Genomic DNA, 115,343 nt, shown 5'->3' with positions numbered 1-115,343 from the left:
GTTCAGCCAGGCGCTGTCGCCCGAGACGCTGCGCCAGTTCCAGAACGCGGCGCGCATCAAGGAGGCGTTCTTCAGCGGACGCGGCACCTCGCCCAATGTGAAATTCGCACTGGTGACCCAGTCGATGAGCCAGAAGACGGCCTCGGTGAGCTTCGAGGTCAACGGCACCAAGCTCGACAGCCCGTTCGGCGTGAGCTCGCGCGGGGATTTCGAATGGCCGGGCCGCTCTCCCGACGGCACCGCCTCGATCACCATGCCCGAAAGCGACGGCACATCACCCAGCTTGCGCTTCACCGGCGGCTGGGCGCTCTATCGCCTGCTGCAGAAGGGCGACATGCGCCAATCCGGCAACAAGGCGACGGCCCGTTTCGTCGTCGGCGGCCGGGAAGTCACTTATCAATTGACCTTCGATACACTCGACAATCCCTTCACCATCCTGTCGCAACTCAAATTCGCCTGTCCGTCGGATCTCTAGAGCGGCCCTCATGATGACAATGTGCGGCATGTTCGGAAAGCTGCCCTCCAAGCGGGACTTCGTGGCCTACAACATGCCGCGGCCCTTCCTCGACCAATGGGAGGAGTGGCTCCAGAGTGCCGTCGCCGCCAGCCGGCACGCGCTCGCCGAGCGCTGGCAAGAGATCTATCTGAGCTTTCCGATCTGGCGCTTCTGGTGCGGCAGGCGGGTCTTCGGCACGCCGGTGACCGGTGCGCTGATGGCCTCGGTCGACGGGGTCGGGCGTTATTTCCCGCTGACGATATGCGCCTGCGAGCCGCCCGATGCCTATCTGGAGCCGCCGCCTTCGCGGGGGCTCGACCAGTGGCACGAAGGCTGCGAGCAGTTCCTGCTCCATATGCTCGATGACCAGTTCGAGCGCGAGCCGTCTCATCTGCTGGCGCAGATCCCGTTCCCGCCCCTGGCATCGCGCCTGCCGCCGCCGCAGCGCGATGGTGGTCTGCTGCTCTGGCCTGGCGAAGACCTGCCGATTGCCGATGCTTTCCGCTCGCTCGACATGGCGGATGGGGATGCGCGCAACGGCGCCCGCAGCTATTGGTGGACGCATGGCGGCCAAGGGGCGCATCCTGGCGGGCACACCGCCAGGCTCGTGGTGACTGAGGGCAAGCCCGGCGCCCAGTTCTTTTCGTTCCTGATGACAGGGGAGGCTGTTTGATGGACCCTTGGGCATCCAGCGAGCATCTGAAATTCGAAACCGCGGCGCTGACCCATCCGGGCCATGTGCGTCGCTTCAACGAGGATTGCATCTTTACCGATGGCGCGCGTGGCATCTGGATGGTGGCAGACGGGATGGGCGGCCACCGCGACGGCAATCTCGCCAGCGCGATGATCGGCGATGCCGCGCGAGGCCTCGGCAAGACCGCATCCTTGATGGAATTCGCGGAGGCGTTCCGGCGCGAGATCGCCACCGTCAACGCCGAACTGCTGGCCCGCTCCCAGGGCCGGCCCGAGCTTATCGTCGGCTCGACGGTCGTGGCGCTGCTGACCGTTGATGGCAATTATTGCTGCTTGTGGGCCGGCGATTCCCGCTGTTACCTGATGCGTGGGGAGCGTATCGAGCAGCTCTCGCATGACCATACCGAAGTGCAGGAATTGGTGGATCGCGGCATCATCAGCCAGGAAGAGGCGGTAAGCTGGCCACGCCGCAACGTGGTGACCCGCGCCGTCGGCGCCATCGATGATTTCGAGCTCGAACAGGCCACCGGTGTGATAAAGTCGGGGGATCGTTTCGTCCTGTGCAGCGATGGCCTGACCGGGCATGTCAAGGATGAGGAAATCCTCGCCGTGAGCACCGGGCTGAGCGCCAACCAGGCGAGCCACGAACTTCTCGAACTTGCCTTGGCGCGCGGTGGCAAGGACAATATCTCCGTTGTCGTCGTCAATGTCGTCGACAGGGGCGCGACAACGCTTGTGATGCGATAATGGCGCCGATGGAACCGTCCTCGAACGATGAGCGAACCCGGATCGCGATCCGCGGTTCGGCCGTGAGCATCGGCGCCGAACTCAATCAGACCTATCGCATCGACGCACTTCTCGGCGTCGGCGGCATGGGAGAAGTCTATAAGGGCCACAACATCCAGACCGGCGACCCGGTGGCGATCAAGATCGTTCTGCCGGAATTTGCCGAGGACGAGACCATTCTCGGCCTGTTCCGCAAGGAAGCGCGGATCCTCAACCATCTCTATCACGAGGCAATCGTCCGCTACTACGTGTTTTCGATCGATCCGGCGCTGTCGCGACCCTATCTGGCGATGGAGTATGTGGACGGCCCGTCGCTCGCGGCCCATGTGAAGAATGCACCGCTCACTGCCGCCGAATTCATGCCCTTGCTGCGCCGGCTGGCCGACGGCCTGCATCGGGCGCATCTTGCCGGCGTCATTCACCGCGACATGTCGCCCGACAATGTCATCCTGCCGGGCGGCCTGGTCCAGAATGCCAAGATCATCGATTTCGGCATTGCGCGTTCAGCCAATGTCGGTGGCGAAACCTTGCTGGGCGGCAGTTTTGCCGGAAAATATAATTTCGTCTCGCCCGAGCAGCTCGGCCTCTTCGGCGGCGAAGTCACGCCCAAATCAGACATTTACAGCCTCGCTTTGGTGATGGCGGCCGCGATGCGCGGCCGCGCGCTGGACATGACCGGCTCGCAACTCGACATCATCGAAAAACGCCGCAACGTGCCCGATCTCGATGGCGTTCCCAGGCAGTTCCATGCCGTGCTGGCGGCGATGCTGGCGCCCGATCCGGCGGGGCGGCCGGAGGACATGGCCGCCATCCGCGACTGGCCGGACGGGCCGGCGACACCCAAGGCGAAGGCCGAGAAGCCGAAAGCCGAAAAGCCCAAGACTGTTGCGGCCAGATCGTCGGAAGCTTCCTCGACAAGGCCTTCGCACGTCCTGCGCAACACGGCTTTTGCCGTCACTGCCGTCGCGGTCATCGGCCTTGGTGTGGCGGGAGGCTGGATCTACACGGAGGGGGGGCTGTTCTCTGGCAACACCCCGCCCATTGGCGGTCAACCCGACAACAAGCAGCCGGATGGCAACAGCCAGGAAACCCTGGCCAGACAGGAGTCTGAGCGCCGTGAGCGCTTGGGCAAGCAACTTGCGAGCGCCGGCCAGGACGTGGCGGCGCTGAAGAGCTTCCTCGATCAGTGCGGCGCGGACTGCCCCGACGATCTCGCCCGCCAGGCGAGAGACAGCATCAGCACCCAGGAGGCGCAGGCCAAGCGCCGTGCGGACCTGGCAAACCGGCTTGCGAGCGCTGGCCAGGACGTGGCGGCGCTGAAGAGTTTCCTCGACCAGTGCGGCGCGGACTGCCCCGATGATCTCGCCCGCCAGGCGAGGGGCAGCATCAGCACCCAGGAGGCGCAGGCCAAGCGCCGTGCGGACCTGGCAAACCAGCTTGCGAGCGCTGGTCAGGACGTGGCGGCGCTGAAGAGCTTCCTCGAGCAGTGCGGCGCGGACTGCCCCGGCGATCTCGCCCAGCAAGCCCGGACCCGTATCGATGCCGCAAAAGAACTGACCGTGCAGCATGATCGCCTCGCGGCCCAGCTCACGGCTGCCGGCAAGAATGCCACAGCACTCAGGCGGTTCCTTGATCAATGCGGTGCCGATTGTCCCGATGATCTGGCTGCAAAGGCTAAAGCCGCGCTGGAAGGCACCAAATTGGCGGCGGTTACATCACCGACGCCGGCCGCGCTCAGGGATTTCGTCGCCGGTTTTGGAGCGGATAGCTGCTTTTCTGCGACGGCGGACGATGTAACGGCGAGTTCCGCAAGCGTCACCGCGCTCGGCACGGCGGCGACGGACCAGAGCTTCGCCGATGCCTTCAAGCTGAAGGCGGGTTTTGCGCCGACGGTGAAACTCGATGCGGTCTCCGACCAGCAGTGCGGCTTCGTCGGGGCGTTGCGCCGGATGTCGGTTGTTGGCGCGCCGCCGTTGAAGATGGTGTTGAGCAAAGCGGAAATTCGAGGCGGCGACGCGGACAAGGGGACGCCGGGCGACCCGCTTACTGTTTCCGTGACCGGGGCGGGCGAACGTAACATCTATCTGTTCGTGATGGACCATAAGGGCGGAATCCAGAACATCAATCGGCTCTGTGCCTCCTGCATCACCATGAAGACGGGAGAAATCGAGGCCGGACTCAGCCTGTCGGCGCCGGCCAAGATCGAGGGCGAAGCTCGGCCAGCCTTTTTCCCCATGCTGGTGTTCGCGGTGGCCTCGTCGCGGCCGCTGATCAGCATCAATGCGCAGGATGCCTTCGAGGCGGATGATTTCATCGCGCCTTTCCTCAAGGAGATCGCCAATGCCCGCGACGTTACCACGGCGGTGGGCTATCTCAAGCTGCGCGACCAGTGACGGCGCACAGAAAGACAGACTGAGGGGCAGGTCCTGGGGGAGGGACGCAACCCTTCTTCCTCCAAGAGGTTACAGGCGCTGAGAATCTCTACAGCATCTCCTGAGAATGCCGTGCTGTTTCTTCATGTAAAAGACCGGCATGATTTGCTTTGCTAAAGAGAATACTGATCTTTTTTCAGCATCGTGTTTGCTCACTGTATCGAGCGTGACATTGTAAAATATTGTTGCTGCGTCGCTTTTTCAGAAATCCGACGTCCGATTTTCAGCACTGTTTTCTAGAGTGTGCTTTTGAGCACTTACCAATTCTCCTTGAATCGATAAAGATCGACAAGAGAATTACCGATAGCATTTGTTCATAATGTTTTTCTCAGTAAATATTTAAGCCAATTACGTTATGGTACTGAAGTATTAATAATATATAAAAGCGCGAAAACTTCCGGTTAAAATCAATTGGAGTCCCTATGGCTGACCCCATCATGCTGGATAAGAACGTAATTACATCGATCGCGAGAAATAATCAGCCGGCTGCTGAGAGTTTGAAGAAATACTTAAACGCCGGTACGCCAGTTTATATTTCACGCGCTGCTTACGACGAGTTGGTGACGCGGGCGCAAACGCAAAAACAAGGCGGCGAGTATGATTGGCTGCTCAAGGATGCGCGGATCACGATCGCCCCGGCAGGCAGCATCAAGGACCGGGGCGACGTCTATGCCGACAACATCCAATATGCTCCTGCTCCCAATCGGCCGCAGTTGAAGGATTTCTCGCGCAAGGACGATACCACGAAGCCCGGCGACGTGTTTGTCGTGGCACAGGCCAAGGCCATCAACGCGCGTTTGTGGACCTTCGACAGGAAGGTGCAGAATGCGGCACCCGCGCTCGGTGTCAGACTGGCGCCGGAATGCAGCATTGGCGACCGCAGCGGCGTCGAGGACGTGGCGGTAGGCCGGAAATTACTCGGACTGAATCCACGCACCATCGGCGCCGACGGCAAGCCGGTGCCGCCATCGGGAGGATCGGGGGGCGGCTCCGGCGGCAGCTATTCGATCGGGATAGCGGACAACAGCGTGCCGGAATTCGTGGGACCGTCCCCCAAGGGCATGGCGACGATAGCCGGGATCCAGCTGGCCTTCGAAGGGGTCAATTTCGTCCTCAACCTGGTCAACGACTACATCCAGAAGGAAAAGGTCACGCAGGCACTGGACCAGATCAGGCAAACCATAGCCGGCGAACGCGCCTCCAATCCGCGAATGGGTATCCTGCTGTTGTTTTACTATAGCCAGTATCAGGCTGCCGATGAGAGCCTCATCAAGCCGGGCGCTGTGTTCGATCACCTGGCCTGGGGAAAAGGAACCACCCGAGACGAGGCGCTGCGCGATGCCTTGAGCGTGCCGACGCTATCGCAGGGCGTCGGGCCAAATGAACGGGCCTTTTCGCAGGAAGTCTGGATCGCGCCGCTTCAGAAATCCGCCATCACGACCGCCAAATGTCCCTTTAAACCTGTTGCGGTAGGGCGATTCTTCCTTGGCGACTCCAACAAGGCGAAATTTCAACAGGTGGATTTCAGTATTCTTGGTGGCTTTGACGATGTGGTCGAGACGAGCGTCGAATTACCGGCCAATACCAATGTCGATTTTGTCGTCCTTGATCCACCAAGCCAGGTCTACTGGTACAATATGAATGGCCGGCAAGCCGTCCACGTGCCGCTTCTGGAGGATAAAACGGCGAACGAGAACATCATCAAGGTGGTAGATCTCGATCCATGGAGTCCCTTCCATGCGAAAGCGGCCATGGTTTTTCCCGTGGACGAATGGACGGAAAAAATATTTGGACAAGTTTCACCCACGGGCAATTATTTCAGTCTCGGGACCTATGTGAATTTCAGCATGATCCGTTGGGTGCGCACCAAAAATATTCATCTGCTGCGCTTCTTGTAGCTGTCCATGATGGATGATCGGGGCCAGGGCGTTGCAATCATTGCGCGAATCCGGCCCGCAATCCTTCCAGGCAATCTAATTTGGACCCTTGGCGGCGCTGCGCGGTTTGAGCGGCTCCCAGACATAGTCCCAATTAGCGATTTTGCCGGTCAGCCCCGGCGTATATCGGCATTTCGGGCGATTGCCGGGCAGACCGGGTGTCGCCGTCGGGCCGACCTCGAGTGTGGCCTTAATTGCCTTGGCAAGCAGCCGGGAGGTGGATGCGGGGAACGGCCGGCGTCGAGATGACTACCCGCCAATGAGTACGGTCGGCCACATGCCCACGATCGTGCCGCCATGGGCGGTGAGATCGCCGATGCGCGCCGCCAACTGGCCATTGACCAGGACGGTGGTCGAGCCCAGCGCGATCACGTCGGGCGGCCCGACGCAGATGCAGAGATCCCCGACCCGCGCTTGCGGCTGGCCGCCGGTGAAGACATTCACCGACGCCATCACGATCGGGCCACCGACATGGGGCACCAGCACATTCACCAGCGGGCAGACATGCATGTCGCCTAGACGTGAAGCCGGTTGTCCCATCAGCCACTTCCTGTTCCGCGTCAGTGAGGAGCGAACGCACGAGCTGGTCGCCTAATCTGTCCGATTGCAGTGGTTTTGTCACGCCGCGGCAATGGTGCACGCCGATCATAGGCCGAGGCGACCCATGGCACATCCTTCAAACAAGGGAGTCGGGGCGGGGAACTGTGGCGAGAGGGCTTGGTCCCGCTTCGGCCGGCGCGGCCGGTCTATCCAAGGCGCGCCGGATCGAGCGGCTTGTGACAGCGCGATTGACGCCAAAGGCGGGGATTGGCAAGCTCGCGGGGAGCAGGCAAATAAACGGTTCCGGCAGCACCGGGCGGATGGGTTGCGAGCGCGCCTTGCAGCGTTGATCGCCGTTCCGTCGCGAAGACAACGCCGGACTGGAGGATATCACACCATGACGGATGCACCCTCCGCGCAAGCACCCCAACCCATCGTCCGGGTTGCCGTGGTCGAAGACGACCCGGCGGCCCTCGAACGCATCACCGCGGCGCTGGAAGCGGCGCCGGATATCTCGGTCACGGCCAGCGCGCCGAATACCGCCACCGGCAAAACCCTGATCGACAAGGGCGGGTTCGACGTGTTGCTGTGCGATCTCGGGCTGCCGGATGGTTCCGGCATCGGCCTCATCCGCTATGCGGCCCAGAAATATGCCGACGTCGATATCATGGTCATCACGATTTTCGCCGACCAGGACAAGGTATTGGAGAGCATCAAGGCCGGCGCGCGCGGCTATCTTTTGAAGGATGAGCGTTTCGACAGCTTTGCGGAGAGTATCCGCGAGGTACGGCGCGGTGGTTCGCCGATCAGTCCGGTCATTGCCCGCCAATTGCTCAAGGAGTTCCAGCCGCGCGAGCAGGAAGCGGACAAGAAGGGCCTCGAATTGCTATCGAAGCGCGAGCTCGAAGTGCTCAAGCTCTTGGCGCGCGGTTTCACCTTCGTGGAGATCGGCGACATACTCAAGATCGGCCGCAGCACCGTGGCGACCTATGTCAAGAACATCTACCAGAAGCTCGAAGTGAATTCGCGTGCCGAGGCCGTCTTTGAAGCCTCAAGCATGGGCGTCATCAACATGCCGCGCTAAGAGGCTGTCATAGCCTGCGACAGCCTCCAAGGCGCACCGGAAATCCGACGGAACGGACCGAAGCTCGAAAATATCCGAGCCCTCCTCGCACGGCGGGGTGAACGCCTGGCGCAGTTCGAGCCTTTGCCTGGGTCGACCCGCTTTTGTCGGACTTTCTCTCCATATGTCGGCTCGATTGCCTACTCCTTTTTAGGCCTCATCTTGGGCTTGGAATCAATCTTGCGTTCTATACTGAGTTAAGAGAAGATACGCCCCCAACAGGCTCAGTCATCGCCGCACGCTTCTCTGATCGTCGTAACATTCACAAGGAGGCGAGCAGGGGGAAGTCTTCGTCACAAGATTACCGGCTCGTGATTGCATCGGGCCGGTGCCGGGTGGATCAAGGCCTCTTGCAGGTGCGCTCCCTGCATGGTGTCACGCCGGAATCACTTGGCCTGTCTAGACTGACATCGGGCCAGTCTCGTTTCCCGAAATTCCCGCAGCACGGCCGGTTTTGCCTTGAGAGAGTCGGTATGTGCCATCGATCACAGTATTCGACGGAGGGGGCTCGGTGCCGGCCCCCCAAATAGGGGATTACGGGGGAGGGGGTTTGGCGCAAGATTGGTTTCGCAAGGGGGATGACACCGCCCGCTGGGCCGGCGCTCACCAACCTCAATGAATTCAGGTGCGATGGTTGGACCTCTTCTGCCGGTCTCCTTCGGCGGGCGGGAACTCCCAGCGCAGTGTCGAGGAAAGAGGCAAAGTCATGGCTGACAGCGGACAGAAGTTCATCAAGCGCAACCGCCCGCCGCGCGTCCAGATCCAGTATGAAGATCCCTACAATGCGGAAAAACTCGTCGAGATTCCCTTTGTCATGGCGGTGATGTCGGACCTGTCCGGCAATGCATCCGAGGTCGAGAAGGCGCCGATCGCCGAGCGCAAATATCTCGACATCGACATGGACAATTTCGACGACCGCATGAAGGCCATCAAGCCCGGTACCAGCTTCAAGGTGACCAACCGGCTCGGCGACGCCAAGGGCGACGAGAAGATGTCGGTCAAGCTCAGCTTCGAGAAAATGAGCGACTTCAACCCGGCCCAGGTCGTCCGCAACATACCGGCGTTGGCCAAGCTGCTGAAGGCGCGCGAGCAGCTCGCCAACCTGCAGCGCTACATGGACGGCAAGGTCGCGGCCGAGGATCAGATCAAGGCTCTGCTGAAGGACCCCGAGCTCATGCGGCTGCTCAAGGACAATAGCGAGCAGGCCAAGCCTGAAGAGAACTGACGGCGACTCCCGCCAGTAGATCAAGCCAGAAGATCAAGTCAGGAGTTCAGCCACATGGCCGAAACAGCCGCTACCCCCCAGACCGTTCCCGCGACCGAAACCCGTGACCTGGAGAGCTTTTCCAGCCTGTTGCGCAAGAGTTTCAAGCCGCGCAACGACAGTGCTGCCACCGAGGTCGAGAATGCCGTCAACACCCTGGTCCGCCAGGCGCTCGAAGATACCTCGCTGGTCAAGGAAGACGTCCTCGACACCATCGACTCGATGATCGCCAAGCTCGACGAGCAGCTGTCGATCCAGCTCAACGAAGTCATCCATGCGCCCGAATTCCAGAAATTGGAGAGTGCCTGGCGCGGCCTCAACTATCTCGTCTTCAATTCCGAAACCGACACCACGCTGAAGATCCGCTTCATGAACGTGTCGAAGGAGGAGCTCTTCCGTGAGTTCAAGGTCTATCCCGGCGCTCGCTGGGACCAGAGTCCGATCTTCAAGAAGCTCTATGAAGCCGAGTATGGGCAGCTGGGCGGTGACCCCTATGGCGCCCTGGTTGGCGACTATTACTTCGACCACTCGCCGCCCGACGTGCAGTTGCTGCGCGATATCAGCAAGGTCGCGGCATCGGCGCATGCGCCCTTCTTCGCGGCAGCCAATCCGGCCCTGTTCGGCATGGACAGCTGGAACGAGCTCACCAATCCGCGCGACATCGGCAAGATCTTCGACACGCCCGATTACGCCGCTTTCCGCTCGCTGCGTGATCAGCCCGATTCACGCTATGTCGGCCTGTGCATGCCGCGCGTCCTGTCGCGCCAGCCCTATGGCGCCAAGTCGGAACCGGTGGAGGAATTCGCCTTCGAGGAGGATACGGACGGCCATCAGGGCAGGAAATATGCCTGGATGAACGCGGCCTACGCCATGGCGGTCAATGTCAACCGCGCCTTCAAGGAATATGGCTGGACGGTGCGTATCCGTGGTGTTCAGTCGGGCGGTGAAGTCGTCAACCTGCCCACCCATACCTTCCCCACCGACGACGGCGGCATCGACCTCAAATGCCCCACCGAAATCGCCATCAGCGATCGGCGCGAGGCGGAACTGTCGAAGTCGGGCGTGCTGCCGCTGATCCATCGCAAGAACACCGACAAGGCGGCCTTCATCGGTGCCCAGTCGCTGTACAAGCCCCGGAAAATGGATACGGACGACGCGACCGCTTCCGAAAACCTCTCGGCCCGGCTGCCTTACATGTTCGCAGTGTCGCGCTTCGCGCATTATCTCAAATGCATGGTGCGGGACAAGATCGGCGCCACGATGGAGCAGGACCAACTGCAGAAATGGCTGCAGACCTGGATCAATCGTTATGTCGACGGCGATCCCAAGAACTCGACCGAGGCAATCAAGGCCAAGAAACCGCTGGCCGCGGCCAAGGTCGAAGTGTTCCCCGACGAGGAAAACCCCGGCTACTACGCCGCCAGGTTCTATCTGAGGCCACACTACCAGCTGGAAGGAATGGATATCGGTATCAGTCTCGTCTCGAGACTGCCCAATAGCCAGAAGTAACACGACAATCCAAGCGGGTCCGCCTGAACGCTCCGGCGAGCGAACGATCCCGCTTGGCCAATTCAATCCGACGGACGCCTTCGGAAAAAGGCACATCCGCTCACATCACAGGAGAGTAAAATGGCCCAATCAGACGCACTACTTCAGATCAATGGTATCGAGGGTGAAACCCAGCAGGACAGCCTCGACGGTTACATGGAGCTGTTGAGCTGGAGCATCGGCGGCTCGAACTCCTCGACCTTCGGCAGCGGCACCGGCGGCGGCAAGGGCAAGTCGGTCCTGCAGGACCTGCATTGCACCAAGGCGGCGGACAAGGCTTCCGCCAACATCTTCAAATATTGCGCCTTCGGCAATCACATCGACGAGGTCAAGCTCGTCGTGCGCAAGGCGGCGGGCGAAGACAAGCTCACCTATATCACCATCACCCTGACCAACTGCTTCATCACCAGTTATCAGACGAGCGGTGGGTCCGACGGTGGCGCGATGGAGAGCTTCTCGGTCACCTATGAGAAGATCAACCACGAGTACCAGCCACAGGACAAGTCCGGCGCTGCCGATGGCGGGTCGATCGAATTCACCTACAATGTCGCCACAGGCAAGGATCAGTAAATCCTCGCCTTTCGGATCCGGGCGGCCGCCCGAGCGTGGCGGCCGCCCGGCCTCGGCAGGGGCTGATCCGTCGGCCCGCGGGACTTGGAACTACAGCGCAAGCAGGACCTCATGCCGGTTTTCAGTGACGGCTGGGCGATCACCGACGCCGAAAACACGACTGAGGGACCAATTCCTTGTTTCGACGCGTCTTCGAGGTTCGGCTCGAGACGCTCCAGCATGTGGAAGATCCATTGAGCCGTTTCCGTGCCGTCAAGAGCGATCGTTTCGTACCTCCCATCATGCATGCCTTTCGGGAGGCTTTCCGCCTGCGCGATGCCGCCAAGCCTATCGACAATCGCAACGATGCCGGCGAGCGGGTCATTGCCGGGCGGCGCACCTCACCGCGTTCGGCCGTCGGCGAGACCGTGCTGCGTTCGGAATTGGGCGAGGACCTTGCCTCCTTGCTCAACACCGTCGAGCTGGCGGCGATCGAGGATCTCAACGGCTTCGACGCCGTGGCGGCCTCGATCCTCAATTTCGGCGTACCGGATCTGACCGCGATCGTCGCCAGTCCCGAGGCGGCGCGACGGGTCGCCCATCTGCTCAAGCAGAGGCTGGAGCTTTATGACTGCCGGCTGGTACCCGGCACGGTCACCATATCCGGCGAGCCGCTCGACGATAGCGCTTCCGGCCAACTGAGGTTCCACATCAGCGCCGAAATGGTGTCGACGCCCACCGATATCCCGATAGAGTTCGTGGCGGACGTCGAGGTGGAGAGCGGCAAGATCAGAGTCTTCAAATTGTGATGCCATGAACCGTGAATTTCTCGAGCTCTACAATCGTGAACTTGGCATTCTCAAGGAGGAAGCCAGGCAGTTCGCGGCTGAATTTCCCGGTGTTGCCGAGCGCCTGGGTGGGCTTTTGGAGAACAACACCGACCCGATGATTGCGGGGTTGCTCGAAGGCACCGCCTATCTGGCCTCCCGCGTGCAGCTCAAGCTCAAGCATGAATATGCCGAGTTCACCGACAATCTGCTCGACCAGCTCGTGCCCGATTATCTGGCGCCGGTGCCATCGGCAGCGCTGCTGCGGGTGGAGCCGCCCTATGGCGACCCCAATCTCAAGGATGGCATGAAGATCGCCGCCGGCTCCTATGCCGATGCGCGCTTCGTCGAGCGTGAACGCCGGATTGCCTGCAAATATCGCCTCGCCAGCGAGATCACCTTGTGGCCGTTCGAACTCGGCCAGGCCGAATTCCTGAGCGGGCCGGCGACGCTGCAGGCTCTCGGCATCGAGGCCGGCCCCACCAGCCAGGCGGGCCTCAGGCTGTCCCTGTTGCGGCGGTCCGCCGCCGACCGCCTCACCGAGCCGGCCGACAAGCAGGTGGCACAGCGGCCCGATTGCTGGTTTGCCAACTGCCGGACCGATGAGCTTACGTTCCATATCATCGGCCAGGAGGGCGATGCCGTCAGGCTCTACGAGCAGCTCTTCGGCGCCACCACCGGCATCTATGTTCGCTATCTCGACGAGGCCGGCGATCCCGTCATCCTGCCGCTGCCCAGGAGCTGCCTGGCCCAGATCGGCTTTGCGCCCGACGAACCGTTGTTTCCGTCCGACCGGCGGGTGTTCAGGGGCTTCGATCTCCTGCGCGAATATTTCGTACTGCCGGCGAAATTCCTCGGCTTCAAGCTCACCAATCTCAAGCCTGTCCTCTCGGCGATCCGCACCAATCGCTGCGATATCGTCATCGCCTTCAGCCAGGGTGACAGCCGGCTGCAATCCGTGGTGAGGGCCGACAGCTTCGCCCTTTACGCCGCCGCTGCCTCCAACCTCTTCGAGATGCAGCTGGCGCGCGTGCCCGTGAAGGACAACGAGCATGAGTACCATGTTGTCACCGATCGCTCGCGTCATCTCGATTTCGAGGCCCACCGCCTGATCCGGATGCATGCCCACGTCACCGGCAGCGGTGACAAGATGGAGGTCTATCCGCTCTACGCCGCTCCGCCGCTCGGGGTCTCCGCCACCCAGACGATGTTCTATACCGTGCGGCGCTTGCCCCGCCGCCGCTCGCAGGAGGAACGGCGCAATGCTCAGCCGACGCAATATGTCGGCAGCGACATGTTCGTTACGCTCACCAATCACCGCGACAGGCCTGATGGCCTCCACGTCGCCGAACTCAGCCTGCGGGCGCTGTGCTCCAACCGCCACCTCACCGAACATCTGCCGGTCGGGCAGGGAGGGGCCGATTTCATTCTCGAAGACAAGACCACGCTGAGGGTGGACTGCGTGGTCGGACCGACCCTGCCGCGCGATTCCATCGCCACCGATCCCGAGGCACGCGGCCAGCATGGCGCGGGCGGCACCTCGGCCTGGCGGCTGATCAGCATGCTCAGCCTCAATCATCTCGGGCTCTCGGGCTATGGCACGCGGGATTCGGCCGCGTCGTTGCGCGAGATCCTCTCGCTCTTCGCTACGCGCGGCAGCGCGGCCATCGAACGACGCATCCAGGGCGTCATTGCCGTCGACAGCAGGCCGATCACCCGGCGCATCCGTCAACGCACAGGCGCGGGCGTGGTGCGCGGGCTGGAAGTCACGGTGACACTCGACGAAAAGCATTTCGAAGGCAGCGGCATTTTTCTGCTTGGCGCCATCCTCGATCGCTTCCTCACTGAATTTGTCGGTCTCAACAATGTGGTCGAGACCGTGATCCGCTCGACCGAACGCGGCGAGATCATGCGCTGGCCGGCGCAGCTCGGGCGGCGGCAGCAGCTATGAGCACGCCTCCCGACCTTCCGCAGGAGCGTCCTCCCGAAAAGTCGATAGACTTTTCGGTCAAGAAAACGCTTCAAGGCAACGAGTTGGATAAAAAGGGCGGTTCCGATAAATCGCCCTTTGCCCAGGAGCAGGGAAGTCGTGATTTCCTTGATCTTCTGCGCCGCCTCGAACATCTGGCAGGCACCAAGCCGCGCATCGGCGAGAGTGCGTCCTCGGCCGAAGCCGTAGCGAAGCTAGGCCAGCAGCCCCACATCGATTTTTCCGACGACAACGTCAGCCACGTTGCCCCACCCGAGGGAGGTCCTGCCACGGTCGAGAGTCGCTTCCTCGGCATGCTGGGGCCGCAGGGCGCCCTGCCGCTGCACACCAGCTATGAAGCGACCCATTGGGCCAATATGCGCGACGTGGCTTTCGCGCGTTTCCTCGACATCTTCAACAACCGCTTCCAGCAATTGTTCTTCCGGGCCTGGGCCAATGCCCGGCCGGCCGTACAGGCGGACCGGCCGGAGGAAAACCAGTTCCTCACCTATCTCGGCGCCATGATCGGCATCGGCACGCCGGCCATGCGCGGGCGCGGCCAACTGCATGATTTCTCAAAGCTGGCACTGGCCGGCCTGATGGCGCCGGCGATCAAGAGCGCCTCGCGCATCGAGGGCATGCTCGGCTGGCTGTTCGATGCCAAGGTCGAGGTGCAGGAATTCGTTGGGGTGTGGTTGCCGCTCGAGGCGCGCGAGCAGGCCGTGCTGGCAGCAGGCAGCTGTGCGCTCGGCGTCGACAGTATCATCGGCCGCTCGGCCTACAGCCTCAAGGACAAGTTCCGCATCAGGCTGGAAGTCGCCAATCTCGACGAGTTGGAGACCTTCCTGCCCGATGGCCTTCATTTCGAGCCCCTCGCCGACATCATCCGCTTCTATCTCGGTGAAACCTTCATCTACGACGTCGAATTCGGCCTGGCGGAAAGCAAGACCAAACCCGCCCAGCTTGGCGGCTTCGGCCGCCTGGGATGGACCTGCTGGATGGGCAGGAAGGGGGCTGCCGATCCAGCATCCGATCGCATGCGCTGGGACTGCCATTTCCATCCCGCCGAGATCCGCGCTGAGCGGCGTCGCAAACCGAAAAAAGGGTCGTAGCCATGGCCGATGTCAGCCTCGAAGTCCTCACCGGCAAGCTCAATCCGCTCGGCTATGACAGCTTCATGCAGGCCTTCCGCCTGGCCCAGGGAGCGGGCAACCGCAATCTGGAACTGGCGCATTGGCTGCAGGCGGTGCTGCAGGCCGACCGCAGCGACCTTGCCCTGACGATCACTCATTTCAAGCTCGATGCCGGCCGGCTCTCGGCCGACCTCAATGCCGTCACCGCCGGCTTTGCCATGAACAAGACCGAGCTGCCCGGCTTTTCCGACGACATTTTCGACGCGCTCAGCCAGGGCTGGAACTATGCCACCCTGATGTTCGGCGAAACCCAGGTGCGCACCGGGCATGTGCTCACCGCCATCCTGAAGGAGCCGCGCCTGGCGCGCACGCTCAACGGCCTGTCCAAGCAGTTCCGTCTGATCGATGTCGAGCAGCTCACCAACGAACATCGCAAGATCTGGCAGCAATCTGCCGAAGAAAACATGCGTCCGATGGACGGCTCGGGACCGGTCGCCAAGGGAGCGGGCGGGGAGGCAGGGCCTGCCGCCAAGGGTACCAGCGCTCTCGACCGCTACGCCGTCGACCTGACCGAGCGCGCCGCCAGCGGCACGATGGATCCCATCGTCGGCCGCGACGAGGAGATCCGCCAGGTCATCGACGTCCTGATGCGCCGGCGGCAGAACAATCCCATCCTCACCGGCGAAGCCGGCGTCGGCAAGACCGCGGTGGTCGAAGGCTTTGCCCAGCGCATCGCGGCCGGCGACGTGCCGCCGCCGCTCAAGGGCAACAAGCTCTACGCGCTCGACATCGGCCTGATGCAGGCCGGCGCCTCGATGAAGGGCGAGTTCGAGCAGCGCCTGCGCTCGGTGATCGACCAGGTCCAGGCTTCGGCGATACCGATCATCCTGTTCATCGATGAGGCCCATACCTTGATCGGCGCTGGCGGTGCGGCTGGCACGGGGGACGCCGCCAACCTGCTCAAGCCCGCTTTGGCCCGGGGCACGCTGAGGACGATCGCCGCGACGACCTGGTCGGAATACCGCCAGCACATCGAGAAGGAACCGGCGCTGACCCGCCGCTTCCAGCCGATCAATGTCGGCGAGCCCGGCATCGAGCAGTGCTGCAACATGATGCGCGGCCTGCTGGCGCCGATGGAAAAGCACCACAACGTCCATATCTCGGAAGCCGCGGTGGTCGCCGCCGTCAAGCTGTCGAGCCGTTACATCCCTTCGCGCCAGCTGCCGGACAAGGCTGTCAGCCTGCTCGACACGGCGGCCGCGCGCGTGGCGGTCTCGCAGAATGCGACGCCGGCGGCGGTCGAGGATGTGCGCGTCGCCATCGAGGCAGGCGAGCGCGAGTTGAAGGCCCTGGAGCGTGAACGCGATGTCGGCAATGCCGACGAAAAGCGCATCGGCGAGGTGACGGAGACCATCACTGCCGCCAGGGAGAAGCTGGCGGCGCTGGAGAAGGCCTGGGGCGAGGAGAAGGCTGTTGTCGCTGAGCTGATGGCGGCCCGCCGTGCTATCGCCGAAGGCGGGGAGGGCGCCGATGCGGCTCGCGGCAAGCTCACCGGCATCATGGCCGACCTTGCCGCCATCGATCCCGAAAAACGTATGGTCTATCCCTATGTCGACGAGCAGCCCGTGGCCTCGGTGGTCTCGGACTGGACCGGCATTCCCGTCGGCCGCATGGTCAAGGACGAGGTCGAGACCATCCTCAATCTCGGCGACATTCTGGCCAGGCGCGTGGTCGGCCAGGATCATGGCCTGAAGATGATCGCCCGGCGCATCCAGACCAACCGCGCCAAGCTCGACAATCCCGACAAGCCCATCGGCGTCTTCATGCTTGCCGGCCCGTCCGGAGTCGGCAAGACCGAGACGGCGCTGGCGCTGGCCGAGGCGCTCTATGGCGGTGAGCAGAACATGATCACCATCAACATGTCGGAGTTCCAGGAGGCGCATACGGTCTCGACCCTGAAGGGGGCACCGCCCGGCTATGTCGGCTATGGCGAAGGCGGCCGGCTCACCGAGGCCGTGCGCCGCCGGCCCTACAGCGTGGTGCTGCTCGACGAGGTGGAGAAGGCCCACCCCGACGTGCACGAAATCTTCTTCCAGGTCTTCGACAAGGGGGTGATGGAGGACGGCTCGGGCCGGCGCATCGATTTCAGGAACACGCTGATCATCCTCACCACCAATGCCGGCACCGACATGATCATGGATGCCGCGGCGAACGGCGCGCAAAAACCCGATCCGGAGGCGCTGGCGGTCGAGCTCAAGCCGCATCTCCTGCAGGTCTTCCCGCCGGCGCTGTTGGGGCGCATCGTCACCATTCCCTATTACCCGCTGTCCGGTGACATGCTGGGCGCCATCGTGCGCCTGCAGCTCGATCGCATCGGCAAGCGCATCCGCGACAATCACGGCGCCAGGTTCAGCTATGACGATGCCGTGGTCGAGAAGATCGTTTCCCAGTGCAACGATCCGGATTCGGGGGGGCGCATGGTCGACAACATCGTCACCAACACGCTGCTGCCGGCGCTGTCCCAGCAGATTCTCGGTAAGGCCATCGCGGGGCAGCAGATCGAGGAAGCCAGGGTGGGGGTGGAGAACGGGGAGTTCTCTTATGCAGTGTGTTAAGCGGCGGATCTCTGCCGCCTAGGAATCCTCAGCCAAGCCAGCGATGCATCAGGCCGGTCGGGTACAGGCACCTCTCGAAAAGTCCAGGAGAAGGCGATGGCATTACAGTCGAAGAGCTTCGGTGGCGACAGCAGGCTCGAGGCCGCGGCGGTTTCCGATCCGGCCCACATCCTGCGCGGAGCGTCCGGTGAACACGTGTCCAAGGTCCAGCGTGCGCTCATGCAGTTGTTCGATGAGGCAAATATCGAACGTGCCGAACTGAGCGATGCCAAATATGGCGAGACCACCGAGAAGACGGTGAAGGCCTACAAATCGCGCAAGGGCAAGGAAGTCATCAACCACACCTATCAACAAAGCCCGGATGCCATCGTTGGCAAGATGACGATGGCCAAGCTCGACGGCGAACTCGTTGAAAAGGAAAAGGACGATCCAGACTATTTCTTCTTCAAGGACGACCAGAAGGCGTTGGTCAAGGATGATATTGCCCGAGCCAAGGTCATGGTCGCCAACGTGGTCGCGAGGCTTCGTCTGGTTGGCGGGATAGGCAAGGACGGTGGTTTGGTTATCATGCCGCGCAACTACCTTTACTACGAGACGAAGTTAAAGATACTCAACGTCTTCCACATAAACTCTTTCCGGGAAGACGATTTGCCCGCGCCAGCGGATGTCGTGCAACGACTGACCCGGGAATTCTCGGGCTTCAAGGGGCTGCCGGAGCAGGCCGGCGATATCTCCGATCAGCTCGGTTTCTCTATCCTGTTGGAGAATTACGCCAACCTGCAGGCAAGCCTGGACCGCCCGTTCAGATGCGAATTCTACACGATGGGAACCTTTCGTGGTTCGCCCCTGAGCTTCTTTGCCGCCTTTGTCGACGCGCGCAATCCAAAGGACGAGACCGTCCGCTTCACCCGCCACTATTTCGATGAGCAGATCATGCCAACGCAGGATGATAGGGCCGTGACCGTGGCTCACGAGCGTTGCCATACGATCTTTCGCGCAAACGGGCACCCCGGCACGGGGGACAATCCCTTCTGCGTGACGCCCCATCTGGGCGATCCAAACGTGACCTCTTCGGAGGAAGCCTTGATGAACCCCTATTGCTACGAATGGTTCATCGTCGCGATGCAACCGGCTTATCTGCCCAGGCAGAATCGAAACAACGGCTGCGGCACCTGATGGCCGCCTGGTACCGCCACGGTTCGACATGATGGCGATACGTTCTGGAATTTGTAAGGCGTCCCGGGTGACGCCGACCACGCCGCCGCCATCCCTTATTCGCAGGATATGCTGTCGGTGCCGTGGAGAGTAAGACCAGACATCGATCAATTTATTCAAGCGTGCATAGTTGAACTGAAAGTATTTTTCAGTCCATCGAAGGCAGAGGGGGCGATGTGACACCAAAAGAATATCTCGATCGATACACCTATCTGAAGTTCTACAGCCCGCTCAACAATGAGCTGATCTCGGCTGGCATCACCATGTATGGCTCGGGCTGGGACTTCCGAAACGGCAAGGCCGGCACCGGCCAGGTGATGCAGCGCGAGCATGCCGCCTTCACGGCGGCGCTCCGCATGGCGCATCATGGCAACGTCAACAAGCCATGCGGGACAAAGTTCTTCTTCGACCAACAGCCGCTCGGCCTGATCCAGCCGACCGAGGATTTCTACGCCACCACCTTCATCCAGGCCTTTGTCGGCAAGGGCAGCCCCGACGAGATCACCGACACGCTCCGCCTCGCTTATGCGATCGGCCGTATCGGCACTGGCAAGGATGTTGCGGGACAGCCTTGCGCCCGGGCGACGGCCCAGGCCTATGCGACGGATTTCATCACGCTCGACTGCAACGGGCTGGTCGGCAACTACTATGGCGGCAGCCCCTCGGCCTCCATCGATGCCTATGCCTCGACCGCCCGGCGCCGGACCAGGATCGAGGATATCCAGCAGGGCGATGTGGTCGTCACCCATTGTGCGGCCTCACCCTATGAGCATATCGCCCTGATCGACTCCTGCACCGTCAGCGGTTCGACTGCGAGCATCCAGTTGGTCGAATGGGGCTGGTATGGCGGCGAGGAAGTCCACTATTCGAAGGAGGCGAAGGCCTATTCCATCGTTCAGGGACCGGAAAAGGCCTATGGCATCGGTTGGGCAGCCAGAAGCAACGTCAAGCCGGTTGATTCCTTCAGATATATCTTCAGGCGCCCGAGCGAGGAAGAGCCGCACGGATGGTCATGATCTTCCATGTCGAAGACCTGGATAATGCTTGGAATGTTTCGACGACATCGTCACGCAGACCGCGAGAAGGAAGGCCATCATGGCTTTGACATCCGTTCGTTTCAAGAATGAACACTCTTTGCAGCGCATCGAGGCCGGCAACGACGTTCTGCTGCGCGGCATGTCCGGCCGTCATGTCCATCTCCTGCAGATGGCCTTGATCGATCTCGGCTTCGCCATGCCGGTCTCGACCCAGAGCCAGGATTACAGCCCCGACGGCGTCTACGGCATCGAAACGGAATCGGTGGTGAAGGCGTTCCAGCGGCGCAACCCGCCCCTTGCCGACGATGGCAAGCTCGGGCAGGCGACGATACGCGAGATCGACAAGCAGATCGGAGGATTCAAGCATCGCGTGCGGGTGCATTTCCGGTCGCTGGCCCTGAGCGACGTGCCGTTCGAGCGCATCCTGTCGAGCGCCCAGGCCGTCTATGCCCAATATGGCATCGAGATCTTCTTCGCTTCCGGCGAGTCGCTCGGCCTGACGCAGGACGAAGAGAACCGCTTCAACGTGGTGGGCCAGAACTGCACCTGGCAGATGGATTCGGGCGAGTTCGCAGCGCTCCACGCGCTCGGAACGCCCGTCCCCAACAATGATGTGAAGCTGTTCTTCGTCAACAGGTTCCAGGAGAACAACGTACTGGGCTGCGGCGGCCATGCTACGGGCAAGCCGGCCTGCGCCGTCACGCATGATTGCTCGCGCTGGGATCCGGCGCATGAGATCGGGCACGTGATGCTGACGAGTTCCTTCGCACCGGTGCATTCGGGCAGTACGCGCAACCTGATGTTCGCAACTTCGAGCAACGGGCCGACGCCGTTGGCGCTGACGGAAAAACAGCTGAAGCAAATCCGCAGCTCGCCGGTCTGCCGCGCGGTTTGATGGATCTGGAGCGGGTTTACGACGAGGCTATGCAGGATCGAACCCGCCATCATCGTCAGGGGCGATGGTTTCCGGAGCTTGCCGGATTTCGGGAAGACGTCGACGGGTGTTGCAGCAGGCGGGTCAGGCGTTCCTCCGCAATCACCAGCCGTCTTACCTGGTCGCGCATCACCACGAGCGCGACCGAGGGCAACTCGGCGAGGAGATTGAGAAAGATGTCCTTTGCAATCTTCAAGGCCGCGACCTCGGTGGTTGCCACCACGGTAGCCGAGCGGGGCGCGCCGCTGATCAGGCCCATTTCGCCGACGATGGAATGTCGTCCCGTGGTCGAAAGAAGGAGTCTCTCGCCCGCAAGTTCGATGAAGGCGTCGACGGTGCCGGAGAGAATGATATAGGCTGCATCGGCGAGGTCTCCCTGGCGGAACAGGATCTGGTCCTGTTCGAAGGAGATGCGCTCGCAGGTAAAGGCGATCAATTTCAGCCGCGGCGTGTCGAGAGCTGCGAACATCGGTACGTCGCGCAGGGCCTGGATCTCGGCGAGCTCCTCGATCGGCGCTTCCGGCGCTGTCTCCTGGACGGCCAAGGGCGCAGAAGGTTTCGACACGGATTCAATGCGGTTGCCGCGGGTCGTGACCACGACATCGAACGGGTCGCGCGGGGGGGCATCGCGCATGGCGACGATAAGCGTGCGGCCCTCCATGCGCCGACGCACCATCTCCAGGATGGTGGCGCGCTGACCCTCCGGGAACATCAGGTCGAGCTGATCGAGGATGAGAATTCTGGGACGCTTGACGAGGCAGCGAGCCAGGGCAAGGGCACATCGATGGGCCGCAAGCAGCAGGCGCCCGCCGGGGCCGGCCTCCTGGTTGAGACCGAGCTGGTAGATGATCCGATCAAGGCCGCAATCGTGCACGACCTTGTGCAATGTCACCATGACCCGTTCCTCGGCATGCGCCATGGCATGATCGATACGCCCGAACAGGAGATTGTCGCGCAGCGGCGCGGCGGGGCAGAGCCGATCGGGAGCATGGAATTCGAGCATCCCGGCGAACCGGGCCGGATCGAGGGCCATGATCCGTCCGCGGGTTCGCACGATCTCTTCGGCGAGGGGGGCAGTGAGCAGCCCAAGCCGATGGCGGGTCTCGATATAGTGGAGCGCCAGAAGGAGCAGGGAGCGGCGTTCCGGATAAGCGAGTGCGCCCGCGCCGCGTGTGCCGGCGCGAGAAGCAATCTCGGCAAAGCGCGGCAGCTCACTCGACGAGATGAAGGAGAAGCGCTCGAACACGGCGTGATCGCTGGAGATCTGCGAGAAGATTTCCACCATGGTCGCGGCGACTTTCAGCCCCAGGGCAACGAGGCTGTCGTCGAGCCCTCCTTCTGCGAGCAGCGCGGCAATTTCCGGGTCCTCGATCAGTATCTCGATGGCACCTTCGGCAACCGGAACGCCGAAGAACAGATTCTCGCCGATGGTGGCATAGCGATTGAAGCGGGTCGGATCGAAAGGCTCGATCAGGTCTGCCAGATGGGTTTCCTCGAGTTCCCGGACGAGGCGTCGGCGGCAGTCGATGAGGCGTTGGGCGAGATCGCGATCGGGTTCGGCGTCGAATTTCCGCGAGAGCCCGAAGCCATAGATGGCATCCGCCAGGCCGATTTCGCGCAGCAGGGCGATGATCATGTCGTCGAGCTCGCCGGCATCGGCTGCGCCAGCTCTGCGCAGATCGATGGAAGGGGCTGCAGCTTCCCCCTCTCCGTGGGGGCCAGGCCCATGGCCGGGTTGACGGTCGCCTTGATCGGCTGGAAGCGGCAGGTCTTGCCCGATGGGCGCCCCGCGCAGGCCGTAGACGATGTTCTCGCGGATGGAGCGCCCGAAAATCACGAAATCAGGGCCGAGATAGCCGAGATTTTGCCCGATCCAGCCCGGGGAGAAGGCAGCGAGATCCTGTCCGGCAAGGCGCACATTGCCGTCGAATTCCGTCAGGCGGCGTGCGAGAAGCTGGGCCAGGGTGACGAAGCCTTCGCCTCGGGATCCGGTCAGCAGGACATGCGCACCCAGCGGCAGGACCAGGTTGGCATTGTCGAGCAGGACGTCGCCGCTCGGCGCCCGCACTCTCAGCGCCTCGATCGCGATGGTGCCGCCGGCGGCCAGGTCCGGTGTCTCACCAGCGAGTTCGGGCAGCTCGGCCAGGGAGAACTGTTCCAGGATCTGCTCATATTTGACCTCGACATCCTGGCGCTGCTGGTCCCAGTCGATCAGCTCCTTGATGGGCGGCGGCAGGTCGCGATAGGCGGCGATCACCGCCACGAGCTGGCCGATGTCGAGCGAACCGCGCAGGGCGAAATACCCTCCCAGCGCGTAGAACAGGAAAGGCGTTACCTGCGCCAGCACGGAGTTGATGAATTTCACCATGAACTTCCGGCCGTAGAGCCGATAGCGGATCCAGAACAGTTCATCGAGCAGGCCGGTAACCTTCTGCCGTTCATAGGCGGCCGTGCCGTGATTGCTGACCTCGCCTATGCCGTCGACGATCTCGCCGATATGGCCGGCAAGCGAGCGCGAGCGCGCCTGGCGCTGGCGCCCGAGCCTGAGCTGCTCGCGCCGCAGACGCGGGATGACCGCACCCTGCACCAGTACCATCGCCGCGGCCAGCAGGCCGAGAAGAGGGCTTTGCAGCAGGATGAAGCCAAGCGCGGTAAGCGCCTGGCTGCCGAGGAAGGCGGGCTGGATATAGGCATCGCCGACGAAGCCGCCGATGGGCTCGACCTCGTCGCGGATGATGGTGGCGACTTCGGCCGAGCGGACATTGCGGACCGCCTCCGGCCGGAAACGCAGCAGCAGGTTGAAGAGATCCAGGCGCAGGCGGCGCAGCAGGTCCTCGCCGAGCTTGCCCTTCTGCATATTGATGACATAGCGAAAGGCGCCGTTGATCAGCACCAGCAGCATGAACACCGAGCTCAGCACCATCAGATAGGCGATGCGGGAGAACGTCATGCCGGGATAGTGCAGGCTGCCGCCTCCCAGGAAGGCCGGCAAGGCCAGGTTGAAGGCGAAAAGCGGAGCCTCGGTGATGCCATGCTGGAAAGCGCGTCCCTGGATGGCGTCGTTGACGATGCTGCGTGGCAGGTCGAGCGATAGAAAATAGAAAGGCAGGGACGCGAGTACGACAAGGAGAATGACGACCTGTTGCCGGCGGCTGTTCTGCCAGATGTAGGAAAACAGGGGTGGCAACCCTTTGCCGGCCGCTGCCGGCTCGGCAGGTTTCCGGGCCGGCCCGCCGGGCGATGTGGTCGCCATGAATGCTCGCTTCACCGGGAACCTCGTACCGACAGTCCACGCAACTCGATCGACGCCTTTTCAACCGTCGTCCGAAGTCGAAAGTCCAAGTAAACGAATGATTATATTGAATTTATCTTATGGATTGAGGCATTTCAAATTTATAGCGAGCCCGTCGACAATTGTATCTACCTCTTCCGAACAAAGGAGGATCCCATGCCCTGAACTTGCCGCGCAGTCCCGTCCGCTCCCCAGTTCGAACTCCCCATGGCATGTCCGGATATCCGCCGGACGGGCTGGCGCCCGGCGACCGCAGGCCCTGACAAAGACGAAGCCTGCTGTGCAGGTATGGGCTGCCCAAGATCGGGAAAAGTGAGTAAAATCCTGCCTTTGGAGCAGGAAGATAGGTTGTCTTCCGCTGACGACGTCCGATCCATCGGATCCGAGGCCGGGCTTATGGCCGAAGGCAGGGTAGGACGCTCGTTTCACCCGCGGCGGATCGTTCCATGGCGTGTAGGGGTTGCGGTCTGGAACTGGCATCGGATTTCGCGTTCTGTCCGCATTGCGGGCGATCGCAGTCAACACCCTGTGCGAATTGCGGTTTTGTCTGCGAGCCGGGTTTCGCCTTCTGCCCGCGCTGCGGAACGGCACGTACCCCAGGCATGCCTGCCGCCGACATTGCGCCCGTGCCCCCTGTCGATGCGGTCGCCTCAACCGGAACACTCGATCGTCCCGAGGCCAATCGGCGGCAGGTGACGGTGCTTTTCGCCGATGTCTCCAGTTTTACCGCCCTTGCGGAGCGGCTCGACCCGGAGGACGTCCGGGCCTTCCAGAACGCCCTGTTCGAAACGCTGGCGAATGTGGTGGCGCATTATCAGGGTTTCGTGGAGAAGTTCGTCGGCGACGCCGTGCTGGCAGTGTTCGGAGCGCCCCTGGCCCATGAGGACGACCCGGAGCGGGCTCTCGACGCAGCACTGGACATGACCGTCGAGGCAGCCCGCCTCGATGCGTGCTGGGCGGGGCGCCTCGGCCAGCCGGTGAGCCTCCATATCGGCGTCCACACCGGTCTGGTCGTGGCCGGGCATCTCGGCCAGGCCGCCGGCGCGACCTATGCGGTGACCGGCGACACCGTCAATACGACGGCCCGCCTGCTGGCGGCGGCCTCGGGGGCCATCCTGGTCTCCGAAGCGACCCAAGCGCTGACCCGGCATCGTTTCGGCTTCGAGCCCGTGCCCGACCTGACCTTGCGCGGCAAGGCGGCCCCCGTGGCAGCCTATCGATTGACAGGGCGCCTGGCCATGCCGGCGTCCGGACGAGGGCTGGCCGTGCACGGGCTGGAAAGCCGGATGGTCGGCCGCGAGGCGGAACTGGCACGGCTCGTCGCGCTCTTCGAGCGGGTGCAGGCCGGATCGGCCCAGGTCGTCACTCTGGTTGGGGAAGCCGGCTCGGGCAAATCGCGGCTGATCGCCGAATTCCTTGCCACGCTCGAAGCGCAGGGAAAGCTTGCCGGCGGCGCTGTCCGCCGTGCCGCCTGCTCGTCCCTGGGCGAGCCCGCCTATGGCGTCTTCGCTGCCCTGTTCCGCGAAGCCTATCAAGTGCATCGTGACGACACGCTCGAAGTGGCGAGCCGGAAACTGGCCGCGGGCCTCGTCGCGCTCGGTGCCCAGGCCGACATGACGGAGGCCTTCGCACCGGTCCTGAACTACATGCTGGGCGTGGAGGGCGAGCCGCCGGGCGACCTTGCGCCGGAACAGCTGAAACGCCAGATTGCGCTTGCCGCACGGATGCTGATCGACCGGCGCCTCGATCAGGGGCATTTGCTCATCGCCGTCGAAGACCTCCATTGGGCCGATACGGCCTCGGTGGATCTCTTGTGCGACGTGGCCGACCATCTTGCCGATCGGCGCCTGATGATCGTGCTGTCGCATCGCCCCGGCAGGCCGCTCTTGCACCTCGCCCGGGCCCTGCAGGCGAGCCTTCACCTCGACCCGCTCTCGGCGGACGAGACGCGGGCCTTCGTCGGCTCGCTTTTCGGTGAGGCCGATGGCGGCGCGCTCGAGGATATTCGGACCTTCGTCGCCCGGCGGGCGGGTGGCAACCCTCTCTTCGTGGAGGAGATCGTTCGAAGCCTCGTGGCCAGGGGGGTCCTCAAAAGGGAAGGCGATCGCTGGATCCGCGCGGCTCCGTTCGACGCCGAGGAGGTACCGCCAACCCTGCAGGGGCTGCTGCTCTCGCGTGTCGACGGCCTGGCCCCCGAGGAGCGGCGCGTGCTGTACGCCGCCGCCGTGCTCGGCATGGTGTTCGAGCAGGCCCTTCTCGGCGATGTCGCTGCGGAACCGGCTGCCGTCGGCGCCGTGCTCCGGCGCCTCGCCGAAGCTGGTCTTGTCTGCCGGGTCGAGGGCGATGGCGGGAGCCATCGCTTTACCCATGCGCTTATCCACGAAGCCGCCTATCACAATCTGCTCCTCTCCCGCCGGACGGAACTGCATGAACGGGCGGGCCTCGCGCTCGAACGTGCCGTGGGCAGCCAGCCCGAGCGATTGGGCGATCTCGAAGCGCTGGGGCATCACTGGAGCCTGAGTTTCGACAGGGCCAAGGGCGCGCGCTATCTCATGGCGGCCGGCGATCGGGCCCGTGCGGTCTACGCCAATGAAGACGCCATCCGGCACTATGAGCGGGCCCTGCGTACGCTGGCCGATTGCCGGGAGTGCGAGAATGACATCCTGGCCACGCGGGAACGGCTGGCGGATCTCCTGGCATTGGCGGAGCGGCGAACCGAGGCGGCGGATCACTACGAGACAGTGCGCCAGGCGCTCGAGGCCGCAGGCGATCGGGTGGGAGCAGCCCGGCTCCAGCGCAAGATCGGCGGCCTGCATTGGGAGGCGGGTGACCGAGAAGGTGCCAGGGCCTGTTTCATGCAGGGCCTCGCTTTGCTCGGCGACGAAGGCTATTTGCCAGAGCGCGCGCAACTGTTCCAGGAGGTCGGCCGGCTCGCCTTCCGTGCGGGCGACAATGAGGGAGCGATTGGCTGGGCGGAAAGGGCGCTGGCCGAGGCGGATCGGAATGCCGGCGTCGATCCCGAACCGGACCGCATGCGTGAACTGGCGGCGATACGCGTCCAGGCCTACAATACAATGGGCGTGGCACTGGCACGGACCGGCCGGCCGGCGGTCGCCGTGGAGCAGATCGAGCGCAGCGTCCGGCTGGCCGAGGATCACCATCTGCTGCAGTCGGCTTGCCGCGGCTACACCAATCTCGGCGTGCTCTACAGCACCTTCGATCCCGAGCGCAGCATCGCGACCTGCCTGCGCGGATTGGAAACCGCCAAGAAGGTGGGAGACCTCGGTTTCCAATCCCGCATCTATGCCAATCTCGCTGTCGCCTATTGTGCCCTGACGGATCGGTGCGAGGCTGAAGGCGTCAAGGCGGCGCAAATGGCGGTCGATCTCGACCGTCGGCTGGGTCTGCTCGACCATCTGGCGGCGCCGCTGATCATTCTCGGCCAGATCTATCAGTGCCGGGGCGAGCACGCGCTTGCCTTCGCATCCTATGAGGAGGCCTTGCGCCTGGCCGAGCAGATGGGTGAGCCGCAATTCCTGTTTCCCTGCTATGACGGTCTGGGCACGCTCCATCTGGATGCTGGGAACCAGGACCAAGCCGCGCTATACTTGGCCAAGTCGGAAGAGGTCTGTCAGCGTGCCGGCCTCGAACCGGATGCCCTGATGGTTCTGCCGTTTCTGTGCTAGCTCGATTGCGTGTCGTCGCCGCGTTTCTGCCGAAAGCCGGCATCTCATTTTTCAACGCGATATTTTGGCTTGAGCGTTCAGTGACTTGATCGAGACGCCCTGAATCCGAAGTGCCTCGAAGCGAAGGGCAAAAAGCCAAAAACCGTTTCAAGACAACGCGTTCCGCCTTGAGATGAAAGGGGTTTTGCATGAACATGCAGCCGATACAGGTGCCGGTTGCCCCGGGCGAACCTGCGCCGGATTTCTCGCTGCCCGCCCTCGACGGATCGGGCACCGTGTCGCTGGCCGACTATCGCGGCAAGAGCTCGCTGTTCCTTGCCTTGTTCGTCGGACTCTGGTGTCCATTCTGCCGCAGATCGATCGCGCAGATGGCGGCTGCGGGCCCTCAATTGCAGGCATTGGGGGTCGAGACGCTTGGCATCGTTGCAACCGAGCTTGAAAATGCACGTCTCTATTTCAAGTTTCGCCCGAGCCGTCTGCGCATCGCCACCGATCCGGGGCTCTCGACGCATCGGGCCTATGGCGTCCCCAAGCCGGTGCCGACACCCGACCTGATGGCGGCCCTGGCGGAGCTCCGAGTCAATCCCACCGGCGATCTGCCCGAACCTTTGCCTGTGCGGCAGGCTGCCGATGCACTGGCCAAGCTCGACGGCTATGTCGAGAACCCGACCGACCATGCCGACATGGAGCGGCAATGGCCTCAACTGAAGGCCCAGTTTCTCATCGACAGCGACGGGCTGGTGCGCTGGACCCATATCGAATGCAGCGAGGGACTGGCGGGGCTGGGGAAATTCCCGTCCACCCAGGAGATCGTCGCGGCGGCCGAGACCTTGCTCGGGCAGGGGGCCGGCCGGCTGCACTGACGGGCCGGGGAGAAGCCTCGCTTTGGCGCGCCTCCGGCGCCGGCATTCATTCCCGGCCCGCCAGGTGGGGGCCGGTGTTGGCGTCCACCACCGCCGGCTTCGAGCTGTCAATCGCTCCGTCCCAGCCGCCGCCCAGCGCCTTGGCCAGGGCGACATAATATTTGGTGATCGCCACCTGGCTCTGGATTTGCGAATCCTGCGCCGAGTAGAGCGAGCGGTCGGCCGTGAGCACGTCGAGGAAGCTCTGCGAGCCGACCTGGTAGAGCGTGTGGGAGAGCTTTGCCGCCTGCTGGTAGCCTTTCACCGCCTGGCCGAGTTGCCGGGCGTTTCGGCGCTGGGTCGCGAGGTTGACGAGCGCATCCTCGACGTCCTGCAGAGCGGTGAGCACGGTGGAACGCAGGGCGATGAAATACTGGTCGCGCTGGGCCTGCGCGACCTCGACCGCCGCGCGCAACTGGCCGCCCTGGAAGATCGGCACGGTCAGGGTGGGGCCGAACGACCAGCTGATCGAGGAATTCTTGGTAAGGTCGCCGATCTTGGTGCCGGAGGTCGAGAGCGAGCCCGTCAAACTGACACTGGGATAGAGAGCGGCCTCGGCCTGGCCGACCTTGGCCGTATATTGGGCGAGCTGGCGCTCGGCGGCGCGGATGTCGGGCCGAGCCGAGAGGATGTCGGCCGGTATGCCGGTTGGCAGGGGGCGTCCCGGCATGGGGATGGGCCTGGCCCGCTTGAGGCGTTCCGCCAGCGCCGACGGCTCACGGCCGAGCAGGATGCTGAGCTGATGCACATCCTGCGCGAAGGATTGTTCGTAGAGGGGGATGTCGGCGGCGGTCGAAGCCGCCTCCGCCTCGGCATTGGCCGCATCGACTGCCGAGGCGGAGCCGGCCTGGAGCTTGGTGCGGGTCAGCGCGACGGTCTCGCGCCGGGAGGCGACGGTGCGCCGCGCCAGCGCGATACGGGCCTGGTAGCCGCGCGCATCGACATAGGCGGTCGCGACATCGCCGACGAGTGTGACCAGCGTGGCCCGCAGATCGGCTTCCGCCGCGTCGACGCCGTAGCTCGCTGCCTCGACATTGCGATGGTTGGCACCGAACAAATCGAGTTCCCAGCTGGCGTCGAGACCCGCACTGAAGGCGTTGGAGGTACTCGTCCTGCCCGCGCCGCTTGTGGAAGTCCCGCCAACCCGGCTGCGTGACGCATCGCCCGAGCCGCTGAGCGAGGGATAGAGACCGCCGATCGCTTCGCGCCGGCTGGCCCGAGCTTCGCGGATCTTGGCCTTGGCGGTAGCCACGTCGAGATTGTCGGCGATCGCCTCCTGGATCAGTCCGTCGAGGACAGGGTCATTGAGGCGTCGCCACCATTGCGAGAGCTCGGGTTTGTGCCGCTGTTGGCTCGCGTCGGCGCCGCTCCAGCGTGACGGCGTGGCCAGGCTGGGGGTCTTGTAGTCGGGGCCGACCACAGCACAGCCGGGGAGCATGACAGTGGCAGTAAGAAGTGCCGCGACCTGCAGGAGCGACCGGAGAGGCCGTTTGGGCTCGCTCCGCGATGCCATGGAGGACTGACCCGCAGGCGACATATCCGACGCCGATCGACTAAGGGACTGCATTCACATCGCTCCTGCGGCTGAATTGGAGTCGAGACTTTCCTGTGTCTGCGAGGGGCGGCGCGAGAAGAGGCGCCGAACCACGACGAACAGGAGCGGTATGAAGAAGATGCCGAGCACGGTGGCGGCAAGCATGCCGCCCATCACGCCGATGCCGATCGAATTCTGGCTGCCGGAGCCGGCACCCGAGGCCACCGCCAGAGGCGTCACGCCCAGGATGAAGGCGAGGGACGTCATCAGGATGGGGCGCAGTCGCTGGCGAGATGCGTCGAGCGTCGCTTCGATCAGGCTCTTGCCGGCCTGTTGCTGCTCCATCGCGAATTCGACGATCAGGATGGCGTTCTTGGCCGCGAGTCCGATCGTGGTCAGCAGGCCGACCTTGAAATAGACGTCGTTGGACTGGCCGAACCAAGTGGCCGCCAGGACGGCGCCGAAGATGCCGAGCGGCACGGAGAGCAGCACGGCAAAGGGGATCGACCAGCTCTCATAGAGAGCGGCGAGCGCGAGGAACACCACCAGCGCGGAGATGAGATAGAGCTGCGTCGCCTGGCTGCCCGACAGGCGCTCCTGTGCGGAGAGACCGGTCCATTGGTGACGATAGCCCGGCGGCAATTGCGCCACCATGGCATCGATCGCGTTCATGGCGTCGCCTGAACTGACCCCCGCGGCGGCAGCCCCCTGGATCTCGACGGCGGAGGCGCCGTTGTAGCGTTCGAGGCGCGGCGAGCCGTAGCTCCACTTGCCGGTGGCGAAGGCCGAGAAGGGCACCATCGCGCTGTCGGTGTTGCGGACGAACCAGCGGCTGAGATCCTCCGGCTGCATGCGAAAATCCGCGGCCGACTGCAGATAGACCTTCTTGACCCGGCCGCGATCGATGAAGTCGTTGACATAGGTGCCGCCCCAGGCGGTGGACAGGGTGGCGGTGATGTCGGACAGGCCGAGGTCGAGGGCGCTGGCCTTCTCCTGGTCGATGGCGACCGAATATTGCGGCGTATCCTCCTGGCCATTGGGGCGTGTGCCGACCATGAGGGGGCTTTTGGCCGCCATGCCGAGCAATTGGTTGCGCGTCTGCATGAGCTTGTCGTGCCCGGCGCCGTTGAGGTCCTGGAGGAAGAAGTCGAAGCCGCCGGTGTTGCCGAAGCCGGTGACGGCCGGCGGCGTGAGGGCGAAGACATTGCCGTCGCGGATCTGCGCGAAGGCCTTCATGGCGCGGCCGACGATCGCCTGCGCCTTGCCGTCGGGAGCCGTCCGTTCGCTGAAATCCTTCAGCGGGATGAAGGCGAGGCCGACATTCTGGCCCGCACCGCCGAAGCCGAACCCGACCACGGAAAAGACGCCCTCGACATAGGCCTTCTCGTCCTTGAGATAGTGGTTGGTAACCTGTGCCAGCACCTTTTCCGTGCGGTCCTGCGTCGCGCCGGGCGGCAGGGTCACGCTGGTGATCACCACGCCGGTATCCTCCTCCGGCAGGAAGGAACTGGGCAGGCGATCGAGCAGGAAGAACATGCCGCCGGCGATGGCGACAAAGACCACGAGGAAGCGCCAGGGCCGGGCGAGAACGCCGCCAACGCCTTTGCGATAGGCCTGCGCGCTGCGGTCGAAGCCTCGGTTGAAAAGACCGAAGAAGCCCTTCTGGGTAGCGTGGTTCTTGGGAGGCCTGAGGATGGTGGCGCAGAGCGCCGGGGTGAAAACGAGAGCCACCAGTACCGAGAGCACCATGGCCGAGACGATGGTCACCGAGAACTGGCGATAGATCACACCCACCGAACCCGAATAGAAGGCCATCGGCACGAAGACGGCCGAGAGCACCGTGGCGACGCCGATCAGGGCGCCCGTGATCTCGTCCATCGAGCGCAACGTCGCCTCGCGTGGCCCCAGGCCTTCCTCCTGCATGACGCGCTCGACATTCTCGACCACGACGATGGCGTCGTCGACGAGAAGGCCGATGGCGAGCACCATGGCGAACATCGTCAGCGTGTTGATGGAATAGCCGAACAAGGCGAGGATGCCGAAGGTACCGAGCAGCACGATCGGGACCGCAAGCGTCGGGATGAGGGTGGCCCGGATGTTCTGCAGGAACAGCAGCATCACCAGAAAGACCAGGACGATAGCCTCGGCCAGCGTCTTGACCACGTCCTCGATCGACAGCAGCACGAAGGGCGTCGTGTCGTAGGGATAGTAGACCTTGAGGCCCTCCGGGAAGGTCTGGGCCAGGCTGTTGATCGTCGTCTTGACCGCATTCGAGGTGCTGATGGCATTCGCGCCCGTCGCCAGGCTGATTGCCAGGCCGGCCGAGGGCTTGCCGTTATATTTGGAGTTGCTGGTATAGCTCTCGGCCCCCAGCTCTACCGTCGCAACGTCGTTCAGGCGGACGATCGAGCCCGAACTTGCGCTCTTGAGGATGATGTTCTCGAACTGCCTGGGGGTCTGCAGCCGGCTCAGGGCCGTTACGGTGACGTTGAGCTGCTGCCCCTTGCGCTGGGGATTGTCGCCGAGCTGGCCGGCGGCGACCTGGGTGTTCTGCGCTTCGATTGCCGAGGAGACGTCGCTCGGCATCAGCGCATATTTGGCGAGCTTGTCCGGATCGAGCCAGATCCGCATGGCATAGCCGGCTCCGAACAGCGTGGTGGTGCCGACCCCCTCCACGCGCGACAGCGTGTCGTTGAGGTTGCTCTTGACGTAATCGGCGACGTCCGTGGCCGTCATCTTGCCGTCGGTGGAGACGAAGGCGACGACCATCAGGAAGCCGGTGGAGGCCTTGGCGACGGTGATGCCGGTGTTCTGCACGGTCTGCGGCAGCTGGGCCTCTACCAGTTGCAGCTTGTTCTGCACCTGCATCTGCGCCACATCGGGATCGGCCGCGCTGGTAAAGGTCACGGTGATCGAGGCGCTGCCCGAGGAGGTCGAGGTCGAGGTGATGTAATCGAGATTGTCGATACCCGTGAGACCCTGCTCGATGACCTTGGTCACCGAGTTCTCGACGGTCTGGGCATCGGCGCCCGAATAGGTGGCGCTGATGGAGACCGAGGGGGGCGCGATCTGCGGATATTGCTCGATCGGCAGGGTGGGAATGGCCAGGATGCCCGCGAGCATCACCGAAATGACGATGACCCAGGCAAAGATCGGACGGTTGATGAAAAAGCGCGACATGTCGATGCAGCCCTATTCGGCCCGGACCGGTGCCGAAGCGACCGGTGGCTTGTCGAGGGCCGAGCTCTGGGAGAGCGGGCGGATATCGCCGGTGGCATCGTCCACGCTCACCTCGGTGGCCGTCACGTCCTGGCCGGCCCGTACCAGCTGGGTGCCTTCGACGATCACCCTGTCGCCGTCCGATACGCCGGCATCGACAAGCCAGTTGTTGCTGACACTGCGCTGAATCGAGAGTACGCGCTGGACGACCTTGCCGTCGCTGCCGACGAAGCTTGCTGTCGCCTCGCCCCTGGTGTTGTGGCTGACGGCCCGCTGCGGCACCAGGAAACTGTCCTGGGCCAGACCGACCTCGAGGATGGCGCGGGCATACATGCCCGGCAGGAGCAGGCGATCGGGATTGGGGAATTCGGCCCTGACAGTGAAGGTGCCGGTGGTGGTACTGACATTGGCCTCCACGAAACGAAGCGTGCCGGAATGCGCGTAGGTCGTGCCGTTTTCCAGCTTGAGCTTGACGGAGATGTCCGGGCCTGCGGTCTTGATCCGGCCCGACTTCACTGCCTCCAGGAAGTTCAGCAGGTTTGCGCTCGATTCCGTCACGTCGACATTGATCGGATCGAGTTGGCGGATCGTCGTCAGCGCAGTCGACTGGCCCGAACTGACCAGGGCGCCCTCGGTGATGGTGGAGGCATCGACCCGGCCGCCGATCGGTGCCTTCATCGTGGTGTAGTCGAGGTTGATGCGGGCCGTCTCCAAGGCGGCCTTGGCGGCAGCGACATCGGCCTTGGCCTGGGCCAGCGTGGCGCGGGCATCGTCGAGGTCCTGGCTGCTGACGGCGTTCTGCTTGATGAGGTTCTGATAGCGGTCGACCTTGGCCTGGGCGCTGGGAATGGCGGCCTGGTCCTTCTGCAAGGTTGCCTCGGCGCTGTCATAGCTTGCCTGGTAGCTGGCAGGGTCGATTTGATAGAGCGGATCGCCGGCCTTGACCTCGGTACCCTCCTTGAACAGGCGCGTCTTGATGATGCCGGTCACCTGCGGGACGACGTCTGCCGTCAACGACGCGCCGACGCGCCCCGGCAGTTCCGCCGTGATGGCGACGGCGCGCGGATGGAGCATGACCACGCTGACCTGCGGCCGGACGGCGCCGGCGGGCGGCTGGTTCCCCTGCTGCTCCTGGTTGCAGCCAGCGGCCAGGATGCAAATGGACAGGAGGCTGGCTCGACGGAGCATGCGCATGCTGCGGAAGGCGCCCGAGGCATGGCGAGGGTATCGGATAAAGGATGAAGTTGCCGACATCAGGATCGGACCCAATCTGTTGTGCTACAAGGCATTGCAGTTAAGTGCTTGCCCGATCGACAGTCTTGCCAATGGGCTCGAAACGGGTAGGTGCAATTTTAGTAAATGTGTTTGAGTATAAATTAAAGTATATATGAAATTTACTCCATGTATTGGTGTAAATTGTTGAATAGATATGCGATAATTTTCTAAAACTATATAGATTGATACGTGAAGAGAGGGTTTTAAGCGCCAAGGCGGTGTACTTTTGAAGGTTCGGCACCAGACTATTCCCGGGCCAGGGCTGTTGCGGGATCGAGGCGGGAGGCGTTGCGTGCCGGCATGTAGCCGAAGACGATGCCGATCAGCATCGAGGACAGGAAGGCAATGATGATCGAGGTGGTGGAGTAGCGCAGGCTGAAGGCCGTGCTGACGATATTGAAGATGGCGCCGAGGCCGAGTGCCAGGCCGATGCCGATCATGCCGCCGATCAGGCAAACCAGCACCGCCTCGATCAGGAACTGTTGCAGGATATCGCTACGGCGGGCTCCGACGGCCATGCGCACGCCGATTTCAGCGATGCGCTCGGACACCGATACCAGCATGATGTTGGTGACGCCGACGCCGCCGACCACCAGCGAGATGCCGGCAATGGCTGCCACCAGCAGCGTCAGGACCTCTGTGGTGCTGGTGATGGTGCGGCGGATGTCGTCCGTGTTGAGAATGAAGAAATCCTTCGCATTGTGCCTGGCGGCGAGGAGGGCGGTGACCGCCTGCTCGGCGCGATCGGTCGGCGCGTCGTCGACGACGCGCACGGTGATGCTGCGCAGGGACGTCGTGCCCAGGAAGCGGGCCTGAACCGTGGTGTAGGGCAGGTAGACCGATGGGTTGGCGCTCGAGCCGAACCCGCCTTGCTGCGGGCGGGTCAGGCCGACGATGCGGCAGGGCACCTGTCCGACCAGGATGATGCGCCCGATCGGGCTGGCCGAGGCTCCGGCGAACAGTGCCTTGCGGGTGTTGTCGTCGATCACCACGTCCTGGGCGATCCGGCGGACGCTATCGGCATCGAAAAAGGCGCCGGCGGCGAGCTGGGTCCCCTTCACGGCGAAATAGTCCTCGCCGACGCCGTTGACCTGCGCGGTGGCCTCGATCGATCCCAGGCGCAGGGTCTTGCTGGTCGAGACCGTGGGGGAGGCGGCGGCAATATAGGGTTGGCCGGCGAGCGCCTGGGCATCGGCGAGCACGAGGGTGGTGATCTTGCCTGAGCGGACGTCGCCGAAGTCCTTGCCGGGAAACACTTCCAATGTGTTGGTGCCGAGGCTGTTGATGTCGGCCAGGACCTTTTGTTGCGTGCCCGCCCCGAGCGCGACGACGCCGATGACGGAAGCCACACCGATGACGATGCCGAGCATGGTCAGGATCGTCCGCAGGCGATGGGCATTCATCGACCGCAAGGCCATCCGGAAGGCCTCCCGAAACTGGTCGATCCGTACCCGCCACGGCGATGCGGGCGCCTGCGCCCTTTCGCCGAAGCCGATATCGGCCCCCGTCGGTTCGGCTTGCTGCGCCTGCCGATTGGGCCTGTCGGAGATCACGGCGCCGTCGCGAAGTTCGATGATGCGTTCCGCGCGCCGGGCGACTGCCATGTCATGCGTGACGATAACGATGGTCTGGCCGCTGGCGTGGAGCTCGTCCAGGATGCGCAGCACTTCCGTGCCGCTGGCGCTATCGAGGGCACCGGTCGGCTCGTCGGCGAAGATTACACCGGCACCGTTCATCAGGGCCCGAGCGATCGAGACACGCTGTTGCTGACCGCCGGAGAGCTGGGTGGGGCGGTGGTCGAGGCGATCGGCCATGCCGAGGCGGTCCAGCAGCGCTTGCGCGCGGATTTGTCGTCTCGACGGCGGCAGGCCGGTATAGATCGCCGGCATCTCGACATTGCCGATGGCCGTCATTTCGGCCAGCAGGTGGTAGCGCTGGAAGATAAAGCCGAAATGTTCGCGCCTGAGCGCTGCAAGCTCGTCCGCCGAGAGCGAGCCCGTATCGCGCCCGGCGACGCAGTAGCTGCCACCGGTCGGCCGGTCGAGGCAGCCGAGTATGTTGAGGAGCGTCGACTTGCCGGAGCCGGAAGTACCGACAATGGCAACCATCTCGCCGGCCTCGATCGACAGGTCGATATCGTCCAGTGCGACGACCGATCCCTCACCGGAGGGATAGTCGCGGCGCACGCCTTCAAGGAGGATCAGGGGCAAGGCCATGGTCACATGCCTCCCGGCGGAGGCCCCGCCATCGTCTTGGTCGGCGCGGCTTCCGTCTCGCCGATCACCACGCGCTCGCCGGGCTGCAGACCGTCCCGGATCTCGGCATTGATCTTGTTGTCGAGCCCGACCTTCACTGGCCGGCTTGCAACGGCGCCATCCGACCGGATGACCCGTACCTTGAAGGCACCGTCCGCCTCGGGCCCGCTGAGGGCCGCTGCCGGGACGGTAAGGACGTTTCGGGCCTCTCGAAGGAGGATGTGCACTTCGGCCGTCATATAGGTTCGAAGATGTCCGTCGGCATTGGGTACGTCGAAGACGCCATTGTAGTAGATCGCCTCCGATGAGGTGGAAGAGGAGGAGGACGAACTGCTCGTCGAAGCGCTGTCGGTCGAAAAGCTGCTGTCGGTCTTGACCGATTCCGGCGCGGGCTCGATGGAGCGCAGGCTGGCATGCAGGCGCCGTTCCGGCTCACCCAGAATGGTGAAATAGACCTGCTGGCCCGGCCTGACCTTGACGACATCGGCCTCGGAGATTTGCGCCCGGATCGTCATGGTGTCGAGATCGCCGAGCACCACGAGCGTCGGTGCCGACTGGGTGGCATTGACCGTCTGGCCTTCCTGCACGCTGACCGCGAGCACGGTGGCATCGATGGGTGCCGTGATCCTCGTATAGCCGAGATTGACCTTGGCGGTGGACACCGAGACCTCGGCTTCGACGATCTGGGCGTCGAGCTGGGCAATCTGGGCCTGTGTCGCCTTCACGTCCGCCTCGGCGGAGTCATAGTCGGCGCGCGAAGAGGCATTCTGGGCGAAGGTCAGCTTCTGCCTGGCAAGCGTGGCTTGGTTCCTGGCCAGGTTCGCCACCTTCTCGTCGCGCTGAGCGCGGACATTGTCGAGCGTGGCCTGGGCGGAACGCAGGTCGTTCTCCTTGGTCAAGGCGTCGATCTCGGCAATGAGATCGCCGGCCCGGACCTTCTGGCCGACGGCGACCTTGAGGGCGGTGATCCGGCCGGAGACCTGGGCACCGACGGCGATGAGCTTGACCGGTTTGAGCGTGCCGGTTGCCACGACGCTTTCTTCGATGTTGCCGAGCATGGCGGGTGCGGTGATCAGGTTGGCGGCAGGGACGGGCGACAATTGCGTCTTGGCGAGCCAGCCGAGCAGAACGGCTGCGGCTGATATCAGCACCAACCGCAAGATCCGGCGCCGCCAGTGCCCGTGGCGCGGCGCAGAAGGACTTGGCGATCGGGCGTGTGGCGTCGCGGTGCCAGGCCGGGTGGCGTCGGAACCATGCTCATGCTCGCCCGGAAGGGCCTCGCGCAGGGCTGCGGTGCTCTTAGTCCTGGGCATGACCATGGCTTTCACGTGAAGACATGGCCCTGGCCGCCAGACGCTTCGCGTGACAATTGCCATACGGTCTGGGACGCTGGGCTGCTCGTGCAGATGAAGTCATCTGGAAAAAAGTGGCTCCTGCCGAGGCGACGCCGACGTCATGCCGCCTTCTGATCGAATGACAGGATAGTCCCTGCCTCGCCGGGCTGGGATTAAGTCATGTTACGAATTGTTGCCTCGTCCGGAAGCGGAGCGTGATTTGTGCAACAAAAAATTATAATCAGGACGCTGCCTCTTGGGCATCGCGCCGCTAAGATGTTGCCATGGCAGCCGAACAGACCCTCTTTCCTTCCGCTTCTCACACCACGCCGATGGCGAGGCCACATATTCTCTGCGTCGAGGACGACGTCGAGATTGCGCGCCTGCTCGCAGACGTGCTGGAGGAGAACGGTTTTGCCGCCTCCTGCGTCGGTTCCGCGGCGGAGATGGACAAGGTGCTCGAACGCGGCGGTGTCGAGCTCGTGGTGCTCGACCTGATGCTGCCGGGCGAGGATGGCCTCAGCGTCTGCCGGCGGCTGCGGGCCTTATCCGCCATCCCGATCATCATGGTCACGGCGCGCAGCGACCAGATCGACCGTATCGTCGGCCTGGAGATCGGCGCAGACGACTATGTCTCCAAGCCCTTCAATTCGCGCGAGCTGGTCGCCCGCATCCGGGCCCTCCTGCGCCGTGCGGCGGCCTCGACGCAAGCAGGACCTTCGCGCGAGCGCGGCCTGGGCTTTGCGGGCTGGCGCATTGATCCGGCCGCCCGGGAACTCCATGATCCGGCAGGCGTACGGATCTCCTTGACCAGTGTCGAGTTCGACCTGCTTCTCGCTTTCTGCCGCAATCCCGGCCAGGTCCTGTCGCGCGAGCATCTTCTCGAGCTCGTCCATGGCGGGTCGGTCGGGCCGATCGAACGCAGCATCGACGTGCATATCAGTCGCATCCGGCAAAAGATCGAGGCGGATCCACGTGACCCCCTGATGATCAAGACCGTCCGGCTGGGCGGCTACGTCTTCACGCCGGCCGTCGAGCTGGATTGATGCAAGCGTGGAAACGTCTGGTGCCGCGCAGTATCACGACGCAGGTCACCGGTCTCGTCGTGGTCTCGGTATTGCTGGGCACGATCATCAATATCGTCCTCGCAGTCCTGCTGTTCGGAGCGCCCCCGCCGGATGATTCTCCGCCGGCCGTGGCCTCGCGCATCGTGCGCGTCACCCAGTTCATCAAGGCAGCAAGGACGCCTGCGGAAGCGGACATCGTCCTCACGGCCATCCGCAACGCCGGCGTGCAGGTGGAGCGGGTCGCCGTCTCGGATCTGACATCCGCACCGGATGACACCCACTGGTCCCTCTGGCGCAGCCGCGAGTTGCGGCATGTCTGGTCGGGGAGCGGCATCGAGGTTCTCGAAGGACGGCGCTATGGGCCCGGGCCGCAGGAGCAGATGGTCGTGCGGCTCGACGCTGCCCATGCCCTGGTCTTCGATGCCGCGATCGGTGCCGCACCTTGGCCCCTCTTCATCACGCCGACGGCCCTGGTTCTTTCGATCGTGCTGATCTTCGTGATGCTGCTGTCCGTCTATGCGGTCCGCTCGATCACCGCCCCCCTGGCGGCCGTTGCCGCGGCTGCCCAGTCCTTCGGACGCTCTCCGCAGGAGGTTCAGCCCATTCCCGGCAGCGGGCCGCGCGAGATCGTGCAGGTCACCGAAGCCCTCAACGAGATGCGGACCCGTATCAAGACCCTGCTGGACGATCGCACACGCATGCTGGCCGCCATCAGCCACGATTTGAGAACGCCGCTCACCCGGCTGCGGCTGCGCGCCGAGCGCGTGCCCGAGGACAGGCTGCGCGAGGGGATGCTGACCGATCTTGCCAATGTAGAGCACATGCTCAACGAGACGCTGGATTATCTGCGAGCGGACGGCCGGTTCGAGCCGATGTCGCGGATCGACCTGCCGAGCCTGCTGCAGACGATCTGTTCCCAGTTCGTCGACGTCGGCCATGCCGTGATCTATCGGGGACCCGCGAAGCTCACCTGGAGCGCGCGGCCGAGGGAACTGACCCGCGCTATCACCAATATCGTCGAGAATGGGGTGAAGCATGGCGGCGCGGTGACGATCTCGCTCATCGATCGTCTGCCGCACGCCCAGATCGAGATCGACGACGATGGGCCGGGCATTCCCGCGGATCTGCGCGAGCGGGTGTTCGAGCCTTTCTTCAAGGCCGATGCTGCCCGTACCCAGGATGGCGGGGGCTTCGGGCTGGGATTGTCGATCGCCAGGGATATCGTGCGGCGGCACGGCGGCAACATCGTCCTCTCAGACCGTGTTCCGCATGGGCTCAAAGTCAAGATCTCGCTGTCCGCCGGTGAACTCGACCATCCGCGCTGAACTGTCATGCGCTCGCGCAAGGGGCTCCGGGAGCTTCGCATCTCACAATGAGGACTTCGTGCCCCGCATTACCGTCCTGTATCTTTGGCGACGTGTGAACGATCTTCGTTACGCCCACGCCTTCTTTCGCAGCATCAGGCGCTTTCCGGCCGGCGCCGAGTATGATTTCGTCTTTGCCGTCAAGGGGTATGCCATCGGCGATCGGCTTCCGCACCAGCTCGACCTCGCGGCTTTGCCATGCATGTCCGCCAAGGTGATGCACTTTGCCGACGATCATACGCCAATCTCGATCTATCGGGCGGTTTCTCGAGCCTGCGACACCGAGTTCATCCTGGTGTTCAATTCGTGGAGCCGGGTTCTCGCCGCCAATTGGCTCGCGCATTATGTCGGCGTGTTCGATCGCAATGCCGATTGCGGCCTGGTCGGTGCCACCGGTTCCCATGAAGCGGCCTGGGACCAGCCCTTCCCCAATCCGGCGATCCGCAGCAATGCCTTCCTGGTGCGGACCTCGCTGTTCAGCGCATTCGAACTCGGCGATCCGAAGACGGTCCTCGACGATCACCTCTTCGAGGCGGGTCCGAACGGGATGACCAGGCAGGTCATGGCGCGGGGCCTCGTGCCTTTCGTCGTCGATCGCTTCGGCACGGCTTGGCCGCCGGGGGGCTGGATGCAGAGCCGGACATTTCGCGTCGGGGAGCAGGGAGGGCTCCTCGTCGCAGACAATCGAACGAGCCAGTATGCCTGCGGCAGCCCGCGCAAGAGGGCTCGCCTGATCATGCGGGCCTGGGGGAACGATGGGGTGACCAGCAAAAGCTCGTTCCCCAGGCGGGCCGCAGCCTGGCTGTGGTGGCATTATCCAAGAGGACCTCTCGACATGATCGGAGACGGCCTTGCCGCTCTCGACCAACTGCTGCGCAGAATGACCGGGCGGCCGGCCAATCCTGGGCGCAAGGTGTTCCCCAACTGAAGGCCTGCCGGAAAATCGAGCATCGATTGCCGGGCAGTAATGGCCGTCTTCCCCAAACGTGGAAGGCCGATCGACATAGGAGTCGGATCGTCCTCGCCATTTCGTAATATTTCTTAATATCTTGAATTATAAGTCAAAAATTTCGAATATTTATTATCACAAATATATATCAATATATGCAATTGTATTTCTGCATTACTATTCGATTTTTATTAGTAAATATCTGAACCTAAAAGTAATTAATTACTTAGAGGTGATTTTCGAAAGATAATCCGTGCATTCTGCGAAGGCGGCTCCGCCTTGTGCGCGTATTCGTATGCCTGGGCCGGCGTGGATTTCGAGAGGACGTGATATGGCGGAGAGCCTCTATTGGCTGTCGGATGAAGCATGGGGCGCTCTTGAGCCGCATCTTCCGCGCGGGGAAGCCGGAAAACCCCGTGTCGATGACCGTAGGGTGATTTCGGGCATACTCCATGTCCTGAGGACGGGCTGTCGATGGTGCGACGTACCGTCTGTCTATGGCCGGCCCAGCACGATCTACAACCGTTTCCATCGTTGGTCGCAACGGCATGTCTGGCACCGGATTTTTGCCGGGCTGACCGCGGCGGGGTCCGTGCCGGATGACCTTTGCGTCGATGGCGAGCATATCAGGGCACGGCTGTTTGCGCCGGTCTCCAGATGGCGCCGGCAATCGACATCCCCCTTTGCCGGCGAGTGCTGGGAATTTTCGGTCGGGTCAAAGGTGGTCGTGAACAAGCCGGATGCCGGCTGAGTCCGGCCGGGTGCCAGCATTCGCACCTCATTCCCCTTCAAACGACCGCGTATGCCACCTGCGAGAGACGATGACCGAAAACGGAAAACGGCGCACACACATCCTTCTGGCCTGCATGCCGAAGTCCGGATCGACCTTCCTTTCGGATATCATCAGCGAAATCGGAGACTTCCAGCGAGCCGTTCCGCTCCCTGCCGCCGGACGCAGGGAGCAGGAGCTCGACGAATTCTATCTCCAACAGATCGATGATCAGGACTATGTCGCCCAATTGCACATCCGAAACCATCGCTGGACCGAGGAAATGTGCCAGGATTATGGCATCACCCCGATCGTCCTGGTGCGGAGCCTCTTCGATTGCGTCGTCAGCCTGCGCGATCACATCCGGCGCGAGGGAAACCTGTGGCCGATGATCTGGCTGAGGCCGGAACATGCGCATCTGGACGACGCGACCCTGGATCGCATGATCGCTCGCCTCGCCATTCCCTGGTACCTGAATTTCTATGTCAGCTGGCGCAATGCCTCGAACAGATTGCTGATTACCTATGAAGAACTGATCGAGGGCCCTGTTGAGATCACCAAGGAGGTGCTGAATTTCGCGCAGGCCGCCGTCTCCGATGACCAGATCTGGCAGGCGGTCCAAGCCGTACAGGGCAAGGCGGCCAGCCGTCTCAATGTGGGGGTTCGCGGCCGCGGCAATTGTCTCGACCACGAGACGGTGAGAGGTATTCTCGAACTGCTGGATTTCTACCCCGAGTCCGCCGACGATCCCTATTTCCAGATGCTCAGGGAGCAGGGGCGCAGCATCCTGTCCGGCGATGCGCCGGCACGGCCGAAGAATCCGGCTGGGAGCCGGTCATCCCGGATGCGGATCGCCAGGAAGCGCAGGCGATGGTGGAAGAACTACCATCTCGTCCGCTTTGCGGCACCGGTGCTGCTCGGTATCGCAGCCGCTTCCTACAGCCTGATGCCCAACGACCTGATCCCCGATTCCGCCATCTACGGATATGTCGACGATGCGGTCATCATCGCACTGTTCGCATTCCTGGCAGGCCGGCTGACCAAATATAAACGGGGCAGCAGCCCGGGCGCACGCCGAAGGCCCGATAGCGCCTCCGTACAGCGAATGCTGCGACGGATCGAATATCAGTAGATCAGCAGTAAAAACTTCGCGTCGACGAGAGATATTCCTGCGGCATAACAACTCGTAACAAATCTTAATCGAAGCGCCAAGTTTCAGTCACCGTCCATGTCCTTAGTGCTGATGTTCCGGTCACCCAAGGCCAGGAATACGGAGCATGGAAAGTCCGCAAGACTTTCGGGGTCCGGCCGGTGCCTTCCGTTGAATCCCGCAACGTTCACATGGGGCGCTGCGCGGCGCCCGGGTTGCTGGGTCGCCTTTCTGTCCATCGGGTGCAGGTAGATAAATGCAATGACTGCGAAAGTAATAGTGGGTGTTCCAGTCTATAATGGCGCGGAGCAGCTGCGAGACTGTCTTGAGTGCCTGATATCTCAGACATTTCGAGATATCGAGATACGCATATACGATAACGCCTCTCAGGACTCCACGCCTGAGATTGCGCGGGAGTTCGCAGCCAGGGATAGCCGCGTCAAATATATCAGGCATCCGACAAATATTCGGGCGATGCCCAATTTCCTCAGTGTCCTGAGAGATTGTGAAGCCGAGTTCGTCATGTGGCGTGCCCATGATGATCTGTGTGCGCCGGACTATATCGAAAGGCTCTACGTTTCTCTTGTGGCTGAGCCGAGCGCAAACGTGGCCGTACCGACCACCCGCACGCAAACCCTCAGCAAGACGGTGCGCATCAGCCGCCCAAAGCCCTTCGTCGGTCAATCAAACCTGATCTCGATCATCCAGCTGATGTTCAATTCGCATGCCGGATGGTTCTACGGCCTGTGGCGCCGGGACCGGTTGCTCGCGGACTTCGAGGAATGCTGGCGCGCATTCGCCCATCCCTGGGCCCTCGATCATTTGATCCTGTTCCCGTCGCTGCTCGAAAAGGCGGTCGTCGTCGTGCCCGAGGCGCTCTTCGTTCAGCGCTTGGTCGTCAAGGGTTATTCGCCCCAAAAGGGGACCTCTCCCCCGCTTGCATTGATGACCGGGCTTCGCAAGAAATTTTCCGCGCAGTGCCGCCTCTATATCGAAAGATCTCAGTATTCCGAGGTTGAGAAGCTGATCTTGCGATCAATATTGCCAATCTATGTTGACCGTCGGGTCTACAAGATTCGCAAGGTTATCAAGAGAAAGCTGCTCATGGATCTTGGCGGCGCCAGCTACAATACAGATTTCTGAGAAATGTCATGGGCAGGCAATAATGCGTGTACTCGTTACAGGCGGGACGGGGTTTATTGGCAGATGGGCTGCCGCGTCGCTCGCGGCGGCGGGGCACGAAGTCTTCGTCGTCTCGCGTAAACTCGCGACCATGCCGGGATGCAAGATCATCGTCGCCGACCTGCTTGATCCTTCGATGGCGGAGGTCGCCCTTGCCGTATCCAAGCCGGAAGTCGTGCTTCACCTGGCCTGGGATGTGGAGCATGGAAAGTTCTGGGATGCGGAGGCAAATCTGCGATGGACGGTGGCGACGATCCAACTCGTTTCGGCCGCCCACCAGGCGGGGGTGCGGCGCATCGTGTGTGCTGGCACCTGCATGGAATATGACCTGTCGTCAGGCCATGCCTGCAGCGAAGTGGAAACCAATATTCGACCAAGCACGCTCTATGCCGTTTCCAAGGACGCCGCGCGCCGGATCATCGAGGAATTGGCTGCAACGCGCGGTATCGAGTTCGCCTGGGGCAGGTTGTTCTTTCTGTTCGGGCCGAATGAACATCCTAACAGGCTGGTCTCCTCGATCGTCATGAATCTCCTGGCTCGGCGTCCCGTGCTGATGTCGTCGGGCGTGCAGGTCAGGGATTTCACCAATGTGCGCGATGCCGGCGAAGCCCTGGCGCGGCTTGCCGTGTCGAAGGTCAATGGCGCGGTCAACATCGCTTCGGGAGAAGCCTTGCGGATCAAGGAATTGGCCGAAGAGATCCGCGCGGTTGCCGGCGGTGTCGGAGAGCTTTGCTTCGGCGCCCTGCCGGATCGCCCCAACGAACCGCCGGTCATCGTTGCCGATGTGACGAGGCTGCGCAACGAGGTCGGATATCGACCGCTGAGGACCATGCGCGACCGGCTGTCCGAGACGATACAATGGTGGCAGGCGCGCCTGGAGGCGTAGCCCGACGCCGTGGTCGATGATGGTGCTCGCGCCAGGGATGTAAGTCACCTTCCGCGGGTGGCGATCCGCCTAGCACGGCAATTGCGTTTGTCTAAAGGGAACGGAATACGCGGAGTGTCAGCCGGGAGGCCGACACTCCAAATCTCTTTCGCGTGGAGATGGCAACTGTAATGCTGGGGCGCGTTACCGTTTGGACCAGGTATAAGCGTTGCCTGCATGCCTTTATGCAATAGTTTCAAGAATACACATAAAATATTGATATATATTTACAATAAGGCTAAATCCTGCGCGCGTTCTCCCGCGCGGGAGGTGGCCGTTCGCCGGTATGGCGGCATCGGTACCATTGAGCGGAGAAAAGGTCGAAGGCACATCATTATCATAAGTGATGATTGACTCATCATACCAGTAGATCTATAAGCCTCTCGAATTCGAGAGGAGATCTGCATGACGACGATCGCGCTCTTTGGCGCCGGCGGAAAGATGGGCTACCGGCTGGCCAGCAACCTCAAGGCGTCGAGCTTCGAGGTGCGGCATGTCGAGGTGAGCGCAGCTGGTCAGGAACGTCTCAAGACCGGCCTTGGCCTCGACAGCGTCGCGCCGGATGCCGCTCTGGAAGGGGTCGACGTGGTCATCCTCGCCGTGCCGGATACGCTGATCGGCAAGGTTGCCGCCGGCATCACCGACAAGCTTGAGCCCGGCACCATGGTGGTCGTGCTCGACGCCGCCGCGCCTTTCGCCGGCCATCTGCCCGATCGCCCGGACCTGACCTATTTCGTAACCCATCCCTGCCACCCGCCGATCTTCAACGACGAGACGGAGATGGCCGCCAAGCAGGACCATTTCGGCGGCATCGCTGCCAAGCAGCACATCGTCAGCGCGCTGATGCAGGGCCCCGAGAGTGCCTATGCGCTTGGCGAGGAGATCGCCAAGGTGATCTGGGCTCCGGTGATGCGCTCCCATCGCGTCACCGTCGAGCAGATGGCGCTGCTGGAGCCGGGTCTGTCAGAGACCGTCTGCGCGACCCTTCTGGTGGTGATGCGCGAGGCCATGGACGAGGTCGTGGCCCGGGGCGTTCCCCACGAGGCGGCTCGCGACTTCCTGCTCGGCCACATGAACGTGCTCGGCGCCGTGATCTTCGACGAGGTCAAGGGCGTGTTCTCCGACGCCTGCAACAAGGCCATTGCCTTCGGCAAGCCGGCCCTCATGCGGGACGATTGGAAGCGGGTCTTCGAGCCGAACGAGATCGCCGACAGCATCCGCCGCATCACCTGAACCGGATCCTGCAGCAGCCGTCGCCCCTGGGTGGCGGCTGCCTGCTTTCGACCAGGCTTGTCGACGATCCGTCGAGCAGCCAGCCGCCGGCGCCCTCCATAGAAGAACATAGGGGAGGAAGCGCTTTGCTCATTGGGAGGAAAAATGAGCTCGAATACCCTCGCGATCGCCCCCGTCGAACGGTCGGCCATTCGTAAGGCGACCTGGCGCCTCGCGCCGTTCCTGGGCCTGATGTTCTTCATCAACTTCCTGGACCGGACCGCAATTTCCTTCGCCGGCCCGCACGGCCTGACCAAGGATCTCGGGCTTACCGCCACGCAATTCGGGTTTGCCGCCGGCATCTTCTTCATCGGCTACATCCTGCTGGAAATTCCCAGCAATCTGGCCCTGCATAAATTCGGCGGCCGCCGCTGGCTTGCCCGCATCATGGTGACCTGGGGCATCGTTTCGCTGCTGTTCACCTGGGTCAGCGGCGTTACCGAGCTCTATGTCCTGCGTTTCCTGTTGGGCATCGCCGAGGCGGGCTTCTTCCCCGGCGCGATTCTCTATCTCAGCACCTGGGTGCCGGCCCGCCACCGGGCCAACATTCTCGCCCTCTTCTACATCGCCCAGCCGATGACGACGGTGATCGGCGCGCCGCTGGCTTCTTCCCTGATCCAGGCCCATGGCTTTTTCGGCCTCGAAGGCTGGCGGATCATGTTCTCCGGCGTCTCGATCCCGGCCGTCCTGGTCGGCATCGTCACCTGGTTCTACCTGCCGGATTCACCCAAGGACGCGAAATGGCTGAGCGCCGAGGAGAAGGCCTGGCTCATCGGCGAACTTGCCCGCGAGGACAGCACCAAGCGCGAGCCGCACAATGGTTCGATCGGCGCGGCCCTGTCGAGCGGCCGGGTCTGGATGCTGGCGCTGATCTATTTCGGCATGATCTATGGCCTCTACGCACTGGCCTTCTTCCTGCCCACCATCGTTTCCGGCTTCGAGGCGAAGTTCGCCACCAAGTTCACCGTGTTCCAGGCCGGGCTGGTCATCGCCATTCCCTATCTTCCCGCGGCAATCGCGCTCTATCTGTGGAGCCGGGACGCGACGAAGCGCGGGGTCCGGGCTTGGCATATCGGTATTCCGGCCCTGGTCGGCGCGGTCAGCATCCCGTTGGCTCTCTATATGCCGTCGCCCGAGACCACGGTCGCCTGCATCACCGTCACGGCCTGCGCCATCTTCGCGGCCCTGCCGAATTTCTGGTCCCTGCCAGGGCGTTTCCTGTCGGGTGCAGCGGCCGCTGCCGGCATCGCCCTCATCAACACGATCGGCAATGTCGCCGGCTTCGCCGCACCCTACGTCACCGGCGCCGTCAAGGACTACACCGGCCTCTACCAGGCCCCGATGATCATCGTGGGAGCCTTCATGCTGCTCTCGGCCGTCCTCGCCTTCCTGGTCGGACGGGAGATCAGGAAAAGCGGGGAGGCCTCGCAGGCCTACGCAGCCCTCAAGCCATGAGGGCGTATTCGCGCCAATAGCCAAGAAAGACCCGCCGGATGCAACCGGCGGCCATCACAGACTGAACCGCCAACAGACAAATGGGAGGACGACATGAGCTTGAAACGACTTTTGCTGGGCGCTGCGCTTGCCGGCGTGATGGCATCAGCGGCAATGGGCACGGCCCTGGCCGCCGATCTCATCGCCATCATCACGCCGTCGCACGACAACCCCTTCTTCAAGGCGGAAGCGCAGGGGGCCGAGGTCAAGGCCAAGGCGCTTGGCTATGACACGCTGGTGCTGGTGCATGACGATGATGCCAACAAGCAGTCGCAGCTGATCGACACCGCCATTGCCCGCGGCGCCAAGGCCATCATCCTCGACAATGCCGGTGCCGCCGCCACGGTGGCCGCCGTGCAGAAAGCCAAGGATGCCGGCGTGCCGTCTTTCCTGATCGATCGCGAGATCAACGTCGCCGGCATTGCCGTCGCCCAGATCGTCTCCAACAACTACCAGGGTGCCCAGGCCGGCGCGCAGGAGTTCGTCAAGCTGATGGGTGAGAAGGGCAATTATGTCGAACTGGTCGGCCGGGAGGCCGACACCAATGCCGGCATCCGCTCCAAGGGCTATCACGACGTCATCGACGACTATCCCGACCTCAAGATGGTTGCGCGCCAGTCGGCCAATTGGAGCCAGACCGAGGCCTACAGCAAGATGGAGACCATCCTGCAGGCCAATCCCGACATCAAGGGCGTGATCTCCGGCAACGACACCATGGCGATGGGGGCGATCGCCGCGCTGCAGGCCGCCGGTCGCAAGGACGTGATCGTGGTCGGCTTCGACGGTTCCAACGATGTGCGCGATTCCATCAAGCAGGGCGGCATCAAGGCAACGGTCCTGCAGCCCGCCTATCTCCAGGCCCAGACCGCCGTCGAGCAGGCCGACACCTACATCAAGACCAAGAAGGGCCCCGCGCAGGAAAAGCAGCTGATGGATTGCGTGCTCATCACGCCCGACAATGCCGGCAAGCTCGAAACCTTCGCGCTGGCGAATTGACGCTGCGATGAAGATTGCCCGGGATCTGCCTCCCACGGGGCGTCCCGGGCCTGTTCCTGATCCCGACAATCGAGGCCGGAGCCAATCCATGCCCAGGCTTGCCAACAGGCTGATGATCGCCGCCATGGCGCTCACCCTTGCAGCGTGCAAGATCGCGCCGACTGCCGAAGTACAGGCTGCCCGACAGGTCGGCGCTTCGGGCGCGGGCCCCGTCTTCGACCCGGACAAAGCCGTCGACGCGATCTGGGCAGCCAAGGTCCTGCCCTATCTCAAGGCGAAGGCGGGCGATTTCGTCGTCGTCCGCGACCTCGCCGCGAAGAATGCAGACGAGGCCGGGCAGAAATATGGGTATCGCGCCAAGGAAGGCACCGTGCCCTGGACCTATGTGGTCAAGGCCGAGGGCCGCGTCGTGGCGGCGAATACCGGCTCGCGCGCCGCCACCATCGACGTCGATGTCGACGGGGATGGCAAGGCCGACATGGTGGTGCAGATCGGTCCGGCCCTGCGCGGCACTGCGCTGCGCGACAGCCTGGATTTCGTGTCCTTCAACGCCTTCACCAACCAGATCGAATACGCCCAGTTCGGCAAGGCCTTCAACGCCCGGGTCAATGCCGATGTGCTGCAGGCTTTGCCGCGTGAAAAGCTGGTCGGCCGCTCCGTGACGGTGCTCGGCGCCTATGTGTTGGAGCCGGGCGGCAAGCCGCCGCTGGTGACGCCGGCCGAACTGAGCCTCGGGGCAGGGTCATGACCCAGGAAGGCCGCCCTGCCATGTCCGATGACGACGTCGTCCTGCGCCTGGAAGGCGTGTCGAAGGTCTATTCCGGCACGGTCGCCGTCAGGCATGCCGATTTCGACGTGCGGCGCGGTGCCGTGAACGTTCTGGTCGGGGAGAACGGCGCCGGCAAGTCCACGCTGATGAAGATCATTGCCGGGGTCGTGCAGCCCACGGACGGACGCATCCTGCTCGACGGCAAGCCTGTCACCTTCCGCGATGCCGGGGAGGCGGTGGCGCATGGCATCGGCATGGTGTTCCAGGAGCTCAACCTATTCGGCAATCTCTCGGTTGCCGAGAACATCTTCGCGGCCCGCGAAATCGTGCGGCTGCCCCTTGGCATCGACCATCGCGAGCAGGAGCGCCGTGCCGCCGAATTCCTGGAACGGCTGGAGGCCGGCATCGATGCCCGCACGCCGGTGGAGGATCTGCGCATCGGCCAGCAGCAACTGGTCGAGATCGCCAAGGCGGTGGCGCAGGATGCCCGCATCCTGATCATGGACGAGCCGACCTCCGCCCTCAGTGCCGCCGAGGTCGAGATCCTCTTCCGCGTCATCGCCGATCTCAAGGCGCGGGGCGTCGCCATCGTCTATATCTCCCATCGGCTCGAAGAGCTCATCCGCATCGGTGACTACATCACCGTGCTGCGCGATGGCCGTGTCACCGGGCAGGAGCGCATCGCCAATGTCGACGTGCCCTGGATCGTGCACCAGATGATCGGCTCCGACGCCAAGGACTTCGCCAAGACGCAGGATCATCCGCTCGGTCCGGAAGTCTTCCGCGCTGAGGACGTCTGCCTGCCGCGGGTGAGCGGAGGGCTCGCCGTCGACCATGTCTCCCTGTCGGTCAGGCAGGGCGAAATCGTCGGCATCTACGGATTGATGGGAGCCGGACGCAGCGAATTCTTCGAATGCGTGATGGGACGCCACCGCCACGCCACCGGCCGCCTTTTCGTCGACGGCAAGCCGGTGGCGGAAAAGGATGTGACGGGGCGCATCCGCCGGGGCCTGGCCCTGATTCCGGAAGACCGGCAGAGGGAAGGGCTGGTCAGCATCCTCTCGATCGCCGCCAATCTGTCGATGGCCTCCCTCGGTCGTTTCCTCGCCGGCTTCCATATCCGGCGGGCCCGCGAGCAGGCCGCCATTCGCGCCGCCGTCAAGGATTTGTCGATCAAGGTGGCCGATCCCGAGCTGGAGGTGAGTTCCCTGTCCGGCGGCAACCAGCAGAAGGTGGTGATCGGCAAGGCGCTGATGACCGGCCCGAAAGTGCTGCTGATGGACGAGCCCAGCCGCGGCATCGATGTCGGCGCCAAGGCCGATGTCTTCCGCACCATGCGGCGGCTCGCCGCCGACGGCCTCGGCATCCTGTTCGTCACCTCCGATCTCGACGAGGTGATGGCACTGTCGGATCGCATCGCCGTGATGAGCAACGGCAAGCTCACCGCCCTGTTCGAGCGGGCCGAGGCGACGGCCGCCAAGGTGGTGGCTGCCTCCGCGCTCGGCCATGGCCCCGTTCCTTCCCCATCTTCTGCAAATCACGGAGCGCCGGCATGACAGTCGCGCAGGACACCTTGAACCATCCGTCCGCCGGAAGCGGCTCGCTTGCGCTGAACCTGATGAAGCTGCGCACCTTCATCGCCCTGTTCGCCGTGCTGATCTTCTTCTCGCTGGCGGCGCCGAACTTCCTCAGCACGGCCAATCTCATCCTGATGTCGAAGCACGTGGCGCTGAATGCGTTCCTGGCGATGGGCATGACCTTCGTCATCGTCACCGGCGGCATCGACCTGTCGGTCGGATCGATCGTGGGCCTGTGCGGCATGGTCGCCGGCGGACTGATCCTCAACGGCCTGGACCTGCGCATCGGCTACACCATCTTCTTCAACATCTACGAGGTGATGGCGATCACCCTGCTGGTGGGCATCCTGATCGGCGCCGTCAACGGATTGCTGATCACCAAGCTCAATGTCGCGCCCTTCATCGCGACGCTTGGCACGCTTTATATCGCCCGCGGCCTGGCGCTTCTCTCATCCGATGGCGCGACCTTCCCCAATCTGGTCGGCCGCGCCGATTTCGGCACGCAGGGCTATGCCGTCCTGGGAGCCGGACGCCTCCTCGGCCTGCCGGCCTCGGTCTGGATCCTTGCCGTGCTGGCGCTGGCTGCCGCCTATATGGCGCGCTGCACGCCACTCGGCCGCCACATCTTCGCCGTGGGCGGCAATGAGCGCGCCGCGGGGCTATCGGGTATCCGGGTCAACCGGGTGAAGCTCTTCGTCTACATGTTCTCGGGTTTTTGCGCCGCCGTCGTCGGCCTGGTGGTTTCCTCCGAATTGATGGCGTCGCATCCGGCCACCGGCGAGAGCTTCGAACTCAACGCCATCGCCGCGGCCGTGCTCGGCGGCACCTCGATGTCGGGCGGGCGCGGCACCATCGGCGGCACCATCATTGGTGCCTTCGTCATCGGCATTCTCTCCGACGGGCTGGTGATGATGGGGGTCAGCGAGTTCTGGCAGATGGTGATCAAGGGCCTGGTGATCGTCATTGCCGTGGTGGTGGACCAGGCCCAGCGCCGGCTGCAGCAGCGTGTTGCCTTGCGCCAGATGGCGAGGCTGGCCTGATGGCGTCCTATCGCGGTGCCTTGATCGGTTGCGGCTTCTTCGCCATCAACCAGCTCCATGCTTGGCGAGACGCCGAGGGCGTCGACATCGTCGCCCTCTGTGACCGCGACCCGGAACGTCTCTCCCATGCCGGTGAGCTTTTCGGCATCGACAGGCGCTATGGCGATGCCGAGCAGATGCTCCGGGCGGAGAAGCCGAACTTCGTCGATATCGCCACCACCGTGGCGAGCCACCGACCGCTCGTCGAGCTCGCGGCGAAGATGGGAATTCCCGTCATCTGCCAGAAGCCCTTCGCGCTTTCGATGGCGGATGCGCGCGCGATGGTCGAGGCCTGCCGCCTCGCCGGCGTGCCGCTGATGGTGCACGAGAATTTCCGCTGGCAGAGTGCGATCCAGGCTGTGAAGACGCGTCTCGACGCCAATGCCATCGGCCGGCCTTTCTGGGCGCGCGTGTCCTTCCGTTCCGGCTTCGACGTCTTCAGCGGCCAGCCCTATCTCGCCGAAGGCAAGCGTTTCATCATCGAGGACCTAGGCATCCATATCCTCGACATCGCCCGCTTCCTGTTTGGCGAGGTGACTCAGCTGAGCGCGCGCACCCAGCGGGTCAACCCTGCCATCAAGGGTGAGGACGTCGCCACGATGCTGCTCGATCACGAGGGCGGCCTGTCCTCGGTGGTCGACTGCAGCTATGCCACAAGGCTGCCGGTCGATCCTTTCCCCGAGACGCTCGTAGAGATCGACGGTTCGGCGGGCACGCTGCGGCTCGGCACGGGCTATCGGCTCGTCGTGAACGGGCCCGGCGGGCGCGAGGAGGTCGACCTGTCGCCGCCTCTGCTGCCCTGGGCCTCGCGTCCCTGGCACAATATCCAGGAGAGCGTGCTCGCCATCCAGCGCCATTGGTTGCATTGCCTGCGCAACGGCAAGGAACCCTCTACCAGCGGGCGGGACAACATCGCCACGATGGCCCTGGTCGAGGCGGCCTATGCCAGCGCCGCCAGTGGCCAGACGATCGAGATGGCCTCGATCTGATGCCGCCCGCCCCATGAGCCACGAGGCGTCGGCATCCCTGGCGCTTCGTTCCTCCCGCTGGGGCGTTTAGGAATTGTCTGGAAATAACTGAAACGCCGCCTTTGTCATGCCCGGGCCTGACCCGGGCATCCAGCGGCCCCGTCTTCAAAAGACTGGATGGGGAGCTGGATTGCGGGGTCAAGCCCGGCAATGACAAAGGTCAAACCAATTCAATTCGTTTATTCTTCGACGCTTTCTCAGGCCGACGCTACGGTCTGGTGAACGTAGAGCGAGGCGGAACGATCGAGGTGTCGGACCATCGCCTGTTCGGCCCCGTCCGGATCATGCGCGATGATGCGGTTGAGGATGTCCTCATGCTCGGACAGGGTATAGTTCTCCTTGCCGGTCCAGATCAGCAAGTCGGTGTGGTACTGCTTCAGCCAGCCGAGCATGGCTTCGCTCATCGCCTCGAACAGCGGGTTGCCGGAGATGGCGGCGATGCGCGTGTGGAACAGCATGTCCGCATTGATGAAGGCATCGGCGTCGCCAAGGCTTGCGCGCTGGCGCGCCAGGGCTTCCTGCAACCCGGTGACCGCCTGTGCGTCGGCCTTCTGCGCCGCCTGGCGCACCATGCCCAGCTCGAAGAAACGGCGCGCCTCCTTCAGATGCTCCAGCGAGGCCGGGGAGCTCGACAGGAGCACGCTGGCGGCATCGTCGACCTGCTGGAAGATCGATTTGGCGGTCGGCTGGCGAACGCGCGCGCGCTCGCCATGGGAAATGGTGAGCAGGCCGAAAATGCTCAGCTGCTGCATGGCTTCGCGGATGGCGGGACGGCCGACACCAAGGCGGTCCATCAATTCGCGTTCGGAAGGGAAGGGGTCTCCCGGCTGCAGTTCCCCGCCGGTGATCAGCGCCTTGAGGCGGTCGAAAACCTCGTCGGAGAGCTTGCGACGGACAATGCGTTGATCGGTGAGGGGCATGGGGCATTCCGATTGAGGCCGTGGGTTCGGCGGTCTTTGCCGCCTGTTTTGCTGCGAGGCAAGTCCGCTCCTGCAACAGTGCCACCGCTGTCTGGAAACAGACAAGGCGAATTTCCGTTGCTTCAACTTAAGTCATGATATACTCATCATACCTGTTAAGCAATTCCAGACCGGGCGCTGCGAGTGCCCAGACTGAATGGGTACCATGTCCGTCATCCGCATGACCTATCGCATCGAGACGGCCGGCGATGTCGAGAAGCTGGCCGCCAAGATTGCCAGTGATCAGTCGACCGGTACCTTCGTCAGCTTGCCGGGCGAGACGCCCGAGCTCAAGGCGCGCGTGGCCGCACGCGTCGTGGCGATCCGCCCCCTGGAGGCCTTGGATGTTCCCTCGATTCCCGACCCGTCGGCACCGGTCGGCGCGATCTATCGGCGTGCCGATGTCGACATCGATTTTCCGATCGAGGCGATCGGCACCGACCTGGCGGCGCTGATGACGATCACTATAGGCGGCGTCTATTCGATCAAGGGGTTCAGCGGTATTCGCGTCACCGGCATGCAATTGCCGGGGGCCTTCACGGCTGCCTATCCCGGCCCGCAATTTGGCATGGCGGGCACCCGGCGGCTGACCGGCGTGGAGGACAGGCCGGTGATCGGCTCCATCGTCAAGCCTGCTTTGGGGCTGCGCCCGCCCGAATCGGCCGAGCAGGTGCGCGAACTCGTCGAAGCCGAGGTCGACTTCATCAAGGACGACGAGAAGCTGGCGAGCCCGGCCTATTCCAGCCTCGAGGATCGCGTGAAGGCGATCATGCCCGTCATCCTCGATCATGAGCAGAAGACCGGCAAGAAGGTGATGTATGCCTTCGGCATCTCCCACAGCGATCCCGACGAGATGATGCGCAACCACGACATCGTCGTGCGGGCCGGCGGCAATGCCGCGGTGATCAACATCAATTCGATAGGCCTTGGCGGCCTGTCCTTCCTGCGCAAGCGCTCGCACCTTGCCTTGCACGCCCATCGCAATGGCTGGGATATCCTCACGCGGCATCCCGGGCTCGGCATGGATTTCGAGGTCTATCAGCAGTTCTGGCGGCTGCTCGGCATCGATCAGTTCCAGATCAACGGTATCCGCGCCAAATACTGGGAGTCGGACGAATCTTTCGTGCGCTCCTTCCGAGCGGTGACGACGCCCCTGTTCGAGGGCGATGTCTGCCCCGTGCCGGTCGTCTGTTCGGGCCAATGGGGCGGCCAGGCGCCGGATACCTATGCCCGCACCGGCAAGACCGTGGACCTGCTCTATCTGTGCGGTGGCGGGGTGGTCAGTCATCCCGGCGGCCCGGCGGCGGGCGTGCGCGCTGTCAGGCAAGCCTGGGAGGCCGCGGTCGAGGGCGTGCCGCTCGAAGCCTATGCGCGCGAGCATCGCGAACTCGCTCAATCCCTGCAGAAATTCGGCGCCGACGCCGCTGCATCCTGAGCCCTACAAGGAAAGAACGATGTCGGGCTTGCTGCTCTCCTATTATGGCGACGACTTCACCGGCTCCACCGATGTGATGGAAGCACTGGCCTCCCATGGCGTGCGTACCGCCCTGTTCCTGCAGCCGCCCACCGTGGCGCAGCGCGAGCGCCTGGGTGAGTGCGACGCCATCGGCCTCGCCGGCACCAGTCGCAGCCAAAGCCCGGCCTGGATGGATGCCGAGCTTACCCCGGCCTTCGAATGGCTGAAGCAGCTCGGAGCAGGCGTCTGCCACTACAAGGTCTGCTCCACCTTCGACTCCAGCCCGGCGATCGGCAATATCGGCCGCGCCATCGAGATCGGCAGCAAGGTCTTCGGACAGCGGCAGGTTCCACTGGTGGTTGGGGCCCCGCAGCTCCGGCGCTACACCAGCTTCGGTACCCTGTTCGCCGGCTATCAGGGCCAGGTCTATCGCATCGACCGCCATCCGGTGATGAGCCGCCATCCGGTGACGCCGATGGACGAGGCGGACCTTCGCCTGCACCTTGCCCGGCAGACGCGGGGCAGTATCGGCCTCGTCGACATCGCGGCGCTGGCAGCGGCCGATGCCGACGACATCGTCGATGCCGTGCTGGCGAGAGGCGAGGACATCGTCCTCCTCGATGTCAACGACGATGCCACGCAACTGCAGGCGGGGCGCCAGCTTCTGCGCCTGCAATCAAGGCTTGGGCCCTTCATGGCCGGGTCTTCGGGTGTCGAATATGCGCTGCTGCGCGCCTGGCAGGAAAGCGGGGTAGTCGGCGGGAAAACCTCCTTTGCTGCGCCCGGCATTGCCGATCGCATCGCCGTGGTGTCGGGGAGCTGCTCCCCCACCACGGAGCGGCAGATCCGCCATGCCACCGCCAACGGGTTCGACGGCGTTGCGCTGGACCCGCGTGCGCTCATCAGCCATGGCGAGGCGGCCATTGCCGAAGCCGTCACCACCGGCCTTGAAAGGCTGGAGCAGGGACGCAGCGTCGTCCTCTACACCGCGCTCGGACCAGGCACCGACATCGGTGACGGGTTCGAGGGCGACGGGGACCGCAACCGCATCGGCGTGGCGCTGGGCCGGATCCAGAAGGCCCTCGTCGAACGGGCGGGCCTGCGCCGGGCGGTCATCGCCGGCGGCGATACGTCGAGCCACGCCTTGCGCGAGCTTGGAATCTTCGCGCTGACGACGAGGCTGCCCTTGCCGTCATGCCCCGGCTCCCCCCTGTGCACGGCCTATGCGGCCGCGCCGGCCTTCGATGGCCTGGAGATCGCGCTCAAAGGCGGGCAGGTCGGCGGCGACGACTATTTTTCGATGATACGCGACGGCCGCAGCTCGGTTTGATCACAACGGCCGATCGCATTTCTCTCAGCTGCTGCAAAGGGAAGAGGGATCAGTCCGTCTTGTCCCGGGTTTCGGGGGAAGACAGGACAATACCGGTCATCGGTTCGACCCAGCTGATATTGTCGCGTACCGATTGCACGCCGGGCGTGTTCTCGGCGATGATCCGGATGGCGCTGCGCTGGTTTTCATCGGTGATCACACCGCTCAGTTCCACCCGGCCGTTCTGGACCTCGACCCGGATGGCGCCGGCCGGCGCCCATGGCTGGGCTTGGAATTCGGCCTCGATGGCAGCCTTGATGCCTTGGTCGCTCACCGGTTGCTCTTCATAGGGCTGGCGCAGGAACTCGGCCAGGGTCCGCACCAGATCCGCGCGGGACAGCAGGCCGACGACGCGCTCGTTTTCGACGACGGGCAGGCGCTTGATGCCGTGCTGTTCCATGAGGAGCACGGCTTCCTCGAGCCGCTGGTTCGGAGCGACGACGACGACGTCCCTGGTCATCACTTCATCGACCCGCCGCCCATGGGTCTGTGCATAGGCCTGTGCCAGATGCCCTGCCTTGAACAGGGAACTGAACCAGCTTGCCCCGATCTTTTCCGTGCCGAGCTCGGGGCGGCGCAGCAGGTCTCCTTCGCTGAGAATGCCGGCCAGCCGGCCGTCTTCACCGATGACCGGCAGGCCGCTTATGTGCGAGCGGACCATGACGTCGATCGCCTGGGACAAAGTGGTTTGGGGTGTCACGCTGACGATGTTGCGTGTCATCACGTCTGCGACCCGCATGGTGGCCTCCTTACTGATGGGTGGGCGGCCGGGATATGGCGCGACCCCTGGTTGCTGTCGGATAGCGGCTGAAGCGCAGGCTGCATTGATCTCATGCAAGGCCGCGCGGTTGGCGCCGGACTGGGCGAGCCTCAATTCGTGCCATGCGGCCAGACCCAGTTCTTGATCTCCGGCATGTCGTCGCCATGGCGGCGCACATAGTCCTCGTGCTCGATCAGCTTGTTGCGCAGCGCCTGCTTCACATGGGCAGCGGCCGGCAGCAGGCCGGGAATGCGATCGATGGCGGCAATGGCGAGATGGAAGCGATCGAGACCGTTCATCACCGTCATGTCGAAAGGCGTGGTGGTGGTGCCCTCTTCCTTGAAGCCATGCACATGGAAATTGTCGTGATTGGCCCGCCTGTAGGTCAGGCGGTGAATGAGGTAGGGATAGCCGTGATAGGCGAAGATCACGGGCTTGTCGGTGGTGAACAGCCCGTCGAATTCGCGCTGCTCGAGCCCATGCGGATGCTGGCTGGGATCCTGCAGGGCCATGAGGTCGACCACATTGACGACACGGATCTTCAGCGAAGGGCAATGCTGGCGCAGCAGGTCGACGGCAGCCAGCGTTTCCAGTGTCGGCACGTCGCCGGCGCAGGCCATCACCACGTCGGGTTCGCTGCCCTGATCGTTGCATGCAAAATCCCACAGGCCGATGCCGGCACGGCAATGGCGCACAGCCGCTTCCATGTCCAGCCATTGGGGAGAAGGTTGCTTGCCCGCGACGATGACGTTGATGCGGTCGTAGGTGTGCAGGCAGTGGTCGGCGACATAGAGCAGCGTGTTGGCGTCCGGCGGCAGGTAGACCCGGACGATGTCCGCCTTCTTGTTGGCGACAAGATCGATGAAGCCCGGATCCTGGTGGCTGAAGCCATTATGGTCCTGGCGCCAGACATGGGAGCTGAGCAGATAGTTGAACGAGGCGATCGGCTGGCGCCAGGCGAGTTCGCGCGACACCTTCAACCATTTGGCATGCTGGTTGAACATGGAATCGACGATGTGGATGAAGGCTTCGTAGCAATTGAACAGCCCGTGGCGGCCGGTCAGCAGATAGCCTTCCAGCCATCCCTGGCATAGATGCTCGCTCAAGACCTCCATCACGCGCCCGTCCGGCGACAGATGGACGTCTTCCGGCAGGCGAGGCTCCATCCAGGTGCGATCCGTTACCTCCAGCACGGCATCGAGCCGGTTGGACGTGGTCTCGTCCGGTCCCATGATGCGGAAATTGCGGGCCTCGGCGTTGAGGCGCATCACCTCGCCCAGATAGCGCCCGAGGACCCGGGTCGCCTCCGCACTGGTCCTGCCGGGGGATGTCACCGCAACCGCAAAGGCGCGCGGGTCGGGGCAGTGCAGGTGATATTTCCGGCCGCCATTGGTGTGGGGGTTGGCGCCCATGCGCCGGTCTCCCTTCGGAGCGAGCGCCTTCAGGTCCGGCAGGAGGTGGCCTTCGGCATCGAAGAGCTGGTCGGGCTGGTAGCTTCGCATCCAGGATTCAAGCAAAGCCAGATGACCGGGCTTTTCCGCAAGGCCGCTGAGCGGCACCTGATGGGAGCGCCAGAAGCCCTCGGTCTTGAGGCCGTCGACCTCCTTGGGGCCCGTCCAGCCTTTGGGGCTGCGCAGCACGATCATCGGCCAACGCGGACGCCCCGTCTCGCCTTTGGTACGGGCCGCATTCTGGATGGCGCGGATGCGGCCGAAGGCCTGATCGAAGGCCGCAGCCATGGCCTGGTGCATCAAGGCGGGCTCCGACCCCTCGACGAAGAGGACTTCGTGACCGAGGCCCTCGAAGAGCTTGCGGATTTCCTCGTCCCCGAGCCGGCCCAAAATGGTGGGGCCGGCGATCTTGTAGCCGTTGAGATGCAGGATCGGCAGCACCGCGCCGTCATGGACGGGATTGACGAACTTGTTGGAATGCCAGGATGCGGCGAGGGGGCCGGTCTCGGCCTCGCCGTCGCCGACGACGCAGGCGACGATCAGGTCCGGATTGTCGAAAGCCGCGCCATAGGCGTGAACCAGGGCATAGCCCAGCTCACCGCCTTCGTGGATCGAGCCGGGCGTGTCCGCGGAAGCGTGGCTGGGGATGCCGCCCGGAAAGGAGAATTGCCGGAACAGGCGGCGCAGCCCATCCTCGTCCTCGGCGATCTCCGGATAGATCTCGCTATAGCTGCCTTCCAGATAGGTGTTGGCCACCATGGCCGGTCCGCCATGGCCCGGCCCGCAGATGAAGACGACATCGAGGTCGTCGCGCTTGATGACGCGATTGAGATGCGCATAGAGGAAGTTCAGGCCCGGCGTGGTGCCCCAATGGCCGAGCAGCCGCGGCTTGACATGGTCGAGCGTGAGGGGATCGCGCAGGAGCGGGTTGTCGAGGAGGTAGATCTGCCCGACCGACAGATAGTTGGCAGCACGCCAATAGCGGTCGATGAGGGCGAGTTCTGCGGGCTTCAAGGCTGTGGTCATGGCAAGGTCTTCGAGATTTCCAGGAGGGCGGGATGGGGTGCTGGTCGAAGGTGCTTCCAGTTAAACGGCCATGGCGCCGAGAAGTTGCCGATTGCGCAAAACGATCCGGCGGGCATTGGACAGGCCGAGCACGCCCTTGCCGTGAAGCTGGGAGATCACGCGCGAGACGGTTTCGAGCGTCAGGCCGAGATAGTCGCCGATGTCGCGGCGACACATCGGCAGCTCGAACATGCCGGCCACGGCAAGCCGCCGATCCATTTCGAGCAGGAAGGTGACGACACGCTCGAGGGCCGTCTTGCGGCCGAGCAGGATCATATGGTCTTCGGCATGCCTGAGGTCCCGCAAGGCCAGCGCGCGCAAGGCGTTGGCGACACCGATATCCTTGAGGGCGGCTTCTTCCAGGCTCTTGCGCCGCACCAGCCGCACCGTGGTATCGACCACGGCGTCTGCGGTCATGCGATGCACCGAACCCATCTCCAGGCCGAAGATGTCACCGGGCAGATGGAAGGCGCCGATCTGCCGGCGTCCGTCGTCCAGGAGCTTGCAGGTGCGAACGGCGCCGCTGATGACTTCGTAGGCATAGTCCGCCGGTTCGTCGTCGCCATAGATCTCCTCGCCCTTGTCATAGCCGTGTATCGTCCCGAGCAGCGCAGGCAGGAGCGTAAAGCTGGAGGAACCGAAATTGGCAGTGCCAATGGCGACAGGTGGTGGCGCATCGACCTTCGATCGGGCGGACATTTCGTGGCGAGAGAACATCGTGGCCATCTCCTGGATGCGGCGGATGGCCAAGTCGTAGGCCCGAACGAGGCCTGCGAAAATTTCGGTCGAATCCCTAGGGAAGGACCCCTAAGGGCCTTACCGGATGTCGCTGGGGAAGCTCCTGTCGGCGATGGCCGCGCGGACATTGGCGACCAGGCTTTCGGCGATATGAGGCTTGAGCACGACGTGCTGGATGCCGGCACGGTGCGCCTTGTGCTCGATCGTCTCGTCGGGATAGCCGGTGATCAGCACCACGGGCCCGCTTTGTCCTCTCGCGCGCAGATGCACGGCGAGCTCGAGACCGTCCATCTCCGCCATCTTGTAGTCGATGACGAAGCAGTCGGGCGCAAAGGAGGCCATTTGCGACAGGCAGTCGACGCCGCTCGAATAGGTTCGCACCGTGAAGTCCTCTGCTTCCAGGAGGAAGCGGAGAGAGCCGAGCACGTCGCGGTCGTCATCGATGACGGCAATTACGAAGAGAGGCTGAGAGGACGTCATGGCGGTTCCCGGCACCGCAGGGGCCCGGACGGGACGGTGCAAAGAGGGAGCATATGCCGGTGTTCCCGGTGCGGAATTGATGCAGCTCAAGGTCCGGCCCTGGCGCCGGTCTGATGCGCGGCGGAGCTATTGCGATACGCAGGCGATCAATCGATCAGGGCACCGCTGCGTATCGCCTGCCTGACCAGTTCCGAGATGCTGCCGGCATGCATCTTCATCATGACATTGGCGCGGTAGACCTCCACCGTGCGTGGGCTGATATCATACTCTTTGGCGATCGCCTTGTTGGAGAGGCCCGCAACCAGGCCGTTCATGACCTGTCGCTCGCGCGGACTGAGGGAGGCGAGGCGGGCTGCCAGTTCGCTTGCATCCGCAGCGACCTTGGTCGCCTTGCTGCTTTGTTCGAACGCCGCCTGCAGGACATTGATGAGACGTTCGTCCTCGAAAGGCTTTTCCATGAAATCCAGTGCGCCGAGTTTCATGGCCTCGACCGCGAGGGGAACATCGCCATGGCCGGTCATGACGATCACCGGCAGATCGGCAGCTGTCGCCTTCAAACGCTTGAGCAGCTCGATGCCGTCGATCTCGGGCATGCGAATATCGGTGACGACGCAGCCGAAGCCGAGCCGGGGCAGGGCCTCGAGAAAGTGCTCGGCTGTCTCGAAAGCGGTGACGGCAAAGCCGGAGGTCGACAGGAGGAACGCCAGCGAATCCCGTACAGCCGCGTCATCGTCGATGATAAAGACCCTGGCATTGTTAGGCATCGGAAGAAGTCTCGGACAAGTTCTGGGAGTCGGCAAGGGTGCCGAGCGGCAAGGTGAACTGGAAGGTGGCGCCGCCGGCCTGATTGGTCTCGGCCCACATCTTTCCGCCATGGGCTTCGATGATGGAGCGGCTGATGGAAAGGCCGACGCCCATTCCGGTCTGCTTGGTGGTGAAGAAGGGCTGGAACAGGCTCGAGCGGACGTCCTCGGCAAAACCATGGCCGGTATCTTCGACGCGAATACGTATCATGTCGTCGCCGAGCGGGGCATTGGCAACGGTCAGTTCACGCCGCGGGGAGCCCTGCATGGCTTCGAGCGCATTGCGGAAGAGGTTCACCAGGACCTGCTGGATCTGGACGCGGTCCGCCAGGACGAGGTCGCAGGCGGGATCCAGGTCGAAACGCAGGACAATTCCCTGTTCGCGGGCGCCGACCAGGCCGAGCGCGCCTGCCTCCTCGACGAGCTTGGCGATACTCTCGATGCGTTTCTCGCTCTCGCTTCTCGTCACGAAGCTGCGCAGGCGCCGGATGATCTGCCCAGCCCGCAAGGCCTGCTCCGCTGCCTGATCGAGCGCAGTTTCGACCCTGTCGAGGCCTTCGAGGTTGGAGGCGCTCAGCAGGCGCCGCGAACCCTTCAGGTAGTTGCTGATCGCCGCCAGGGGCTGGTTGAGTTCATGCGCCAGGGCGGAGGCCATCTCTCCCATGGCGCTCAGCCGTGACATATGCACGAGTTCCGATTGCAGTTCGGACAGGCGGGCCTGCGTCTGCTGATATTCCGTCAGGTCCCGTACGAACCCGGTGAAGTAGCGGCGCCCGCCCGACTGCATTTCGCCCACCGACAAGTGCATCGGGAAGGTGGAGCCGTCCTCGCGCTTGCCGGTGACGATGCGGCCGATGCCGATGATGTGGCGGTTCCCGGTATGCTGATAACGATGCAGGTAGTCGTCGTGGCGCGAGCGGTCCGGCTCCGGCATCAGGATGCTGACATTCTGGCCGATCGCCGTCGATCCGGCATATCCGAACAGCCTCTCCGCGGCACGGCTGAAATACTGCATGATCCCGGCCTCGTCGATGACCACCATCGCATCGGGAACCGTCTCCAGGATGGAGCGCAGATGCTCCTCGCGCGTACGCAAGGCCTCTTCGAGACGCTTTTCCTCGTCGATGTCGATGACGATGCCGCCCAGGCAAATTGCCCTGCCGTCTTCGCCCTGCTGGACACCGCCCCGAAGGCGCAGCCAGCGACCGGGACTGTCCTGGGCGCGGACGCGGCAGGAAATGTCGAAGGCCGTGCCCGAAGCAATCGACGCGTCCAGAGCCGCCGTCGCCGCATCGATGTCGGCCGGGTCCAGCAAGGCGAGGAAAGTGCGATAGTCGAGGGTCTGCCCGGTGCGATATCCGAAAAGGGCCCGCGCCGTGTCCGATATGTTCACCGTCCGGGAGGCGATGTCGAAGATCCAGGTGCCGATGCCCGTGCAGTCGAGGCCGGTCCGGATCGCGCGATCCTCCTGGCCTGGAACAGACCCATCCTGCAATGGTGCGACCACATCCGGCCTCCGCGAGAGATTTCCTCTATAGAGGGAGGCGGAGGCGATCTTTCAAGAAGAATTGTTCAAAACGGGGAGCAGTTACGGGCCCATTTCGGGTGGCGATCGGTTGGTTTTCGACAAAGGCCCGGCCGGCGATTTCATTTTGGGTGAATCGGCTGCCTTCCCAGACGCCAAATTGGACAATCTTGCGCTGGATCAATTCGCTCGCACCGTGAAGCCCTTCAATGGAGCCATGTATCGACCCGGCATCGTTGAAGGGGGATAACCATGGCAACGTCCACAACCTTGAGAAAATCTTCTTCCGCGACCTCTCATGTCGTTGCCGACCAAGGTGAGGTGATCGATTTTCTGCTTTCACCCGGCACGCATGGCAGGACCGAGCCGGTAGAACGCATCGACACCCACGGTGCGATCGTCTTCCTGGCGGGAGACCGTGTCTACAAGCTCAAGCGAGCCGTTCGCTTCCCGTTCATGGATCTGTCGACGGTGGAACGCCGGGAATGGGCCTGCCAGCGGGAGGTCGAGGTCAACAGCGCCTATGCGCCGCAGATCTATCTCGACGCCGTCCCGATCACCAGGTCCGGCGACGGGCTGCAGTTGCACGGCGAAGGGGAGGCCGTCGACTGGGTCGTGCGGATGAGACGCTTCGACGAAACCGGCACGCTCGACCGGCTCGCCGACCGAAACGCAATCAGCGAGAGCCTCCTGGCCGAGATCGTCGCGGCCGTGCTTGCTTCCCATGAACAGGCCCCGATCCGAGATGGCCTGGAGGCTGCCCGGAGCCTGGAACGCTACATCCGGCAGAATGACGAGGCATTTCGCGAAAGCCCGACCTTGTTTCCGCTGCAGGAAATCGAGGTCCTGACCGAGGCGGCCAGCCGGGCTTATCGCGATTGCTTCGATCTCCTGATCGAACGCGGCAAGGCTGGTTTCGTCAGGCGCTGCCATGGGGATCTGCATCTGCGCAACATCGCCGTCATCGACGGGCGGGCCACCTTGTTCGACGCCATCGAATTCGACGAGGCGATCGCGACCTGCGACGTGCTGTACGACCTGGCTTTCCTGCTGATGGACCTCTGGGATCGCGGGCTGCATCGCCATGCCAATGTGGTGCTCAACCGTTATTTGTGGGAAGCGTCCGAAGCTCATCTGGCCGGCCTTGCAGCCTTGCCTCTCTTCCTGTCCATCAGGGCAGCCTTGCGGGCCAAGATCGCAGCTGCAGCGGCGATGGTCCAGGCACCGTCGGAGGCCGAGGCAAGCCGGCTGGAAGCCCGGCGCTACTTCGAGCTCGCGCGTCGTTTCCTGGTCAAGCTGCCGCCACGGCTGGTGGCGATCGGCGGCCTGTCGGGCACGGGCAAGACCACATTGGCGCTGGCATTGGCCCCGTTCCTGGGCAGGGCGCCCGGTGCCGTCGTCCTGCGCAGCGACATCGAGCGCAAGCGCCTTGCCGGCATCGAGCAGACACAGAAGCTGCCATCCTCGACCTATACGCCGTCTTCCAGCACCGCCGTCTATGACACGCTCAGCCGCAAGGCGGATGTTGTCCTGGCTGCGGATTGCAGCGTCATCCTGGATGCCGTCTATGCGAATTTGCCCCAGAGGCACGTCGCGGAGGGCATAGCGCTGCGTGCCGGCGTCGGCTTCACCGGCTTCTGGCTGCACGCGCCGCTGCCCGTCATGGAGCAGCGCGTAGCCAGCCGGGCGAACGACGCCTCCGATGCCGATGTCAACGTGGTGCGCAAACAGGCGGACTATGATCTGGGGCGTATTTCGTGGCATCGTCTCGATGCCACGTTGCCGCGCAAGGATGTCGAAGATGAAGCCCTGTCGTGCCTGGCGCTCAGATGCGCGAATGGCAAGTCCCGCACAGACTGATCCGGGCGGAAAGCTGCCCGGCAGGGCAAGATCGGCATGAGCCAGACCGAGATCCTTGCCCGCCTTGCGGTCGCCCTCGGCATTGGCCTGCTCGTGGGCCTGGAAAGGGGCTGGCGGACCCGCGAGGAGGAGGATCACCAACGGGTCGCCGGGCTTCGTACATTCGCGCTTGCCGGACTCACCGGAGGCGTCGCCGGCGCCCTGTCCCATGCGGTCGGTCCGGTGATCCTCGGCTTCGTGTTCCTGGGGTTCGCGGGTGCCCTGACGACGTTTCATTGGCTGGAGGCGAAGGCCGAGGGCAATTTTTCGGCGACCTCGCTGGTGGCGGGATTGCTCACCTTCCTCCTAGGCGCCTATGCGCTGACCGGTGAGGTCCAGATTGCTGCCGCCGCCGGGGTGGCAATGACGATCCTGCTCGCCTTGCGGGAACAGTTGCACGGGTGGGTGCGCGGACTGACCTGGCCGGAGATCAAGGCCGTGCTGGTGCTGCTCGCCATGTCCTGCGTGCTGTTGCCCATCCTGCCGGATCGAACCGTCGACCCGTGGCAGACCCTCAATCCGTGGCAGCTCTGGTTGTTTGCGATCCTGATCGCCGGGATTTCCTTCGGCGGATATGTCGCCATCCGCCTGTTCGGCGACAGGCTCGGCGTCATTCTGGCCTCCCTCGCCGGGGGCCTGTCGTCCTCCACCGCGACCACGATGGCTCTGGCCCGTATGGCCGGAACCCATCCGCAATCCTGGTCGATCCTGGTTGCGGGCATGCTGTCGGCGGGCGCCATCATGGTGCTGCGTGTCGGCCTCATCGCTGCCCTTCTCAATCCGGGCCTGCTCGCCAGCCTGGCCTTTCCGGCCCTGGCGGCGGCGGTGACGCAGGCGATCGGCGCCTGCGTGCTGGCCATCAGGCGTGTGGACCACGAGGCCCCGAAGCTGGAGCTTTCCAATCCGCTCGAACTCGGTTCGGCACTCAAGCTGGCAGCCTTCATGGCTGTCGTCCTGGTGGCAGGCAAATTGCTGCAGCAGGCCTATGGAGGAGCGGGCGTCATGGTGCTCGCGGCGGTGTCAGGTTTGGCGGATGTCGATGCGGTCACCGTCTCGATCGCCCGCATGAGCCTTGCCGATCTTGGCCTCGGTTCCGCCGCCTTGGCCATCGGCCTGGCTGTCGCCGTGAATGCCTTGGCAAAGGTGGGCATGGCCGCCTATGCCGGGGGATGGCGTTGCGCCCTGCCTTTCGGCGCGATCAGCCTGCTTGCCGTGGCGGCGGGAGGAGCCGCCGGTTATCTGGCGAGTATGCGTTAGCGCGAACGCCTATTCACCGTCGAGTTTGGCGAGAAGCCCGAGCGCCTCCTCGGCTATGACCTGTTCCTCGTTGGTCGCCATCACCAGGGCGCATATCTCGCTGGTATCGGCGCTGATCCGGCGTGCATTCTCGCTATTGGCCTCGAAGTCGAGATCGAGGCCGAGCCAGGCGAGGGGGCCGCAGACCTTCTCTCGGATGAGGGGCTGGTTCTCGCCGATGCCGGCCGTGAAGACCAGTGCATCCAGCCCGCCGACGGTTGTCGCCAGTGCCGCGATTTCCCGGGCGATCCGCAGGCAGAACAGGTCGATGGCTTCGGCCGCCTCGGCTGCATCGCTGGCCAGGAGGTCGCGGGTATCGGCGCTCAACCCCGAGATCCCGAGCAGGCCGGAGCGGTGATAGAGCAGATCTTCGAGAGCCTCGGGCGAATAGCCGCGCTGCTTCATGAGATGGAGCGGGACGCCGGGATCCAGGGCGCCGCAGCGCGTGGCCATGGGAATGCCGTCCAGGGTCGAGAACCCCATCGAGGTATCGCGGCTGGCCCCATTGGCGAGTGCGCACAGGCTTGCGCCGCTGCCTAGATGGGCGACCACCACCCGTCCGGTGGCCAGGCGTGGTGCGATTTCTCTCAGCCTGCCGGCGATGAATTGATAGGACAGGCCGTGGAAGCCGTAGCGCTTGATGCCCTGGTCGAAGAGATCGCGAGGCAGCGCGAAGCGACGGACGATATCGGCCTGGGCATGATGGAAGGCGGTATCGAAGGAGGCGGTCTGCACCAGGTGGGGGCGGAGGTGCCGGACGGCCCGGATCAGCCGCACACTTTGGGGCTGGTGCAGCGGAGCCAGGGGAACCAGGTCCTCGATGGCGCTCAAGGTCGCATCGTCGATCAGGGCGGCCCGCGAGAAGACGTCGCCGCCATGGACGACGCGGTGGCCGACGGCCACCAATTCGTCGAGAGAAAAATGTCTGCTCAACAGGTCGAGGGTCTCGTCGATGACGTCGTGGAAGTCCTCGGTGGTTGAGGCCTTCAGGGGAATATCGACGACCTCGGGACCCTCCACGATGTGGAGACCGAGCGGCTTGCGGCGAAGGTCGATGATGCCCATGCCCAGGCGTTCGAGCTTCCTGTCCTCGCGCTTGAACAGCCCGAGCTTGATGGTGGAGGAGCCGGGATTGCAGGTGAGAAGGATGCCGTTCATCGAAAGACTTTCCTTTGGCCGCCACTCTGGCGAGTGCGATCGAGATGGAAGCAACGTCGGCCGAGTATGATCTGCCGGTGAGGACGCCTGGTGTCAGAGCGCAGAAGGCGGGACCCGCCGCATCTGACTCTTTTGGTAAATCAATTGCCGGCCCGGGATGTTCCCGGCTTGGAGCCCCGGCACGACCAGAGTGTCCATCGGTCCTGCGCGGGCGGCAGGCCAACCTATTCGAGAGCGCTTTTGGCTGGCCTTGATGCAGCTCAATGTCGGGGGAAACGCCGAGCCTAGAACAAGAGTGTCATCCAAGGAGATCCGCCGTGCCACTTCGCTGCATTCTGGTTCCCACCGGCCCGGGCATCCGGCCCGAGCGTCGTCTGGCGGCCGCATTGGGGCTCGCCAGGCGCACGCATGCCCATATCAACGCACTCTATGTCAGGCCGGACCTGGAGATCGTGGCTCCGCCCGTTCTTCTGGTCGGCGCAGGCGGTGTCCCGCCCCAATGCAATGCTTCCTGCGAGGCCAAGGCTCTGGCCGCGGCTGGCAGGCAGGCATTCGAACGCTGGTGTTCCAGCAGTCGGGTCGAGCTGCAGCCCAATCGCCGGCTCGATGCCACCTTCGCCTCCTGGACCGAAAGGGGCGGCGACGTCGAGACGCTCGTGGCGCTCAATGGCCGCGTCAATGACCTCATCATCGTCGACAACCCGACCAAAGGCGGGCCCTTCGATGCAGCGGCGTTCGACGCGGCGGTGTTCTCTTCGGGGCGACCGACCCTGATGCTGGGGGAGCGCCTGCCGGACAATCTGCTCCGGCATGTCGTGATCGCCTGGAACGGCAGCCTGGAAGGGGCGCGTGCCGTCGGCCAGTCCATCTCATTGCTGCATGAGGCGGAACGCATCTCGATCGTCACCATTCCCTCCGAAGCGGACCGGCAGAACGGCATCGCGGATCTGGCCGACTATCTGCACTGGCACGGCGTGATCGTGGAGAAGGCGGGGTTGGTGCCGGATCTCGCCGGAAGCGATGGCGAAAAGATCCTGGCAGCCTGCGACCGGGCTGGCGCGACGCTGCTGGTCATGGGCGCCTACACCCATAGCCGCCTGCGCCAGACCTTCCTCGGCGGTTTGACCCAGCATGTGCTCGACAGAGCGGAACTCCCCGTTCTGATGGCGCATTGATCGGGCCGGCTGGCCGTGGCGGCGTCTCCGGCCCGCGAAGGCGAATGTTAGGATCTGCGAACCTATGCTCGCCGAACAGACGAGGAGCGGGATGAGGCAGCCTGGGCCGGAAGGCTGCGCCATGCCCGATCAGGCCGGAAGGACGCCATGGCGGCTTATTGGAATGCATTGTTCGGCGGAATGCTGATCGGAGCCGCCGCCGTGCTCCTTCTGCTTGCCAATGGCAGGGTGGCAGGCATCAGCGGCATTGCCGGTCGCCTTCTGGCAGGCCAGCGCGTTGTCGACAATGGCGCCTTTGTCGTCGGGCTGGTGCTCGGCCCGATCGTCCTTGCCGTCTCCAGTGGATCTCTGCCTGCCATGACCGTATCCACGCCCTGGCCGCTGGTCGTGCTGGCAGGCCTGTTGGTCGGCTTCGGCACGCGGATGGGATCGGGCTGCACGTCCGGGCACGGCATTATCGGCCTCGCCCGTTTTTCACGGCGCTCGATTGCGGCAACCGCCATGTTCCTGGGCGGCGGCTTGCTCACGGCATCCTTGCTGGAGCTGGTGCGATGACGGACGGCAACCTGTTCCGGCCGGCCGTATCGCTGCTGGCCGGCATGATTTTCGGACTGGGGCTTGCGATATCGGGCATGATCGATCCCGCCCGCGTGCTCGGCTTCCTGAATGTTGCCAGTGGCCATTGGGATCCGAGCCTGGTCTTCGTCCTTGCAGGCGCTGTGCTGGTCGCCATTCCCGGTGTTTTCCTGCAGCGTCGCCTGTCTCGTCCCTGGCTCGACGAGCGCTTCCATCTTCCTGCCAAGACCAGGATCGATCGGCCGCTTCTCCTCGGCGCCTTGCTCTTCGGCGTAGGCTGGGGCCTTGCCGGATTTTGCCCGGGACCAGCGATCGCGGCGCTGTCGACGGCGAGACCGGTCGTGTTGCTGTTCGTCGCCGCAATGATCCTGGGAATGCTGGCCTGGTCCCGCCTTGTCGCGAGAGCGGGAGATTGACCTGCGACATCGAGCGGCATGTTTCTCACGGGCTGAAGACCAGGACCAGGAAGACGAAGAACACGCCCAGATGCACGGCGCCTTCCAGCATCGTCGTCCTGGTGCCCGTGAAGGTGAGCGTCGACAATACGAGCGTCATCGCCAGCAAGATCATGTTGGTCGCTGAGAGCCCGAGTACCACATTCTGCCCGGTCAGGAGGCCGATCACGAGAATGGCCGGCACGGTGAGACCCAGTGTCGAGGCGGCTGCACCGAGACACAGATTGATGGCCCGCTGCAACTGATTGGCGGTGATGGCCCGCAAAGCCGTGATGCATTCCGGCGTGAACACGATCATGGCGATCAGAATGCCGCCGAGCGCCGTCGGCGCGCCGAGCCGGGCGATGCCGAAGTCGAGCACCTTGGCCAGGCTTTTCGCCAGGAGGACGATGGGCAGGATGTTCAGCAGAAGCAGGAGGAGAGGCGCTGCGATCGGGCCACCTGCCGCTGCCTCCTCGATTTCCGCCTCCTCCTCTTGCGCCGGAGGCGCCTCGGTCGACGGCTCACGATAGAACTCGGCATGGCGGCCGGTCTGGAGCACCAGGAAGGCGCCGTAGAGCATGAGCGTGAAGATCGAGAAGCTGATCGCCTGGAAACGCGTCAGCGAGCCGTCGCTGACGGAGGTGGTGAAGTTCGGCAGGATCAGCGGGATGACGGCCAGCGGTATGATGATGGCGAGATAGGACGAGGCACCCTTCAGATTGTAGCGCTGGGCGAAGTGCTTCATGCCGCCGAGCAGAAGGCCCAATCCGACCACCCCGTTGAGGACTATCATCAGCACGGCGAACATGGTGTCGCGCCCGAGCGTCGGTGCTCCCTTGGCGCCCAGCATCACGGCTGAGATCAGTGCCACCTCGATGATGACGATCGCGAGCGTGAGGATCAGCGTGCCGTAGGGCTCGCCGAGGCGGTGCGCCAGCACCTCCGCCTCATGTACGACGCCGAACGCCGTCCACATGATCACGGCCAGGAGCCACGCGAAGACCGCCACCGCGACCAGTGGCATGTCGAGCTGTCCCAGCAGGGGATCTGCCAGGAACTGGAAGGCGGCGACGCTGGCCCATGCGGTGGCGAGACGGAGGATCAGGATCGGCATGAAGGGGATGACCTCGGATGTCGAACAGAATGCCGCAGAATGGCTTGACAGCCGCTTCACGGCAAATCCGGGCCGAAGGGGCCGCCATCTGCGAGGCGGCGTCGAATCGCAAAGGCACTTCGAAACAAAGGAGATTGGAAAGAAAAGGCCTCGATCGGGCCTTTTCGGCTTTCTCACCGAAGATGGAGGACCCGAAACCGATCCGGCTCCGCCGGATCTCGATCGACGACCTGGACGGGTGGCCAGGCCCATTGCCAGACACCGATGCCCGGCATGCGGGAGAACCGGATCTCGCCACGGGTGCCTGTAACGGCCAGTTGGGGCCAGGATTCGGCAATGCGCGCCCGATCCGTGCCGTGAGCGTGCAGGGCGGCAGCGAGGACGGCGATGGTGTCGTAGCCTTCGAAGGCGACGAAGGAGGGAGGTTCGGCCAGACGTTCGCGCAGGAGCATCTCGATGCGGGTGCCGAGAGGCCCGAGACGCCCGGGCAGATAGCGCAGGAACGGGATGGCCATGCCATCGGCGCCGAGCAACCTCGCCCATTCAGCGAACTCCGGCTGCCCGGCCGGGGCACCGATCATCATCCCGGCGAGCCGGTGATCGCGGCGGACGGCCTCGACGATCGCCAGGGCCGGCTCGGGGTACCCGACCAGCAGAAGCAAGGCCGTTACGCCAAGGCCGGCGAGTTCGTCGCACATCGCTACGGGGGTGAGCGAGGTCATGTCGAGTTCGATGACGGTGCCGCCGTGTGAGGCAAGGTAATCCCGCAGCAGGCGGACGCCGGATGCCCAGTAGACACTCGGCTGGGTCGCTGCGGCAATACGGCCATGGCCCGCATCAAGGAGGAAGTCGGCGTAGGCTTGCCAGCTGTGGGACTGAGCCGGGGCGAGGCGCGCGACCCAGTTTGTCGGCTGCTCGGCAAGCGCGTCGAGAACTGCCGAAGAGCAGAGGAACGGCAGGCCAAGGGCATCGGCTCTGCCAGCCGCGGCGCGGGCGACGACGCTGTGATATTCCCCCACCAGGGCGGCCGCGCCCAAGTGATTCAATTCATCGACCGCTGCCACGGCTCTTTGTGGGTCGGCGGCCGTGTCCCGGACCAGCAGTTCGAGCACTCTTCCGCCGATGCCGCCGGCGTCATTGACCTCGCCAACGGCCAATTCGAGCCCGGCGAGCAGATGTCGGCCTGCCTCGACCCAGCCAGGCCGGGTGAGCGGAGCCAGAGCACCGATCCGAATGGTCGGCTCGTTGGTCGGCTCTTGGCGAGGGGACGACGTCTTCATGAGGTGGCGTCTCCCGGGATTGGACCGCCATGGGTCGGGATCGTGGGCGGGCGTCAGGGGCGCGAGGCCTGGCGCCCGTGGGAGCAACCCGTTCGTGCCGCTCGAAGACAGCCTCATACAGACGCACCATCGAGGTGCACAGGAACGGTCCCATGCAAATTGCGCCAATCTGTATGGCCGAGGCGGGCCATACAGTTTCTGGACCCGACCAGAGATGCATGCGGCATGTATCGGCAAGGCGGATGGTTCTCGCATGGCCTGTTGCCGGATCTGCAAGGTTGCGGTGGCCTAGTCTGGCGCCGCGCCGATCGGCGGTCCGCCGGGCGGGCGGTGCAGGAAGGTGATCGAGGCGTAGGCGCCGAGCCACGACCCCAGCGCTGCAAAGGCGACATAGACCCAGTTCTCGGTGTAGCTGATGACGGCATAGGACGACAGCAGATACCAGACGCTGCTCCAGGTCGCGGCGGGAACGCGCTTGCGTGCCACCACCGCAGCGGTGAGCATGACATAGACCGCATCCGTGGCGGCGGTTGCCAGCAGGACGGCGCCGGCGGTCACGGGATCGATGGCAGCCATTCAACTTCTCCAAAGTCGGACAGGGGAGAAGCGAATTAAGCCATAGTTGCGGGCTGTTGGCGCCTTCTTGTCGACGCCTCTTCATTCTTGAGGCAGACATTGCTCGGAGAGGCGGGCTGAATCCCGATCTGCAGCTCAGTTCTTCGCCTGCGGCGGCGCTTGCGGTGTTGCCTGCTCCTCATGAGCTGGCCGGCGTACGATCTCGTTCTGCAGGGCTGCGATATGATCATGTGCGACATCGCTGACGGCCCGCTCGATGGCGCGAAAGCGTGCGATGAGAGCAAGGCCCAGGGGCGTGAGGACAGCTCCGCCGCCATTCTTGCCGCCAATCCGGCGCGTGGCGACGGGTTTGCCGAAAATCTGGTTGATTTCCTCGACCAGATCCCAGGCCCGGCGGTAGGACATGCCCATGGCCCGTCCGGCCGCGGAGATCGAGCCGAGCAACGCGATGTTCTCGAGAAGCTCGATTTTTCCGAGGCCGATGCGGCCTTCGGGGCCAAGATCGATGCGCAGGCTCAGGGACGGAGCGGTGTTCCGCCAGCGTTCGGGTTGCGCCTATCTGGTTCGTTACGAGATATAGTGGCATCGTAGAACGCTGTCGGTGCGATTGTCGATGCCGGCAAGTTTCCGCCCCTTTCTTTTCACGGGAGATGTTCGATGAAGATCAGCGCACGGAACACGCTCAAGGGCAAGATCGTGGACATCGTGAAGGGGGCGACGACGGCGCATGTGCGGCTCGATGTCGGCGGCACCATCGTGACCGCTTCGATCACCAATGAGGCAGTGGACGCGCTGAAACTTCAGAAGGGCCAGGAAGCCTATGCGGCCATCAAGGCCTCCGACGTGATGATCGCCATCGACTGAAACAGGATCGGAATAAGCTTCCTCGCCGGGGATATGATCGGGGCCCGCTTCGGATGCACAGGCCCGTCGTAAGGGGGTATCGGCAGGTTGCATCGAGCACAGTTTCCGCCGGGGCGCCAAACCGAGGTTCCCTCGTCGACATCCGCAGGATCCGTCGAAGATAGGCTGTTGCCATCGGGTAGTATTTTGCCTATCGCTATATATGTCAGAATATTGCGATGATCGTGGATCGTCGCTGATTTCCGATCGCTCACTCACGCCACGATGGCGGAATCGCTCCGCCATCACGCAGGTTTGGCACCAACGTTATATCCTAACGAATATAATGAAATACCGGCAAACGTTCGAACACGGGAGGATTTTATGAATATTGCAATCCGCAAACCATCACTCGGTTCCGCTGCCGCGGCATTCCTCGCCAAGCGGCACAAGCTCCTGATCGATGGGGAATGGGTCGATGCTCGCAGCGGCAAGACCTTTGCCGTCGAGGATCCCGCGACCGAGGAGAAGATCGCCGAGGTCCCCGCGGGAGACAAGGCCGATATCGATCTTGCGGTTGCCGCCGCACGCCGGGCTTTCGAGACGGGGCCGTGGTCCCGGATTTCTCCCGCGGAACGCTCCCGTCTCGTCTGGCGGCTCGGCGACCTTCTGGAGCAGCATGCAGACGAATTCGCCGAGCTCGAGGCGCTCGACAATGGCAAACCGGTGACCAATGCGCGCCAGGGCGATGTCCAGGGCTCGATCGACATGTTCCGCTACATGGCCGGCTGGGCGACGCGCCTCAACGGCGAGACCATACCGGTGTCGAGCGCGGGCAATTGGCACGCCTATACGCTGCGCGAGCCGGTAGGCGTGGTCGGCCAGATCATTCCCTGGAACTTTCCCCTGATGATGGCCGCCTGGAAGCTGGCGCCCGCTCTTGCCTCGGGCTGCACCATCGTGCTCAAGCCGGCAGAGCAGACGCCCTTGTCCGCCCTGCGCTTCGGCCAACTCATCCAGGAGGCCGGCTTTCCGGCCGGCGTCGTCAACATCGTGACCGGGTTCGGCGAGACCGCCGGTGCCGCGCTCGCCGAGCATCCCGATGTCGACAAGGTGGCCTTCACGGGCTCGACCGAGGTCGGCAAGATCATCGTCAGGGCAGCGGCCGGCAATCTCAAGCGCGTATCGCTCGAACTCGGCGGCAAGTCGCCGGCCATCGTGTTTCCCGACGCCGATCTCGACCTCGCCATCGCCGGCACGGCCGATGCGATTTTCTACAATCAGGGGCAGTGCTGCACCGCCGGCTCTCGCCTGTTCGCCCACAAGTCGATCTATGATCGGGTGGTCGCAGGGGTCTCGGAAGCGGCGGGCAAGCTGAAGGTCGGCCATGGCCTGGATCCGAGCGTCAATCTCGGCCCGCTGGTTTCCAAGGAACAGCACCAGAGGGTTACCGGCTTCCTGCAATCGGGCCGGGAGGAAGGCGCGGAGGTCGTGACCGGTGGCAGCATCATCGGCAATCAGGGCTATTTCGTCGAGCCGACGGTATTGGCCCAGACCAACCGGGACATGCGTGTCGTGCGCGAGGAGATCTTCGGGCCGGTGGTCTGCGTCCAATCTTATGACGACGACGATCTCGATGCGGTCGCGCGCTTTGCCAACGACACCGAATACGGCCTGCAGGCCAGTGTCTGGACCCGCAATCTCAAGGTCGCCCATATGATGGCCCGCAAGATCAGGGCAGGCACAATCTGCATCAATACCCACAATTACGGCGACCCGGCCTGGCCGTTCGGCGGCTACAAGCAATCCGGCTGGGGCCGCGAGATGGGCAAGGAAGTCATGGAACATTACACCGAGACAAAAGCCGTCGCGGCCAGGCTCTGACGGATCCGCCCGAGCGGCCGTAGCGACGATGCAAAGGCGGGGCGCTCCAGCGCTCCGCCTTTGAGATTTATGGCGCGGCGCCACGTGTGGTTGGCGGGTCGGATTTCTGGAAGGCGGCGGCTTCGGCATGAAGCCAGTCGCAAAACAGGCTGGACTTGCGATTGCGCCTCGCCCGGCGCAAGGCGACATAGTCGTGGCCACTGTCGAGGAACCCCATCGGTGCCTGCAACCGGCCGGAATGGGTGTCCTCGCTGACATAGGGCCATGGCGCGACACAGACGCCGAGGCCGGCCCGGGCGGCCTCCAGCATGAAGTAGAAATGCTCGTACTCGAGGCGCGGCCCGGGCTCGATCGACTGTCCGGAACGCGCATGCCAGTCGTCCCAGGCCCGCAGGCGCGTCCGTGTGTGAAGCTGGGGTACGCCGTCAAGGCCCCTGGGCGATGCCGCGGCCAGCGAAGGAGCAAGCACCGGGCCGGTCTGCTCGGGAAACAGGCCGATGACGTCAGCTCCCTCAGGCCATGGCGGTGCGCCCACACGTATGGCGACGTCGAAGCCGTCCCTGCTGAAATCGACGGGACGGGACGAGGCCGTCAGGCGCACTTCAATCTCGGGAAACTCGGCCTGGAAGCGGTAGAGCCTCGGAATGAGCCAGCGCATGGTGAAGGTGCCGGGGCAGGATACGTCCAGCGCCCCTTGCTCGATATCGGCCACCGAGCGAACCGAGATGTCGATCTGGTCGAAGGCCTTCACCAGCCCGGCCAGCAGGGTCGAACCCGCATCGGTCAGGCGCAGCCTGTTCTTCGGGCCCTCGAAAAGCGCTACGCCGAGAACCTGCTCCAGATGCTGGATCTGGCGGCTGACGGCGCTGTGCGTGACGTTGAGTTCCTCGGCCGCGCGCGTCATCAGGCCGTGTCGGCCTGCCGCCTCGAAGGCTCGCAACGCGTTCAGCGAGGGGATATGCCTTGCCATGTGCAATTTCCGAACAATGAATGTTCGATCATATCGATTTTCATTCTGTAAATCATAGGGTTTCCTATCTCTCGGTCGATATAGTTTTCCATTTTGGAACAAAGAAGGGCGGTCGGCAAACAGATGCCGCGCCTTGTTCCAAGCCAGCGCAGGAGACAGGACATGCACGGCAGACACGGGGACGGCAGCGCCGGTGACGCGGATTACGGCGTGATCGGCAGCGGCTACAGGACCTACCGCCAGCCGGATCCCTACATCGCGCAATTCATCCTGGAGGCCTTGGGCGATGCGGCAACCGTGCTCAATGTCGGCGCTGGCGCCGGGTCCTATGAACCGGTCGATCGCAAGGTGACGGCGGTCGAGCCCTCCGCCTCGATGCGGGCACAGCGGCCGGTTCATCTGTCGCCTGCAATCGATACGACGGCCGAACGCCTGCCGTTCCCCGACCGCAGCTTCGATGCCGGTATGGCGACATTCACGGTGCATCAATGGGCGAATCTCGGGCAGGGGCTGAGGGAGATGCGCCGGGTTACGCGTGGGCCGGTGGTGGTTCTCAGTTGCGATCCCGATGCGCTGGAACGCTGCTGGCTGCATGCCTATGCCCCGGAGATGATCGCCGTCGAGGCACGCCGCTATCCGGCCATGGCGGCCATTGCCGATGCGCTCGCAGGGCATGTCGAGATCCGGCCCGTACCCATCCCGCTCAACTGCATCGACGGGTTCGGCGAAGCCTATTACGGCAGGCCGGAGCGTCTGCTCGAGTCCGGTGCGCGGCTTGCCAACTCGGCCTGGAGTTTCGTCGATCCTGCCGTCGGGGCGCGCTTCGTGGCCGATCTCAGCCGCGATCTCGAGGATGGCACCTGGGACGATCGCTACGGTGGACTGCGCCACCAACCCTTCTTCGAGGGATCCTTGCGATTGATCGTATCGAGACCGTGAGGTGCGATGATGAAGGACGAATTACGCGCCCTGAAGTCGCTGGCCGGTCCTCTACCGACCTTCGACATGGAGGAGGTGCCGGACGATCCGCGGCTTTTGTTTTCCTCCTGGTTCCGCGATGCGGTGCAGGCCGGGGTGGAAGAACCGCATGCCATGGTGCTCTCGACCGTCGACGAGCAGGGGGCGCCGGATGCGCGCATCCTCATCCTCAAGCATCTCGATCATCGCGGTTGGCATTTCGCATCCACCGACCAGGGCCCGAAGGGGCGCCAGATGGCGCTCAACCCCCAGGTGGCCCTGACCTTCTATTGGACGCGGCTCGGACGCCAGGTGCGCATTCGCGGCATGGTCCGGCGAGCGGACATGCATGAGCGCGACGCCGACTTTCTCGCCCGTCCGCCGGGCGCGCGGGCGATTGCGCTCACGGCCAGGCAAAGCGAGAGGCTGGCATCCCCACGGGAGCTGGAGGAGGCGCTCGAACTGCAGCGGGAGCGCTTGCGACAAGGGCCGGATCTGGTTGCGCCGCATTGGGGCCTGTTCATCGTAGCCCCGCGCGAAGTGGAGTTCTGGCAAGGCGACACGGAACGTCGGCATCGACGCCTGCACTACCGGCACGGAGCGACGGGATGGGTACGCGAAAAGCTATGGCCCTGATGGCTTGCTTCCCGCTTGCAGTGCTGCGGGACAGGAAGATGAGGGGACCATGTCAGGCCTGCGTCTCCCGATCGCCGGGCTGCTCCGGTGCGATCGGTTTGAACAGGGTGCGGTCGGGCTTGAGGTCCAGCAACGGGGTGCCGTCGAGACAATCGAGCCCGCGGACCAGCAGGGTCGATCCTTCGAGAGCCACCAGCGTCGCGATCGAGGTGCCGATCGGGTTCGGGCGGACCGGCGAGCGGAGTGCGAAGGTGCCATAGGTGGTGCCGTTGTCGGCCGGGCTCTGACGGACGAGGTCGCGCCGCGACAGATGCAGCCAGTACAACACCTCCAGGCGTTCGAAGCGCTCGATGCCATCCAGTGCTGCCTGCCAGGGCTCGAAGATCTCGATACGGCAGACCGGTCCGTCGGATCGCCCCTGCCGCGGCGCCATCAGTCTGGACGTCCATGGCGTCCGTATCAGGCCAATGAAGACCAGCCCCGCATCCGTCGGCTCGGGAGGGGTAACCGCTACCTCATTCTGCCTGATTTCGCTTTCACGAACCATGCTCAGCTCCTTTTGTGTGGCTTGCTGTAGCGTGCATGTCCCGAGCCTCTCAAGCGCGGCAATCCTGTTGCAATGTGAAATTCCTGGGCCAGCCTCGGTTTCACGATAGCAAAGAGCCGCCGTTGCAGGGGGCACGACCTTCGCCGTCAAGCCAAGGATCGGCTAAGGCAAGGATCGGCGCTACCCTGGCAATCTCTGCCTCGATTTCCTATGGTGCCCCACCACCGGGCGATCGTGGGGTGGCGGAGGCATGGTCTTCGTCCAGCCTCGCACCGGCCGCCGGCATCCGACAAGCCGTCGCACCCGAAGGGCCATGTCCTTGCGGAGTGGCATGCCGCCTCACCACGATGAAAGAAAGTGACGAATTGCGATGAACCGACCTGTCTATCCCGGCGTTGCCGGCCTTTCGAGCTCGGTGTTCTGCAAGAAGGAGCCGCGCAACACGAAGTACATCTTCGCCGAGATCGTCGACTACGTGCTCTCCAGGATCAAGCCCGATGCGGCGCCGGTCACCTTCGTGCAGGTCGGCGCCAATGACGGCGTGCGCGGCGATCCCATCAGCCGGCATGTCATCCAGGGAGGCTGGCGCGGATTGCTGGTCGAGCCCGTACCGGCTGCGATGGAAAGGCTGCGTGCCCATTACGACGCATGCCCCGGGCTGGTCTTTCGCGGCGAGGCAATCTGGTCCGAGGAGGGCAGGCGAGACTTCCACATCGTTCGCGGTGAGGACGTGCTGAGCAGCTTCTCATTGCCGACGATCATGATGCACGAGCTCAAATATGATGATCTGCCCGGCATGATCGAGACCGTGCCGGTCGCCACGCGCCGGCTCGATTCGCTTTGCCGGGAAACTGGATTCGAGACGGCGGATTTGCTGGTGGTCGATGTCGAAGGCTGCGACGACATCGTCTTGCGCACCTTCGATTTCGACCGTCACCGCCCTTCCGCGATCCTGTTCGAGCACGTGGCGCTCTCGGCCGACGCCTCGCAGGCGATCGGCGCGTTTCTCGAAGAGCGCGGCTATGCGATCATCTACGACCGCCATGACTGCCTGTGCCTTCTCGGCGAACGGTTCGAACCGCAGCTGGTCGAGTTCCTCGAGCGGGTCGTCACGGCCGCGCGGGACAATTGAGGAGCAGGCAGAGGGGGCGAACAGCTCGTCTCTCATTCATTTGCTGCCGGCATCGATATTCGGCGGGGGGCGCTCCCTCCGCGCGGCGCGCGGCGGGTCTTCCGTAAAAATCGACGAATCCTGTCTTGGATGAAGCCGCCCGGCTTCGAAGTCCGGACGGCTTCCTTCTGTCGAGAGTCCTGGCATCGGGCCAAGCTCCGGGACCGCCTTGGTGCCCGAAGCCCTGGCCGGCATCAGCCATTTATTTGGCCGGCGAAGCCTGGGCCGCCGTCTCGATCAGCTTGGCGACCGCAGCCGGGTTCGACACCATCACCACATGCGAAGCGCCCTTGACCACCACGGTCTGCTTGGAATGGGCCCGCTCCGCCATGAAGGCGAGAGCCTGCGGTGGGATGTTGCGGTCCTTGTCGCCATAGACGAACCAGGAGGGGATGGTCTTCCAGGCCGGCTCGGTCGAGGCTTCGCCGAGCGCGGCCTCGGCGATCGGGCGCTGCGTGGCGGCCATTAGCTTTGCCTCGCCCTTGGGCACATCGGCGGCAAACTGATCGGGGAATTTGGCCTGCTGGATATAGAGATCCTTGCCGCCGCCCGAGATCGGTACCGGCGGGGCCAGTGTTGGCCCGAGCGTCGAACCGGGGAACTTCCCCGTGAGTCCGATAGCGGTCTCGCCGGTATCGGGCGCAAAGGCCGCGACATAGACGAGGGCCTGGACATTGGCCCTGCCGGCAGCTGCCTCGCTGATGACGGAACCGCCATAGGAATGGCCGACCAGGACCACAGGCGTCTTGATGCTGTCGATCACGCTGGCCACGGAATCCGCATCCCCGCGCACGCTGCGCAGCGGATTGGCGGCGGCGACGACGGGGTAGCCGTCTTTTTCGAGGCGCTGGATCACGCCGTTCCAGCTCGAGGCATCGGCAAAGGCGCCATGCACGAGCACCACCGTCGGCTTGCCGCTCTCCGCCAGTGCGGGCGCGCTCAGCAGCAGGGCGCCGGCGACGGCCAGCCCCTTCGCGAAGTTCTTCATCGGATTTTCCTTCGGGTTGTCACCCGCAGCCTGTGTCGGGTGGAGGATGAAAACGCCCGGCTACATCTCGGGGGCGAAGGTGGCGCGCATGGCGGCCTCTTCCTGCCGGATGCGGGTCACCAGGGGAATGAGATAGAGAGGGATGCCGATCACCAGCGTCCAATAGGCATTGAGAACCAGAGCAAAACCAATGAGTTCCGGCAGGATATTCAGAAAATAGTTGGGGTGCCGCACGAACGAGAACAAGCCGCTCTGCACCCGCCGATGCTGCGGGCTGATGATGATCTTGATCGTCCACAGGCGGCCGAGCGAGCGGATGACCGAGACGAGGACGAGGGCGGAGGCGAGATAGACCACGATGCCCGCGGCAGACACCAGCGTGTTCGGCTCATGTAGGCCGGCCGCCGCCTCGGCGACCGCGCAGATGTAGTAGAGCACGTGAGAGGCAGCGAGGAAGATGCTGTTCTTCGCGCCATATTCGGTCGCGCCGTCCCTCTTCAAGGCCTTCTCGTGCCGTGCCGAAATCACGAGCGTGATGAGGCGCCAGGCAAAGGCGGCGACGGCGAACAGGATGAGATGAAGCGGCATGTGAATTCCCGGATCGTCAGGAGCAGGGCGCTTTAGGGCGCCAGCTTGGTAAAGACATAGTCACGCGCCTTCACGCGCGCCTCATGGCAGGCAAAGCAGGTCTCATGCTGGGCCTGGTCCACCGGCTTGCCGTCGATGAAGCGCCCGAACCCCCAGCCGCCCGTCGCGGCATATTTCTTCGAATCCTTGACCATCACCTGCACCGTGGTCGCCGGCCCCGGCACCAAGGCGGATTCGAATTCAGGCGACTGGACATGCTTCCAGGCAAGCTTGACCAGCACTGTCCCGTCGGGGAAGGGCAGGGTCCCGGCGCGATAGGCGTCGAGCGCGGTCTTGTTGCCGAGCACGGTGCGCAGTTCGTTGAGGGGCTCGTGTTCCAGCGCCGGGGCGACCAGTTCCCATTGCCGGTAGCCGTCCGGAATGGTGACGCCATAGATCGGCGAGGCCGGCTTGGGTTTGCTCTTGGTGATGTCTGTGTCCTGGGCGAGTGCCCCGGCCGCGGCGACGACCACAGCCACGAGGCAGGCCCCGGCCAAGGGCATGATCACTGAGGTCTTCATCAGGAAGCTCCTTCGCCTGGTTCAGAAACGGGCAACGTCGAGCATCGCCTTGGCGAAGGCTTCAGGGGCTTCCTGCGGCAAATTGTGGCCGATGCCGCCCGTGATCAGGCGATGCTCGTAGCGGCCGGAGAACCGCTTGGCATAGGCCGCCGGTTCCGGATGAGGCGCACCATTGGCATCGCCCTCCATGGTGATCGTCGGCACGGTGATCGTCGGCAAGGCGGCGAGCTTCTTTTCCAGCGCGTCATATTTGGCTTCGCCCTGTGCCAGGCCGAGCCGCCAGCGGTAATTATGGATCGAGACGGCGACATGGTCGGGATTGTCGAAGGCCTGCGCCGAACGGGCGAAGATCGCATCATCGAACTTCCATTGCGGCGAGGCGAGCTCCCAGATCAGCCGGGCGAAATCATGGGTATATTTCGCATAGCCGGCCGCGCCCCGATCGGTGGCGAAATAATATTGGTACCACCACTGCAGTTCAGCCTTCGGAGGCAGGGGCGCCTTGTTCAGTTCCTGGCTGCCGATGAGATAGCCGCTGACCGAGACCAGCGCCTTGCAGCGCTCGGGCCAGAGGGCAGCGACGATATTGGCGGTGCGGGCGCCCCAGTCATAGCCGCCGATGACGGCCTTCTCGATCTTCAGCGCATCCATGAACGCGATGATGTCGCTGCCCAGCGCCGCCTGCTGGCCATTGCGAGGCGTGTCCGCGGAGAGGAAGCGCGTGCTGCCATAGCCGCGCAGATAGGGCACGATCACGCGGTAGCCGGCGGCCGCCAGGATCGGCGCGACATCGACATAGCTGTGGATGTCATAGGGCCAACCATGCAGCAGCAGCATGGGCGCGCCATCGGCCGGCCCGGCCTCGGCATAGCCGACATCGAGCACACCGGCCCTGACCTGCTTGAGCGCGGCGAAGGACGTGTGGGTGCCACGGCCGGAGGCGGGCGCGGAGGAATTGGCTTGCGCACTGGCGGTACCGATTGCGCCGAGCTGCGCGAGAACGGCACCGAACGCCAGGGTGCCGAGCAGGCCGCGGCGCGATTGATCGATCTGTTCCGACATCGACATGATTCCCGATTGCTGAAGTTGTGACCGTAAAAAGCCGCAACACTGTATCGGCCTTATGTCGCCATCGCCTGGATTTGAAAGGCTGTGTAAGCCCGTTCCGCCTCGATACACAGTGATACAATCGACCATCGCAGCCGCCGGCATGGGTGGCCTTTGGGAACGGCGCCTGTATGGCAATGTATCGGCACGCCAGCCGGATACAGCAGGATGCGGATCGGGGGCCGCGGGGACATATCGGGCAAACATGGCATCGACAAAGACAGGGCACCGGCGGCCGGGCTGCCGTGAAATGAATGGAGTTGCCCCATGTCTTCAAACAAGATGTCTTCGACCAATTCGTCTTCCCCGAGCAATTTGCCTTCGCATGATTTCGGTACGTCCCGACGCAGTTTGCTCAAATCGGCCGCCGCCGCAGCGCTCGTCGGCCTGATCCCCACCGCGCTCTACGCGGCGGAAGCCGGGAGCGATATCAGGCCCTTCAAGATTGCCATTGCCGAGGAGGATATCGTCGATCTGCGCCGGCGCTTAAGTGCCACGCGCTGGCCTGAAGAGACGGTGTCCGACTTTTCGCAAGGGGTGACGCTGGCAAGGCTGAAGCCGTTGGTGGCCTATTGGGCGCAATCTTATAACTGGCGCAAGGTCGAGGCCCGGCTCAATGTCCTGCCGATGTTCGTGACCGAAATCGACGGCCTCGACATCCATTTCATCCATATCCGCTCGCCGCACGCCAAGGCCATGCCGATGATCATGACCCATGGCTGGCCGGGCTCGATCCTCGAATTCATGAAGGTGATGGATCCGCTGGTCGACCCCACCAGATATGGCGGCAAGGCCGAGGATGCCTTCCATTTGGTGGTGCCCTCGATCCCCGGCTTCGGCTTCTCGGGCAAGCCGACGGCCAGGGGCTGGGGCTCCGACCATATCGGCCGGGCCTGGTCCGTGCTGATGCGGCGCCTCGGCTATGAGCGCTATGTGTCGCAGGGCGGCGACTGTGGTTCGGTGATCTCCCACCGCATGGCCCTGCAGAAGGTGCCCGGCCTGATCGGCATCCACGTCAACATGCCGGGAACGGTGCCCAAGGAAATCGCCGCGATCCTGACGGCCGGCGGCCCGGCGCCGGCAAATCTCACGCCGGACGAACGGCGGGCCTTCGACGCCCTCGATGTCTTCTACAAGGACAGTTCAGGCTACGCGACCATGATGGTCACGCGCCCGCAGACCATCGGCTATTCCCTGGTGGATACTCCCGTGGGCATGGCCGCCTGGATGTACGAGAAATTCGCGACCTGGACCTATAGCGGCGGCGATCCGGAGAAGGTGCTGACCAAGGACGAGATGCTCGACGACATCTCCCTCTATTGGCTGACCCAGACGGGCGCTTCGGCGGCCCGCATCTATTGGGAAGACCATTCCAACAATTTCAACGCCGTCGATATTCCCGAACTGCCGGTCGCCGTCACGGTCTTCCCCGGCGAGATCTATCGCGCGCCCCGGAGCTGGGCAGAGCGCTGCTACCGCAACCTCGTCTATTTCAGCGAGGCGAAGAATGGCGGCCACTTTGCGGCGTGGGAGCAGCCGGAGCTGTTCGTGCAGGAAGTCCGCGCCGCCTTCAGGTCGCTGCGCTGAGGCGATCACCACCGGCGTCCGCCCATCCAGGCGGGCGCCATTGAAACCTTGACGTTGTTGTTTGCCCGCTTTGGCAGCTTTCGTGGAGAGATCCGCAAGGGTTGTGTCGGTCATGCGGTTCTTCGTCGAGAAATACGGCAGGCAGTGGCGAGATTCCCGGCGAGAACTTTGCTGTGTTCGCGGCTTTCGCCGCGCGCGATGAGCCCAAGGTGACGAAGAAATTGTAATGATATTATTGATCTCAACAGCACCCGTCGCTTCGGCGGGTGACTTTTTATTTGCAATTCACCAACGGGTGTAATTGTCTGAAAAAAGCACCAGAACGAGAAGGGGGACATCGGTATGAACAACTCGACCCGCAGCCGTCTCGGGGCGCTCGCCATGCTCGCCATGTCGCTGGCCGTGACGCCGGCCCTGGCGGAGGAGCCCATCGCGCTCGGCTGGGTGGGCCCCCTTTCCCCGCCCGGCAATTACTCCGGCGGGCAGGAGATGCAGTGGGCCGTGCAGCTCGGCGTCGATGAGATCAACAAGGCCGGCGGCGTGCTCGGCCGCCAGCTCCAGGTCACCTACGAAGACACCAAGGGCCAGCCCGCGGAAGGCAGCGCGGCGGCGGTCCGGCTGATCACCAAGAACAATGTTTCGGCGATCTTCGGCGAGTTCCATTCTTCCGTGGCCCTGGCCGAGATCGAAGAGGCGCACAAATATGGCGTGCCCTGGGTCGGCACCGATGTCTGGGCCGACGACGTCACCGCCAAGCAATATCCGGAGGTCTTCCGGGTCTCTCCCGCCAACTCGCTGGTCTACGTCAAGGCCGCCGACTGGACGGTGGAGCAGGGCTTCAAGAACGTCGCCATCATCGCCGAGAATACCGATTTCGGTCAGGGCGGCGCCAAGATCATCGCCAGCGAACTCCAGGCCAAGAACGTCGCCAACACCCTGGTCACCATCGACCTGAACCAGCAGGATTTCACCCCGGCCTTGCTGCGCCTGATGAGCCAGAGCCCGCGCCCCGACGCCATCCAGATGGTGATTGCCGGCCAGGCTCAGTACCAGCTGGTGAAGCAGGCCTGCCAGCTCGGCCTTGCCCCGACCGCCGAGACCAAGCTGATCGGCTCGTCCGGCCTGCTGCAGAAGGAGGTCTGGGAGGTCACGGGTGCCTGTGCCAAGAACCTCCTGATCGTCAATGTCGCCCAGCCGAAGTCGCAATGGAACGACAAGGCCAAGGCGTTCGTGGCCGCCTTCACCGAGCGCTACAAGCGGGCGCCCACAGGCGTTGCCCTGGAAGCCTATGATACGCTGGGCGTGGTGGTCGAAGGCATCCGCAAGGCGGGGTCCGCCGACCGCGCCGCGATCGTCAAGGCCCTGGAGGCGGTCAAGTATGAAGGCGCCAACGCCACCTACAATTTCCCTGCGACCAAGACCCCGGCCTGGGCCTTCCACCAGTTCATGGATGTGCCCTTCACCATCATCCAGTACACGGCGGAGAACCAGAGCCCGGAGGAGGCGGCCATCGTCTATCCCAAGAACTGGGCGACCACGGACAAGATCCTGCCTTGATGGCGCGTACCGACGGATGCCGGCTTTTTCCGCCGGTCCTCGCCCGTCGCAGCCGATGGTGAGAGGATCATGAGCTATTTTCTTCTTCTCGCCGTCAACGGGCTGGTGATCGGCCTGATCTACGCGCTCATCGCCTCCGGCCTGACGCTGGTCTTCTCCGTGTTGAAGGTGGTCAATTTCGGCCATGGTTCGCTCTATATGCTGGGCGGCTATGCCTCCTACTATTTGATCACCGGCCTCGGCCTGCATCCGCTGCTCGGCGTCGCCGGCGCGATGATCGGCCTGTTCGTCTTCGGCGTCGCCTTCGAGCGGCTGGTGATCGCACCGATGTATACCGACAAGGTCGAGCGCAAGGACGAATATGCCATCATCGTCACCTTCGGCCTTACCATCCTGCTCACCAATCTCGGCCTCGTCGTCTTCGGGCCGTTCGCCAAATCGCCGCCCTCCTTCATGGCGGGGGTCTTGATCGCCGGCCCGCTGATCCTGCCCTATGACCGTCTGATTGCGGCTGTCGTCGCGGTGATCCTGCTGGCGGGGCTCGCTTTCTTTCTCAAGCGCACAACGCTCGGCCAGGCGCTCGACGCCGTCAGCCAGAGCCGTGAATCGGCGGCCGTCATCGGCATCGATCCGCATCGCATGTATACGGTTGCCTTCGGCCTTGGCTCGGCCCTGGCCGGCGGGGCCGGCGCGCTGATCGCACCGGTCTTTGCGCTGTCGCCCTCGATGGGCGACCTGCCGGGCGTGCAGGCCTTCATCATCATCGTGCTCGGCGGCATGGGCTCGGTCGGCGGTTCGATCGTCGGCGGTATCCTGCTCGGCCTCGTCCAGAGCCTCGGCGTCGGCTATTTGCCCGATCCCAACCGGGCGCTGGCCTATACCCAGGCCTTCGGTGCCTTGCTGCTCGTCATCACCCTGCTCGTGCGGCCGACCGGCCTTTTCGGCCGCTCGCATCTGCGCCTCGAATAGGCCGGGAGACCATGGCGCGATTCTCCCTGTCCCAGGCCGTCCAGGCCATCCTGCTGATCGCGGCGCTGCTCGCGCCACTGGGCGCCGGAACCTATTGGATCCATGTCGGCGCCATCGCCTGGTACTACGCCTTGCTGGCGGCGAGCTGGGCCATGCTTGCCGGTTTCGCCGGGCAGTTCTCCTTCGCCCATGTCGCCTTCGCCGCCCTTGGCGGCTATGCCTCGGCGCTCGGCACCAGCCTGCTCGGCTTGCCGCTCGCCCTTTCCGTGCTGCTGGCAATCATCCTCGCCGCGATCGCCGGCGCGCTGATCGGTGCCCTGGTGCTGCGGTTATCCGGTCCCTATCTCGCATTGTTCACGCTCGCCCTCGCGGAGATCTTCCGCATGGTGCTGGTGGCCGAGGAGGGCATCACCCGCGGCATGCTCGGCCTGCCGGTGCCGACCCTGTTCGCGGGTCGGTCGGACCTGCCCTATTACTATCTCGGCCTCGGCCTCGTCGTTGCGGCCATGCTGGCGATGAACGGCTTGTTGGCGACGCGTGTCGGGCTGTTCCTGCGCGCCATTCGTGAGGATGAGGGCGCGGCGCGGGCCAGCGGCATCGACACGACGCGCTACAAGATCCTGGTCTTCGTCGTCACCAGCATGATCGCCGCAGTGGCCGGCATCTATTACGGGCATTTCATCGGCATTCTGACGCCGAACATCGCCATCCTGCCCGAGATGGGACTGGTGATCGCCATGGCGGTGATCGGCGGCATCGAGAGCCTGCCCGGCGCGGTCATCGGTGCCGTCGTGGTCTTCGTGCTGTCGGAATTCCTCAGGGCTTATGGCGAATGGCGCTTCGTCCTGATGGGCCTGGTGCTGATCCTGGTTCAGCGCTTTGCCCAGAACGGCCTTTTTCCGCTGATCGAACGCTGGAGCCGTGCGCGCCGGACTAGGCAGGCAGGCCAACCAGCCGGGAAACGCCATGCCGAGTGAGAGCGCAGCCTTCTTTTCCGTCAACGGTCTCGCCAAGCATTTCGGCGGCATTCATGCCGTCGAGGACCTGTCCTTCACCCTGCAGCGCGGCGAGATCCTCGGCCTGATCGGCCCCAATGGTTCGGGCAAGACCACCACCATCAACATGGTCACGGGGGCGTTGAAGCCCGATGGCGGCAGCATTGAGGTCGAGGGCGCCGACATGGCGGGCCAGCCGGCCCATCTCTATGCCCGCTGCGGCATCGCGCGCACCTTCCAGGTGCCGCGGCTGTTCCGGCGCATGACGGTGATGGAGAACCTGATCGTTCCCGCGCTGTCGGACGCCTCGGAACGCCGCCCAACGGCCGAGGAGCGGGCCCGCGGCGTGCTCGCCTTCCTCAGGCTCGAGCACCTAGCCGATCATTATGCGCGCGCGCTCTCCGGCGGCCAGCAGAAGCTGCTGGAACTCGGCCGTGCGCTGATGCTGCGGCCGCGCCTGCTCCTGCTCGACGAACCCTTTGCCGGCGTGCATCCGCGCCTGCTCGATGAGATCGTCGGGCATATCCGCAGCCTGAACCGGGACGGCCATACCATCGTGCTGGTCGACCACAATCTCGATGCGGTGCGCTCGGTCGTCACCCGCGTGCTGGTGATGGCACGGGGCCGCAAGATCGCCGATGGCGCCGTGTCGGACGTGCTCCGCAATGCCGACGTGGTACGCGCCTATACCGGCACGCGCATGGGAGGGCCTTGAGATGAGTCCGGCCCCGGCCCCCGCCGAGCCCCGCTGGAGCGACCGGCCCGGCTTGCTGGCCTGCGAAGATCTCGTCGCCGGCTATACCGGCGACATCGACATTCTGCGCGGCCTGTCCGTGAAGGCCTGGCCCGGCCGCATCTCCTGCGTGGTCGGGCCGAACGGTACCGGCAAGTCGACCCTCCTGAAATCCCTGTTCGGATTCCTGCGCCCCAGTGCCGGCCGCGTGCTGCTGGGCACGGATGACATTACCGGCAGCCCGCCATTCCGGATGCTCGGCCTCGGTGTCGCCTATCTGCCGCAGCGGCCGAGCCTGTTTCCCCATCTGTCGGTGGAGGCCAATCTCAAGCTCGGCCTGTGGCATGCGAGGCCGAAGAAGCCGGTGCTGGCCGAGCGTCTCGATAGCGCCTATCAGCGCTTTCCCGTCATCCGAGAGAAACGCAGCCAGCCGGCAGGCCAGCTTTCCGGCGGCCAGCAGAGGCAGGTCGAGATCGCCCGCAGCCTGATGGCCGACCCCTCCGTCTACCTGATCGACGAGCCGACCGCGGGGGTGGACCCGCAGACCAGCGAGACCATCTACGACATCGTGCAGGGCCTGGCGCGCGATCTGTCGAAGGCGGTGCTGCTGGTCGACCAGGACATCCGCGCCGCACTGGCCATCACCGATTACGTCTATGTGGTGAAGAACGGCACCGTCTTCTCGGAAGGCGAACGCGACGATTTCGGCACGGACACCGATGCGCTGGTGGCGCGCTGGCTTTATGCGAGCGGGGAATAAGACCGGGTCATGAAAGGCCTGCCTCAAGGAAAGCCATTACTCTGAGCGACAGTTTTGGGGAGCAGGTCTGAAGACCACCTCTTTCAAGGTGTTTGCTCACAGTCCGAAACCTATTGGGATTACGAAGGTTGGCGCTGCCCCTCACCTTACCTCACCCCGTAAGAACGGGGCGAGGGGGCGCAAGCGTTGCGATCTGTCCTCAGAGCTTTCATCTCGCCCTGCCGTTGGGCGAGACGGAAGGTTTTCTGCATGAAACGCGACGCCGGGGTCTCCTCGCCCCGTTCTTGCGGGGAGAGGTAAGGTGAGGGGCAGCGCAACTTCAACGGCAGGCACAAAAGCTCAATGGTGTCGAACACCTTGAAAGGGGTAGGTCCGAACACCCCGTCTCGCGTGGTGATCGGTCAATCATTCCGCTCAGACGGCATGGCTCAGGGCGCCTGATAGGCGGGCGGCGGCTCGAACAGCCCGCCGCGGCGGATTTCCAGGGCGCGGCCGATGCGTAGGGCCAGGGCTTCCTCGAAGCGTGGTACCGCGATCTGCAGGGCGGTCGGCAGGCCGGTCCCGACGAGGCCGGTGGGGACGCTGAGCGCGGCCATGTCCATCAGGTTGACGAAGCGCGTGAAGGTGCCGAGCGGCGTCTTCGTCTCGTCGATCTCGGCAAGCGGCGGCGGCAGGATCGGAGCCGTGGGCGTCAGCAGCGCATCCGCGCCCTCCAGATAAGCGGCGAACTCGATCTGTGCGGCACGCCGCTGCTCCAGGAGATCCTGGTAGCGGGCACCGTCGATCTCCCGACCCTTGAGGATGCGCGACCGTACGTCCGGATGCACCGGGCTATCGTCAGGCCCGGCATAGCGGCCGAGATGGTGCCAGGATTCGGCCGACATCAATTCGCCGGTCAGCGCCATATAGGCTTCCGGCGCGCGCGGCATCGCCTTTTCCCGGATGTCTGCGCCGAGCGCCTCGAGGTCGGCGAGCGCTGCGCGGAACCGCTCGAGCACGTGGGGATCGACCCCGGCAAGGTCGCGTGGGGCAGGGATGGTGAGGCGGAGGCCGGCAAGGTCATGCTCCGGCGCGCTCGACAGCGCGACCGGCGGCACGCCGAATGTCGCCGGATCGAGCGGATCCCGCCCGGCCATGGCGGCGAAGAGAAGGGCGGCATCCTCGACCGAACGCGTGAGAGGACCGACGCTGTCGAAGGAGGTGGCGAGGGTCAGCAGGCTCCCGCGTCCGATCCGGCCGACGGTGGTCTTCAGGCCGACGATGCCGCACATCGCGGCCGGGTTGCGGATGGAGCCGCCTGTGTCGGTGCCGAGCGCTGCCGGGACCAGGCCGGCGGCAACCGCTACGCCCGATCCGCTGGAGGAGCCGCCGGGTGCCCGGGGCACATCCGGGTCCCGCGGATTGAGCGGCGTGCCGGTGATATGGTTGGTGCCCCAACCGCCGAAAGCGAATTCGACGGTCTGGACCTTGCCGACGAGCACCATGCCGGCTTCGGTCAGGCGCGTTACGGCATTGGCTGTCACGGCCTGGGGCTCGGAACCGAGCGCCCTGGAACCGGCCCTTGTCGGCCAGCCCTTGACGTGGAACAGGTCCTTGGCGGCATAGGGCACGCCGTCGAGAAAGCCCCGGCTCTCGCCGCGGCGTCGGCGCTGGTCGGAGGCGATGGCCGCCTGGAGCGCTTCCTCCGCAAAGACGCCGACAAAGGCCTGGAGCGCGCCGTCATGGGCGGCGATGCGCTCCAGGGCACGGCCTGTGATGGCTTCGGAGGTCACGCGCCCCTCCGCCAGCAGGCGGCCGAGCTCAGCGGCTGTTGCGAATGCGGAAATATCGTCTGCGCCCACGCCGGTCTCCCTCATCGGATTCGGCCAAGCAAAGCATGGCGGGACCCGACAAGGGAAGACCAAGATGGGAATGCCCATCGGGCCAGCACTGTCAGGACCTGTCCGATCCGGGCTTCGGCGAAAGGGAGGCCCCGACCGTCACGGAACGAGCAGCAGCTTGCCGGTGGTCTTGCGGCTTTCCATGTCTGCATGGGCCTTGGCCGCGTCGGCCAATCGATATTCGCCGCCGATCCGAACATCGAGCATGCCCTCCGCCAGCCAGTCGAACAATTGGGCCGAGCGCCCGCGCAGCAGTTCGGGCGTGTGGATGTGATCGAAAAAGGTTGCGTAACCGATCTTGATGCTCCGCGGCAGACTCATGATATCGAGCGGGCCGGGGCCGCCAAGGACCGGGCCATACCAGCAGAACGTGCCGGACCGGCGCAAGATGTCGAGCGAGCCCTGGAACGTGGTAGGGCCCGAACCATCATAGACGACGTGGACGCCTTCCCCGTCGGTCAGGCGCAGGACATCCTCGGCAAATCGCCCCTCGGTGTCGACGATCACATGGTCGGCGCCGGCTGCCTTGGCCATGGCCACCTTGTCCGGCGTCGAAACCCGCCCGATGACCTGGCCGCCTCGCAGCTTGATGATCTGCGTCAGCAGCAGCCCTACGCCACCGGCTGCCGCATGGACGAAGGCGATGTCGCCGGGCTGAACCGGATAGAAATCGGTGGCGAAGTGACTGGCCGTGAGCCCCTGCATCATGATCGAAGCGGCAGTCCGGTCGTCGATCGCGTCGGGCACGGGCACCAGCGCGGTGGCCGGGATTGCGATCCGTTCCGCATAGCTGCCCGGCGCATAGACCCAGGCGACGCGCTGGCCCGGCTCGAAGTCCGCGACGCCATCGCCTCGCGCCAGGACGCGGCCGGCACCCTCCACGCCCAGTATCTTGGGATTGGGCATTTCGGTCCAGGCCATGCCCTGCCTGACGCCGATATCCATGAAGTTGACGCCGGCAAAGGCGATCTCGACCAGGACCTCGCCGCGGCCAGGCACCGGTTCGGCGCGCTCGACATGGCTCAGCCTGTCGCTTCCGCCGATTCCATTCATCACGATGGCTTTCATTGATTAACTCCAATATTGAACGTTCGTTCCTGAATTATGCAAAAAAACCTAGCGCAGGGCCCTCAAGGCCATGTCGGCCAGGCTGGTTAGCATCCGGCGGTCGGCGCCGCTGCGCCCGGCAATGCGGATGCCGGCGATGCTGGCCATCAGAAATTCGGCCATCCTTTCCGGATCGAGATCGGCGGCGACGTCGCCTTCGCGCTGCGCGTCCCGGACCCGGCCGGCAAGGACACCGCCCAGGCTTCTGGCCAATGACGCATTGATCTCTGCGAGATCGGCACGAGACGCACCGAACTCGCAGACCGAACCGGTGCCGAGGCAAGGCTGATTGGCCGTGTCGGCCACCCGGCGCAGCATCGCCTTGATGCCGTCCATGCCGCGCGCACCGCTTCGCAAGGCCTCGAAATGGGCGGAGCATTCGCCCAACCCATAGCGGCGCACTGCGGCGCAATAGAGCTGCCACTTGTCGCCGAAGGCGGCGTAGAGGCTTTGCCGGCCGATACCCATGGCATCGACGAGCATCTGGGCCGAACTGCCTTCGAAGCCATGTTCCCTGAACACGCCGATCGCGGCATCGAGCGCGGCGTCGGTGTCGAATTCCCGTAATCTTGCCATGTTGATCATCTAGATATTCGGGAACGAATGTTCAAGAAAAAATTTTGAAAGGGCACGCTGCTTTCGCCCGTTGCATCGAAGCCATTCCATATCGAGACATGGAACTGTGTGCTCCAGAAAGCCGTCATCCGAAGGTAAAGGCATAGGCTTCGACGCCGGGGTCGAGAAAGCGGACCTCGAAAGTCCGAGCCGCCACCCCGCCGGACTGGCGCAGGAGCTGGTAGAGCCGCGTTTCGGCGACCAGGCCGTTTCCTTGCGCATCGATATCGGCCCCATGGTCGGGACCGGGAGCCTTGCCGTCGACGCTGACCTGGAAGCGCACGGGCTTGCCGGCAGCACCGGGACCGAGCACGAGATGCAGGTCACGGGCGCTGAAGCGATAGGTGATGCCGCCGCCTGCCTTGTCGAGAACCGCCCGTTCGGCGCCGACGGTCCAAGTGCCCGACAAACCCCATTGGTTGAGCCCGGGATCAGCGACGGAATAGTCGCGGGTCGCGTCGGGCGACACCCGTTCCGCCGAGGCGAAATTGTCGGCGCGGCCATAGCCGAGATAGGTCTCCTGCGAACCGAGATTGCTCAGATCGGGACTGGCCTCGGCGCCCTTCGCCGTGGGTGCGACCGCTTCTTTCGCCAGCTTGTCGCTGCCGGCTTCGCGCAGCAGATCCTGGATCGCCTGCTCGGTCTGGCGGTAATTGCCCTCGCCGAAATGGTGGTAGCGGATCTGGCCACGCGCATCGATCAGATAGAAGGCCGGCCAATAGCTGTTCCCGAAGGCGCGCCAGATGCGATAGTCGTTGTCGACGGCCACCGGATAGGCGATGCCGAAATCCTCGACCGCCTGCCTGACATTGTCGAGCTTCTTCTCGAAGGCGAATTCGGGCGCATGCACGCCAACGACCACCAGTCCCTCGTCCTTGTATCTCTCAGCCCAGGCGCGGACATAGGGCGTGGTACGGATGCAGTTGATGCAGGAATAGGTCCAGAAATCGACGAGCACCACCTTGCCGCGCAATTGCTCCGTGTCGAGGGCCGGCGAGTTCAGCCAGGCGACGGCGCCGTCGAGCGACGGGGCCTTGCTCTCGATGGGAAGCGTGCTGCGGAAGGGCGTCTGCGCCTTGGCGCTCGCGATCAGCATGCCGCTGCCGGCGAGACCGGATGCCATGGCGGTCCGCGGATCCACATGCAGCCTGTCGAGGATGGCCTGCTCGATGCTCACGGTACCGGCATAGGAGAGGCGCGCCAGCAGGCCGGTGTCGAGGCCGAGGGCGATCACGCCGACGCCGGCCAGGACCGCGATGCCCAGGCCCTGCCGAATGCGCGCGCTGATGCCGAGCGAACGCTTCATGCCGGCAAGCAGCCTGCCGCCGACCAGGAGGGCACCGGCCAGCGAGGTGGCGGCGCCGCCGGCATAGGCGAGCAGCAGCAGCGTCGTCTCGGCATTGGCCCCCTGAAGCGCTGCGCCCGTCAGCACCAGGCCGAGGATCGGGCCGGCACAGGGCGCCCAGAGCAGGCCCGTTGCCACGCCGAGAATGAGCGAACGGGCGGCCGTTGACCTGCCTGAGGTCGTGGACGTGCTGTGCAGGCGATTGCCGAAGTCGACGATCGGCAAGGTGATCGCACTGGCGAGGCGTGGCGAGAGCAGGCTCAGGCCGAATATGGCAAGAAGCGCGATGGCGGCGAGGCGCCCGAACTCGTTGGCCTGGATGGCCCAGCTCCCGCCGACGGCCGCCAAAGTCGCCACCAGCGCGAAGGTGCAGGCCATGCCGGTGAGCATGGGCAGCGTCCCGCGCAGGAAGGGTTGCCCGGTCCGGGCAAACACGAAAGGAAGGATGGGGAGGATGCAGGGGCTGAGAATGGTCAGAACGCCCCCGAGATAGGCAATGGCAAGCAGGGCCATCATCGTCTCCTGTGCAATCGGATTGCCGTGCCCAGTCGTGTAGGGCGCCGGCAGGAAGGCCCCGATCTGGCAGGGACGAGGTATCTCGGATGTGTCGATGGCGGCAGCTTCTTGTACCCGATTGTAGAAGGAGGCCTGCCTTGCCACACAACGACACAAAGGCCTTGGAGGCCGCGGTCACGGTCGCCTCGATGTCCCGATTGTATCGCAACGTATCCGCAGCTGCTGATCCTACATGCGTATGCAATCATCCCGGGCAGGGGACATATCGGGGATACATCGCGATGTCTCTTCTGTCTGGTGCGAAAGGGAGAGGACAGGGCAGGGTATTTCTGCGTTTCGTGCGAGCTTTCTCGCCAACGAAGAAGTAATGGTGCAGCGATGTAATCTTACCGCACGAAAAACGGAAAGTTCAGGCATGGAACATGTCGACCACATCTTGATCGTCGATGACGACAGCGAAATCCGCGATCTGGTGTCGAGCTATCTCAAGAAGAACGGCCTGCGTGCGTCGGTCGCAGCCGACGGGCGCCAGATGCGCAGCTTCCTCGATGCCAATACGGTCGACCTGATCGTGCTCGACGTGATGATGCCGGGTCAGGATGGCCTCGTGCTCTGCCGCGAATTGCGGGCCGGAAAGCACAAGGCGACACCGATCCTGATGTTGACGGCCCGCAGCGACGAGATGGACCGCATCATCGGTCTGGAAATGGGCGCCGACGACTATCTGCCCAAGCCCTTCGCCGCCCGCGAACTCCTGGCGCGCATCAATGCCGTCCTGCGACGAACCCGGATGCTGCCGCCCAACCTGCAGATCAGCGAGGCCGGCCAGCTCCTGACCTTCGGCGAATGGCGGCTCGACACCGTCGGCCGCCACCTCCTTGACAGCCAGGGGACCGAGGTGGCGCTGAGCGGGGCCGAATACCGGCTGCTGCGCGTTTTCATCGACCACCCCCAGCGTGTCCTCAACCGTGACCAACTCCTGAACCTCACCCAGGGCCGCGATGCCGACCTGTTCGACCGCTCCATCGACCTTCTGGTCAGTCGCCTGCGTCAGCGGCTGGGCGATGACGCGCGCGAGCCGACCTACATCAAGACGGTTCGCAGCGAGGGCTATGTTCTCTCCGTTCCCGTCGAGATCTCGGAGCCCAGGTCATGATGGTCGATGGCGCGTTCCGCCCGCTGTGGTGGCCCAAGAGCCTTCGCGCCCGACTGTTCCTGATCCTGCTGGCGGGTCTGGCGATCGCCTATGGCCTGTCCTTCGGCATCCTCTATGCCGAACGCTATATGTCGGCGAAGGCGTTGATGCTGCGCACGCTGGAAAACGATGTCGCGACCTCGATCGCCGTGCTCGATCGGACGCCGGCGAGCGAAAGGCCGGAGTTGCTGGATTGGCTGAGCCGCGGCAATTACAACCTCACCCTGGGGCCCGGCCTGGCCGGTGTGCCCAACACTTCCAGCCATGGCCAGGAAATCGCGGCCAAGCTGGAAAGCGCGGCCGGGTCCCGTTTCCCGCTGCGCATCGAAGCCATACCGGGCGAGGGCAACCGCCTGCAGGCCCATCTGACCTTGAGTGATGGCAGCCCGCTGACCATCGAGATCACGCCGCGCGGTGTCATGCCGATCGCGGACTGGCTGCCCTATGTCCTGGTCCTGCAGATGGCGCTTTTGCTGCTGTGCACCTGGTTTGCCGTCAGGCAGGCTATCCGCCCGCTCGGCGACCTGGCGGCCGCCGCCGATGCCCTCGATCCCACCAGGAAGAGCGTTCCGCTCAGCGAGGCCGGACCAAGCGAGGTTGCCCATGCGGCCCGGGCCTTCAATGCGATGCGCGAACGCATCGCCCATTATCTGGAGGAACGTGTCCAGATTCTCGCCGCGATCTCGCATGACCTGCAAACGCCGATCACCCGCATGCGGCTCAGGGCCGACATGGCCGACGATTCACCGGAGAAGGACAAGCTGGTGCGGGACCTGCGCGAAATCGAACGCCTGGTCCAGGACGGCATCGCCTATGCGCGCAGCTCGCATAGCAGCGGCGAGAAGGCGGCCCGTATCGATCTCGCCTCCTTCATCGACAGCATCGCCTATGACTATCAGGACACCGGCAAGGCGGTGACCGTCGTCGGCTATGTCGATGGCGTCGCTTCCACCAAGCCGCATGCGCTGCGGCGCATTCTCTCGAATTTCATCGACAATGCGTTGAAATTTGCAGGTGCCGCCGAGGTCGGCGTGGAGCGCAGTGCCGACGGCAAGACCATCATCACGGTGCTGGATCGCGGCCCCGGCATCCCCGAAGACATGCTGAAGGCGGCCATGCAGCCCTTCTTCCGGCTGGAACAGTCGCGCAATCGCGAGACCGGCGGCACAGGCCTTGGCCTTGCCATCGCCCAGCAGCTGGCAGGGACCCTCGGCGGCGCCGTCCGACTCTACAATCGCAATGGCGGAGGGCTGGCGGCGGAAGTCGTCATCCGGTGAAGGCCTGGGTGTCTTCCAAGGCTTTCAGGCATTGCGGTATGCCAGCATGTCGATCTCGTCCGAAGCTACGATCTGTTACATTTCCGGCTTTTTCGGAAACATGCCGGACAAACGCTCCTTCCAAAACACGCCGGTCTTTCCGATGCCGCAGAGGGCGGTATCGACAACCCCACTGGACAGGAGTGTATCATGACCAAGATCGACAAGGTTCTCTATACCGGCCGGACCCACACCACTGGCGGTCGTGACGGGGCCACGCGCAGTGACGATGCCCGGCTCGACATCAAGCTGTCGCCCCCCGGCAGCAGCCAGCCCGGCACCAATCCCGAGCAGTTGTTTGCAGCGGGCTGGTCGGCCTGCTTCATCGGCGCCATGGGTCTTGCCGCGGGCAAGCGCAAGCTGAAGCTCCCGACGGATGCGGCCGTGAATGCGGAAGTCGATCTCGGCACCACCGACGGTGCTTATTTCCTGCAGGCGCGCCTGAAGGTCAGCCTGCCGGGCCTCGATCATGAGCTTGCACAGGCCATTGTCGAGGAAGCCCACCAGACCTGCCCCTATTCGAAGGCGACGCGCGGCAACATCAATGTCGAGCTTTCCCTCGTTTGAGGGCAAAGTTCTTCGTCCCGCCCGCCTTTTCCATCTCCAACCGACAGGGCGCGGCGTTGCCGCGCCCGACGAGGTTTCCAATGAAACGGATCACGATTTGCATTCTGGGCCTGGCGATCCTGGCAGCTTCCTGCGTCTATGAGCCTGCCTCCAGCGAACCATCGCCCCTTGCAGGGTTGCTGGCCTTTTCAGGAGTGCCGGCCCCCGGCCTGCCGCGATGACCGGCAGGTGACGCGAGGGGCCGCTCGGTCACGCATTGGCGTCCTTGCAAGACCGAGTTTGGCAAGGATCGGAGTGCTCGTCTTTCGCACAATCCGTCAAATCATAAAACGCTCCGGATGCTTGTGCACAAGGCTCGGGATATGGTGAGTTGTCACCGTTGAGTCTTTGATCGCCTGCTCGCGCGATGGCCGCCGTATGGAGTCGAGTTTGCCCTCTATCGTTTCGCAGCCTGTCGTAGCCTCCCTGACGGGCAGTGCGATATTTCTGGTGGTGACGGTCCAGCCTGGCGCGGAGGCGGAGGCGGCGATCCGGGCGTTGTGCGCGGATCTGTCGGGTCTGTTGCGGGCGGTGGGGTTCCGGGACCTGGAGGGGCGGCTGTCCTGCGTGATGGGCCTGGGCTCTCAGATGTGGGACCGTCTGTTCGGGGCGCCCCGGCCGAAGGAGCTGCACCCTTTCCGCGAGATCCACGGTGTGCATCATGCGGTGTCGACGCCGGGGGACATCCTGTTTCACATCCGCGCCCGGCGCATGGATCTTTGCTTCGAACTGGCGGCGCAGATCATGGCGCGGATCGGGGAGGCGGCGGCCAATGTGGACGAGGTGCACGGCTTCAAATATTTCGACGACCGCGACCTGATCGGCTTTGTCGACGGCACCGAGAACCCGGTCGAGCAGGCGGCGGTGGATGCCACCCTGATCGGCGAGGAGGATGCGGCCTTTGCCGGCGGCAGCTATGTGATCGTGCAGAAATACCTGCATGACCTGGCGGGCTGGAACCGGCTGCCGGTGGAGATGCAGGAGCGGATCATCGGGCGTGCCAAGCTGTCGGACATCGAGCAGGAGGATGCGCTCAAGGCGCCCTATGCCCACAATGTCCTGACCTCGATCGAGGAGGATGGCGAGGCGCTGGAGATCCTGCGCGACAACATGCCGTTCGGCGATGCGGGCAAGGGTGAGTTCGGCACCTATTTCATCGGCTATGCCCGTTCGCCCCGCCGGATCGAGCAGATGCTGGAGAACATGTTCATCGGCCGCCCGCCGGGCAATTACGACCGGCTGCTGGATTTCAGCCGGGCGGTGACGGGTTCGCTGTTCTTCGTGCCCTCGGCGACGTTCCTGGACGATGTGGCGGCCGCTGCCGGCGCACCGGCAGCGGGCGAGGCGGCCCCGCCGGAGCCCGAGGCGGCGGCAAGTCCCGGCTTACGCCCGTCCGGCGGCGATGGTTCGCTCGGCATTGGATCGCTCAAGAGGAAGGCAGACCATGAATAATCTCCATCGGGAGCTGGCACCGATCTCCGAGGCTGCGTGGGGGCAGATCGAGGAAGAGGCGGCGCGCACCCTCAAGCGCCATCTGGCGGCGCGGCGGGTGGTCGACCTCGAGGGCCCGCAAGGTCTGGCGGCCTCGGCGGTGGGAACCGGCCATGTCCGCCCGCTGGCCGGGCCTGGCGAGGGTATCGAGGCGGTGCAGCGGGAGGTGAAGGCGCTGGTCGAGCTGCGAGTCGGCTTCGAACTCGCCCGCTCGGCGATCGACGATGTGGAGCGGGGGGCGCTCGACTCGGACTGGTCGCCGCTGAAGGAGGCGGCGCGCAAGCTGGCCTTTGCCGAGGATCGGGCGGTGTTCGACGGCTTTGCCGCGGCCGGGATCGGGGGCATCCGCCCGGGTCTCAGCAACCCGGCGCTGACGCTGCCGGCCCAGGTGAAGGCCTATCCGGATTTGGTGGCGCAGGCGGTGAGCCAATTGCGGCTGGCGGGGGTGGAGGGCCCCTATGCGCTGGTGCTGGGGGGCGATGCCTATACGGCGGCGGCCGGGGGCAGCGATGACGGCTATCCGGTGTTCCACCATGTCGAGCGCCTGGTCGACGGGCCGGTGATCTGGGCCCCGGCGATCGAGGGTGGGCTGGTGCTGACGACGCGGGGCGGGGATTTCGAGCTCTCCGTGGGCCAGGACATCTCCATCGGCTATGCCAGCCATTCGGCGACCTCGGTGCAGCTCTACTTCCAGGAAAGCCTGACCTTCCGCCTGCTCACGGCCGAAGCAGCCGTCGCCCTCCTGCACGCCAAGAAATAGGGCGGGTTCCATCCGAGGGCCATGCGGCTCTCAAAAATGCGCAAAATCGTCGCCCGGGCGGATATAGATCCAGTCAATGCCTGCTCGGTCGGCCCATCTGATCGTGCTGGCGAGCAGATCGTTCAATAAATGGAAGGCCCCGATCGGGACGGAGGGCACGCTGTCGCCGGTGGATGTGGCGCTGTTGATCGACCAGACCGGGCCTTGTCTGGTGATCAGGACCCAGTCCCCCCGCTGCGTGGGGTATTCGTTGTCCTTCAGCCATTTGACTTCCGCCATGCTAAGCTCCCCCTATGGTGTTGCCCCGCGTCGGCTCGACCACCGTGGATGATCTGGTCGGGTCCCCCCTTCCACCGCCATCCCGGCGGCCGAGAATGCCGCCAGGCGTCAGAACAACGCAATGACGCTCTTGAGCGTGACCCAAAGACCCCAGAAAATCGGGATGGCGACAGCGGCCCAGGCGAGCAGGGCTTTGCCGTCCAAGCCGCCCTTGCCGATCCCGAAGGACCCGGTCGTGCCGTTCTGGCCAGAGGCGGGCGCATCCTGAAGGGCTGCAACCTCGGCCTCTGACATGAACCACTTGTCTGCCAATGGTCGCACCAATGTATTGGCAATCAGGCCGAGCGCCAGCATCCCGGCAAGAATGTACATGGTGAAATCATAGACTTGCGCGCGTGACACGCCGGCCGCCAGCTGGAATTCGCGTATGTAGTTGACGATCACCGGCCCGAATATGCCGGCCGTCGCCCAGGCCGTCAGCAGCCGGCCATGGATGGCACCGACGAATTGCGTCCCGAAAATGTCGGCGAGATAGGCCGGTACGGCTGCAAATCCCCCGCCATACATGGAAACGATGACGCAGAAGATCGCCACGAACAAGAGCTGGCTGCCGGAATGCGCCGCGGATGGTGCCGCCGCATAAAGCGCGATGCCAAGCAGGAAAAAGACGTAATAGGTGTTCTTCCGGCCAATCTTGTCCGAAAGCGAGGCCCAGAAGAAACGGCCGCCGATGTTGAACAGAGAAAGCAGCCCGGCAAATCCGGCGGCTATCGCCGCGATCGCGACCTTCTGATCGGCTGAGAGCTTGTCGAAGCTCAGGTCCGGCAGACCGAGCAGCCGGCCGCCGAAGATCTCCTGCAGCATGGGCGAGGCCATGCCGATCACCCCGATGCCCGCCGACACGTTGAGACACAGCACCAGCCAGATCAGCCAGAACTGCCTGGTCTTGTGGGCGTTCCTCAGGTGGACGTGGCGGGTGGTGATCATGGAGCGCCCGGCCGCGGAGGGCGGGGACCAACCCTCGGGGCGCCATCCCGGCGGCGGAATCCGGTAGCCCAGCGCGCCGGCCATCATGAAGGCAAAATAGATCGTGGCCATGACGACGAAGGTCTGCCAGACGCCGATGCTGTCCGTTGTCTTGAAGGCGCCCATCAGGAGATTGGCGAGCGGAGCGCCGATCATGGCGCCGCCGCCAAAACCCATGATCGCCATGCCGGTTGCCATGCCGCGCCGGTCCGGGAACCATTTGATGAGGGTCGAGACCGGCGAGATATAGCCAAGGCCCAGCCCGATGCCGCCAATGACGCCCGCACCGAGCCACATCAGCCACAATTGGTGGAAGATGACGCCGACTGCGGCCAGCAGCATGCCGCCGCACCAGCACAGGGCGGATACCACCCCGGCCTTGCGCGGGCCGGCTCTTTCCAGCCAGCCGCCCCAAATGGCCGCCGAGCAGCCGAGCAGCACGAAGAACAGCGTGTAGATCCAGCCCAGATCCGACACGCGCCAGTTGCAGTTCGTGGTAAACAAGGCGGCCACGAGGCTCAGATCAGGACATCGAGCCGACGGGGCGGGACCAAGGGCCTGCGAGAGCGGCAGCCAGAACACGCTGAAGCCGTAGGCCATACCGATACACAGATGAATGGCCAACGCCGCAGGTGGCACCATCCAGCGATTGAAGCCCGGCCTGGCGATGATCCTTTGCCGATCGAGAAATCCGGCTTTCCGTGGCGCAGACAATACGTCATCCGGTGTGTCCACATCCGTTGTCATGATAATTCCGCCCTGTCTTCTCAGCATCCCGTCGGCTGTGCTTGTCGATGTGATCCGGCCCATCGTTTGGCGGGGCTGGTGCTCGGCTCAAAGCCGTTGGCATGGCGTCAGCAAGACGCGTGCCATCCAACATGGTGAGCAATATCAATGGATTACGGGGCCGGAGGCCGGCGATTGCGGGCAATCTGTCCGAGACGGCGAACAAAATGTCCGGCCGGGCCGCGTTCGCGTGCGATCGCCAACCATGGCGGTCCTAGTGCAAATACGGGTGTCGCCAAGCCTTATAGTCGCCAGGCCTTAAAAGCGCCGAAAGCCGCGGACCAGTGCTGCAGTGGGGCGCTCGATGCGGGCGAGTCGTGTGCCGGCAGCGAGCACTGTCATTGCGATGTGTTTGGACGTTTTGTCCACGCCGGGGCTGACAATTTGTCTGAAATTGGAAGACCCCGCGTGGCAAAAGCTCGGATCTCCCACCGTTTTTGTTTTGGCATGCGTGTTGCTTTGCGACTGGCAAGGCAACAATGCCGGCCTTTGTCAGCCGCTCCGCCCGGACTCGCGGCGCGGCCGGGCTCGGCAATCGTGACAGAATGCCGGAGCGCGCAATTCGCATACTAACGAACGGGAGGAAAGACGATGAAATTGCAGCGGCTACAAAGCAAAGCGAACCTCGACAATTTCGTCATTCAGGATGCGGATATCGATCACTCCTATGACCCGCTGAAACCCCCACCCGGGGGCTCGGCCTGGATGCTGTGCGTCATAAACATCACCGATGTCGCCTATGAGTATGCGGCACTTGCCGAGCGTGGCGGTTCCTACGGCAAGTGGTTCAGGATCCCGGTGACCGGCAAGACCTGCCAAACAGACTATGACGAGTGTCTGCGGACGGGAGGATGGAAGGCCATCTTGAACCTGCCGAGGGCGGCTGCGCCTTTCGACCTTCGGCTGGCGACCGGCCGTGACGGCATCGGCAATGCGACGGGAACGGAATTCCTCGGGATCGAGCCGGATGGCGCCTGCGATGGCGGGGTGGTCGGAATTGATCGCTTATTCTGAAACAGGGCCGATACGAGCTCCAATTGGTGCCGTGCCGACGTCGCCGACGAAGGCCCGATTGCAAGCCAGAGGCGGAGACACTGCGACCTGCTCCCGGAAAACTCCAGCGTCCGCTGGCTCAAGATCGGAAAGGCATGTCAATGGGTGGAAAATTCCAGTCCAACTGCCTGGCTCTGCGGGAGCAGGATCGGAGGAACCCCCACGCAACACCAAGACGGGCAGCCGGTCTTTGCTTCCAAACCGCGACAAATTCGGGACGTCGATTTGTCCTGTTCGACGGCAGGCGTGTTAGATTGGTCGATCCCGATCGACCGGAGATATCGACATTCCGGTCATGCCGTGATCTTTCGCGGCAGGGTGCGCACCCAATCCTCGATCTTGTCGTGAAAAACGCCGCTGTCCGATTCCTGCACTGTCCCGTCGGGGCACAAGATCGCATAAGGCTCCGAACAAATAACGCCTTCTGCCACCGGCTCGGACCAACTGGCCAGACCCTCGTCGTCGAGGGTGATCTGCCAAGCAACAACAGGCGAACGGCCAAAGCCCCGCATGTTCCCTGGCTGTGGCCAAATCACATAATATCCGGCGGCCGCAGCAATAACTCGAATCGTCATCTTGGTTCCTTCCTCCTTCCTAATAGTTCGGTGTCTGCTTCAATCGAGACAGAAGGAAACGGAATAGAAAGTGCCTGCAAATTTCGAACCTCCCGCCGGGAAATTGGGCCTGACGGCGAAGTCGGGCCGTGCAGCATTTCCTGGAGAACCGTTCTTCGGCGCCGCGAGTTTCGGATCGGCTGGGGCGCGGCGACACATCACTTCAAATCGCTCCTCTACTAAGCCCTAGATTGCGGCGGAAAGCCGGCAAGTGCCACCTGAAATTGTGGATTATCGCCTATCCATAAGTCGGTGCCGGACGGGATTTCGCTACTCAAAAGCGGTAATATCGTTGTCGGCGACAGATTGTTTGCGACGTTGCGGGAGCGCTTGATGCCGCATCATTGCGAGGCCTGAGGGCACGTATCGGCAGGACCAGCGACAGGGCGACCGGTTGGATCGTGCGATCCGGAGTTCGAGTATTGGCATTTCTGTTGCGTGGGGGAGCAACGGCCTTCTCAATCCCGATGAGCAAGGCGCTTCCATCGTCGGCCCGGTCGAGGCGGGCGAGCAGATCAGGCTCAGCGAGACGGCGGAGCCGTTGAAAGCCAAGCCAACAGGAAGCCACGTCAACGGCGAGGGCTAGCTGCGGCGCCTTGGAGGCCGGGCTGCATTGTGACGACTGAATCTTGGAAGAAAACTCGGCGTGACCTGTTGCCGCGATGATCTATCACGACCGGCGGCTGGCTGCTCCGGATATCTGCCCTCGCGGGTCTCTTTCGACCGGGATAGGGGCAGATACGATGCTAGAGGGCGGGTATGGACGATCCGGCCGATATCTTTACATGCCGGCCGATCGATCTGCCGACCGTATTTCGCCGCACGCCTCTGTTCAGTCGATGGCAAGTTTGCGGAAAGTCGCCGGCGGTTGACCAACTGTCTTCGAGAACACCCTTGTGAAGTGCACGTGATCGGAAAATCCGCATTCTGCGGCGACCCGCACCACGGGCATCGCTGTCTTTGCCAGCAGATAGCGCGCACGCTGGATTCGGCTATGCAGAAGATATTGGTAAGGCGTCGTGCCGGTGGCTTGCTTGAACAGATGAGCGAAATGGCCGGTCGACAATCCGCTGCCCTCGGCTAGGTCGGTCAGTGTCAGCTTCTGGCTCATGCGGCTTTCGACCATCTCGCGAAAGCGTGCGATCTGACTCTTGGTAAGCTCTCCGGAGGTGTCTTCCGAAGGTTGTGGCGATCGCAGATTCGAATATTTGCGCAGCACGTGGCAGGCCGCCGCGCGTGCGAGATGTTCGACGTAAGGCTGGATTCCTTCCAGTTCCAGCTCCATTGCGTCATCGATGGCTGTGACCAATCCCTCGAGCAGAGGATCCATGAAAGCCAGCCTGCCGATGACGTCGATGGACGTCATGCGGTTTTGCGTCATCTCACCCGCGATCTCGCTCAACAGCGAGTTTCTCAGATAAAGATGGGTGGTGTGAACACGTCTGTCCCACTTCAGCCGGACCGGTTGGTTCGGTGCCAGAATGTTCAACTGGCCGGGATGAAGATAGGCCTTGTATTCCTGCGATTGGACATTGCAAATCAGCCGCGTGGAGCCGGATCTCGTCAGGCTGACCAGAAGGTGCGGGCTCGCTCGGAAGGTGCCCTCGTTGGGATCTTCAATCTGTTTGGAAATATATATGTTGCCCCAATTTCGACCGGCGCTCGTCCGGAGAGTGCGGCAGGATTCGAGGTCGCCGAAACTGTGAGTTTCCTCCAGAGGGAACTCGTTCGAGGCGGTATCAGCCTCGTGCTCGATCAGAAGGTTCTGTGCCGATGACATCGCACAAAAGCTTTGCTGCCGAGAGATTTCTTGGGCGAGCGGGTGAACCTGAGGGGTCGTCATTGCAACCTCACTGCATTGAATCCAACCGGCCAATCTTGCCGGAGGATCATTCCAGACAGATCAAACCAATTCCCACTCCGCTCTCTCACATAGAAGATTTTTATTAAGTTTCTATCTGACGTTTGGTCGCATGGTTAAGATGGATATGAAATTGGCCAAGGTTTCCCATTTGTGAGACTTATTGTCGTAAGATTTTCACTAAGGGTTCTCGGCGTAAGCGCGACTTTACCGTTGGGGTAGGTTAGCTGCTTCAGCGCTGGGCTGCCAGCGATTTCTGCCGAAACGTTCGCTTTTCGTAGCCCGAGGCCATGTTGCAGGCCGAATTATGGTATTTTGGTACCGTTTTTACTGTCGATCGACAGTGTCATCCATATCCACGGCTGCCATCGTGGGCGCTGTGGTTGCCATATTGACCGGGGCTTTCCCGTCGGGGCGCTTGCGATGTGCAGCACAACGCCCGAGGCCAGGCATGACCCAAGCAAGGCCGGCCATGGAGCGATGGCCTCGCTGGACGGGGGCGGAACCGGCAGACATCGCCTCAGGCATTCGCGCTGGCCGCGGCATGTGACGGAGGCAGCGGCCGCCGCCGACAGTGCCGCGAGCGGGTTTGATCGCGGACATCCTCGTCGCCAGCGCCCGCCGCCCATCTTTGACTATTGTCTGGAATCGTTTGCGCAAAGTCCGAAATCAGGCATCGAGCGTTGACTCCTTTTGGGTATATGCGACGCTCATATCGCCTGAAGTAAACTCAGAGGAGACTTCCGATGCTTGATTTCTTGTTCGGCGGCACCCAAACCGCTACGACAACTACAGGCCATACTAACGTCCAGACAAACGACTATCACTATAATCACACGGGTGAGGTCACCTTTGATGACGCCTACCTTAACTTTATGGAAGGTGGCGGTCATCTTGGCATGGGAGCAGCCATGCTCGTCGGCAGTGCCTGGACCGGCATCGCGCTGACGCCTGCACTGGTGCTGGACTCGCTGCAGGCTCACGACGGCGTGCACGTCGCCTGATTGGCCACCTTGTGCGCTTGAAGAGGCGCTGCCGCTGTTGGGCCGTTGCTGACTTCAAGTGCTTGAGCGTCTTCAAAGAAGCACCAGCCGCTGCGGGGAGCCTCATGCCTCGCAGCGGCTGATTGGGATCTTTCCTCAAACTCGGAAGACGAACGTTGCGGGCAAGATATCATTCTATTGTACCAATACGCTACCAAGGAAAATCTGAATTCTTTTCGTCCCAATCGCGTTGTTGTTGGAAGATATGAAGGGACTTGGTGATGTCTTTGGCTGATGCGACTTCGTTGTTTCGATCAACAAAAAAAAGCGCTGAAACTGAGATCGGTGCAGCGGTAAGGTCACTTCGTCCGTATTTCATTGCTGTCGGCATCTTTTCGAGCACGATCAATCTGCTCTATCTCAGCTCGCCTCTTTATTTGATGCAGGTGTACAATCGCGTCTTGCGGAGCGAAAGCGTCCCGACGCTCGTCATGCTCACCATCATCTTGATCGTCGCGCTGCTTGTCATGGCCATCCTGGACGCCATGCGCGCTCAGATGCTGACACGATGCGGGATCCTGCTGGACGAAAAACTGGCGAGCCGCGTGTTTTCCGCGCTCGTGCAAAAGTCTTCGAGGAACGGCTATTCCCTTGGCGCCTTGCCGATGCGGGAATTGGACGAGTTCCGCACCTTCGTCACCGGTCCGGGTATCCATTTTGCCTTCGATGTCCCCTGGATCCCGATTTATCTCATCCTTCTCTATCTCATCCATCCCATTTTGGGCGTCGTCGCGACGGTTGGCGCATTGTTGTTGCTGGGACTCGCCTTTCTGAACGAGGCCGTCACCCGAAAGCCCATGGATGATGCTCAAGCCGCGGCCAGACGATCATTCGTCTTCACCGAGAATATCATGCAGCATGCGGATGTCATTCGCGCCATGGGGATGGAATCCGCGGTCGAGCGCCACTGGCAGGGCAGCCGGGCTGGAATGCTTTTCAGCCAAGCCTTTGCGAGCGATCGAAACGCACTGATCTCGGCCGGCATCCGGTTCACCAGATTGCTGCTTCAATCGCTGATACTCGGCACCGGCGCCTGGCTCGCGATCGATCATGCCATCAATCCCGCGACGATTTTTGCGGCCAGCATCATCATGGGGCGCGCAATCATCCCGGTCGAACAGGCCGTTTCCGCTTGGAAACAGGCAGCGACGGCCCGGACCGGCTATCAGCGCATCAGGGACCTTCTGAACGAGATCCCGGTAAGCGAGCTCAAGACGATCGTGCCGACCAACGAAACGATTCTCGATGTGAAGAACCTCTCATATCGCGTTTCGGGGCGGCCGAAGGCCGTTCTCGACGATGTGTCCTTCAAGATCGGCGAGGGCGAGGCGCTGGCGGTTGTCGGAGCAAGCGCTTCCGGAAAGAGTACGCTGGCCAAACTGCTGATCGGAGCCCTTCAGCCGGCTGGAGGCGATATCTCTTTCGGAGGGCTGAACTACGCACACTGGGATCCGGCGGAATTTGGCCGCATTACGGGATATCTGCCCCAGGATGTCGGGTTGTTTGCCGGCAGTGTCCGGGAGAACATTTCGCGGTTTAAAGATACTTCCACCGACCAGATCATGGAGGCGGCGAAGCTTGCGGGCATCCATGAGATGGTGCTGGCCTTGCCCAAACAATACGACACGATGCTCGGTCCGGGCGGGCTGGGGCTGTCGGGCGGGCAGCGCCAGCGCATCGGCCTGGCCAGGGCCTTGCTGGGGGGGCCGCGGCTGCTGGTTCTGGATGAGCCAAATGCGCATCTGGATGTGGAAGGCGTCCATGCGCTCAGCAAGGCGCTGTTCCTCATAAAGGCGCAGGGCACGGCGGTCGTCGTGGTCACCCACCAGCCCGCCATTCTCAGCGTGGTTGATACCATACTCGTGCTGAACGCCGGCAAAATCGAAAAACTCGGGCCGCCGCAGAGTTTCGCGGCTCCCGTTCTGCAGAGGTGAGGGACAGACCATGACCGCCATCTCCGTTCCTGGCAGCATCACCTATCGCAATCCGTGGCGCCCGGCCGTCTGGGGTGCGGTGTCGTTGCTGGCCTTCGTGCTGCTGGTCATCGTGTGGGGGTATGTGGCACCGCTATCGAGCGCGGCGATCGCCGAGGGCAGCCTGCAGGTGCAGGCGCAGAGGCAATCGGTGGCACACCCTTATGGCGGCGTCATCTCCAAGCTTCTGGTCTCGGAAGGCCAGCGCGTCGAACGAGGTCAACCACTGATCGAACTCGACGGAACGGAGTCCCAGGCAAAGCTCGACATCGCCCAGGCCGAGGTCGTGAACCTGGTTGCCCGCCAGGCACGCCTGTTCTGTGAGCGTGACAATGAAGATACCAGTTGCCTGGAGAAGTTTCGGAAAGAAGCCCGCTCGTCGGGGGCGATGGAAGAGACAATTGCCAACGAGTCCGCAGTCTTGGCTTCGCGGGCACATCAATATGAGGCCGAGAAGGGCATACTCGTATCCCGGCTGGCCCAGCTTCGCGAGAAGATCGCCGGACTGAACGCACAGAAGGAAGGACTTTCCAGGCAGAATGCCTCGCTCGTGGAAGAGACGGCAGGTGTCCAGAAGTTGGCGGCCTCAGGTTTTGCGCCCAAGACGCGTCTTCTCGAACTGGATCGGTCGGCGGCCCGTATGCTCGCCGACATAGGCTCGCGCACGGCCGATATTGCCACGGCAATGCAGGAAACCGGCGAGGCTGAACTCGCCATTGCCAAATTGGACCGCCAGCGCATCAACGAGATCGTCGATCAGATCCGGACAACCCAGTCTTCGCTGGCGGAGGCATTGCCGAAACTCAAGGCGGCGCAGGATGTGGTGAACCGAACGGTGATCAAATCGCCTGTCAGCGGTTCGATCGTCGATCTGTCGGTGTTCACGGAAGGTGGGGTGGTTCAGGCTGGGCAAAAGCTGATGGACGTCGTTCCCGCTGACAATCCGTTCATTGTCGAGGCCCAGTTGCCGCTTTCCGACATCAACGGCGTCAAGACAGGCGCGACAGCCAGCATCTGGCTGACGGGTGTGCCCAGAAATGAGCGCCCACCGCTACAGGGCGAAATAATCAGCGTTTCTGCGGACAAAATCACGGATTCGCGGACTGGGCGTAGCTATTTTGCCATCCGCGCCAAGATCAATCCCGATGATCTCAGCAAGTCGGCAGTTTCCTTGCAAGCAGGAATGCCGGCCGAAGTCGTTGTCACGAACGGGTCGCGAACCCTGATTGGGTATCTGCTTGGACCGCTTCTTGATGAAGTGGGACACGCGTTTCGAGAAAAGTGAGGATCTGCCATGGTATACCTGGAGAAGTTGAACGATCTCAAAGGCCGCCGTTCGGATACCAAGGCGAAAACCGGCAACGCGGACAATCCGCTGAATTTTGCGCTTGCGGCGGGCGCCGTGGGATTGGGGATTGCGCTGCTCGAGTCCGAGCAGGCCGCGGCCAATTCAGACCCCAAATCCGGTTTGTCACATGACGATCGTCGTGTGTCGGATACCCCCGCTGCTGCGGAACAGGCCAAGGCCGGCGTCGATCACTCGGCAACGGCTGATCACCCAATTCACAACGAGGCGAATAATGGACCGGCCGCCACAAATGGCGCCGAGGTCAATGTGCAGGCGGCAAGCTCTCCCCCTTCAGAGAACTCCCCCGATGGTTTGCCGCGGGGGGCGGAATCCGCGCACGCATCGGCTACAGCTGCGCATGGAAGTGCAGGAAGTTACGCAGCCGGCGCATTGATCGGGACTGCACTGGCGGATGACGCCCTGTCGGCAACGCTATCCCACTCCAGTTCGGGAGAAGGCGGATTAGCTGCAGTGACGCACCCGATATCGGCCGTTACTGGCCTGCTCGCTGAGGCTTTGACTCCCGTCGAACACATATTGGAGCCGGTCAGCCTGGCCGTCACCGGTCCACTCGCGGAGGCTCTGGCTCCCGTCGGACAAGTATTGGAGCCGGTCACTGACGTCGTACATGACCTGCTTGGAGATAACGGCGTGCTACCCGTCTCGCTGGATATCGGCGAGACGGTGAAAGAGGTTTTGGGCCCGGATGGCATCATCGGCAGTTTGATCGGCGGTGACGGCAACATCATCAAGGGTCTGGTCGATCCCGGCAATAGCCTGGATACCGTCGTGACCAAGGTTACCAGTTTGGCGGGCGGCGATGACGGCAATATTCTCCATGCCTTGGCCGATACCGGCAAAGAAGGCCTGGATGGCGTGGTTGGCAAAGATGGCCTCGTCGGCAGCATCCTCGGCAGTGGCGGGGTTCTTGCCGGTTTGACCGGCGGCCAGGACGAAACGCCAAGCCAGTCGACCGACAATGGCGGCCATCATGATAGCAATAACCTTGATGGCCTGGCCGATGCCGGCAAAGAAGGCCTGGATGGCGTGGTTGGTAAGGATGGCATCGTCGGCGGCCTCCTTGGTAGTGGCGGGGTCCTTTCCGGCCTGACTGGCGGCCATGACGATCCGTCAAGTCAGCCCAACAATGGCAGCCATAACAGCACGAGTCCCGTAGCAACGGCCGCGCATGAAAGCACCCCGGCCCCCGCAACGGAATCAGTCTCGGCAACGGAAACTGCTGCAGCGACGACACATGCGGCGGCGGAGACGCCGACTGATATGTTCGCTGCGACACATGCGGCACTACAGATCACGGAAGGGGTCGCCCATGCTCTCACTCCGATACTCACTTTTGTCGGCCAGCCATTCATCGATGATGATGGGCATACCGATACGGATCATTCACACCACGCTTCGACCCACCACGCTGCTTGATTGCGGCGGTGTGGGATGATGCTTTCGGATACACGGTCATCCCGGTTGCACGTCTGCTGATGGCTTGATGGCCGATGAGTGCATCGGCCAGAGCACTGCAGACGGACGTCGTCGATTGCCAATGAACTGCGCTTCGGGGCCGAATTCGGTTCGTGCGAACGATGTTTCATGCCCTGGATATGGGTGCAGATGAGAGAACCGTTTCAGTCAATACTTCTAGGGAATAGACAATGACGTCGCCCTGCATATGTGACAAGGTTGAGTAACGTTGCAGGGAAATCCGTCAAAATCGGAGATCCATATGATTGATTATATGGAATAGGAATCGCCAAGACTTAAGAATCTCGGCGTTCTTGCGTAGATCGCAATAGAGCGATCCGGCTCCGACATAAACTACAGAGGCTTTTTGAAGTGAACCGTTCATTCGGTTTGCCAAGGTGGCGAGCCGTGAGCGTTATCGTGTGCGCAATTTCGTTGAGGAAGCGACGAACGCGGCAAAGCTCAACTATGCCGGCTTCATCTGCTCGAGCCGGTCAGAATTTAGTCGACTTTCTTTTACGAGACCCCCGCCGGCGGACAGCGTCAACCGTTGGTACTGCGGAAGATAACAAGAGGCACTAGCAGGAGTACGTACCATGTCTAGGATCAGCAGGCGTTCTCACTTCTTCCTGTCCACCGCAACGATTGCACTGCTGTCGGCATTCGTCTCTCATGGAGACGAGGCCAGTGCCGCCGGAGTCGGAGTGGGCGGTGGCTCATCCGGCGGTCTGGGCGGTTCGGGTGGGGGGCTTGGTGGAGCCTCGGTGGGCGGCCGCTCAACGGGTGGTGGGCTATCTGTTGGCGGTGGCGCTTCAGTCGGTGGCAAAGCGACTGGCGCCGGACCATCCGTCGGCGGCAGGGCCAGCGCCGGTGCTTCAGTCGGCGGCAAGGCCAGTGGTGGCGCTTCGGTTAGCGGCAAAGCATCAGTCGGTGGCAAAGCGACCGGCAGCGGACCATCCGTCGGCGGCAAGGCCAGTGCTTCAGTCAGTGGCAAAGCGTCGGTCGGCGGCAAAGCGGCCGGTCGCGGACCGTCCGTGGGCGGCAAGGTCAGTGCCGGTGCTTCGGCTGGCGGCAAAGCTTCAGTCGGTGGCAAAACGACCGGTCGCGGGCCGTCCGTGGGCGGCAAGGTCAGTGCCGGTGCCTCGGCTGGCGGCAAAGCATCAGTCGGTGGCAAAACGGCCGGTCGCGGACCGTCCGTGGGCGGCAAGGTCAGTGCCGGTGCTTCGGCTGGCGGCAAAGCATCAGTCGGTGGCAAAACGACCGGTCGCGGGCCGTCCGTGGGCGGCAAGGTCAGTGCAGGTGCCTCGGCTGGCGGCAAAGCATCAGTCGGTGGCAAAACGACCGGCCGTGGACCATCCGTCGGAGGTAAGGTTGGCGGAGGAATCTCGATTGGTAGTGGCGCCTCGGCTGGCGGTGGTGTGTCAGCTGGCGGTGGCGTCTCGGTGGGCGGGATCGGTGGCACGCTTGGCGGTGTCGTCGGCGGACTGACGGGCGCGATTGGCGGTATCGGTGGCATTGGTGGCGAGGGCGGCCTAGGCGGCACGCTCGGCGGTGCGGTCGGCGGCCTCACGGGCGGGATCGGTGGCACGGTCGGCGGCCTGACTGGCGCGATTGGTGGTGTCGGTGGTATTGGCGGCGAGGGTGGCCTGGGTGGCACCCTCGGTGGCGCAGTTGGTGGCCTCACGGGCGGGATCGGTGGCACGGTCGGCGGCCTGACCGGCGCGATTGGCGGTATCGGCAGCATTGGCGGCGAGGGTGGCCTGGGCGGCACGCTCGGCGGTGCGGTCGGCGGCCTCACGGGCGGGATCGGTGGCACGGTCGGCGGTCTGACCGGCGCGATTGGCGGTATCGGTGGCATTGGCGGCGAG

General features: G+C 63.4%; 93 protein-coding genes and 3 pseudogenes (1 of these 96 cut by a window edge). 62 read left to right on the top strand and 34 right to left on the bottom strand.

The genetic code is table 11. From position 1 onward, the window contains the following. From tssM to ABXS05_RS15910, 5 genes are all read left to right on the top strand, one after another. Positions 1-475, top strand: partial view of a type VI secretion system membrane subunit TssM gene (gene tssM, locus ABXS05_RS15930; RefSeq protein WP_367624581.1) — the final stretch only. 3,092 nt of this gene lie to the left of the window's left edge; only the last 475 of its 3,567 coding nucleotides appear in the window; its start codon lies off the left edge, out of view; it ends in the stop codon at positions 473-475. Positions 476-503: 28 nt separating this feature from the next. Further along, positions 504-1,169 carry a type VI secretion system-associated protein TagF gene (tagF, locus tag ABXS05_RS15925; RefSeq protein ID WP_367624580.1) on the top strand — a complete coding sequence of 222 codons (666 nt, stop codon included), beginning with the start codon at positions 504-506 and terminating at the stop codon, positions 1,167-1,169. After that, positions 1,169-1,936 (top strand): PP2C family protein-serine/threonine phosphatase, encoded by a 768-nt coding sequence (locus ABXS05_RS15920; RefSeq protein ID WP_311943567.1) that lies wholly within the window; start codon positions 1,169-1,171, stop codon positions 1,934-1,936. Before tagF ends, ABXS05_RS15920 begins: the two co-directional genes overlap by 1 nt. 8 nt (positions 1,937-1,944) lie before the next feature. Then, entirely contained in the window at positions 1,945-4,368 is a 2,424-nt protein-coding gene (locus ABXS05_RS15915; RefSeq protein WP_367624579.1) for a serine/threonine-protein kinase, read from the top strand. A 461-nt stretch (positions 4,369-4,829) separates the two neighbouring features. Then, positions 4,830-6,305, top strand: a complete 1,476-nt coding sequence (locus tag ABXS05_RS15910) for a PIN domain-containing protein (RefSeq protein WP_367624578.1) — start codon at positions 4,830-4,832, stop codon at positions 6,303-6,305. 288 nt (positions 6,306-6,593) lie between these two features. On the opposite strand, the gene ABXS05_RS15905 is transcribed toward ABXS05_RS15910, so the two are convergent. Then, entirely contained in the window at positions 6,594-6,884 is a 291-nt protein-coding gene (locus ABXS05_RS15905) for a PAAR domain-containing protein (RefSeq protein WP_311943561.1), read from the bottom strand. Between the two features lie 397 nt (positions 6,885-7,281). On the opposite strand from ABXS05_RS15905, the gene ABXS05_RS15900 reads away from it, so the two are divergent. The 11 genes from ABXS05_RS15900 to ABXS05_RS15850 all read left to right on the top strand — a co-directional run bounded on the left by ABXS05_RS15900 (position 7,282) and on the right by ABXS05_RS15850 (position 21,059). Further along, positions 7,282-7,968, top strand: a complete 687-nt coding sequence (locus ABXS05_RS15900; protein ID WP_311943558.1) for a response regulator — start codon at positions 7,282-7,284, stop codon at positions 7,966-7,968. 745 nt (positions 7,969-8,713) lie between these two features. Further along, positions 8,714-9,232, top strand: coding sequence for a type VI secretion system contractile sheath small subunit (gene tssB / locus ABXS05_RS15895; RefSeq protein WP_311943556.1), 519 nt, complete (start codon positions 8,714-8,716; stop codon positions 9,230-9,232). A 54-nt stretch (positions 9,233-9,286) separates the two neighbouring features. Beyond that, complete coding sequence (gene tssC / locus ABXS05_RS15890; protein WP_311943554.1) at positions 9,287-10,780, top strand: type VI secretion system contractile sheath large subunit; 1,494 nt, start codon at positions 9,287-9,289, stop codon at positions 10,778-10,780. A 120-nt stretch (positions 10,781-10,900) separates the two neighbouring features. Further along, positions 10,901-11,389 carry an Hcp family type VI secretion system effector gene (locus ABXS05_RS15885; RefSeq protein WP_311943552.1) on the top strand — a complete coding sequence of 163 codons (489 nt, stop codon included), beginning with the start codon at positions 10,901-10,903 and terminating at the stop codon, positions 11,387-11,389. Positions 11,390-11,622: 233 nt separating this feature from the next. Beyond that, on the top strand, positions 11,623-12,177 hold the full coding sequence (locus tag ABXS05_RS15880) for a type VI secretion system baseplate subunit TssE (protein ID WP_322432232.1): 555 nt from the start codon (positions 11,623-11,625) through the stop codon (positions 12,175-12,177). Positions 12,178-12,181: 4 nt separating this feature from the next. Then, entirely contained in the window at positions 12,182-14,146 is a 1,965-nt protein-coding gene (gene tssF / locus ABXS05_RS15875) for a type VI secretion system baseplate subunit TssF (RefSeq protein WP_311943548.1), read from the top strand. Between the two features lie 83 nt (positions 14,147-14,229). Then, a complete protein-coding gene (gene tssG, locus ABXS05_RS15870) occupies positions 14,230-15,276 on the top strand; it encodes a type VI secretion system baseplate subunit TssG (RefSeq protein WP_367624577.1) in 1,047 nt (348 codons plus the stop codon). Between the two features lie 2 nt (positions 15,277-15,278). Continuing rightward, positions 15,279-17,912 carry a type VI secretion system ATPase TssH gene (gene tssH / locus ABXS05_RS15865; RefSeq protein ID WP_367624576.1) on the top strand — a complete coding sequence of 878 codons (2,634 nt, stop codon included), beginning with the start codon at positions 15,279-15,281 and terminating at the stop codon, positions 17,910-17,912. A gap of 96 nt (positions 17,913-18,008) precedes the next feature. Further along, positions 18,009-19,088 (top strand): peptidoglycan-binding domain-containing protein, encoded by a 1,080-nt coding sequence (locus ABXS05_RS15860; RefSeq protein ID WP_367624575.1) that lies wholly within the window; start codon positions 18,009-18,011, stop codon positions 19,086-19,088. Between the two features lie 215 nt (positions 19,089-19,303). Continuing rightward, the gene (locus ABXS05_RS15855) at positions 19,304-20,143 is read left to right on the top strand and encodes a hypothetical protein (protein WP_367624574.1); all 840 of its coding nucleotides are present in this window, start codon (positions 19,304-19,306) and stop codon (positions 20,141-20,143) included. Positions 20,144-20,222: 79 nt separating this feature from the next. Beyond that, positions 20,223-21,059: a peptidoglycan-binding domain-containing protein gene (locus ABXS05_RS15850; protein ID WP_367624573.1), complete on the top strand. Its 837-nt coding sequence runs from the start codon at positions 20,223-20,225 to the stop codon at positions 21,057-21,059. A 55-nt stretch (positions 21,060-21,114) separates the two neighbouring features. Here the strand turns inward: ABXS05_RS15850 and ABXS05_RS15845 are convergent, their stop codons facing one another. After that, positions 21,115-24,351 (bottom strand): cyclic nucleotide-binding domain-containing protein, encoded by a 3,237-nt coding sequence (locus tag ABXS05_RS15845; RefSeq protein WP_367624572.1) that lies wholly within the window; start codon positions 24,349-24,351, stop codon positions 21,115-21,117. A gap of 485 nt (positions 24,352-24,836) precedes the next feature. On the opposite strand from ABXS05_RS15845, the pseudogene ABXS05_RS15840 reads away from it, so the two are divergent. The 3 genes and pseudogenes from ABXS05_RS15840 to ABXS05_RS15830 all read left to right on the top strand — a co-directional run. Then, positions 24,837-24,962, top strand: a pseudogene (locus ABXS05_RS15840) (double zinc ribbon domain-containing protein); the annotation flags it as partial. Between the two features lie 30 nt (positions 24,963-24,992). Then, positions 24,993-28,076, top strand: a complete 3,084-nt coding sequence (locus ABXS05_RS15835) for an ATP-binding protein (protein WP_367624607.1) — start codon at positions 24,993-24,995, stop codon at positions 28,074-28,076. 188 nt (positions 28,077-28,264) lie between these two features. Next, positions 28,265-28,939: a redoxin domain-containing protein gene (locus ABXS05_RS15830; RefSeq protein ID WP_367624571.1), complete on the top strand. Its 675-nt coding sequence runs from the start codon at positions 28,265-28,267 to the stop codon at positions 28,937-28,939. 46 nt (positions 28,940-28,985) lie between these two features. On the opposite strand, the gene ABXS05_RS15825 is transcribed toward ABXS05_RS15830, so the two are convergent. The 5 genes from ABXS05_RS15825 to ABXS05_RS15805 all read right to left on the bottom strand — a co-directional run bounded on the left by ABXS05_RS15825 (position 28,986) and on the right by ABXS05_RS15805 (position 38,574). Further along, the gene (locus tag ABXS05_RS15825; protein ID WP_367624570.1) at positions 28,986-30,416 is read right to left on the bottom strand and encodes an efflux transporter outer membrane subunit; all 1,431 of its coding nucleotides are present in this window, start codon (positions 30,414-30,416) and stop codon (positions 28,986-28,988) included. A gap of 129 nt (positions 30,417-30,545) precedes the next feature. Next, positions 30,546-33,692 carry an efflux RND transporter permease subunit gene (locus ABXS05_RS15820; protein WP_367624569.1) on the bottom strand — a complete coding sequence of 1,049 codons (3,147 nt, stop codon included), beginning with the start codon at positions 33,690-33,692 and terminating at the stop codon, positions 30,546-30,548. Positions 33,693-33,704: 12 nt separating this feature from the next. Next, positions 33,705-34,925 carry an efflux RND transporter periplasmic adaptor subunit gene (locus ABXS05_RS15815; RefSeq protein WP_437178671.1) on the bottom strand — a complete coding sequence of 407 codons (1,221 nt, stop codon included), beginning with the start codon at positions 34,923-34,925 and terminating at the stop codon, positions 33,705-33,707. A gap of 326 nt (positions 34,926-35,251) precedes the next feature. Continuing rightward, positions 35,252-37,222 (bottom strand): MacB family efflux pump subunit, encoded by a 1,971-nt coding sequence (locus ABXS05_RS15810; RefSeq protein WP_367624567.1) that lies wholly within the window; start codon positions 37,220-37,222, stop codon positions 35,252-35,254. A 2-nt stretch (positions 37,223-37,224) separates the two neighbouring features. After that, positions 37,225-38,574 (bottom strand): efflux RND transporter periplasmic adaptor subunit, encoded by a 1,350-nt coding sequence (locus tag ABXS05_RS15805; protein ID WP_367624566.1) that lies wholly within the window; start codon positions 38,572-38,574, stop codon positions 37,225-37,227. Between the two features lie 305 nt (positions 38,575-38,879). Between ABXS05_RS15805 and ABXS05_RS15800 the strand changes: the two genes are divergently transcribed. The 14 genes and pseudogenes from ABXS05_RS15800 (at position 38,880) to ABXS05_RS15735 (ending at position 54,177) form a co-directional block, all read left to right on the top strand. After that, on the top strand, positions 38,880-39,641 hold the full coding sequence (locus tag ABXS05_RS15800; RefSeq protein WP_376717759.1) for a response regulator: 762 nt from the start codon (positions 38,880-38,882) through the stop codon (positions 39,639-39,641). A gap of 20 nt (positions 39,642-39,661) precedes the next feature. After that, positions 39,662-40,987 (top strand): ATP-binding protein, encoded by a 1,326-nt coding sequence (locus ABXS05_RS15795; RefSeq protein ID WP_367624565.1) that lies wholly within the window; start codon positions 39,662-39,664, stop codon positions 40,985-40,987. 58 nt (positions 40,988-41,045) lie between these two features. Further along, positions 41,046-41,954, top strand: coding sequence for a hypothetical protein (locus ABXS05_RS15790; protein WP_367624564.1), 909 nt, complete (start codon positions 41,046-41,048; stop codon positions 41,952-41,954). Positions 41,955-42,306: 352 nt separating this feature from the next. Further along, positions 42,307-42,523: pseudogene (locus ABXS05_RS15785) on the top strand (transposase); the annotation flags it as partial. 273 nt (positions 42,524-42,796) lie between these two features. Next, positions 42,797-43,876, top strand: a complete 1,080-nt coding sequence (locus ABXS05_RS15780) for a YkvA family protein (protein ID WP_367624563.1) — start codon at positions 42,797-42,799, stop codon at positions 43,874-43,876. A gap of 279 nt (positions 43,877-44,155) precedes the next feature. Beyond that, on the top strand, positions 44,156-45,037 hold the full coding sequence (locus tag ABXS05_RS15775) for a glycosyltransferase family 2 protein (protein WP_367624562.1): 882 nt from the start codon (positions 44,156-44,158) through the stop codon (positions 45,035-45,037). A gap of 22 nt (positions 45,038-45,059) precedes the next feature. Continuing rightward, positions 45,060-45,962, top strand: coding sequence for an NAD-dependent epimerase/dehydratase family protein (locus tag ABXS05_RS15770; protein WP_367624561.1), 903 nt, complete (start codon positions 45,060-45,062; stop codon positions 45,960-45,962). A gap of 444 nt (positions 45,963-46,406) precedes the next feature. Beyond that, entirely contained in the window at positions 46,407-47,234 is an 828-nt protein-coding gene (locus ABXS05_RS15765) for a phosphogluconate dehydrogenase C-terminal domain-containing protein (protein WP_367624560.1), read from the top strand. 144 nt (positions 47,235-47,378) lie between these two features. Next, positions 47,379-48,728 carry an MFS transporter gene (locus ABXS05_RS15760; RefSeq protein WP_367624559.1) on the top strand — a complete coding sequence of 450 codons (1,350 nt, stop codon included), beginning with the start codon at positions 47,379-47,381 and terminating at the stop codon, positions 48,726-48,728. Between the two features lie 93 nt (positions 48,729-48,821). Then, entirely contained in the window at positions 48,822-49,763 is a 942-nt protein-coding gene (locus ABXS05_RS15755) for a D-ribose ABC transporter substrate-binding protein (RefSeq protein ID WP_367624558.1), read from the top strand. Positions 49,764-49,851: 88 nt separating this feature from the next. Then, positions 49,852-50,511, top strand: a complete 660-nt coding sequence (locus ABXS05_RS15750) for a DUF2291 family protein (protein WP_367624557.1) — start codon at positions 49,852-49,854, stop codon at positions 50,509-50,511. A gap of 20 nt (positions 50,512-50,531) precedes the next feature. Beyond that, positions 50,532-52,088 carry a sugar ABC transporter ATP-binding protein gene (locus ABXS05_RS15745; protein WP_367624556.1) on the top strand — a complete coding sequence of 519 codons (1,557 nt, stop codon included), beginning with the start codon at positions 50,532-50,534 and terminating at the stop codon, positions 52,086-52,088. Next, positions 52,085-53,149 (top strand): ABC transporter permease, encoded by a 1,065-nt coding sequence (locus ABXS05_RS15740; protein ID WP_311943500.1) that lies wholly within the window; start codon positions 52,085-52,087, stop codon positions 53,147-53,149. The genes ABXS05_RS15745 and ABXS05_RS15740 overlap by 4 nt, the downstream gene beginning before the upstream one ends. Next, positions 53,149-54,177 (top strand): Gfo/Idh/MocA family protein, encoded by a 1,029-nt coding sequence (locus ABXS05_RS15735; RefSeq protein WP_367624555.1) that lies wholly within the window; start codon positions 53,149-53,151, stop codon positions 54,175-54,177. Before ABXS05_RS15740 ends, ABXS05_RS15735 begins: the two co-directional genes overlap by 1 nt. A 236-nt stretch (positions 54,178-54,413) precedes the next feature. On the opposite strand, the gene ABXS05_RS15730 is transcribed toward ABXS05_RS15735, so the two are convergent. Next, positions 54,414-55,136, bottom strand: coding sequence for a transcriptional regulator NanR (locus ABXS05_RS15730; RefSeq protein WP_311943496.1), 723 nt, complete (start codon positions 55,134-55,136; stop codon positions 54,414-54,416). A 205-nt stretch (positions 55,137-55,341) separates the two neighbouring features. Between ABXS05_RS15730 and oiaX the strand changes: the two genes are divergently transcribed. Together oiaX and ABXS05_RS15720 are read left to right on the top strand one after the other, a co-directional pair. Then, positions 55,342-56,610 (top strand): 3-oxo-isoapionate-4-phosphate decarboxylase OiaX, encoded by a 1,269-nt coding sequence (gene oiaX / locus ABXS05_RS15725; RefSeq protein WP_367624554.1) that lies wholly within the window; start codon positions 55,342-55,344, stop codon positions 56,608-56,610. A 19-nt stretch (positions 56,611-56,629) separates the two neighbouring features. Next, entirely contained in the window at positions 56,630-57,961 is a 1,332-nt protein-coding gene (locus tag ABXS05_RS15720; RefSeq protein ID WP_367624553.1) for a four-carbon acid sugar kinase family protein, read from the top strand. 49 nt (positions 57,962-58,010) lie between these two features. Here the strand turns inward: ABXS05_RS15720 and ABXS05_RS15715 are convergent, their stop codons facing one another. From ABXS05_RS15715 to fixL, 6 genes are all read right to left on the bottom strand, one after another. Further along, positions 58,011-58,739, bottom strand: a complete 729-nt coding sequence (locus ABXS05_RS15715) for a CBS domain-containing protein (RefSeq protein WP_367624552.1) — start codon at positions 58,737-58,739, stop codon at positions 58,011-58,013. A gap of 131 nt (positions 58,740-58,870) precedes the next feature. Further along, positions 58,871-61,237 (bottom strand): phosphoketolase family protein, encoded by a 2,367-nt coding sequence (locus tag ABXS05_RS15710; RefSeq protein WP_367624551.1) that lies wholly within the window; start codon positions 61,235-61,237, stop codon positions 58,871-58,873. Positions 61,238-61,297: 60 nt separating this feature from the next. Beyond that, positions 61,298-61,993 carry a helix-turn-helix domain-containing protein gene (locus ABXS05_RS15705; protein ID WP_311943485.1) on the bottom strand — a complete coding sequence of 232 codons (696 nt, stop codon included), beginning with the start codon at positions 61,991-61,993 and terminating at the stop codon, positions 61,298-61,300. Positions 61,994-62,092: 99 nt separating this feature from the next. Beyond that, entirely contained in the window at positions 62,093-62,494 is a 402-nt protein-coding gene (locus tag ABXS05_RS15700; RefSeq protein WP_367624550.1) for a response regulator, read from the bottom strand. Positions 62,495-62,640: 146 nt separating this feature from the next. Beyond that, positions 62,641-63,258: a response regulator FixJ gene (gene fixJ / locus ABXS05_RS15695; protein ID WP_367624549.1), complete on the bottom strand. Its 618-nt coding sequence runs from the start codon at positions 63,256-63,258 to the stop codon at positions 62,641-62,643. Continuing rightward, entirely contained in the window at positions 63,251-64,804 is a 1,554-nt protein-coding gene (gene fixL / locus ABXS05_RS15690) for a sensor protein FixL (RefSeq protein ID WP_394312774.1), read from the bottom strand. Before fixL ends, fixJ begins: the two co-directional genes overlap by 8 nt. Positions 64,805-65,074: 270 nt before the next feature. Here fixL and ABXS05_RS15685 point away from each other — a divergent pair, with 270 nt between their 5' ends. Together ABXS05_RS15685 and ABXS05_RS15680 are read left to right on the top strand one after the other, a co-directional pair. Next, complete coding sequence (locus ABXS05_RS15685; protein ID WP_367624548.1) at positions 65,075-66,682, top strand: bifunctional aminoglycoside phosphotransferase/ATP-binding protein; 1,608 nt, start codon at positions 65,075-65,077, stop codon at positions 66,680-66,682. A 36-nt stretch (positions 66,683-66,718) separates the two neighbouring features. Continuing rightward, positions 66,719-67,978, top strand: coding sequence for an MgtC/SapB family protein (locus ABXS05_RS15680; RefSeq protein WP_367624547.1), 1,260 nt, complete (start codon positions 66,719-66,721; stop codon positions 67,976-67,978). A 9-nt stretch (positions 67,979-67,987) separates the two neighbouring features. Here ABXS05_RS15680 and ABXS05_RS15675 read toward each other — a convergent pair whose 3' ends face one another. Continuing rightward, on the bottom strand, positions 67,988-69,175 hold the full coding sequence (locus tag ABXS05_RS15675) for an acetate/propionate family kinase (protein WP_367624546.1): 1,188 nt from the start codon (positions 69,173-69,175) through the stop codon (positions 67,988-67,990). Between the two features lie 317 nt (positions 69,176-69,492). Between ABXS05_RS15675 and ABXS05_RS15670 the strand changes: the two genes are divergently transcribed. The 3 genes from ABXS05_RS15670 to ABXS05_RS15660 all read left to right on the top strand — a co-directional run bounded on the left by ABXS05_RS15670 (position 69,493) and on the right by ABXS05_RS15660 (position 71,342). Continuing rightward, positions 69,493-70,350, top strand: a complete 858-nt coding sequence (locus ABXS05_RS15670; RefSeq protein ID WP_311943472.1) for a universal stress protein — start codon at positions 69,493-69,495, stop codon at positions 70,348-70,350. Positions 70,351-70,464: 114 nt separating this feature from the next. Further along, complete coding sequence (locus tag ABXS05_RS15665; protein ID WP_311943623.1) at positions 70,465-70,905, top strand: YeeE/YedE family protein; 441 nt, start codon at positions 70,465-70,467, stop codon at positions 70,903-70,905. Further along, entirely contained in the window at positions 70,902-71,342 is a 441-nt protein-coding gene (locus ABXS05_RS15660; RefSeq protein WP_311943470.1) for a DUF6691 family protein, read from the top strand. Before ABXS05_RS15665 ends, ABXS05_RS15660 begins: the two co-directional genes overlap by 4 nt. A 25-nt stretch (positions 71,343-71,367) precedes the next feature. Here ABXS05_RS15660 and ABXS05_RS15655 read toward each other — a convergent pair whose 3' ends face one another. The 4 genes from ABXS05_RS15655 to ABXS05_RS15640 form a co-directional block, all read right to left on the bottom strand. Next, positions 71,368-72,477, bottom strand: a complete 1,110-nt coding sequence (locus ABXS05_RS15655) for a calcium:cation antiporter (RefSeq protein ID WP_311943467.1) — start codon at positions 72,475-72,477, stop codon at positions 71,368-71,370. Positions 72,478-72,650: 173 nt separating this feature from the next. After that, on the bottom strand, positions 72,651-73,757 hold the full coding sequence (locus tag ABXS05_RS15650; RefSeq protein WP_367624545.1) for an ABC transporter substrate-binding protein: 1,107 nt from the start codon (positions 73,755-73,757) through the stop codon (positions 72,651-72,653). Positions 73,758-74,045: 288 nt separating this feature from the next. Beyond that, entirely contained in the window at positions 74,046-74,333 is a 288-nt protein-coding gene (locus ABXS05_RS15645; protein ID WP_367624544.1) for a hypothetical protein, read from the bottom strand. 135 nt (positions 74,334-74,468) lie between these two features. After that, positions 74,469-74,846 carry a winged helix-turn-helix domain-containing protein gene (locus ABXS05_RS15640; RefSeq protein ID WP_311943621.1) on the bottom strand — a complete coding sequence of 126 codons (378 nt, stop codon included), beginning with the start codon at positions 74,844-74,846 and terminating at the stop codon, positions 74,469-74,471. 144 nt (positions 74,847-74,990) lie between these two features. On the opposite strand from ABXS05_RS15640, the gene ABXS05_RS15635 reads away from it, so the two are divergent. Continuing rightward, a complete protein-coding gene (locus ABXS05_RS15635) occupies positions 74,991-75,197 on the top strand; it encodes a TOBE domain-containing protein (protein ID WP_068284405.1) in 207 nt (68 codons plus the stop codon). 363 nt (positions 75,198-75,560) lie between these two features. Continuing rightward, entirely contained in the window at positions 75,561-77,060 is a 1,500-nt protein-coding gene (locus ABXS05_RS15630) for an aldehyde dehydrogenase family protein (protein ID WP_311943460.1), read from the top strand. A gap of 67 nt (positions 77,061-77,127) precedes the next feature. Here ABXS05_RS15630 and ABXS05_RS15625 read toward each other — a convergent pair whose 3' ends face one another. Continuing rightward, the gene (locus ABXS05_RS15625; RefSeq protein WP_367624543.1) at positions 77,128-78,030 is read right to left on the bottom strand and encodes a LysR family transcriptional regulator; all 903 of its coding nucleotides are present in this window, start codon (positions 78,028-78,030) and stop codon (positions 77,128-77,130) included. Between the two features lie 162 nt (positions 78,031-78,192). Here ABXS05_RS15625 and ABXS05_RS15620 point away from each other — a divergent pair, with 162 nt between their 5' ends. Beyond that, entirely contained in the window at positions 78,193-78,969 is a 777-nt protein-coding gene (locus ABXS05_RS15620; protein ID WP_367624542.1) for a class I SAM-dependent methyltransferase, read from the top strand. A gap of 6 nt (positions 78,970-78,975) precedes the next feature. Then, positions 78,976-79,623 (top strand): pyridoxine/pyridoxamine 5'-phosphate oxidase, encoded by a 648-nt coding sequence (locus ABXS05_RS15615; protein ID WP_311943455.1) that lies wholly within the window; start codon positions 78,976-78,978, stop codon positions 79,621-79,623. A gap of 52 nt (positions 79,624-79,675) precedes the next feature. Here the strand turns inward: ABXS05_RS15615 and tsaA are convergent, their stop codons facing one another. After that, positions 79,676-80,170 carry a tRNA (N6-threonylcarbamoyladenosine(37)-N6)-methyltransferase TrmO gene (tsaA, locus tag ABXS05_RS15610; protein WP_311943453.1) on the bottom strand — a complete coding sequence of 165 codons (495 nt, stop codon included), beginning with the start codon at positions 80,168-80,170 and terminating at the stop codon, positions 79,676-79,678. 370 nt (positions 80,171-80,540) lie between these two features. On the opposite strand from tsaA, the gene ABXS05_RS15605 reads away from it, so the two are divergent. Next, on the top strand, positions 80,541-81,302 hold the full coding sequence (locus ABXS05_RS15605) for an FkbM family methyltransferase (RefSeq protein WP_367624541.1): 762 nt from the start codon (positions 80,541-80,543) through the stop codon (positions 81,300-81,302). Between the two features lie 241 nt (positions 81,303-81,543). Here the strand turns inward: ABXS05_RS15605 and ABXS05_RS15600 are convergent, their stop codons facing one another. From ABXS05_RS15600 to ABXS05_RS15585, 4 genes are read right to left on the bottom strand one after another with little or no spacing between them, the layout of a single operon-like run. Continuing rightward, complete coding sequence (locus tag ABXS05_RS15600; protein WP_367624540.1) at positions 81,544-82,329, bottom strand: alpha/beta fold hydrolase; 786 nt, start codon at positions 82,327-82,329, stop codon at positions 81,544-81,546. A gap of 60 nt (positions 82,330-82,389) precedes the next feature. Beyond that, positions 82,390-82,917: an isoprenylcysteine carboxyl methyltransferase family protein gene (locus tag ABXS05_RS15595; protein ID WP_367624539.1), complete on the bottom strand. Its 528-nt coding sequence runs from the start codon at positions 82,915-82,917 to the stop codon at positions 82,390-82,392. A 32-nt stretch (positions 82,918-82,949) separates the two neighbouring features. Then, positions 82,950-83,477 carry a cytochrome P460 family protein gene (locus tag ABXS05_RS15590; RefSeq protein WP_367624538.1) on the bottom strand — a complete coding sequence of 176 codons (528 nt, stop codon included), beginning with the start codon at positions 83,475-83,477 and terminating at the stop codon, positions 82,950-82,952. A gap of 21 nt (positions 83,478-83,498) precedes the next feature. After that, positions 83,499-84,539 carry an alpha/beta fold hydrolase gene (locus tag ABXS05_RS15585; RefSeq protein WP_367624537.1) on the bottom strand — a complete coding sequence of 347 codons (1,041 nt, stop codon included), beginning with the start codon at positions 84,537-84,539 and terminating at the stop codon, positions 83,499-83,501. 327 nt (positions 84,540-84,866) lie between these two features. On the opposite strand from ABXS05_RS15585, the gene ABXS05_RS15580 reads away from it, so the two are divergent. The 6 genes from ABXS05_RS15580 (at position 84,867) to ABXS05_RS15555 (ending at position 91,185) form a co-directional block, all read left to right on the top strand. Then, a complete protein-coding gene (locus tag ABXS05_RS15580) occupies positions 84,867-86,171 on the top strand; it encodes an epoxide hydrolase family protein (RefSeq protein WP_367624605.1) in 1,305 nt (434 codons plus the stop codon). A gap of 342 nt (positions 86,172-86,513) precedes the next feature. Beyond that, positions 86,514-87,728 (top strand): ABC transporter substrate-binding protein, encoded by a 1,215-nt coding sequence (locus ABXS05_RS15575; RefSeq protein ID WP_149249900.1) that lies wholly within the window; start codon positions 86,514-86,516, stop codon positions 87,726-87,728. A gap of 69 nt (positions 87,729-87,797) precedes the next feature. After that, positions 87,798-88,697: a branched-chain amino acid ABC transporter permease gene (locus ABXS05_RS15570; RefSeq protein ID WP_149249899.1), complete on the top strand. Its 900-nt coding sequence runs from the start codon at positions 87,798-87,800 to the stop codon at positions 88,695-88,697. A gap of 11 nt (positions 88,698-88,708) precedes the next feature. Further along, a complete protein-coding gene (locus ABXS05_RS15565) occupies positions 88,709-89,674 on the top strand; it encodes a branched-chain amino acid ABC transporter permease (protein WP_367624536.1) in 966 nt (321 codons plus the stop codon). Next, entirely contained in the window at positions 89,664-90,407 is a 744-nt protein-coding gene (locus ABXS05_RS15560; RefSeq protein WP_367624535.1) for an ABC transporter ATP-binding protein, read from the top strand. Before ABXS05_RS15565 ends, ABXS05_RS15560 begins: the two co-directional genes overlap by 11 nt. A 1-nt stretch (position 90,408) precedes the next feature. After that, positions 90,409-91,185, top strand: a complete 777-nt coding sequence (locus ABXS05_RS15555; RefSeq protein ID WP_367624534.1) for a branched-chain amino acid ABC transporter ATP-binding protein — start codon at positions 90,409-90,411, stop codon at positions 91,183-91,185. Between the two features lie 428 nt (positions 91,186-91,613). Here the strand turns inward: ABXS05_RS15555 and ABXS05_RS15550 are convergent, their stop codons facing one another. From ABXS05_RS15550 to ABXS05_RS15535, 4 genes are all read right to left on the bottom strand, one after another. Then, positions 91,614-93,026: an amidase gene (locus ABXS05_RS15550; protein ID WP_367624533.1), complete on the bottom strand. Its 1,413-nt coding sequence runs from the start codon at positions 93,024-93,026 to the stop codon at positions 91,614-91,616. Between the two features lie 138 nt (positions 93,027-93,164). Continuing rightward, positions 93,165-94,133: a quinone oxidoreductase family protein gene (locus ABXS05_RS15545; protein WP_367624532.1), complete on the bottom strand. Its 969-nt coding sequence runs from the start codon at positions 94,131-94,133 to the stop codon at positions 93,165-93,167. Between the two features lie 48 nt (positions 94,134-94,181). Further along, entirely contained in the window at positions 94,182-94,748 is a 567-nt protein-coding gene (locus tag ABXS05_RS15540) for a TetR/AcrR family transcriptional regulator (RefSeq protein ID WP_311943616.1), read from the bottom strand. Between the two features lie 124 nt (positions 94,749-94,872). Further along, on the bottom strand, positions 94,873-96,645 hold the full coding sequence (locus ABXS05_RS15535; protein WP_367624531.1) for a cytochrome c biogenesis protein DipZ: 1,773 nt from the start codon (positions 96,643-96,645) through the stop codon (positions 94,873-94,875). A 418-nt stretch (positions 96,646-97,063) separates the two neighbouring features. On the opposite strand from ABXS05_RS15535, the gene ABXS05_RS15530 reads away from it, so the two are divergent. From ABXS05_RS15530 to ABXS05_RS15510, 5 genes are all read left to right on the top strand, one after another. Then, a complete protein-coding gene (locus ABXS05_RS15530) occupies positions 97,064-97,804 on the top strand; it encodes a response regulator (protein WP_068287811.1) in 741 nt (246 codons plus the stop codon). Next, positions 97,801-99,120, top strand: coding sequence for an ATP-binding protein (locus ABXS05_RS15525; RefSeq protein WP_367624530.1), 1,320 nt, complete (start codon positions 97,801-97,803; stop codon positions 99,118-99,120). The genes ABXS05_RS15530 and ABXS05_RS15525 overlap by 4 nt, the downstream gene beginning before the upstream one ends. A gap of 189 nt (positions 99,121-99,309) precedes the next feature. Continuing rightward, positions 99,310-99,726, top strand: coding sequence for an organic hydroperoxide resistance protein (locus tag ABXS05_RS15520; protein ID WP_367624529.1), 417 nt, complete (start codon positions 99,310-99,312; stop codon positions 99,724-99,726). Between the two features lie 417 nt (positions 99,727-100,143). Then, entirely contained in the window at positions 100,144-101,217 is a 1,074-nt protein-coding gene (locus ABXS05_RS15515) for a Dyp-type peroxidase (protein WP_367624528.1), read from the top strand. Next, positions 101,210-102,016 carry a family 1 encapsulin nanocompartment shell protein gene (locus ABXS05_RS15510; RefSeq protein WP_367624527.1) on the top strand — a complete coding sequence of 269 codons (807 nt, stop codon included), beginning with the start codon at positions 101,210-101,212 and terminating at the stop codon, positions 102,014-102,016. Before ABXS05_RS15515 ends, ABXS05_RS15510 begins: the two co-directional genes overlap by 8 nt. A 30-nt stretch (positions 102,017-102,046) precedes the next feature. Here the strand turns inward: ABXS05_RS15510 and ABXS05_RS15505 are convergent, their stop codons facing one another. Both ABXS05_RS15505 and ABXS05_RS15500 read right to left on the bottom strand, forming a co-directional pair. Continuing rightward, on the bottom strand, positions 102,047-102,295 hold the full coding sequence (locus ABXS05_RS15505; RefSeq protein ID WP_367624526.1) for a hypothetical protein: 249 nt from the start codon (positions 102,293-102,295) through the stop codon (positions 102,047-102,049). Between the two features lie 108 nt (positions 102,296-102,403). Next, complete coding sequence (locus ABXS05_RS15500; RefSeq protein ID WP_367624525.1) at positions 102,404-104,068, bottom strand: OFA family MFS transporter; 1,665 nt, start codon at positions 104,066-104,068, stop codon at positions 102,404-102,406. A 630-nt stretch (positions 104,069-104,698) separates the two neighbouring features. On the opposite strand from ABXS05_RS15500, the gene ABXS05_RS15495 reads away from it, so the two are divergent. After that, a complete protein-coding gene (locus ABXS05_RS15495) occupies positions 104,699-105,121 on the top strand; it encodes a hypothetical protein (protein ID WP_367624524.1) in 423 nt (140 codons plus the stop codon). Between the two features lie 332 nt (positions 105,122-105,453). Here ABXS05_RS15495 and ABXS05_RS15490 read toward each other — a convergent pair whose 3' ends face one another. Then, positions 105,454-105,735 (bottom strand): hypothetical protein, encoded by a 282-nt coding sequence (locus ABXS05_RS15490; protein ID WP_311944904.1) that lies wholly within the window; start codon positions 105,733-105,735, stop codon positions 105,454-105,456. 433 nt (positions 105,736-106,168) lie between these two features. Here ABXS05_RS15490 and ABXS05_RS15485 point away from each other — a divergent pair, with 433 nt between their 5' ends. Continuing rightward, the gene (locus ABXS05_RS15485; protein ID WP_311944902.1) at positions 106,169-106,360 is read left to right on the top strand and encodes a hypothetical protein; all 192 of its coding nucleotides are present in this window, start codon (positions 106,169-106,171) and stop codon (positions 106,358-106,360) included. Between the two features lie 246 nt (positions 106,361-106,606). Here the strand turns inward: ABXS05_RS15485 and ABXS05_RS15480 are convergent, their stop codons facing one another. Further along, the gene (locus ABXS05_RS15480; RefSeq protein WP_367624523.1) at positions 106,607-107,617 is read right to left on the bottom strand and encodes a helix-turn-helix domain-containing protein; all 1,011 of its coding nucleotides are present in this window, start codon (positions 107,615-107,617) and stop codon (positions 106,607-106,609) included. A gap of 764 nt (positions 107,618-108,381) precedes the next feature. On the opposite strand from ABXS05_RS15480, the gene ABXS05_RS15475 reads away from it, so the two are divergent. The 4 genes from ABXS05_RS15475 to ABXS05_RS15460 all read left to right on the top strand — a co-directional run bounded on the left by ABXS05_RS15475 (position 108,382) and on the right by ABXS05_RS15460 (position 113,436). Next, positions 108,382-108,639 (top strand): hypothetical protein, encoded by a 258-nt coding sequence (locus tag ABXS05_RS15475; protein WP_311944900.1) that lies wholly within the window; start codon positions 108,382-108,384, stop codon positions 108,637-108,639. A 260-nt stretch (positions 108,640-108,899) separates the two neighbouring features. Then, positions 108,900-110,612, top strand: coding sequence for a type I secretion system permease/ATPase (locus tag ABXS05_RS15470; protein WP_311944898.1), 1,713 nt, complete (start codon positions 108,900-108,902; stop codon positions 110,610-110,612). 10 nt (positions 110,613-110,622) lie between these two features. Beyond that, a complete protein-coding gene (locus tag ABXS05_RS15465; protein WP_367624522.1) occupies positions 110,623-111,936 on the top strand; it encodes an HlyD family type I secretion periplasmic adaptor subunit in 1,314 nt (437 codons plus the stop codon). A 9-nt stretch (positions 111,937-111,945) separates the two neighbouring features. Next, entirely contained in the window at positions 111,946-113,436 is a 1,491-nt protein-coding gene (locus ABXS05_RS15460) for a hypothetical protein (RefSeq protein WP_367624521.1), read from the top strand. Positions 113,437-115,007: 1,571 nt separating this feature from the next. Here the strand turns inward: ABXS05_RS15460 and ABXS05_RS15455 are convergent. Beyond that, positions 115,008-115,343: pseudogene (locus ABXS05_RS15455) on the bottom strand (hypothetical protein); the annotation flags it as partial.

This window comes from Labrys neptuniae, assembly GCF_040797145.1.
In the GTDB taxonomy this organism is placed as follows: domain Bacteria; phylum Pseudomonadota; class Alphaproteobacteria; order Rhizobiales; family Labraceae; genus Labrys; species Labrys neptuniae.
The sequence above is the reverse complement of the archived record's forward strand: the minus strand, read 5'-3'. Positions and strand labels throughout refer to the sequence as shown.

What these genes read in the sequence shown, in the direction of transcription:
- ABXS05_RS15815 (WP_437178671.1), bottom strand. Translation starts at nt 34,925, where the DNA reads ATGCGCATGCTCCGTCGAGCCAGCCTCCTGTCCATTTGCATCCTGGCC.
- ABXS05_RS15525 (WP_367624530.1), top strand. Translation starts at nt 97,801, where the DNA reads ATGATGGTCGATGGCGCGTTCCGCCCGCTGTGGTGGCCCAAGAGCCTT.
- ABXS05_RS15560 (WP_367624535.1), top strand. Translation starts at nt 89,664, where the DNA reads ATGCCGAGTGAGAGCGCAGCCTTCTTTTCCGTCAACGGTCTCGCCAAG.
- ABXS05_RS15685 (WP_367624548.1), top strand. Translation starts at nt 65,075, where the DNA reads ATGGCAACGTCCACAACCTTGAGAAAATCTTCTTCCGCGACCTCTCAT.
- tssH (WP_367624576.1), top strand. Translation starts at nt 15,279, where the DNA reads ATGGCCGATGTCAGCCTCGAAGTCCTCACCGGCAAGCTCAATCCGCTC.
- ABXS05_RS15885 (WP_311943552.1), top strand. Translation starts at nt 10,901, where the DNA reads ATGGCCCAATCAGACGCACTACTTCAGATCAATGGTATCGAGGGTGAA.
- ABXS05_RS15680 (WP_367624547.1), top strand. Translation starts at nt 66,719, where the DNA reads ATGAGCCAGACCGAGATCCTTGCCCGCCTTGCGGTCGCCCTCGGCATT.
- ABXS05_RS15825 (WP_367624570.1), bottom strand. Translation starts at nt 30,416, where the DNA reads ATGCTCCCCGGCTGTGCTGTGGTCGGCCCCGACTACAAGACCCCCAGC.
- ABXS05_RS15775 (WP_367624562.1), top strand. Translation starts at nt 44,156, where the DNA reads ATGACTGCGAAAGTAATAGTGGGTGTTCCAGTCTATAATGGCGCGGAG.
- ABXS05_RS15570 (WP_149249899.1), top strand. Translation starts at nt 87,798, where the DNA reads ATGAGCTATTTTCTTCTTCTCGCCGTCAACGGGCTGGTGATCGGCCTG.
- ABXS05_RS15845 (WP_367624572.1), bottom strand. Translation starts at nt 24,351, where the DNA reads ATGGCGACCACATCGCCCGGCGGGCCGGCCCGGAAACCTGCCGAGCCG.
- ABXS05_RS15490 (WP_311944904.1), bottom strand. Translation starts at nt 105,735, where the DNA reads ATGACGATTCGAGTTATTGCTGCGGCCGCCGGATATTATGTGATTTGG.
- ABXS05_RS15590 (WP_367624538.1), bottom strand. Translation starts at nt 83,477, where the DNA reads ATGAAGACCTCAGTGATCATGCCCTTGGCCGGGGCCTGCCTCGTGGCT.
- ABXS05_RS15810 (WP_367624567.1), bottom strand. Translation starts at nt 37,222, where the DNA reads ATGGCCTTGCCCCTGATCCTCCTTGAAGGCGTGCGCCGCGACTATCCC.
- ABXS05_RS15715 (WP_367624552.1), bottom strand. Translation starts at nt 58,739, where the DNA reads ATGCGGGTCGCAGACGTGATGACACGCAACATCGTCAGCGTGACACCC.
- fixJ (WP_367624549.1), bottom strand. Translation starts at nt 63,258, where the DNA reads ATGCCTAACAATGCCAGGGTCTTTATCATCGACGATGACGCGGCTGTA.
- ABXS05_RS15655 (WP_311943467.1), bottom strand. Translation starts at nt 72,477, where the DNA reads ATGCCGATCCTGATCCTCCGTCTCGCCACCGCATGGGCCAGCGTCGCC.
- ABXS05_RS15600 (WP_367624540.1), bottom strand. Translation starts at nt 82,329, where the DNA reads ATGAAGAACTTCGCGAAGGGGCTGGCCGTCGCCGGCGCCCTGCTGCTG.
- ABXS05_RS15915 (WP_367624579.1), top strand. Translation starts at nt 1,945, where the DNA reads ATGGAACCGTCCTCGAACGATGAGCGAACCCGGATCGCGATCCGCGGT.
- ABXS05_RS15730 (WP_311943496.1), bottom strand. Translation starts at nt 55,136, where the DNA reads ATGCCCCTCACCGATCAACGCATTGTCCGTCGCAAGCTCTCCGACGAG.
- tsaA (WP_311943453.1), bottom strand. Translation starts at nt 80,170, where the DNA reads ATGGTTCGTGAAAGCGAAATCAGGCAGAATGAGGTAGCGGTTACCCCT.
- ABXS05_RS15475 (WP_311944900.1), top strand. Translation starts at nt 108,382, where the DNA reads ATGCTTGATTTCTTGTTCGGCGGCACCCAAACCGCTACGACAACTACA.
- ABXS05_RS15735 (WP_367624555.1), top strand. Translation starts at nt 53,149, where the DNA reads ATGGCGTCCTATCGCGGTGCCTTGATCGGTTGCGGCTTCTTCGCCATC.
- ABXS05_RS15910 (WP_367624578.1), top strand. Translation starts at nt 4,830, where the DNA reads ATGGCTGACCCCATCATGCTGGATAAGAACGTAATTACATCGATCGCG.
- ABXS05_RS15615 (WP_311943455.1), top strand. Translation starts at nt 78,976, where the DNA reads ATGATGAAGGACGAATTACGCGCCCTGAAGTCGCTGGCCGGTCCTCTA.
- ABXS05_RS15800 (WP_376717759.1), top strand. Translation starts at nt 38,880, where the DNA reads ATGGCAGCCGAACAGACCCTCTTTCCTTCCGCTTCTCACACCACGCCG.
- ABXS05_RS15830 (WP_367624571.1), top strand. Translation starts at nt 28,265, where the DNA reads ATGAACATGCAGCCGATACAGGTGCCGGTTGCCCCGGGCGAACCTGCG.
- ABXS05_RS15905 (WP_311943561.1), bottom strand. Translation starts at nt 6,884, where the DNA reads ATGGGACAACCGGCTTCACGTCTAGGCGACATGCATGTCTGCCCGCTG.
- ABXS05_RS15470 (WP_311944898.1), top strand. Translation starts at nt 108,900, where the DNA reads ATGTCTTTGGCTGATGCGACTTCGTTGTTTCGATCAACAAAAAAAAGC.
- ABXS05_RS15605 (WP_367624541.1), top strand. Translation starts at nt 80,541, where the DNA reads ATGAACCGACCTGTCTATCCCGGCGTTGCCGGCCTTTCGAGCTCGGTG.
- ABXS05_RS15580 (WP_367624605.1), top strand. Translation starts at nt 84,867, where the DNA reads ATGTCTTCGACCAATTCGTCTTCCCCGAGCAATTTGCCTTCGCATGAT.
- ABXS05_RS15750 (WP_367624557.1), top strand. Translation starts at nt 49,852, where the DNA reads ATGCCCAGGCTTGCCAACAGGCTGATGATCGCCGCCATGGCGCTCACC.
- ABXS05_RS15635 (WP_068284405.1), top strand. Translation starts at nt 74,991, where the DNA reads ATGAAGATCAGCGCACGGAACACGCTCAAGGGCAAGATCGTGGACATC.
- ABXS05_RS15510 (WP_367624527.1), top strand. Translation starts at nt 101,210, where the DNA reads ATGAATAATCTCCATCGGGAGCTGGCACCGATCTCCGAGGCTGCGTGG.
- ABXS05_RS15595 (WP_367624539.1), bottom strand. Translation starts at nt 82,917, where the DNA reads ATGCCGCTTCATCTCATCCTGTTCGCCGTCGCCGCCTTTGCCTGGCGC.
- tssB (WP_311943556.1), top strand. Translation starts at nt 8,714, where the DNA reads ATGGCTGACAGCGGACAGAAGTTCATCAAGCGCAACCGCCCGCCGCGC.
- ABXS05_RS15850 (WP_367624573.1), top strand. Translation starts at nt 20,223, where the DNA reads ATGGCTTTGACATCCGTTCGTTTCAAGAATGAACACTCTTTGCAGCGC.
- ABXS05_RS15545 (WP_367624532.1), bottom strand. Translation starts at nt 94,133, where the DNA reads ATGAAAGCCATCGTGATGAATGGAATCGGCGGAAGCGACAGGCTGAGC.
- ABXS05_RS15575 (WP_149249900.1), top strand. Translation starts at nt 86,514, where the DNA reads ATGAACAACTCGACCCGCAGCCGTCTCGGGGCGCTCGCCATGCTCGCC.
- ABXS05_RS15770 (WP_367624561.1), top strand. Translation starts at nt 45,060, where the DNA reads ATGCGTGTACTCGTTACAGGCGGGACGGGGTTTATTGGCAGATGGGCT.
- ABXS05_RS15465 (WP_367624522.1), top strand. Translation starts at nt 110,623, where the DNA reads ATGACCGCCATCTCCGTTCCTGGCAGCATCACCTATCGCAATCCGTGG.
- tagF (WP_367624580.1), top strand. Translation starts at nt 504, where the DNA reads ATGTTCGGAAAGCTGCCCTCCAAGCGGGACTTCGTGGCCTACAACATG.
- ABXS05_RS15780 (WP_367624563.1), top strand. Translation starts at nt 42,797, where the DNA reads ATGACCGAAAACGGAAAACGGCGCACACACATCCTTCTGGCCTGCATG.
- ABXS05_RS15755 (WP_367624558.1), top strand. Translation starts at nt 48,822, where the DNA reads ATGAGCTTGAAACGACTTTTGCTGGGCGCTGCGCTTGCCGGCGTGATG.
- ABXS05_RS15660 (WP_311943470.1), top strand. Translation starts at nt 70,902, where the DNA reads ATGACGGACGGCAACCTGTTCCGGCCGGCCGTATCGCTGCTGGCCGGC.
- ABXS05_RS15745 (WP_367624556.1), top strand. Translation starts at nt 50,532, where the DNA reads ATGTCCGATGACGACGTCGTCCTGCGCCTGGAAGGCGTGTCGAAGGTC.
- ABXS05_RS15705 (WP_311943485.1), bottom strand. Translation starts at nt 61,993, where the DNA reads ATGTTCTCTCGCCACGAAATGTCCGCCCGATCGAAGGTCGATGCGCCA.
- ABXS05_RS15710 (WP_367624551.1), bottom strand. Translation starts at nt 61,237, where the DNA reads ATGACCACAGCCTTGAAGCCCGCAGAACTCGCCCTCATCGACCGCTAT.
- tssC (WP_311943554.1), top strand. Translation starts at nt 9,287, where the DNA reads ATGGCCGAAACAGCCGCTACCCCCCAGACCGTTCCCGCGACCGAAACC.
- tssF (WP_311943548.1), top strand. Translation starts at nt 12,182, where the DNA reads ATGAACCGTGAATTTCTCGAGCTCTACAATCGTGAACTTGGCATTCTC.
- ABXS05_RS15720 (WP_367624553.1), top strand. Translation starts at nt 56,630, where the DNA reads ATGTCGGGCTTGCTGCTCTCCTATTATGGCGACGACTTCACCGGCTCC.
- ABXS05_RS15520 (WP_367624529.1), top strand. Translation starts at nt 99,310, where the DNA reads ATGACCAAGATCGACAAGGTTCTCTATACCGGCCGGACCCACACCACT.
- ABXS05_RS15460 (WP_367624521.1), top strand. Translation starts at nt 111,946, where the DNA reads ATGGTATACCTGGAGAAGTTGAACGATCTCAAAGGCCGCCGTTCGGAT.
- ABXS05_RS15835 (WP_367624607.1), top strand. Translation starts at nt 24,993, where the DNA reads ATGCCTGCCGCCGACATTGCGCCCGTGCCCCCTGTCGATGCGGTCGCC.
- ABXS05_RS15625 (WP_367624543.1), bottom strand. Translation starts at nt 78,030, where the DNA reads ATGGCAAGGCATATCCCCTCGCTGAACGCGTTGCGAGCCTTCGAGGCG.
- ABXS05_RS15700 (WP_367624550.1), bottom strand. Translation starts at nt 62,494, where the DNA reads ATGACGTCCTCTCAGCCTCTCTTCGTAATTGCCGTCATCGATGACGAC.
- ABXS05_RS15650 (WP_367624545.1), bottom strand. Translation starts at nt 73,757, where the DNA reads ATGAAGACGTCGTCCCCTCGCCAAGAGCCGACCAACGAGCCGACCATT.
- ABXS05_RS15480 (WP_367624523.1), bottom strand. Translation starts at nt 107,617, where the DNA reads ATGACGACCCCTCAGGTTCACCCGCTCGCCCAAGAAATCTCTCGGCAG.
- ABXS05_RS15920 (WP_311943567.1), top strand. Translation starts at nt 1,169, where the DNA reads ATGGACCCTTGGGCATCCAGCGAGCATCTGAAATTCGAAACCGCGGCG.
- ABXS05_RS15495 (WP_367624524.1), top strand. Translation starts at nt 104,699, where the DNA reads ATGAAATTGCAGCGGCTACAAAGCAAAGCGAACCTCGACAATTTCGTC.
- ABXS05_RS15620 (WP_367624542.1), top strand. Translation starts at nt 78,193, where the DNA reads ATGCACGGCAGACACGGGGACGGCAGCGCCGGTGACGCGGATTACGGC.
- ABXS05_RS15860 (WP_367624575.1), top strand. Translation starts at nt 18,009, where the DNA reads ATGGCATTACAGTCGAAGAGCTTCGGTGGCGACAGCAGGCTCGAGGCC.
- ABXS05_RS15555 (WP_367624534.1), top strand. Translation starts at nt 90,409, where the DNA reads ATGAGTCCGGCCCCGGCCCCCGCCGAGCCCCGCTGGAGCGACCGGCCC.
- ABXS05_RS15740 (WP_311943500.1), top strand. Translation starts at nt 52,085, where the DNA reads ATGACAGTCGCGCAGGACACCTTGAACCATCCGTCCGCCGGAAGCGGC.
- ABXS05_RS15500 (WP_367624525.1), bottom strand. Translation starts at nt 104,068, where the DNA reads ATGACAACGGATGTGGACACACCGGATGACGTATTGTCTGCGCCACGG.
- ABXS05_RS15765 (WP_367624560.1), top strand. Translation starts at nt 46,407, where the DNA reads ATGACGACGATCGCGCTCTTTGGCGCCGGCGGAAAGATGGGCTACCGG.
- ABXS05_RS15900 (WP_311943558.1), top strand. Translation starts at nt 7,282, where the DNA reads ATGACGGATGCACCCTCCGCGCAAGCACCCCAACCCATCGTCCGGGTT.
- ABXS05_RS15515 (WP_367624528.1), top strand. Translation starts at nt 100,144, where the DNA reads ATGGAGTCGAGTTTGCCCTCTATCGTTTCGCAGCCTGTCGTAGCCTCC.
- ABXS05_RS15585 (WP_367624537.1), bottom strand. Translation starts at nt 84,539, where the DNA reads ATGTCGGAACAGATCGATCAATCGCGCCGCGGCCTGCTCGGCACCCTG.
- ABXS05_RS15530 (WP_068287811.1), top strand. Translation starts at nt 97,064, where the DNA reads ATGGAACATGTCGACCACATCTTGATCGTCGATGACGACAGCGAAATC.
- ABXS05_RS15805 (WP_367624566.1), bottom strand. Translation starts at nt 38,574, where the DNA reads ATGCCCAGGACTAAGAGCACCGCAGCCCTGCGCGAGGCCCTTCCGGGC.
- ABXS05_RS15675 (WP_367624546.1), bottom strand. Translation starts at nt 69,175, where the DNA reads ATGAACGGCATCCTTCTCACCTGCAATCCCGGCTCCTCCACCATCAAG.
- ABXS05_RS15630 (WP_311943460.1), top strand. Translation starts at nt 75,561, where the DNA reads ATGAATATTGCAATCCGCAAACCATCACTCGGTTCCGCTGCCGCGGCA.
- ABXS05_RS15505 (WP_367624526.1), bottom strand. Translation starts at nt 102,295, where the DNA reads ATGGCGGAAGTCAAATGGCTGAAGGACAACGAATACCCCACGCAGCGG.
- oiaX (WP_367624554.1), top strand. Translation starts at nt 55,342, where the DNA reads ATGTCCGTCATCCGCATGACCTATCGCATCGAGACGGCCGGCGATGTC.
- ABXS05_RS15535 (WP_367624531.1), bottom strand. Translation starts at nt 96,645, where the DNA reads ATGGCCCTGCTTGCCATTGCCTATCTCGGGGGCGTTCTGACCATTCTC.
- ABXS05_RS15565 (WP_367624536.1), top strand. Translation starts at nt 88,709, where the DNA reads ATGGCGCGATTCTCCCTGTCCCAGGCCGTCCAGGCCATCCTGCTGATC.
- ABXS05_RS15540 (WP_311943616.1), bottom strand. Translation starts at nt 94,748, where the DNA reads ATGGCAAGATTACGGGAATTCGACACCGACGCCGCGCTCGATGCCGCG.
- ABXS05_RS15820 (WP_367624569.1), bottom strand. Translation starts at nt 33,692, where the DNA reads ATGTCGCGCTTTTTCATCAACCGTCCGATCTTTGCCTGGGTCATCGTC.
- ABXS05_RS15645 (WP_367624544.1), bottom strand. Translation starts at nt 74,333, where the DNA reads ATGGCTGCCATCGATCCCGTGACCGCCGGCGCCGTCCTGCTGGCAACC.
- ABXS05_RS15760 (WP_367624559.1), top strand. Translation starts at nt 47,379, where the DNA reads ATGAGCTCGAATACCCTCGCGATCGCCCCCGTCGAACGGTCGGCCATT.